We start from the raw sequence: 111411 nt of genomic DNA on the forward strand, positions 1-111411 counted from the left end.
GGACCCGCACCCCGACGCGGCGACGTCCTACGCCGAACGCCGCCGCCTGTTCGACCTGCCGCGCAGCTCCTGGGACGACTACGACCGCTCGCTGATCAGCGAAGGCGGCGGGATCTACTCGCGCTCGGCGAAGTCGATCCCGATCAGCCCGCAGGTCCGCGCCTCGCTCGGCCTCGAGGAGGGCGTCACCGCGCTCGCGCCGATGGACCTCATCCAGGCCATCCTGCTGTCCCCGGTCGAGCTGCTGTGGAACGGCGGAATCGGCACGTACGTCAAGGCGGAGTCCGAAACCCACGCCGCGGCCGGCGACAAGGCCAACGACGCCATCCGCGTCGACGGCAAGCAGCTGCGCGTCAAGGTCTTCGGCGAGGGCGGCAACCTCGGCCTCACCCAGCTGGGCCGGATCGAGTTCGCCCGCAACGGCGGCAAGATCAACACCGACGCGCTGGACAACTCCGCCGGCGTCGACTGCTCCGACCACGAGGTCAACATCAAGATCCTGCTCGACCACCTCGTGCAGACCGGCAAGCTGGAGCGCGAGCAGCGCAACGAGCTGCTGGAGGAGATGACCGACGAAGTCGGCGCGCTGGTGCTCAAGGACAACTACCGGCAGAACGCCGTCCTCGGCGTCAGCCGGGCGCACGCCGCGCCGATGCTGTCGGTGCACGCGCGGCAGGTGCAGGCACTGGTCTCCGCGGGCGCGTTCGACCGCAAGCTCGAGGCGCTGCCGAGCAACTCGGAGTTCCGCGAGCTGGAGAAGGCGGGCAAGGGCCTCACCTCGCCGGAGCTGGCGACGCTGCTCGCGCACGTCAAGCTGGAGCTGAAGGACGAGCTGCTGGCCAGCGACCTGCCCGATTCGAAGGTGTTCGCGGCCCGGCTGCCCGAGTACTTCCCGACGCCGTTGCGCGAGCGGTTCGGCAGCGCGATCGGCGAACACCCGCTGAAGCGCCAGATCATCACCACGATGATCGCCAACGAGGTCGTCGACGGCGGCGGCATCTCCTTCGTCTACCGGCTGATGGAGGAGATGAGCGCGACGGCGACCGACGCGGTGCGCGCGTACGCCGTGGTGACGCAGGTCTTCGAGCTGCCCGCCCTGTGGCAGGAGATCGACGCGCTCGACAACGTCGTGCACACCGACGTCGCCGACGCGATGGTGCTGGAGACACGGCGGCTGCTCGACCGGGCCGCGCGCTGGTTCCTCACCAACCGGCCGCAGCCGCTGGCGCCGCTGTCGGAGATCAAGCGCTTCGGCCGGGTGCTCGGCGAGCTGGTGCCGAAGATCGGCGACCTGCTGCGCGGCCGCGAGGCCGAGTCGGTGGAGAAGCACGTGAGCGAGCTGATCGCCGCGAACGTGCCGGAGGGGCTGGCGCGCCGCGTTTCGCTGCTGCTGCACACGTACGGCCTGCTCGACGTCACCGAGGTGGCCGAGCTCGCCGAGCAGCAGGTCGGCGTGGACGCACCGCACAGCCCGGCGGAGACGGCGGAGCTGTACTACGCGCTGTCGGACCACCTGGACGTCGACAAGATGCTGACCGAGATCAGCGCGCTCGAACGCGGCAACCGCTGGCACGCGCTCGCCCGGCTTTCGCTGCGCGACGACGTCTACGGCTCGCTGCGGGCGATCACGCTGGACGCGTTGCGCCACAGCGATCCCGGCTCGTCCGCGGACGCCAAGATCGCCCAGTGGGAGAAGACGAACGCGTCGCGGCTGCAGCGGGCGCGCGTCGCGCTGGACGAGATCACCAAGTCCGGCCGGCTCGACCTCGCGACGCTTTCGGTGGCGGCCCGCCAGATCCGGAGCACGGTGCGGTGACCTACGTTTCGCACGTCCGCCCGCGCTGGACGGACATGGACGTCTACGGCCACATCAACCACGCGAAGATGGTGACGCTGCTCGAAGAGGCGCGGATCCCGCTGCTGTTCAAGGGCGCCGTCGAGGCCGGGCTCGACCAGCTGCCCAAGGGCATCGTCGTGGTCAAGCTGGAGGTGGCCTACAAGGCGCCGATCGTGGTGTCCGGGCAGCAGCTGCGCGTCGACATCGACCTGACGGAACTGCGGGCGGCCAGCTTCACGCTGGCCTACCGGGTCCACACCGGGCCGGCCGCGGACGATCCGGTGGCGGTGCTGGCGGAGACGGTGCTGGCGCCGTACGACACGGTCGCGTTGCGGCCGCGTAGGCTCAGCCCGCCCGAGTCGGAGTTTCTGAAGCAGGGGTTCGCGGATGCCTGAGTTGTTCGTGCCGGACGCGGCCGACCGGGAGACCCTGGGGGCGTTCGTCGCCCGCGCGGTCCGGCTGGACGGCCAGACGGCCGTCCGGCTGCGGCAGCGCGGCGATGGCGTGGTCGAAGCCTGGACGGCGACGCCGTTCGAGTGCTTCGCGACCCGCGCGGTGGCCGGTGACGTCACCCCCGGCGACGTCACGGTGTCCGGCAACGAGCTGCTGGCGGCGCTGACCGTGGCGGGTGGCCCGCGGATGGACCCGGGCCCGGCCCGCGACCTGCTCTGGCACGGCGAGCTGCCGCCGTCCGGCCGCTGGCCGCTGGTCGACGAGCTGCCCGCGCGGGTCGTCGCGGAACTGGCCGACCGGGGCGTCACCCTGGCCCGGGACAACGCCGGTCCGCACGGCAACCCGCCGGCGTCGCTGATGGACCAGGCGGTGCTGACCGTGTCCGGCGAAGCGGTCGAGGTCAAGGTCCAGATGCGCTGCCTGTTCGCGATGTCCGGGATGGGGTTCGTGGACGCGGACCTGGCCGAGGACGTCGTCCGCGTGTCGGCGACGGATTCGTGGCTGCGGCTGGACGCGCGCTACGGCGCGATCGTCCGGCGCCGCCACGCGCTGCTGCCGTTGCTGTTCTGACGGATTCATTACGACGGCCACCGTTCGCGCCGAACGGTGGCACGCTGGAGGCATGACCCCGGACGACGATCCGACCGCAGACTTCCTCGACGGTGTCCGCGCCGAGGAAACGCCGTGGCGGCGCGACCGTCCGCCGGGGGAGCAGGCGCCGGAGCGCGCCGAGCGTCCTGAGAGGTGGGGCCGCGCGCGAGCGGCGGGCCGGGCGGCCGCCCAAGCCGCGCCCTACCTCCAGGCCGCGGCGCTCGTCGCGTGGCTGGCCAGTGGCGCCTTCGACGACGGTTCGGGCAATCAGAACGGCTGACGTGTTAAAGTCCGCGCCTTCCCGTGGGAAAGGCGAGCGATGAGGTTTCCGGCGTTCACCGTGACCGTGACCCGCGAGGCCGGCCAGTGGATCGCGAAGACGGCCGACGGCGTCGAAGCCGCGGGCGAGTTCAAGCGGTTCCCCGACGTCGATCCGGGCATGCGCAAGGTCATCGCGAACCTGACCGGCCTCCCGCCCGAGCGGTTCTTCCTCCGCTGGCGCTACGAGTTCGAGGACCAGGACGCCACCGATCTCGTCCTGCAGTACCAGGAAGCGCACCGGATCGCCGAGGACGTCGCCGAGTGGCGGGAAGGCGTCCGCGCCCGCCTGGTCGCCACGCTGAACGGCCGGCTCTCGCAACGCGCGATCGCCGACCTGCTCGGCCTGTCGCACCAGCGCGTCAACCAGCTCACGCGCGGCCCCGCACCCGAGGCGGCCGACGTGGTCAAGCCCGGCCGGTGGGTGCCGCTCTAGACCAGCCAGGCGGCCGAATCCGCGGGCAGCTTCCCGTCCACCAGCGGGCTGCTCGACAGCAGCACCTCACCCGGCGGCAGCGCGATCGGCGACGCCGACGTGTTCAGCGCACACACGAGCCCACCGCCCTTGCGCCGGAACGCGAAGCAGCCCGCCGGCGCGCCGTACCACTCCAGCTCCTCGCCGCCGAACGCCGGATGCGTCTTCCGCAGCTCGATCGCTTGCCGGTACAGGGAAAGCGTCGAATCGGCGTCCTCGATCTGCTTCTCGACCGTCAGCCCGGCCCACGCCGGCGGCATCGGCAGCCACGTCCGCGGGTTGCGCGAGAACCCGAACGGCGGCAGGTCGCCTTCCCACGGCAGCGGCACCCGGGAGACGTCGCGGCCGAACTCGGCCCCGCTCGTCTTCGCGCGCGGGTCGGCCATGTCGGCCGGCGCCAGCTCGACGTTCGCCAGCCCCAATTCTTCGCCGTTGTACAGGTACACCGCGCCCGGCAGCGCCAGCTCCACCAGGGCCATCGCCCGCGCGCGCCGCACGCCGGCCGCCCCGCCGCCGTAGCGGCTGACCTGCCGCCAGACGTCGTGGTTGCCGAGCGTCCAGGTCGCGGGGGCGCCCGTGCGGGCCGGCACCGCCAGGGAACGCTCGATGGCCGTGCGCATCGCGTCCGCGTCGAAGTGCGTCAGCACCAGGCGGAAGTTGAACGCCAGGTGCAGCTCGTCGGGCCGCAGGTAGCGGGACAGGCGCTCCTCGTCGGTCACCCAGATCTCGCCGACCGCCATCGCGTCCGGGAACTCGTCGAGCACCTTGCGGATCATCTGGTGGATCTCGTGGACGCCGTCGTGGTCCCAGCGCGGGTCGTAGTAGTGGCTCGGCCCGAGCGCGTCCGCGCGCGGGTCCATGTCCGGCAGGCCGGGCGGCTTGGCCATGCCGTGCGCGACGTCGATGCGGAAGCCGTCGACCCCGCGTTCGAGCCAGAACCGCAGCGTCCGCTCCAGGTCGGCGGCGACCTCGGGGTTGGTCCAGTTGAGGTCCGGCTGCTGCGGCGCGAACAGGTGCAGGTACCACTGCCCGTCCGGCACCCGGGTCCAAGCTGGGCCGCCGAACGCGCTGACCCAGTTGTTCGGCGGGTCCTCGCCCTTCGGGCCGACGCCGTCGCGGAAGATGTACCGGTCGCGTTCCGGGCTGCCCGGCGCGGCCGCCATCGCCGACTTGAACCAGGAGTGCTGGTTGCTGGTGTGGTTGGGCACGACGTCGACGGTGACCTTGATGTTGCGCTTGTGCGCCTCGGTCAGCAGCACGTCGAAGTCGCCGAGGGTGCCGAACATCGGGTCGACGTCGCGCGGGTCGGCGATGTCGTAGCCGTGGTCGGCCATCGGGGAGCGGTAGAACGGCGTCAGCCACAGCGCGTCCACGCCCAGCAGCTCCAAGTAACCGAGCCTGGAGTGGATGCCTTCCAGGTCTCCGACGCCGTCACCGTCCGAATCGGCGAACGAGCGCACGTAGACCTGGTAGAAGACGGCATCTCGCCACCAGGCGCCGGGTCTCATACGAAGCTGTTCATCATGCTGTGCGCCGCCATCTCCAGGTACGCCCAGAGCTGACCGCGGTACGGCTCTTCCAGGTTCTCCTCGTCGACGGCGATCCGGATGCAGCGCAGCCAGGCGTCGCGCTCGATCGGGCCGATCTTGAACGGCGCGTGGCGCATCCGCAGCCGCGGGTGGCCGCGCCGGTCGGAGTAGGTGTGCGGGCCGCCCCAGTACTGCATCAGGAACAGCCGGAAGCGCTCCTCGGCCGGGCCGAGGTCCTCCTCGGGGTAGAGCGGGCGCAGGACCTCGTCACGCGCGACTTCCTCGTAGAACCGCCCGACGATCCGGCGGAACGTGGGTTCGCCGCCCACCGCTTCGTAGAGGTTCGCCGGTTCGCTCACTGCAGACACGCCTTCCATTTTGCCCTTCCGGTACGGGTTCCCGACGCCCGGTCCCGCCCCTCGCCGGAAGGTCGCGAACCCGTTCCCCAGCGTAACCACCGCGGCCGGGTCGTGACGCACTTCACGAGCCGGCCGCGGGGTCCCGCTACTTCTCGATGGCGGGGGCCGCGGCGGGGAACAGGCGGCCGAGCGGGGGCTCGAAACCGGCCTCTTCCAGGGCCGCCAGCAGCTGGGCGCGCAGGGCCCGCTGGACGGCCCACTGCTTGCCCGGCCGGACCTTCACGGTCAGGCGCAGCTGCAGGCCCTCCGGCGTGACGCTTTCCACGCCCAGCATCTCCGGCGGCTCCAGCACGTTGTCCTTGAGCAGGTCGCTCTCGGTCGCCGTCGAGGCGGCTTCGGCGAGCACTGTGGACGCGCGCTCGACGTCGGCCGTGTAGCCGAGGGGGACGTCGACGACCGCGACGGCGAAGCCCTGGCTCGAGTTGCCGACGCGCAGCACCTCGCCGTTGCGGACGTACCAGACCGTGCCCTTGAGGTCGCGCAGCGTGGTGATCCGCAGGCCGACGGCCTCGACGGTGCCGGTCGCCTCGCCGATGTCGACGACGTCGCCGACGCCGTACTGGTCCTCGACCATCATGAAGATGCCGGACAGGAAGTCCTTCACGAGGTTCTGCGCGCCGAACCCGATCGCGACGCCGATGATGCCCGCCGAGGCGATGATCGGGCCGAGGTTGATGCCCAGCTCGCCCAGCACGAGGATGAACGCGAGTCCGTAGATCAGGAACGTGGCCATCGACTTCAGCACCGAGCCGATGGTCTGGGCACGCTGGCGGCGCCGTTCGATCACGGCGGAGCCGAGCACCTCGGGGGCCCGCTCACGCAGGGGACGCAGCAGGGCGGGGAGCTTCCCGCTGCCTCTGGGGAGCGTCGTGACGCGGTTGATCAGCCGTCTGACCATCAACCGCACGACGAACGCGATCACGATGATCATCAGGATCTTCAGCGGCTTGGTCAGCAGCCAGTTCGCCGAGCCCGCCAGCCACTCGTTGTTCGTCGCCAGATACACCTGGTGACAGAAGGTGCTCACGTCATCGACGCACGGCGGCTTGGTGGAGGGGAGCAGGGGAGACACGGGAGTTCGATCATCCTTCCGATCAGGTCGGTGAGCCCAACTGTAAGTGGATGTTGGGTCGCGCGGATGTGACACGTCTTGTAACACACGTGCGCTGGGGGCCTGTTCTGTGGTCGACTATGCCTACGCCCCTGGAGGTGGTCGAGTGCCAGACCGACAACCCAGCCCCCGCGGCGCCTCCGGCCAAGCCATGGCCGATGAGACGCCAGAGGTGGTCCTGCGCGCCTATCCGGGGGGTTCCGCATCCGGCGGAGCCGTCCCGGCCGGGCCGGGGAACCGCCCAGGGGGAGTTACCCGCCCGCCCGGACAGCGTAGTAGAGGCCGGGATCCGGCCGCCCCGGCCTGGGGCCGGCGCCGGGTGCTCCTGCTCAACGCCACTTTCGAGCCGCTGACCGCGCTACCGCTGCGGCGGGCCGTGGTGCTGGTGATGTGCGGCAAGGCCGAAGTGGTGCACGGCGACCCCGGCGGCATCGAGCTGCACTCGGCCAAGGTGTCGCTGCCGGTGCCCTCGGTGATCCGGCTCAGCACGTACGTGCGCGTGCCCTACCGGGCGCAGGTCCCGCTCACCCGCGCCGGGCTGATGCACCGCGACCGGTACCGCTGCGCCTACTGCGGGGGGCGGGCCGAGACGATCGACCACGTCATCCCGCGCAGCCGTGGCGGACCTCACGCCTGGACGAACTGCGTCGCCTGCTGCGCCAAGTGCAACCACCGCAAAGCGGACCGGCTGCTCTCGGAGATCGGCTGGCGGCTGCGCGTCGTCCCGCGGGCGCCCCACGGCCCGCATTGGCGGCTGCTCGCGCACTCCAAGGAGGCCGATCCGCTTTGGCGTCCGTATCTGGGCTCCGCCGCCTGACTCATCCTTCGGGGGCTCCGGGTGGCGGAGCCCCGATGAAGCAGCGGTCGGCCGGCTGACGGAGCCCCGGACATGCCGGCGCCCCGGCTGCCTGTGCGGCGGCCGGGGCGAGCCGGGTGCTGGCGCGTGTTCAGGTAGTGCGTGCGGCCCTGGAGTACGGGTCAGGCAGCGAGCGCGTAGTCGCTCTGGCAGGTGACGCGGGTCCCCATGGTGACGCGCGTGCCGCGGGTCACGCGGGTGCCTCGCGTGACGCGGGTGCCGCAGGTGACGCGCGTGCCCGCCGTGACGCGCGTGCCCATCGTGACCCGGGTGCCCCTGGTGACCCGCGTACCGCGGGTGACGCGCGTCCCGGCCGTCACCCGGGTGCCCGCCGTGACCCGCGTTCCCGCCGTCACCCGTGTACCCCGCGTGACGCGTGTACCCCGGGTAACCCTTGTGCCCGCCGTCACACGCGTTCCGGGCACGAATTCGGTGTCGCTGGGTGACGAGAAGGTCTCGGTGATCGCCTGTGCGGGGGTGTGGGCGCTGTTCATGGCAAGGCCTCCTGGGACCGGTGCGTTACCTGCTGGGGCTGGGGAGCGGGGCGCAAGGCCCGTACAGGTGAAAAAGCTACGAGGATTTCAAGGCTGCGACAAGACGACAGCGGCGGGTGCGGCCGCCTGTACGTTGAGTTGCAACCTTTCGGCCCGACGGTCTTCGCCCCAACGTTCCAGTCGCCGCGAGCCAAGCGGCGGACGGCACTCGGCTTACGACGAACGGTCGAGTGCGGCGCACGCGGTGGCCGCCGAGGTCATCCGATACGCTCAGCGCCGTGAACATCGTCGAGACGATCGTGGTCTTCGCCGTGATCCCGCTGGCCATCTACGGTCTCGCCGGGCTGCTGACGCTCCGGCGCAGGTCCGGTGGGGCCCCGCGGTACCGGTCCGGCCAGGCTTGGGAGTACCCGGCCATGTGGTGGAGCGCCAACCCCGAAGGGGTCGGCGCCGGGCACCGGCACGCCGGTGCCGAGAACAGCGCGCCCGAGGGCGCCCCGACCGCGGCGGGAGGCGCTCGTGGCAACTGGTGAGCTGACGAAGCGCGTCGACGAGTCCGAACTGGGCTACGGCGAGGCTCTGACGTCGAGCGGTCGCGTGTCGGCCGCCAAGATGTACGAGCCCGAGGCGCCGACGAGCCCCTTCAACACCCGCCAGCTGAGCCGCCTGGACGAGGCGCTGACGTTCGCGAGCCGCGAGACCGGCCTCGACTTCAGCCTGTACCTCGGCGAGCTGGGCCCGGACAGCCGGGCGGCGGCGGAGAAGCTGCACGCGACGACGGCGGACCCGGCGAACTCGGTCCTGATCGCGGTCTCGCCGGGCGAGAAGCTGATCGAGATCGTGACGGGCACGACGGCGCACGTCCGCCTCCCCGACCGCGGCTGCAAGCTGGCGGTGGCGAGCATGGTGGCGTCCTTCAAGGAGGGCGACCTGGTTCGCGGGCTGGTCAACGGCCTGGTGAACGCGCTGCGCATGCTGTCCGACCAGGCGGGCCCCGCGCCCCGCTGACGTAGCGACGAAAAGGGCCCCGCACCAGCCGGTGCGGGGCCCTTTTACGTCCGATCAGGCCTGCGCGTCGAAGTCCCGCGCCGCCAAAGCCCGCACGATCCCCGCCCGGCCCTCGGAAACCAACCGCCGCAGAGCCTGCGAGTGCTCGCCCTTCAGCCACTCGTCCGAAGCCGACACCGTCCCCGGGTCCACCGCCCACGACGGGTACAGCCCGATCGCGATCGGCTGCGCGCGCTCACTGGACCGGCGCTGCCACACCTCGTCGATCACCTCGAAGTACTTGGCCACGTACGAGCCCAGCAGCGCCTTCTGGCCCGGGTGCGAGAAGCCCGAGATCAACGAGTCGCTGACCGCGTTCGGCAGCTCGTCGTCGTACACCGCGCGCTGCCACGCGTCCGCCTTGGCCTCCGCCGTCGGACGCAACGCCCGTGCTCGCTCCGCCTGGCGGCGACCGGTCGCCGTGTTGTCGCGGGCCAGCTCGGCGTCGATCTCGGAAGCCGCCGCCTTGCCGTGCGCGACCAGCGCGTGCAGCAGGCGCCAGCGCAGGTCCGTGTCCACCGTCAGCCCGGGGAGCGGCGCCGACCCGTCCAGCCAGCCGGCCACCACGTCCAGCGTCGCCGCGTCCAGCACCGACCCGGAGAGGGAGTTGACGAACGCCAGCTGGTGGTCCGAACCCGGCTCGGCGCCGTGGACCAGCTCCAGCAGCCGCGCCGTGAACGCCGGCCAGCCGGTCGAGGCCGCCCACTCCTGCTCGGCGTAGGAGTTCAGCGCCGTCTGGGCCTGCAGCAGCAGCCGCTGGACCACGCCGACCTCGGTCTCCGTGTGGATGCCGCGCTGCACCAGCGTGACGAAGTCGCGGGCCTTCAGCTCGGCCTCGCGCGTCATCTCCCACGCCGCCGACCAGCACAGCGTCCGCGGCAGCGGCTCGGTGATGTCGGCGACGCGGTCGATCAGCGTCGTCAGCGACGCCGGGTCGAGCCGCATCGTGCAGTACGTCAGGTCGTCGTCGTTGACCAGCACGAGCTTGCCCGCGGGCCGGCCGACCAGGTCGGGCACCCCGGTGCGCTCGCCGTCGACGTCCAGCTCGACGCGCTGGGTGCGGACGATCTTGCCCGCGCCGTCCTCGTCGTAGATCCCGACGGCGACGCGGTGCGTGCGCAGCTCACCGGCACCCGGCTTCGCGCCCGACTGCACGACGGCGAACGAGGTGAACGTCCCGTCCGCGCCGACCTCGTAGCGCGGGCTGAGCGAGTTCAGCCCGGTCGTCTCCAGCCACTGCGCGCTCCACCAGGACAGGTCGCGCCCGGACGCCTCTTCCAGCGCGCCCAGCAGGTCGGCCAGGGTCGCGTTGCCCCAGGCGTGCTTGCCGAAGTACACCTTCAGGCCGTCGAGGAAGTGGTCCAGCCCGACGTAGGCGACGAGCTGCTTGAGCACGCTCGCGCCCTTGGCGTAGGTGATGCCGTCGAAATTCACCTCGACCGCGTGCAGGTCGACGATGTCGGCCGCGATCGGGTGCGTCGAGGGCAGCTGGTCCTGCCGGTAGGCCCACGACTTCTCGATGTTCGCGAAGCTGGTCCACGCGTTCTTGTACTCGGTCGCCTCGGCCTGGGCCAGGACGCTCGCGAACGTCGCGAACGACTCGTTCAGCCACAGGTCGTCCCACCAGCGCATGGTGACCAGGTCGCCGAACCACATGTGCGCCATCTCGTGCAGCAGCGTCTCGGCCCGCCGCTCGTAGGCGTAGCGGGTGACGCGGCTGCGGAAGACGTAGTCCTCCAGGAACGTCACCGCGCCGGCGTTCTCCATCGCGCCCGCGTTGAACTCCGGCACGAACAGCTGGTCGTACTTGGAGAACGGGTAGGGCGTGCCGAACTTCTCGTGGTAGAAGCCGAAGCCCTGCTTGGTCTCGGTGAACAGCTTGTCCGCGTCCATGTGCTCGGCCAGCGACGCGCGGCAGTAGATGCCCAGCGGGATCGTCTTGTGCTCGTCGGCGTACTCGTCGCGCCACTCGGCGTACGGGCCGGCGATCAGCGCGACCAGGTAGGTCGAGAGCTGCTCGGACTCCTTGAACACCGTCCGGACGGCGCCTTCGGGCGTCTCCTCGGTGGACTCGGCGGCGGTGTTCGAGATGACCTTCCAGTCCTTCGGCGCGATCACGGTGAGCCGGTAGACGGACTTGAGGTCGGGCTGGTCGAAGCAGGCGAACATGCGCTTGGCGTCGGCCGTCTCGAACTGCGTGTACAGGTAGACGCCGTCGTCGACCGGGTCGACGAACCGGTGCAGGCCCTCGCCGGTGTTCATGTACCGGCAGTCGGCGGTGACCGTGAGCTCGTTCGCCTCGGCCAGGGCGGCGAGCGCGATGCCCTTGTCTTCGACGTACGCGCTGACGTCGACGTCCGCGCCGTTCAGGGTGGCCGAGTGCACGCGGTCGGCGACGAGGTCGACCCACGTGTCTTCGCCGGCCCGGGCGCTCGAGAACCGGACGGTCGTCGTCGACGCGAAGGTCTTCTCCCCGGGACCGCCGTGGCCGTCGGTGAGGTCCAGCTCGATGTCGTATCCGGTGACTTCGAGCAGGTCCGCGCGCAGCTTGGCTTGGTCGCGGGTCAGGTTGGGGGCGGGCACAGGCACCTCTGGTCGTTGGTATCGGTTTTCAACTCCCCGCATCCAATCATGGGGACGGGGTGACGGGCGATAAGGGAACAAGCCCGCGTCCGCGGGTGTTGGCCCGCTGTGAGGGGGTTGTGCCCACCCCCGGGACCTGACCTGACTTCGCACAGGAGTGCCTGATGACCGCTGCCGAGCAGCCCACGAAGGTCGACTTCTACTTCGACCCGATCTGCCCCTTCGCCTGGATCACCTCGCGCTGGATCCTGGAGGTGGAGAAGCACCGCAACCTGGACCTGCACTTCCGGATCATGAGCCTGTCGGTGCTCAACGAGGGCCGCGACGAGCTGCCGGAGAAGTACAAGGAGTCGCTGGCGCAGGGCTGGGGCCCGGTGCGCGTGGCGGTCGCGCTGTCCCAGCTCAAGGGCGAAGAGGTGCTGCGCGACTACTACACCGAGTTCGGCACCCGCTACCACAACCAGGACAACAAGGACCGCGACGCGGTGATCAAGGAGGCCCTGGCCGCCATCGGCGCGCCGGCCGAGCTGTACGACGCCGCGCACTCCACCGAGTACGACGAGGCCCTGCGCAAGAGCCACCACGAGGGCATGGACCCGGTCGGCATGGACGTCGGCACCCCGACGATCCACATCGACGGCGTGGCGTTCTTCGGCCCGGTGCTCAGCTCGATCCCGCGCGGCGAAGACGCCCTGAAGGTGTTCGACGGCGCCGTCGCGCTGTCCAGCTACCCCGACTTCTTCGAGCTCAAGCGCACCCGCAGCGGCGAGCTCAACTTCGGCTGAGCTGATTCCGGCTAAGGCGTCGCGAGGGCGGCCAAGGTGACGTCGCTGGGGTAGCGGGAGGCTGCCACGGCGGCCACCTCGGTCGTCTCGCCGCGGCCCATCGCCGCCTTCAGCGCGATCAGCTCGTGCAGGCCGTGGCGGTGGTAGCGGACGAAGTCGGCGTCGACCGGGTCGCCGTGGCCGGGCACGATCACCCGCGGCCGCAGCTCGAGGAGCCGGTCGAAGGTGTCCGGCCAGGCGGTCAGGTCCGATTCGGCGCTGAAGGAGAACGCGCTGAAGCCGTGTTCGGCGTTCTCGACGATGTCGCCCGCGAAGAGCACGTCCACGTCCGGCACGTGCACGACGACGTCGTGGTCGGTGTGGGCGCGGCCGGGGTGCAGCAGGACGGCCGTCCGGCCGCCGAGGTCGAGCTCGGTGCGGTCGGTGAACAGGTGGTCGGGCACCACGAACGTGGTGCGCGCGATGGCGTCGGCGGTCTCCGCTTTGCCCTGTTCGCGGTAGTAGGCGATCCACTTGGCCCGGGCGTCTTCCGCGTACTCGGTCAGCTCGGCGCGGCAGCCTTCGTGCGCCCAGACGGCGCAGGGCGTGAACCGCTCGGTGCCCCAGGTGTGGTCGAAGTGCGCGTGGGTGAAGACGACCGACCACGGCAGCGGCGTCAGCTCGCGGACCGCCGCCGCCAGCTCGGCGCCCTGCTCGAGGTCGCCGCGGGTGTCGACGACCAGGCAGCGGTCGGCGCCGACGACCAGCCCGACGGTCAGGTCCAGCTCCTCGTAGCGGCGCGCGTGCACGCCGTCGGCGACCTCGATCCAGCGGCCGGTCATGCCAGTACTCCTTCACCCATCATCGGGGCAGCATCGCTCACGTCGAGCAGGGAAGCCAGTGCGACGTCGCCGCCGTGGCCCGCCTCGGTGAGCTCGCGTCCGGAGACGCACGCCGCCAGGGCGTCGACGTCCACCGACCGGGCGGCGAGCGCGGCTTCCGGGGACAGCGAACGGCCCAGCCCGGCGAGCGCGGCGGCGATCGCGCCCGCGCCCACCTGGTCTTCGACGCAGGGCCGCAGCGGCCCGAACGTGTCGCCGCGGCCGGAGATGTCCACGCCCCAGCGTTCCCCGGCGGCGATGAGCCCGACCGGGCCGCCCAGCTCGTGCGCCTTCGCGGCGACGGCGGAGGCGTTGCGCAGGCAGCCCGCGAGGACGTGCGCGCCGGTCGCCGCGGCGGCGTCGCACAGCGTGGCGCCGTTGGGCGAGGGCAGCGCGAGCAGTGTCCCGGGCGGGATTTCCGTCACAGAAGACGGCCTGAGGGTGAACGCGCCCTCGCCCGCGACCACCGCGCCGGCCGCCCGCGCCCGAGCCACTCCGCGTTCGTCGCGCCACCGGACCGGCAGCACGCGCCCGCCGCGGCCGACCACGAGATCCGTGGTGGTGCCGAAGGAAAGCACGTCGACGACGACCAGCACGGCGCATTCCCGGCCGAGCGCGGCGACGCCTTCGCCGCCCCAGTCGAGCCGGACGTCGTACCCGGTCTGCTCCCAGATCCCCACCCCCCGGAGCATGCCCGAAACCGGACCTGATGGCAGACTCCAGCCGTGCGTGTCTACTTGGGATCCGACCATGCCGGTTTCGAGCTGAAGAACCACCTGGTGGCTCACCTGGAGAAGCAGGGCCACGAGGTCACCGACATCGGCCCGCGGGTCTACGACGCGGCCGACGACTACCCGGCCTACTGCGTCGAGACGGCGCTGCGCGTCGTGGCCGACGAGGGCAGCCGCGGCATCGTGGTCGGCGGTTCGGGCAACGGCGAGCAGATCGCCGCCAACAAGGTGCCCGGCGCGCGGTGCGGCCTCGCGTGGAGCATCGAGACCGCCCAGCTGTGCCGGGAGCACAACCACGCCCAGCTGATCGGCGTCGGCGCCCGGATGCACACCGTCGAGCAGGCCACCGAGATCGTCGAAGCGTTCCTGGCGACCGAGGTCTCGCCGGAGGAGCGGCACGCCCGCCGCGTCCAGCAGCTGCTCGACTACGAGCGCACCGGGAAGCCGCCGGCGCTGCCGGAGGCCTGATGCCCGAGGGGCACACGCTCCACCGGCTCGCGCGGCTGCACAAGCGCCGGTACGCCGGCGCCCCGGTCGCGGTGAGCAGCCCGCAGGGCCGGTTCGCCGCCGAAGCGTCCCGTTTGGACGGCCGGGTGTTCGCCGGCGCCGAGGCGTACGGCAAGCACCTCTTCCACGACTACGGCCCGGCCGGGATCGTGCACATCCACCTGGGCCTCTACGGCACGTTCGGCGAGTCCCCGCTGCCCGCGCCGGAGCCGGTGGGGCAGGTCCGGCTGCGGCTGGCCGGACGGACGCACTGGACGGACCTGCGCGGCCCGACGCGCTGCGAGCTGCTTTCGCCGGACCAGGCCGACGCGATCAAGGCGCGCCTCGGGCCCGACCCGCTGCGCCGCGACGCGAAACCGGAGCAGGCGTGGGCGCGCATCTCGCGCTCGAAGACGTCGATCGCGGCGCTGCTGATGGACCAGGCCGTGCTGGCCGGCGTCGGCAACGTGTACCGCGCCGAGGTGCTGTTCCGCCACGGCGTCGCGCCGCTGACGCCGGGCCGCGCGCTCGACCGCGCGCTGTGGGACGACATGTGGGCCGACCTGGTGGTCCTGATGCGCGACGGCGTCCGCGTCGGCCGCATCGACACGGTCCGGCCCGAGCACCTGCCGGAGGCGATGGGCCGCGCGGCGCGGGTGGACCGCCACGGCGGCGAGGTCTACGTCTACCGGCGCGCGGGCGAACCGTGTCTGGTGTGCGGGACGCCGGTGGCGAACTCGGAGCTGGTGGGCCGCAACCTCTACTGGTGCCCCACCTGCCAGCCGGCCTGAAAACGCTCGTGAGTGGGAAACAGGGCTAGAACCCTGTTTCCCACTCACGAGGGGTCAGAAGTCGAAACCGCCGCCGTCGAAGCCCCCACCATCGAAGCCGCCGCCATCGAAACCGCCGCCGCCCCAGTCTCCGCCGCCCGCGTCTCCGCCGCCGAAGTCGCCTCCGCCGTCACCGCCGCCGAAGTCGTCGCCACCGCCCATGTCGCCGGACTCGAGTGCGTCCTGCTGGCCCGCGTCGTAACCCGACTCCCAGGCCGACGCGCTGGCGATGCCGCTCATGCCGGAGAACATCGCGCTGAACAGGAACATCGACCCGAGGCCCCAGGCGCCGGCGACGAGCGCGGGCTTCCACCACGGCTCGCTGTACCAGCCCTGCGGCACCGGCCGCCCGGCCACGCGGCCGCCCGGGTAGTAGTACGGCGTGTCCTGCCCGGCCTCGGGCGAGGCCGAGTAGTGCTGGCCCTCGACGTCGACGTCCCGCCGTTCGGTGACCTTGCCGGCGCGCTCGCGCTCGGCCTCCTCCGGCAGCTGCGGGCCGGGGTCCATGCCCATCGCGACCCGCGCGGCGCGGACGTAGTAGAGGCCTTCGACGGCGGTGTCCTTGACCAGCCGGGCCTGCTCGATCGTGCGGGCCTGCTCCAGCTGCGAGCCGGCGGCGTTGTAGCGCTCGCTCGCGTCGGCCATCGCCTGCATCGACGCGGTGTCGTTGCCGTTGAGGTTGAGGACCTGGCCGCCGAGCCGCTCGACCAGGCGCCGGGCGTCGGCCTTGGCGTCGTCGAGCTCCCGCTGCCGGGCCGCGGCGCGCTGCCGCGAGAAATAGAGGCCGCCACCGACGATCACGACGACGAGCACGATCAGGAAGATCGCGGTGCCCATGGACCACTCCCAGAAGTTCGGGGCTCGGTGACCGGAAGTCACCTTTGATTCGGACAACGCGGACGTTACGCGGAGGGTTCCCGGCGAGTGATCCGGCACACCGTCAGAGCTGGCCGAGGAAACTAGAACACGTTATAGTTCGACACCATGAAGTTCACCCTGTCGATCGCGATGAACCCCCTCGATCAGCTGGGCGAGCTCGCCCGGGCCGCCGAAGAGGCCGGCTTCGCCTCCATCGCCCTGCCGGACTCGCTCTTCTACGCCGAAACGGTGGACACGGACTACCCGTACACCCCCGACGGCAGCCGGTTCTGGACCGCGGAGACCCCCTGGGTGGACCCGCTCGTCGCGACCGCCGCGATGGGCGCGGTCACCAGCCGGATCCACTTCTACACGTCCGTGCTCAAGCTCGGCTCGCGCAACCCGGTGCTGCTGGCGCGTCAGGTCGGCTCGGCGTCGGTGCTCACCGGCGGCCGGTTCGGCCTCGGGCTCGGCGTCGGCTGGCTGCCGCAGGAGTTCGAGTACTGCGGCGTCCCGTTCGAGCGGCGCGGCAAGCGCGTCGACGAGGCCATCGACGTCCTCCGGCTGATCCTCGACGGCGGGATGGTCGAATACCACGGCGAGTTCTACGACTTCGACAAGATCCAGATGAGCCCGGCGCCGCCTACGCGGGTGCCGTTCTACATCGGCGGCCACACCGAAGTCGCGCTGAAGCGCGCCGCCCGGGTCGCCGACGGCTGGTCCTCGGCGATGATGAAGCTCGAAGAGCTGCGCGACACCATCGCGCGGATCAAGGAACTGCTGGCCGAGCGTGGCCGCGCCGACGATCCGTTCGAGTACCAGGCCGTCTGCATCGACAAGTTCGGCCTCGACGGCTACCGCGAGCAGGCCGAGGTGGGCGTCACCGACATCATCACCATGCCGTGGGTGTTCGACGGCGTCGGGTTCGACGCGCCGATCGAGCCGAAGCTCGAGTCCATCCGCAAGTTCGGCACCGAAATCATCGCGAAGTTCGAGGAGTGACGGGCATGGGCGTGCAGGTCAGCTGGGACACGGCGGCAGAACAGCCGCCGGCGCGGCGCGCGGCGTTCGCGTCGATGACCGCGGTGGCGGCGGGGGACAAGGAGGCCTGGCTGGACCTGTTCGCCCCCGACGGCGTCGTCGAAGACCCGGTCGGGCCGTCGTTCTTCGACGAGGAGGGCAAGGGGCACCACGGCCGCGACGGGATCAGCGCGTTCTGGGACAAGACGATCGGCAACGTCGAGCGCTTCGAGTTCACCATCCGCGACTCCCACGCGGCGGGGGACGAGTGCGCCAACGTCGGCACGATCACGACCTACCTGCCGGGCGGCTACCGCGTCGACACCGACGGGGTGTTCGTCTACCGCGTCGGCGAGGACGGCCTGATCACGTCGATGCGCGCGTTCTGGGAGACCGAACGCGCGATGGCGACGGCCCGGCAGGTGACGGAGTAGCGTCCCGGCCAGCGGAAACCAATTTTCATATCTGATACATGATCTCTTGACCTCCGGTTAGGTAGGACTCTTTACTAACTGGTGTAGACCTCCGATGTCTCCACCAGGGAGCAAGCATGTCCTTCCTTCGGCGCACGGCGGTCGCGGCGGCCGCGTTCGCGCTCGCGGCCAGCGGCACCGTACTGAGTCAAACCCCGGCTTCCGCCTTGGAAAACGGGCTCCTGCGCACCCCGCCGATGGGGTTCAACAACTGGAACTCGACGCAGTGCAAGGCCGACTTCAACGAGGCGATGATCCGGGGTATCGCCGACATCTTCGTGAGCAAGGGGCTCAAGGACGCCGGCTACACCTACGTCAACATCGACGACTGCTGGGCGCTGCCGGACCGCGACGCGAAGGGCGACCTCGTCCCGGACCCGGCGCGCTTCCCGCACGGCATCAAGGCGCTCGCCGACTACGTCCACGGCAAGGGGCTGAAGTTCGGCATCTACACCAGCGCCGGCACGCACACGTGCAACAAGGCGGGCTTCCCCGGCGCGCTCGGCCACGAGCAGCAGGACGCGAACCTCTTCGCTTCCTGGGGCGTCGACTACCTGAAGTACGACAACTGCAACAACCAGGGTGTCGACGCGCAGCAGCGGTACAAGGCGATGCGGGACGCGCTCGCGAAGTCCGGCCGCGCGATCGCGTACTCGATCTGCGAATGGGGCCAGAACAAGCCGTGGACGTGGGCGGCGCCGGTCGGCAACCTCTGGCGCACCACCGGTGACATCTCCGACAAGTGGTCGAGCATGATCGGCAAAGCTCAGACGAATCGCGGGCTCGCGCAGTACGCCGGCCCCGGGCACTGGAACGACCCGGACATGCTGGAGGTCGGCAACGGCGGCATGACCGCGGCCGAGTACCGCACGCACTTCAGCCTCTGGGCGATGATGGCCGCGCCGCTGCTCATCGGCAGCGACCTGCGCAAGGTGTCCGACGACAGCTTCTCGATCCTGAAGAACACCGACGTGATCGCGCTGGACCAGGACCCGCTGGGCAAGCAGGCGACCGTGCTGAGCTCGAACGGCGGCCTGGTCGTCTACAGCAAGGTGCTCGCGAACGGCGACCGCGCGGTGGCGCTGTCCAACGAAACGGCGGCGACGGCGACGATCAGCACCTCCGCGTCGGCGACCGGGATCGGCAGCGCGTCGTCGTACACGCTGAAGGACCTGTGGAGCAAGGCGGTCCGCACGACTTCGGGGTCGATCAGCGCGTCGGTGCCCTCGCACGCGACGGTGCTCTACCGCGTGTCCCGCGCCGGTGGTGCGACGCGCTACGAGGCCGAGTCGGCTTCGCTGTCGGCGGGCGGCACGGTGGACTCGAACCACGCGGGCTTCTCGGGAACGGGCTTCGCGAACGGCGCCAACGCGGCGGGTAGCTACGTCGAGTGGCAGGTGACGGGCCCGGCATCGACGCTGACGTTCGGCTACGCGAACGGCACGACGGCGGCGCGCCCGGTCGACCTCACGATCGACGGAACGGTGGTGGCGACGGGGGTGCAGTTCCCGCCGACCGGCGCGTGGACGACGTGGAGCACGGTTTCGCGGTCGGCGGCTTTGGGCGCGGGCCCGCACACGGTCCGCCTCACGGCGACGACCGCGGACGGCCCGGCGAACCTGGACTACCTGGACGTTTCGCCGTAGCGCGGGGAGTTGCGGAGTTCCGGGCGAAGCGGGCATAGCGCCGGCTTCGCCCGGAACCCGTTCGCCGCCGGGGTGTCCCGCGGCTGGCGCTTACCTGGCCGAGCCGCGGGAGTCGTAGGCCGCGCGGGCCTTCTCTACTTCATCGAGGTTGGGCGACCACTCGGCGAGGCTGGCGAACAGCGGCCCCAGGCTGCGGCCCAGCTCGCTGATCTCGTACTCGACCCGCGGCGGCACCTCCGCGTGGTAGGTGCGCACGACCAGGCCGTCGCGTTCGAGCTGCCGCAGCCGCTGGGTGAGCACCTTCGGCGTGATGGTGGCGATGCGGCGTTCGAGCTCGACGAACCGCTGGCGGCCGTATTCGTTGAGCGTCCACAGGATCGGCGTGGTCCACCGGCTGAAGACGATGTCGACCACGGGGGCGATCGGACAGGCCAGCTCGGGTGTGGTTCCGGTCACTTTCGGGCCTCCAGCCATTACTTTCCTCTAGGTACCTACTATACGTCGGAATGTAGCGTCGTCGGCATGATCGTTGTCACGGGAGCTACAGGCAATGTCGGACGGCCGTTGGTGGAGGCGCTGGCGGCGGCGGGTGAAGAGGTGCGGGCGGTGTCCCGCAGCGGGCCGATCTCGGCCGACTTGACGGACGCGGCGTCGTTGCGTCCGGTGTTCTCCGGTGCGTCGGCGGTGTTCCTGCTGCTGCCACCGGGTTTCCAGGGGCCGTTGGAGCCGGTGCTGGACGAGGCCGCCGGGGCTCGGGTGGTGTTGTTGTCGTCGCAGGGCGTCGGAACGGGCCGCCACCCGGCGTTCTTCGAGGACGCGGTACGGGCGTCGGGTCCGGAGTGGACGATCCTGCGTCCGGGCGGGTTCGCGTCGAATGCGTTCCAGTGGGCGGAAAGCGTGCGTACGTCCCGAGTTTTGGCGGCGCCGTTCGGCGACATCGGGTTGCCGGTGATCGACCCGTCGGACATCGCCGCGGTGGCAGCGGCGGCGCTCTTGGACGCCTCACACGCGGGTCAGACGTACGAACTGACGGGGCCCGCATCGGTGACGCCCCGCGACCAGGCGGCGGCGATCGGCGAGGCGCTGGGGGAGCCGGTGCGGTTCGTCTCGCAGACCCGCGAGGAAGCGTTCGCGGCGATGACGGGGTTCATGCCACCCGAGGTGGCGGAGGCAACGCTGGACATCCTGGGGACGCCGTCGCCGGCGGAGCAGCGGGTGAGTCCGGACGTATCACGGGTACTGGGCCGCCCTCCGCGTCCGTTCGCGGAGTGGGCCGCCCGCAACGCGGTGGCGTTCAAGTGAGCAACTTGTCCTATGTAGACACCGGAACGGGCGCGCCGGTGGTGTTCCTGCACGGCAACCCGACGTCGTCCCATCTGTGGCGCAACGTGATTCCCGGGGTGCCGGGACGCAGATTGGCCCCGGACTTGATCGGCATGGGGTCCTCGCCAAGGCCACCCATCGACTACACGTTCGCCGACCACGCGCACTACTTGGAGGAGTGGTTCGACGCCCTGTCGTTGGACAACGTGGTCTTGGTGGGCCACGACTGGGGCGGAGCGCTGGCGGCGGACTGGGCATCCCGGCACCCTTCGCGGGTCCGCGCCTTGGCGTTCACGGAGGCGGTCTTGAAGCCGATGACGTGGGAGGAGTTCCCACCGGCGGGAGCGGAGGTGTTCCGCGCGCTCAAGACCCCGGGAGCGGGCGAGCCGATGATCGACATGTTCCTGAAGTCGCTCCCACCGGAGTACGAAGGCATGTACCCGACCCCGGAGTCCCGAATCCCGCTGCTGCGCTGGGCCCGTTCGATGCCATTGGACGGCGAGCCGGAGTCGGTGGTGTCCCGCATCGAGGAGTTCGACGGCTGGCTGGCGTCCTCGCCGGATGTGCCAAAGCTCCTGATCACGTTCGACCCGGGCCCGGACACGATGCTGACCCCACCGATGATCGACTGGATGACATCGAACTTCGCGGGGTTGAAGGTGGCCCACCACCCGGTGGAGGCGGGCCACCACACGCCGGAGGACCAACCGAAGCGAATCGCGGAGACGCTGACGAACTGGTTGACGGCCGGCTTGGAGTAGCCGCCGAATCGGCGGTCCTGAAAAACGCGGGTCTCGGCATCCGATCACATCAAAGGCTGCTGGGACGGGGTTCCTGCATCGTGTAAACACGAAGGACCCAGGTCTGCGTAACGGGCACGGGCGGCGAGTACGGCTGCGGCGGTCAGTGGAACGACATCCGCGACTAGCGCCAGCGTCGACGCACCCCCGGGTGGGGTGGTCGAGCGGTCGGCGCACGATTACCGGACCTGGCTGCACAACCTGTTCATCGACCTGGCGATGCGTGCGGGCGCACCGGACCCCAAGCTGCTGGCGCAGCAGTTGGTGGTGTTGTTCGACGGCGCGGGGATCGCTGCGTGGATGGATCGGGATCCCGGAGTCGATGCCGCTACGCGCGCCGTGGCGGCGCTGCTGGTCGAACAGGCCATCCCGCACTAGGGCGTGTGACGGGACGTACGAGCGGATGTTTCAGACGGTGCGCGATTCGCTGCCCTCGGATGATCCTGCGGTGATGGCGTTGTTGTCGGTGGACTCGACCAGCGTGCGGGCACATCAGCATGCGGCGGGAGCACGTTTCAGTGGGCCGGAGGTCCTCACCGAGGGCGGCAGCGAATGGTGCCGCCGCTGGCGCCCGTGTCGCGCCGAACGCGGCCAGTTCCGCCTTCTGGCCGCCGCCGGCCGGGTGGTGTTCCGGCGGTGATCCGCTCGGGGCACGCGAGCGCTGCCGATCACCTTCTCAGTGGCAGAAGCGCGCCTTCCCCGATCATTCCCGAGTGGACAGCTTTCGTGCTTTGCACGGTACAGACGGCCGCCGTCGCTTGGCGAGCGGGCGAGCGGGCAGCCGGCCGGCGCCGGAATCCGAGCTGACCAGGCAGGCGTTCGACCTGCTGTCCACCGGCCTGGACTACCCCGCGGGGCCGGCGGTCACCGATCGCGCGCACCAGCTGTTCCCGGTCCGGCGAACGATGTCCGCACTCGTGGCTCCGGGAGGTGCCGAAGCCGCGGACCGGGGTCAGGTGATCGGGACGTCGGCACGTCCGTGCGGCGAGTGCCCCGCCCGGTGGCGGCCCGCCGCCCGCGGCTGCCTGGCCGGTTGCTCGCCCGGGACGGCGAAAGTCCGGTCGAACTGCCAGAACGCCTGGGTCGGCGGTACCGGGTCCGCCTTCACTCGCCTGGCCTGGCGAAGCGGCTGCGTCGGCGGCTCGGGGTTCGCCCTCGGCGACGGGGCCTTCTGCTCCTTCGTCGGCACCCCCGCGTACCGCAGCCGTGGCAGCAGGTGCTCCTGCTTCATGATCACGCTGTGCGGTGCGACGTACGCGTGTTCGCCGATTTCGGCGCCGTACAACGGGACCGTGCCGTGGGCGAGGGTCGAATGGGCACCCACGTGGACGTGGTCGATCTTCAGGACGCGGTCCTCGAACGTGTGGGCCTGGAACATCGCGCTCACCGTCGCCCCGTCGCCGAAGTGCAGCATGTCGGGGTCGACGACCTGGGCGAAACCCTCGCCGAGCACGACGCGCTTGCCGATGGTCATGCCCATGCGGCGCAGGTACAGCGGCAGCATCAACGTCCCTTCGAAGGCCGACAGCACGCCGGAAGCGATGACACCCCAGGCGACGTAAAGAAAATCCCACCGGCTGCACCAGCAGGACCACAACGGATGCACGCCCGGCTTGACCCGGCCGAGCAGGCCCCACTTCAACGCGAGCACGATCAGGCACGGCAGGATCGCGCTCGCCAGCGTGACGACGGCGGCGCCCGGGAAGAGAACGGCAGGAAGCGGTAGAGTCCTTGCGACGTAAGCGATTCCGGCGAACCACGCCGTCATGACGGCCAGGGGGACGACCGGCAGCGCGAACCGCAGCCACTCCCAGAACACCCGCGTGACGACCCGCGCGAACGACGGGTCGTGGGTGAGGGCGCGGTCGGTTTCCACGATTTCCCGGCGCGGCAGCAACATCGGCGGGTGGCCGAACCACGACGTGCCGGGCTGCATGACGCGGTCGTCGGCGACCGTGCAGACGCCGATCAGGATGTCCGGGGGGAGGCGTTGCCCGGCCGGGATGACGGCGTGGTTGCCGAGGAAGGTGTCGTGGCCGAGACGGACCGGTGCCAGGGCGACCGTGCCCTGCTGGATCCGGGGCCCGCCGAGGTAGATGCCGTCGGCGAAGAACGTGTCCGGGCCGATTTCGACCAGCTCCGGGACGACGTCGATGATCGTGCTGATCTCGCAGCCGCGCCCCACCTTCATCCCCGCCCAGCGCAGCCACACCGGCCAGAACAGCCCACCGGACAGCCAGTTCCCGGCCGTGGTGACCAGATTCGTCTTCAGCCCGATCCGGATGTAGGCGAGGCTCCAGCGGCTGATGACGCCGTCGCCGACACGGCCGAGCAGCCGTGCGCTGAGCGCCTCGCACCACACCGACACCAGCAGCGACAGGCAGGTCGCCACCGCGAGGACGAGCAGGAACTCCAGGTGTGCCCACGGCCGGGTGAGCGCGTCGAGCAGCGACGGGTACGTGACGTCGAAGGTCAGCACGAGCGCGATCATGACCGCCGAGAACGGGAGGGCGAACAGCCAGGCGAAGGCCGCCCGCGCCGCGATGGTCGCGAGCCCGTGCGCGAACGGCGAGAGCATGCTGCCCGAGACGACCGGGACCGGGGCGCGGGGTGCCGGGCCCGCGTCGTGCGCTGGGACGCCGTCCCAGCGGCGCCCGTCGGGCACCGCGGTCCCTGACGGCAGCGAGGACAACGCGGCCAGCCAGGATCCGCGGCCGAGCCGGGTGTTCGGGGACATGCCCGCGCGGACGTCGACGGTGGCCCCGCCCGCGACGGTGACCCGCCCGATCGTCAGGTGCCCCTCGGACAGCTGGACCAGGCCGAGCGAGGCGTCCTGGGCGATGGTGGCGTCGTCGCCGAGGTCGAGCAGGTCCCAGCCGCCCTGCACGACGTCGACGCCGCGGTGGATGTGCACGCGCTTGCCGATCCGGGCGCCGAGCGAACGCAGGGCGATGTTCTGGAACTCGGTGCCGGCGATGGTTCCCCACGGCACGAACCGCAGCAGGTGCCGCACGATCCACAGCCGCAGGTGGAACCCGCTCCACACCGGCACCCGGGTCGGCTCGAACTTGCCGATGAGCACCCGTTTCGCGCGGACGGCGAGGAACACGGCCACCGGCGTCCAGCCGAACCCGGCCACCAGCGCCGCGATCGGGAGCAGGACGATCAGCGGGACCAGCCCGATCCGCTCGGCCAGCCAGGGGAGTGCGACGAACACGGCCAAGTACCCGATCGGCGCGGCGATCGCCAGCTCGGCCAGCAACCAGGCCGCCTGCGCCGCGGTGACGGCGATCGCGCCGTGCGACGGTGCCGCGACCGCGTCCAGCTCGTCGTGGAGCGCAGGGGCCGCGAGCTTCGCGAGCCCGGACACGGTGCGGGCGCTGTAGACGTCCCGGACGGCGATGGCCTCGGTGAGCGGGTTGGCGCGCAGCTTCGAGATGAGCATCGCCGCCTGCAGCGAGCTGCCGCCGAGGTCGTCGAAGAAGTCGTCGTCGGCGCCGATGTCCGCGGTCCCGAACACTTCGCGCAGGGCGTCGGCGATGAACTCCTCGGTCGCGGTGCCGGCGGTCTTGACGGCGTGGCGCCGCCCGGTGGCCAGGACCGGCAGGTCGTCGCGGCGCAGCTTGCCGCCGGCGCTGCGCGGCAGCGTGTCCGCCGCCCCGAAGACCGCCGGGATCATGTAGGCGGGCAGGGCGGCGCGCAGGTGGTCCTTGAGCGCGGCCGGATCCGGCATGGCGCCGTCCGGCACCAGGTGCGCGGCGATGACCTGGCCCGCCCCTTCGCCCTGGACCCGGCATGCCGCCTCCCGCACGCCCGGGAACCGCGCCAGCGACGCCTCGATCGCCTCCAGCTCGATCCGGTAGCCGCGCAGCTTGACCTGGGAGTCGATGCGGCCGTGGTAGAACAGCGTGCCGTCCGGTTCCGCGTGCACGAGGTCGCCGGTGCGGTAGAGCCGCCCGAGCCGCGGGTGCCGGGGGAACTTCTCCGCCGTCAGCTCCGGCTTGCCGTGGTAGCCCAGCGCCAGGCCCGGGCCGCTCATGCACAGCTCGCCCTTCTCCCCGGGCTTGACGGGCTGCAGCCGTTCGTCGAGCACCCAGGCCCGCATGCCGGGCACCGGCTTGCCGATGGCGACGGGCTTTCCGGGCTCGACGTCGGCGCGCAAGCAGGTCACCGTGCACTCGGTCGGCCCGTAGCCGTTGACCATCCGGCGGCCCGGCGCCCAGCGCTCCGCGACGTCGGCGGGCAGCGCCTCCCCGCCGACGTAGAGCAGGCGCAGGTCGGGCAGCTCCCGCCGCGGGTCCTCGCACGCGGTCGCGCGCAGCAGGGTCGGCGGCGGGCACAGCACGGTGACGCGCTCGCGCCGCAGCCAGGGCACCAGGTCGGGACCCAGGCGCGCGGTCTCGTCGTCCATCACCACGACGGTGGCGCCGCACGCCCACGCCATCCACGCTTCCTCGACCGAGGAGTCGTAGGCCGGGGAGGAGCCCTGCGCGACGCGGTCGCCGGGGCCGAGCCGGAACTCCGCGACGTCCGAGCGGATCAGGTTGACCACCCCGCGGTGCCCGACGAGCACACCCTTCGGCTTGCCGGTGGTGCCCGAGGTGTAGATGACGTAGGCCAGCCCCGGCGGCGCCGCAGGTGCGATGACTGCCCGGGCCGGGGGCTCCGCCGGTCCGTCGACGCGCTGCACCGCGCCGGTGTAGCCGGCCCGCGCGGCCCGTTCGTGCCCGGCCCGGTCGGTGACGAGCAACGCCGGCGCGGCGTCGCCGAGGATGTGGGCCAGCTGCTCGTCGGGGAACGAGGGGTCGAGGCAGACGTAGGCCGAACCGGACCGCAGGACGCCGAGTTGCGCCAGGTAGAGGTCCTCGGTCGCGCGGGACAACAGGATCGCGACGATCCCCGGCCGCCGCACGGCCTGGTGCACCGCGCGCGCCACGGCCGAGGACCGCCGGTGCAGGTCGCCGTAGGTGACGGTGCGCCGGGGCCGGCCACCGGACGGCGGGAGGTCGACGGCGACCGCGTCCGGCCACCGCCGGGCCGACTGCTCGAAGAACTGGTGCAGGAGGGCGGGTTCGGCAGCTTCTCGGGGAGTCCGGGCGGCGGAGCCCCCGGCCCGGGGCGGAGCCCCGGGTGTCACGGCCGGCTGGAGCGCCTCGCTCACCGTCACACTCCGACGGGTTCGGCGATCCGGCCGTCGAGCACGGCCAGCAGGTACGGCGAAAGCAGCGAGCGCAGCGCCTCGCGCCGCTCGCGGGCCAGGTACCGGAAGCCCTGGACGGCACCGTCGCAGCGGCCGCTGCCGCACTCGCACGCGAAGGGCTCGGCCATGTCGTACTCGGTGCTGGCGTAGTGGAAGGTGATCTGCGACCACGCGGGGATCGGGCGCAGGCTGAGCACCGACCGGTCGCGGATCACCGCCGTCGGCTCGCAGGCGTGGTTCATGAACCGCCAGTAGTAGCGGTCCAGCACCTCCTCGTGCGGCGACCCCGCGGGCATGTCGATGTGGCGGTCCGCGTCCAGCTGGACGGTGTAGCGGGTCGGCGTCGCCGTCAGCTCCCCCTCCAGGGTGAACAGCAGCGTGCCGGCCGGGACCGCCTGGTTCGTCACGAGCCGGTACTCGCCGTCGCTGCGGACGACGGCCGCGCGCCGGACCTCGATCGTTTCGGTCATGCGTGACCTCCTGGGGTTGATCGTCTACCCGGGGTCACGTGAACCGGCCGCCGAGAGTTCACGCCCCCGGGCCGCCGCACTCTCAGGAAGCTCTCAACGACCTTCTGCTATCGAGCGAACCATCCTTTGTGGACAAAACGTGCACGACCTCGTCGCAGCGCCCGGACAGCCACAGCTGGGTGCCGTCGGCGGTGACGGTGCCCATGTCGGGGCTGCCGCCGCCGGGCAGCATGGTGACAAGCGGGTCAGCCGCAGCGGCTCGACAGTCCGCCGTCGACCGGCAGGCAGACGCCGTTGATGTAGGCGGCGCGGTCGGAGGCGAGGAACACGGCGGCGTTGGCGACGTCTTGGGGGGTTCCCATGCGGCCGGTCGGGCTCAGCTCATGGCGCGCGGCGAGTTCGGCGGGGTCCGAGGTGAGCTGCTGGGAGACCATGGGTGTTTCGATGACGCCGGGCAGGACGGCGTTGGCTCGGATGCCGTTGCGGGCGTAGGTGAGGGCGAGGGACACGGTGAGCTGGTTGAGGCCGGCTTTCGCGGCGTTGTAGACGGGGTAGACGTAGCCGGTGTCGCGGATCGCCGACAGGGAGGACACGTTGACGATCGCTCCTCGGCCGGCCTGCTTCATCAAGGGGATCGTGTGCCGGCACGTCAGGTAGGCGCTGGTGAGGTTGATGGCCACGCCGCGGTTCCAGGCGTCGAGGTCGAGCTCGGTGATTTCTCCGACGATCGAGGCGCCGACGTTGTTGTGCAGCACGTGCGGAACGCCGAGAGCGGCGACTATCCGGGCGATGGCGTTGCGGACGTCGGCCTCGGCCGTGACGTCGGCGGTCACCGGCAGGGCTGTTCCTCCGGCGGTGATGATTTCCTTCGCGACCCGATCGGCTTCGGTCGGGTCGCGGTCGACGGCAGCGACCGTGGCGCCGGCTTCGGCGTAGGCGAGTGCGGCTGCTTCGCCGTTGCTGATGCCGGTTCCGGAGGATCCCGCGCCGAACACGACCACGATCCGCCCGGCCAGCTCTCGTTCGTTCACCAGCTGACCTCCGTGACGAGAAAAGTTCGGCCCTGACCGTCGCGGCGCCGTCCCAGGTGTCTCACCACTTTGTCGCTCCGCGGTGACGGCGCCTACCGTCCGTAGACGAGAGATCCGGAGAGCACATTGCTCCGTTTGTAGAATCCCCGGCATGACCTCCGGTGTGGTGTCCACGGTCATCGACCAGCTGGCGGAAGAGCTCACCCGGTCGGTGGTCATCAACGACCCGGCGATGCAGATGCTGTACGCCAGCGCGCACTACGGCGACGAAGACCCCGTCCGGGTGAAAGCACTGCTCAACCACGGCGCCGAACCCCGAGCCCGCGGGCACGTCCTGGCCCAGGGCGTCTCGACGTGGACCCGCGCCGGGCTCATCCCGCCCAACGACGAGATCGGCATGCACGCGCGGGTCTGCGTCCCGGTGCGGTTCGAGGGCGAGCTGCTCGCGCTGCTGATGGTGATGGACGCCGACGGCAGCATCACGACCGCCGAACTCGGACGGGTCAACGAGGTCGCCACCGAGCTCGCTTTCGCGCTGCACAACGACCTCCGGCGGACCGGCCGCGGCGAGGACGACGACCAGGCCGTTCTCGACCTCGTGAGCGCCGACCCGGCCACGCGGCGCAACGCCGTCGCCGCCTTGCGGGCCGGTGGCCGCGCCGACCGGTTCCCGACCGTCACCGCGGTCGAGATCGCGATCGCCGGTACGGCATCCACCACCCGGCCGCACATCGAGATCGCGCTCCGCAACGCCCTGTCCGGCAGACCCAGAGCCGATGGAACGGACGTGCTTCACGCGGTCACGGGCGAGTCCGCGGTCGTCCTGATCGGCACCCGGCCGGCGAAACCCGATCCGGTCGAGCGTCGCGCCCAGGAGATCCTCGACCGCGCCCACGAGCTGGCATCGGGCCGCTTCCGGTGCGTCGCCGGGATCGGCAGCATCGGTGACGGGCTCGACCACGCCGCAGAGTCGCTCGCCCAGGCCCGGCTCGCCCGGCGCGCGGCCGCACTGGGACTGCGCGGTCCGGTCGCGTCGTGGGAGTCGCTCGGCGTCTACGGGCCGGTACTGTCGATCCCCCCGCGAGAGCTGACCGAAGCAGCCCTGCCGCACGAGCTGCGGCAGCTGCGCGCGGTCGACCCGGAGGGACAGCTCACCGCGACCCTGCGCGCTTACCTCGACGCCGCCGGCAACGGCCCGGCCGCGGCGCAGGAGCTGCACATCCACCGCACGTCGCTCTACTACCGCCTCGGCCGCATCCGTGAACTGACCGGGATCGACATCACGAACGGCCAGGTCCGGCTCGCCGCGCACGTCGGGTTCGCCATGCTCGACGTCATCACGGCGCAATCGGACCAGCCCGGACCACGCTCGTTCGACAATCGGAGCAACGGACGTGGCCAACTTCCGTCACGTGAAGGTAGTGACCTCGGCAACACCCGGCTGAAACTGTTCGGCAACGACGGCGTGTGACGGCTCAGCCGCGACCAACGAGGAGTGCTCTCATGCCCACCTTCACCACCAACGACGGGGTGACCCTCACCTACGAGGACACCGGTGGCCACGGCACGCCACTGGTGCTGGTGCACGGCTGGGGCCAGACGCAGGCGATGTTCCACAACCAGCTCACCGGCCTCGGTGAGCACCGCCGTGTCATCACCTACGACCAGCGCGGGCACGGAGTGTCCGAAAAGCCGCACCACGGCTATCGCATCGCGCGCCTGGCGCAGGACTTCGAGCAGCTGCTCGACCACCTCGGCCTCGACGAAGCCGACGGTCTCGGCTGGTCGATGGGCGCCTCGGTCCTGTGGAGCTACATCGACAACCACGGCACCGGCCGCTTGCGCAAGCTCGTCGTCGTCGACCAGCCCGCCGCGGTCGCCGCCGTGCCGTGGATGTCCGGAGCCGAGCAGACCGACTCCGGCGCCATCTTCGATGTCGCCGGCCTGCTCGACCTCGGTGCCGCGATGAACGGCCCGGACGGGTTCGCCGCCGTGGAAGCATTCGAGAAGTCGATGTTCTCCGGCGACACCGACCCCGCCGTGTGGGACTTCGTCGTCAACGAGATCAAGTCCACCCCGGGCTACGCCGGCGTGCCCCTCCTGTTCGACCACTGCGCTCAAGACTGGCGCGACGTGCTCCCGCGCATCGACATCCCCACCCTCGTGCTCGGCTGCGACGGCAGCCACGTCAGCCCGGCCTCGCAGCGCTACATCGCCGAACGCGTCCCGGACGCGCAACTGCACATCTTCCCGACCACCGAGGCCAGTTCGCACTTCGTGTTCCTCGAGAACCCGGTGGCCTTCGACGCGGTCGTCGACAAGTTCCTGGGCTAGGTGGCCGCGCGATGTTCGAAGCTGTCCAACTGAACCTGTGGTGCGACGACGTGGAGCGCTGCGCCGCGTTCTTCCGGAGGCTCGGAATGCCCGAAAAGTTCCGCTTCCCTTCGCGTGGCGAGCCCCACCAGATCGAAGTGGAGGCTGCAGGAGTCCGGATCGGGTTCAGCTCGGCCCGCGTGGGCAGCGAGTTCTTCGGCATCGCCACGAGCCCCGGGGAGAACATGGAGGTCGTGTTGTGGTGCAACGACGTTGACGAACTGCATCGGAGAGCGCTCGACGCGGGGGGCGCACCCGTGGCGAGTCCGGCCGACTCACCGGACGGACGTCTGCGGTACGCCTGGTTGCGCGACCCCGAGGGGCACCGCGTGAAGCTCGTACAGGAACGCGGGTGAGCTGCACGTCCGCGGGCGCGCCCGCTGGTCAGCGGGGCGGTTCGGTGGCGAGAAACTCGTCGAACGTGCGTGGTCGCCGGCCAGTGAGGCGTTCGACTACGTCTGTCGTTTCTTCGAGCAGGCGGCGGCGGTGTCTCGGGTGTCCACGTAGGACACGCGTCCGGTGCCGTAAGCGCCGATGAGGTTGCCGTCGACGGTGAAGGAACCCGCGCCGGTGCGGAAGTTCTGCATGAATCCGCGGGTTGCAGCGCCGCCCAGTCGAGGCCGGATTCCGCTTCGCCACCGCTCGCACCCCGGCGGCGTCGGTGCTGCGATGGGTCTACTCGGCCGGGCGCGCGATGATCGCGGCAACGCCGTCGAGGATGAGTTCCAGGCCGAAGGCGAATTCGTGGTCTGACGGCTCGGTCCCGTCCTCGCGCTTGTCGAAGGTGGGTGAGGCGAAGAGTTTCGCCGCGTCGGGGAAGCGGGTGGGATCGACGAGGCTCGCCAAGGTCCGGCCGTAGTTCCGTTCGATCTGCGCTTGGTCGATGCCGGCGTCGCGTCGGCCGTCCGTGAGTTGCTGGGTCAGCAAGCCGGCCTGGCGCACGTACCCGCCGAGCAGGTTGAGAAGGCTCACTTTGGTGGCCCAGTCGAGTCCGCTGTCGCGTAGCACGCGCAGTAGCGCGTCCATCCAGGCGATCGCGTTCGGGCCGCCGGGAGGTCCGGACACCGGCAGGTGCACCATCCATGGGCGCCGCAGGAAGATCTCCCGGTGGGCGTAAGCCCACGCTCGCAGGCCGTCGCGCCAGCCGGTGCCGGGCTCGATTCCGGGGGCCGGCCCAATGGCGAGGTCGCCCATCAGCACGAACAGTTCGCTCTTCGAGCCGACGTGGCGGTAGAGCGACATCTTCGTCACGTCGAGTTCTTGCGCGACCTTGGAGAGAGTCACGCCGTCCAGGCCGTCGCGGTCGGCGAGCTGGACCGCGGCGTACACCACCTGGTCGACGTCGAGCCCGGCCGGCCGGCCCAGCCGTGACCCACTCGGCAGCCGCCACAGCCTGGCGAGTTCGGCAGGCACTTTCTCCTCGGTCATGACATGCCAGCACGAGGGCCCGTACGAGCGGGTGAACGAGCGCTCGCACCCGACCTGGCCCGCGGGGCCATGCTGCTGATCATCGCGCTGGCCAACAGCGCGACCGTTTTCTTCGCCACCGCGCCGGGGATCGACAAGACCCCGCACGGGTTCGAACGCGGCTACAACGTGTTCCTGTTCTTGTTCGTCCACGCCCGCGGGATCCCGCTGTTCGCGATCATGTTCGGCTACGGCCTGGTCCAACTCGCCCGGCGGCAGCAGACAGCGGGTGCCGCACCGGCCGCGGTGCGCCGGGTGCTGGTGCGGCGCAACGGATGGCTCTTCGCGTTCGGGTCGGTCCACGGCATCCTGCTGTTCTCGGGAGACATTCTCGGCGCCTACGGCCTGGTCGGGATCGTGTTCACCCTGGTTCTGCTGCAGCGGGGCGAGCGCCTGTACCGGGTTCCGCTCGGATACCTGGGCTTCGCGGCGCTGGCCGTCGTGGCCCTCGCCGTCGTGGTGGTGGCCGGGCTCGTGTCCGGCCCAGCCGGCCCTTCGGTCATCCCGACCGGCGACTCCGCGTCCATGGCGGCAGGCAGTTTCACCGCCGCGGTGGCGGCCAGGCTGACCGAGTGGCCGATGACCGTGCTCACGATGCTGCCGTTCATCCTGTTCGTGTGGGTGGGCGCGTGGGCGGCGCGGCGGCGTGTGCTCGAAGAACCGCGGAACCACCGGCGGCTGCTGCGATGGGGCGCGGCGACAGGTCTCGGCGTCGCCGGTGGCCTGCCGATGGGTCTGCTCGCCGGCGGATTCCTCGAGGTCGACGCCGAGACCGGCCCGGCCGTCAAGCTGCTCTACGAAGCGTCGGGCTTCTTCGGCGGAATCGGCTACCTCTGCCTGTTCGGCCTGCTCGCGCTCGCCCTCACGAGATCCTCCCGCACCAACGCCGTCGTCGGAGCCCTCGCCGCCCTCGGGCAGCGCTCGCTGAGCGGGTACCTGTTCCAGACCCTCGCTTGGACGGTCCTGGCCTCGCCGTTCCTGCTCTCGCTCGGCACAGGAAGCGCAAGCCCCACGTTCACGGCGGCGATCGCCGCGATGGCCGTCTGGCTGATCACGGTCCTCGCGGCGTATGCAATGCAACGGCACGCCTACCGAGGACCGGCCGAGAAACTGCTACGTCGCCTCACCTACGGCCGAGGCGACCGATGACCCCGCCGGCACGAGCGTGGGATGAGACCGAGGAGGCGTGCGTCGGCGGAGCGGTGCATCGAAGTTCGGATGGTCATGCAACGCCAGGGGTGGTGAGACGTCCTGGTGATCGTGAGAGTGATCCGTATCGCCGGGCTCGGCTTGGGTGTCCTGGTCCTGGCTGCGTGCAGCGGGCAGACCATCGGAACTGCGTATCCGGCCGGAGCTGCCGGAGCAACCGCGACCACGACATCGCCCGGAGCACCGGCCGCGACGGTGGCGTTCGCTCCCGCGGATCAGCTGAACCCGAAGGCCCCGATCGTCGTCAAAGCCTCGGGCGGCACACTGCAGGCGGTCACCGTCACCAACCCGCAAACCGGCAACGCCGTCAAGGGCGACCTCTCGCCGGACAAGACCACCTGGACCAGCACGGACCACCTCCGGTACGCGGCCACCTACCAGGTGGTCGCCACCGCGGTGAACCAGGCGGGCGCGGCGACCGAGCAGCGCGGGGAAGTGCACACGCTCAAACCGGCCGGGGTCGCCACGCCGGCACTCTTCCAACCGGCGTCGAACGATGTCGGTGTCGGCCTGATCATCGGCCTGAAGTTCGACCACGACATCACCGACAAGGCTGCAGCCGAGAAGTCGTTCAAGGTGACCTCCTCACCCGCCCAGGAGGGCGGCTGGTACTGGGTGAGCAAGCGCGAGGTGCACTTCCGGCCGGAGAACTACTGGAAAGCCGGCTCGACGGTAAAGCTCGAGACCACGACCTTCGGCACGCCGATCGGCGGCGGGGTGTATGGCGGCCAGGACGTCACGGCCACCTACAAGGTGCACGACTCCTGGGTCGCCAAGGCGGACGGCAATACGCACCAGATCAAGGCATTCCACAACGGGCAGCTGGTGAAGACCGCGCCGATCAGCATGGGCAAGACCGTCGACACCCCGCCGCGCGGCCCGACGCCGACCTTCAACGGCACGCACACGGTGCTGGGGAAGGAGGAACACAAGATCATGGACTCCTGTACCTACGGGGTGTGCGAAGGCGACCCGGGTTATTACAACGCACCGGAGAACTGGAACGTCCGGATCTCCAACGACGGCGAATACCTGCACGAGAACCTGAAGACGGTCGGCGTCCAGGGCAGCGCCAACGTCTCCAACGGCTGCCTCAACATGAACACCGAGAACGCCAAGTGGTTCTTCGACACCTTCAACGTCGGCGACGTCGTCGAGATCACCAATTCGGGCGGTCCGCAGCTGGCGATCAACAACGGTCACGGCGACTGGGCGATCAGCTGGTCCGCATGGCAGGCCGGGAGTGCTTTGCACGGCTGAGTTCGGCCGGTAGCGCGTTTCCCGGTCGGTCGAACGCAGTACTCGGAGCCTGTGCGCGCCGGATCACCCGGCAGCCCCTTGCGTTGCGCCGATCTTGCCCAGCTCGGCCACGTCGTCCTCCGAGAGGCGGACTCGGGCGCCCGCGATGTTCTGGGTCAGGTGCGCCACCGACGAGGTGCCGGGGATGAGCAGGATGTTCGGTGATCGTCGCAGCAGCCAGGCCAGTGCGACCGACATCGGTGTCGTGCCCAGCCGGGTGGCTACGGCCGACAGCGCCGAAGACTGCAGCGGGCTGAACCCGCCGAGGGGGAAGAAGGGTACGTAGGCGATGCCCTGGCCGGCGAGTTCGTCGATCAGCCGGTCGTCGTGCCGGTGGGCGAGGTTGTACATGTTCTGCACGCACACGATCGGCGCGATCGCCTGAGCCTCGGCGACCTGTTCGGTGGTGGCGTTGGAGACGCCGAGGTGCCGGATCAGGCCCTGCTGCTGGAGCTCGACCAGGGTGCCGAACGCCTCGGCGAGGGAGCCGGGCTGCGGTCCCGTAGCGTCGCCGAGGCGGAGGTTGACCAGGTCGAGCCGTTCGAGGCGGAGGGTTTCCAGGTTGTCGTGGACCGCCCGGCGCAGGTCCGCGGGCCGCCGGGCCGGGGGCCAGCCTCCGTGCTCGTCGCGGTGCGCGCCGACTTTGGTCACGATGTGCAGCGATGCGGGGTAGGGGTGCAGTGCCTCGCGGATCAGTTCGTTGGTGACGCGCGGGCCGTAGGCGTCCGCGGTGTCGATGTGGGTGATGCCGAGGTCGACGGCCTTGCGCAGGACGGCGAGCGCGCCGTCGCGGTCGGCGGGCGGCCCCATGACCCCGGGGCCGGCCAGCTGCATGGCGCCGTAGCCGAACCGGGTGACGGTCAGCTCGCCCAGCGACCACGTGCCGCCGGGCAGGAAAACGGTGTTCGTGCTCATGCCGTCGATCTTCGTGCGCAACCGGGCGTGGCGGCCAACACCGATCCGGTGGACTGTGATACCGGAGAGGTATCACAGCAAGGTAGGCTGTGGTGTGGACACCTTGGAGACCCGGGAGCTGCGGTACTTCATCGCCGTCGCCGAAGAACTGCATTTCGGGAGGGCCGCCGAGCGGCTCGGCATGGCCCAGCCGCCGTTGTCCCGGGCCATCCAGCAGCTCGAACGCCGCCTCGGCGTCACCCTGCTGGAGCGCAACCGCCGCGGCGTGTCCCTGACCGGAGCCGGGGAAATCCTGCTGCGGGAAGGCCGCGCGGCTCTCGACGCGACCACCGCCGCCGTCCGCCGCACCCGCCGGGGCGGCGGATCGGGTGGCTCCCACGATCGGCTGGTGCTGGCGGTGAAGGCCGGCGCGTTCCACGAGCTGCTGAACAAGCTGCTCGACGCCTACGCGGCCGAGCCCGGCGCCGCCGCGATCGAGGTCCTGCCGAGCGGTATGTGCGAGCAGGAAGCGATGCTGCGCGACGGCCGCGCCGACGTGGCGCTGATGCACACGCCGTTCAACTCCCTGGCCGGGTTCGACAGCGTCGAACTGATGACGGAGACACAGGTGGCAGTCCTGCCCGCGAGGCACCCCCTGGCCGCGCGCAAGACGTTGTCCCTGGCCGAGATCTCCGACGTTCCCGACCTGCCGCTCGCCCGCTGGCCACGCCACGACACCTACCCGCCCGGCCCGGGGCCCGAGGTCCACGACCAGACGCAGCTGGCCCAGCTGATCGCCCTAGGCCGCACCATGACGGTCTTCCCCGAGTCCGCCCGCACGTGGCTGTGGGAAGAGCATGCCGCCGTTCCTCTCAGCGACGCACCACCGGTCACCACGCATATCGTGTGGCCCGCGCACAGCCGCTCACGCGCCCTGGCCGGGCTGGTCCGGACGGCCTCGCGGCTCTGACCCGCCACGGTGATACCGCCCTGGTATCACGCTGCATCCCGGCGGTCTGGGGCGAGATCGCCTGTTTCGGCGCACCCTCGGCCCTGTTTCTCGTGCCCCGTGAAATGGGTGAGAGTGCTGCGGCGCGCTCGTTTCGAACATCTGGTGCGCGCGACGTCAGGGTCACGCCAGCCCGCATGACCTGTGGTCCTGTGTGAGTTTGTGGAGGGTGCCGGGCGGGCCAGCGTGGTGTTCGGTTGTGACTACAGAAAATGATGCGTTCTTCGAGCGCGCCGGCGGCGCCGGAGTGAACGGCAGAGCTCGCCACTTTCCGCCCGGCGAGGACCTTCTTGATGAAATCGACCGACGTGATGGGCGCCGGTTGTTCGGGGACGTGCGGCGGCTTCATCCTCGCCATCGGATGTAGTTCTATCTCGTCTTCGTCCAGCAGCCAGTTGAAGTAGGTCTGCAATGCCCGGTAGTTGTTGTCGGCATTGCCGGGGCCGGTCGTGGCCAGCCGGCACGCGGGGCGGTCGAGCCACGCGCGAGGATCGTCGGCCTCGGGCGCGCGATGGGCTCGGCCAGCCAGACGTGGAACTTCCGGGCGACGTCGGTGTAGCTGGAGCGGTGGTTGCGGCTGGCAGCGTACTCATGTGCCGACACGAAAAGGGCTGAACCCGCAGGTCCAGCCCCTCGCGTCGGGATGACAGGATTTGAACCTGCGACCCTTCGCTCCCAAAGCGAATGCGCTACCAAGCTGCGCCACATCCCGTGACACCCCCTGGGGGGTGTGTGATCAGCCTAGCGGGTCACGCTATCCTGGCCACGCACCCGGGTACCTCGGGGGCACGCGGGTGTAGCTCAATGGTAGAGCCCTAGTCTTCCAAACTAGCTACGCGGGTTCGATTCCCGTCACCCGCTCCACCGTAGGACGCGGCGTCCGCTTCCAAGGACGCCGCGATCACGTCCAGCAGCTTGTCCGTGTCCACCGGCTTCGTGATGTAGTCGTCCGCGCCGCTGGCCAGGGTCCTGGCTCGGTCCTCCTGGGTGGCCTTGGCTGTGACCGCGATCACCGGCAGGTCCGCGTTGGTCGCTTCCGCCCTGATTGCCGCGATCGTCGCGTTGCCGTCCAGTTCGGGCATCATCACGTCCATCAGGACCAGCGCTGTGTCCTCGTGGCGCTCCAGGGCCCGGATTCCGTCCACGCCCGTCTCCGCGTAGACGACCTCCAGACCCGCCTGCTCCAGGACCGCTGCCAGCGCGAACACGTTGCGCAGGTCGTCGTCGACGATCAGGACCTTCTCGCCGTGGAAGCGCTTCGGTGTGACGTCGGGTGCCGCCACCAGGACCGTGCTCGGCACCGCCGGCAGCCGCGGGGATGACAGGGCCGTCACCGCCGGGTCCACCAGGTTGGCCGCCGCCACCGGGAGGTACAGCGTGAACGTCGAGCCCACGCCCGGTTCGCTGACCACGCGCAGCTCGCCCCCGAGCAGCTCCGTCAGCTGCTGGCTGATGTTGAGCCCCAGGCCCGTGCCGCCGTACTTGCGGCTCGTCGTGCCGTCCGCCTGGCGGAACGCCTCGAAGATGACCGCCAGCTTCTCCTCCGGGATCCCGATCCCGGTGTCCTCGACCGCGAACGCGATGATGCCCGGCGCGTTCTTCAGCGCCTCCTGCTCGACCTCCGCCGGGTCCGCCGCGCGGATGTGGAGGCGGACGCCGCCCTCGTCGGTGAACTTCGCCGCGTTCGACAGCAGGTTGCGCAGGATCTGCTGGAGGCGGTGCTCGTCCGTGTGGACGCTCCCCGGCACCGGCGGGTCGATGTGGACCGCGAACTCGAGGCCCTTGTCCGCGGTCAGCGGCCGGCAGAGGGACTCGACGTAGTCCACCAGCTCCGGCAGCGTGATGTCGGACATCTGCATGTCCAGCCGGCCCGCCTCGACCTTGGCCAGGTCCAGTATGTCGTTGATCAGCTGCTGCAGGTCCGACCCGGCCGCGTAGATCGTCTTCGCGAACTGGATCTGCTTCTCCGTCAGGTTCCCTTCCGGGTTCTCCGACAGCAGCTTCGCCAGGATCAACGCGCTGTTCAACGGCGTCCGCAGCTCGTGCGACATGTTCGCCATGAACTCGGTCTTGTACTGCGACGCCACCGTCAGCTGCCCGGCGCGCTCCTCGAGCTCCTGGCGGGCCTGCTCGATCTCGCTGTTCTTGACCTCGATGTCGCGGTTCTGCTGAGCCAGCAGCGCGGCCTTCTCGGCCAGCTCGGTGTTGGACCGCCGCAGCTCGCCCTGCTGGGCCTGCAGCTGCTCCGACCGCGCCCGCAGCTCCTGCGCCAGCCGCTGCGACTCCGTCAGCAGCGCTTCCGTCCGCGAGTTCGACAGGATCGTGTTCACGTTGACGCCGATGGTGTGCCGCAGCTGCTCCAGCAGGTCCTGGTGGACCGTGCTGAACTCGTTGACCGAGGCCAGCTCCAGCACGCCGAGCACCTCGCCCTGGAACAGCACCGGCAGCACGATCAGGTTCACCGGCGACGCCGAGCCGAGCCCGGACGACACCAGCGCGTACTCCGGCGGCGCGTCCTGGACGAGGATCGTGCGGTGGTCGACGGCGGCCTGCCCGATCAGCGACTCGCCGATCGCGAACCGCAGGCCGGCGCGGGACTGGGCGAGGCCGTACGCGGCGATGCACTCGAGCACCGTGCCGTCGCGGTCGTCGTCGCGGGCCAGGAAGAACGCGCCCTGCTGCGCCCGGACCAGTGGCGCCAGCTCGGACAGGATCAGCGCCGCGACCGACGCCAGGTCGCGGTGGCCCTGCATCCGGCCCGACAGCTGCGCGAGGTTCGTCTTCAGCCAGTCCTGCTCGCGGTTGGTCCTCGTCGTCTCCTTGAGGTTCGCGATCATCTGGTTGATGTTGTCCTTGAGGTCGGCGACCTCGCCGGACGCGTCGACCGTGATGTGCCGGGTCAGGTCGCCCGCCGTCACCGCCGTCGCGACCTGGGCGATCGCGCGGACCTGCGTGGTCAGGTTCCCGGCCAGCTGGTTCACGCTCTCGGTGAGCCGCTGCCAGGTGCCGGACACGCCGTCCACCTCGGCCTGGCCGCCCAGCTTGCCCTCGGTGCCGACCTCGCGCGCGACACGCGTGACTTCGGAGGCGAACGCCGAGAGCTGGTCGACCATCGTGTTCATCGTGGTCTTGAGCTCGAGGATCTCGCCGCGCGCGTCGACGTCGATCTTCTTCGTCAGGTCGCCCTTCGCGACCGCGGTGGTCACCTGCGAGATGTTGCGCACCTGGCTGGTCAGGTTGTGCGCCATGAAGTTGACGTTCTCGGTCAGGTCCTTCCAGGTCCCGGCGACGCCGGGGACGCGGGCCTGGCCGCCGAGGATGCCTTCGGTGCCGACTTCGCGGGCGACGCGGGTGACCTCGTCGGCGAACGCGCGCAGCGTCTCGACCATGCCGTTCAGCGTCTCGGCCAGCGCCGCGACCTCGCCCTGGGCCTCGATGCGGATCTTCTTCGACAGGTCGCCGTTGGCCACCGCGCTCGCCACGGTGGCGATGTTGCGCACCTGGTCGGTCAGGTTGTCGGCCATGACGTTGACGTTGTCGGTGAGGTCCTTCCACGTGCCCGCGACGCCGCGGACGCGGGCCTGGCCGCCGAGGATGCCTTCGGTGCCGACTTCGCGGGCCACTCGGGTGACCTCGTCCGCGAACGCGGACAGCTGGTCGACCATCGTGTTCAGCGTGGTCTTGAGCTCGAGGATCTCGCCGCGCGCGTCGACGGTGATCTTCTGCGTCAGGTCGCCCTGCGCGACCGCCGCCGTCACCTGGGCGATGTTCCGGACCTGGTCGGTCAGGTTGTTCGCCATCGAGTTGACGTTGTCGGTCAGGTCCTTCCAGGTCCCGGCGACGCCGGGCACGGTCGCCTGGCCGCCGAGCTTCCCTTCGGTACCGACTTCGCGGGCCACTCGGGTGACCTCGTCCGCGAACGCGGACAGCTGGTCCACCATCGTGTTGAGGGTGTCCTTCAGCTCCAGGATCTCGCCGCGCGCGTCCACGGCGATCTTCTGCGTCAGGTCGCCGCGCGCGACGGCGGTCGCGACCTGGGCGATGTTGCGGACCTGGGTGGTCAGGTTGTTCGCCATGAAGTTCACGGACCCGGTGAGGTCGCGCCAGGTGCCGGCGACGCCGGGGACCTGCGCCTGACCGCCCAGCTGGCCCTCGGTGCCGACCTCGCGCGCCACTCGGGTGACCTCGTCCGCGAACGCGGACAGCTGGTCCACCATCGTGTTCATCGTCGTCTTGAGCTCGAGGATCTCCCCGCGCGCGTCGACCGTGATCTTCTGCGTCAGGTCGCCCTTCGCCACGGCCGTGGTCACGTGCGAGATGTTGCGGACCTGGTCGGTCAGGTTGTCGGCCATCTGGTTGACCGAGTCGGTGAGGCTGCGCCACGTCCCGGCCGCGCCGGCCACCTCGGCCTGCCCGCCCAGCTTGCCCTCGCTGCCGACCTCGCGCGCCACGCGGGTGACCTCGCCGGCGAACGCCGAGAGCTGGTCGACCATCGTGTTCAGCGTGTTCTTCAGCTGCAGGATCTCGCCGCGGGCATCGACGTCGATCTTCTTCGTCAGGTCGCCGTTGGCCACCGCGGTCGCCACCAGCGAGATGCCGCGGACCTGGTCGGTGAGGTTGTCGGCCATCTGGTTGACCGAGTCGGTGAGGTCGCGCCACGTCCCCGCGACGCCGGCCACCTGCGCCTGGCCGCCGAGCTTGCCGTCCGAGCCGACCTCGCGCGAGACGCGGGTGACCTCGTCGGCGAACGACGACAGCTGGTCCACCATGGTGTTGATGGTGTTCTTGAGCTCGAGGATCTCGCCGCGGGCGTCGACGTTGATCTTCTGGGTCAGGTCGCCGCGGGCGACGGCGGTGGTGACCTGCGCGATGTTGCGGACCTGCTCGGTGAGGTTGTCGGCCATGAAGTTGACCGAGTCGGTGAGGTCGCGCCAGGTGCCGGACACGCCCGGGACGACCGCCTGGCCGCCGAGACGTCCCTCACCCGCGATCTCGCGGGAGAGCCTCGTCACTTCGGCGGCGAAGCGCGACAGCTGCGCGATGAGGCCGTTGACCGTCTTCGCCAGCGTGGCGTACGCGCCCTGCAGCGGACGGCCGTCCAGCGTCATGGTCATCGGCTGGGAGAGGTCGCCGTCGGCCACCGCGCCGAGCACCCGGTCGAGCTCGATCGTGGGCCGCGTGAGGTCCTCGACCAGGCCGTTGACGCTTTCGACCGCCGTGGTCCAGCCGCCGGGGCCGACCTCGGCCTCGAGCCGCTCGCTGAGCCGGCCGTCCTGGCCGACCGCCGCGCGCACCCGCAGCAGCTCGCTGACCAGCCGCTGGTTGCGTTCGGCGATGTCGTTGAACGCGACCGCGAGCTGCGCCGAGATGCCGTCGCCGTGCGGGACGAGCCGCCGGCGGAAGTTGCCGTCCCCGAGATCCCGCACCGCCACGAGCAGCCGCTCCAGCGCCGCCGCCTCGCTCTGGGATTCCGTTGTCATGTGTGCCGACCCTCTCCACCACGCATGCGCCAGCCATGGTCCACGACCCAGCGTGTCATGATTCGCCCTACACTTCGAGCCAGTCCGCCCGCTCACGCGGTAGCCGTGCGATAGCAGTCCGGAGGCAGGAGGTCCGTGCATGGTGTCACGTCCGGCCCCGGCGTCGGCGGCCCTGCCACCGATGACCGGTGAGGACGCGCCGCCGGGCTTCGACGCCTTCGGGCGGGCCGTCCTCGAGGACGTGCGCGACGCGGTGTTCCTCCAGGACGCCGAAGGCGTGCTGCGCTGGGCGAACCCGGCCGCGCGGACGCTGACCGGCGGCGGCGAACCGCGGCTGCACCCCCTCGCGGAGACCTCCGGACACGTCGAAGTCGCCGGTAATCGTCGTCCCGCCCGGATCCGCGCCCTGCCCGGCGGCTGGCACGCCTGGACGGTGCCCGCGGAGGACGTCCCGCAGCGGCACGTCGGGGACTTCCTCGCCGAGACCGGGCCGAGGCTCGCCACCGCGCGCGGGCGCCACGGCACCGCGCGGGTGATCGCCGAGCTGGCCGCGTCCGCGCTGGCCGAAACCGTCTTCGTGCTGCTGCCGACCACCCGCGGCCGGTGGGAGTGGTGGAGCTGCGAGCGCCCGTCGGCGCACGGCCACGGCCGGATCCGCCGGGTCCCGGCGCAGGTCGCCCCGGTGCTGGCGGCGACGTTCGCGGCCACCGGGAAGCCGGAGCCCGCCCCGGTCCCGGCGCCCGAGATGGCGACCCTGCCCCCGGTCGTCGCCGACCGGTTCGCCGGGCACGCCGAGGTCGCGGTGGTGTCGCTGGGCCCGAGCGCCGGCGCCGGCGTCACCGGCGCGCTGCTGCTGGGCCGCCGCGCCGACCCGGAGTTCGGCGCCGAGCAGGCCCGCGCGGTGGTGGAGTTCGCCAAGGCGGCCGGGACGGCGCTGGCCAACGCGCAGCGCTACGCCCGCCAGGAGGAGGCCACGCGCGGCCTGGAGACCACGCTGCGCCCGGTCGACCCGCCCGAGCTGGACGGCGCCCGGTTCGAGACCTGGTACGAGCCGGCCGGCGGGGTGCTCGCGGTCGGCGGCGACTTCTTCGACGTCCTCGCGCACGACGACGGCAGCGCGTTCCTCGTGCTCGGCGACATCTGCGGGAAGGGCGCCGAAGCCGCGGCGCTGACCGGGCGCGTCCGGCACGCGCTGACCGCGCTCGCGATGGTCGAGCGCGACGGCCGGACGCTGCTGCGGCTGCTCAACGAACTGCTCATCGCCGGCGGCAGCAGCCGGTTCGCGACGCTGGTGCTGGGCTCGGCCCGGCCGTCCGACGGCGGCGTCGAGCTGACGCTGGCCTCCGGCGGCCACCCGGCGCCGCTGATCGTCCGCCGGGGCGGCGTCGTCGAAGAGGTCACGGTCCCCGGGACGCTGGTCGGCATTTCGCCGCAGGCCCGGTTCGCCGAGGCGCGGGCGCGGCTCGAGCGCGGCGACGTCTGCCTCCTCTACACCGACGGCATCACCGAGGCCCGCAACCGCCACGACCCGACGGAGCTGTTCGGCGACGACCGGCTGCGCGCGGTGCTGGCGACCGCGGCGGGGCAGCCGGCCCGCGAGGTGGTGCGGCGGCTGCGCCAGGCGGTGCGGGACTGGCTGGGGAGCTCGGCCCACGACGACATCGCCGTCCTGGCCGTGGAGTGCTCCGACTGAGTCCACTGTGGACCGGGTTTGGCCGGTTTTCGAGCGGGTAATTCTTCCGTGCATTGATCCTGACGGAGGAGTCTGATGGCGAACTCACTGCAAGGTCGCCGCGTCGCGATCCTGGCCGCGGACGGCGTCGAACAGGTCGAACTGGAGAAGCCGCGCCAGGCCGTCCTCGACGAAGGCGCGACGGTGGAGCTGGTGTCCCTCGACGCCGGCGAGATCCAGGCGATGAACGGCGACATCGACAAGGGCGACCGGTTCCCGGTCGACCGGAAGGTGGCCGACGTCGAGGTCGGCGACTTCGACGCGCTGCTGCTGCCGGGCGGCACGATGAACCCCGACAACCTGCGCACGGACGGTTCGGCGGTCAAGTTCGTCGGCGACTTCGTCCGCGCGGGCAAGCCGGTCGGGGTGATCTGCCACGGTCCGTGGACGCTCGTCGAAGCGGATGTCGTCCGTGGCCGCACGCTGACGTCGTACCCCAGCATCCGGACCGACCTGCGTAACGCCGGCGCCACCGTCGTCGACGAAGAGGTAGTGGTCGACAACGGCTTGGTCTCGAGCCGGAACCCCGACGACCTGCCGGCGTTCTGCCGGACGGTCGTGCGGGAGTTCGCGGGCTGAAGTCCTTTGTAGACATTCACTCGACCGTGTGTTAAGTCCCGCTTAAATCTGTTGGCTTTCGGAGCCTCGGCGGAGGACGCTGAGGGTGTGACCAGGACCGCCCGTTCCGCCCGTGGAGAGGAGGTGGACGCGATGACAGTGCAGGCCCGCCGCTACGGCCGCTGGTGCCGGGAGCACTTCGACGTGGTCGCCGCCGCCCAGGGCGTTCCCGCACCCCGCGGGGTCGATCCCGTCGAGGTGCAGCCGGAGCCCGAGTCGCAGCCCGAGCAACCGGTCGTGGAACAGCCGCAGGGCTAGTTCCCCGAGCGTGAAGAAGGCCTCCCCGGGAGTTTCCGGGGAGGCCTTCTTCGTGGTCGGTCAGTGGTAGCGGTAGCCGCGGCGGTACCAGACCCGCCTGGGTCCCGGCACGCCGATCCGCGTGATCACGTCCGTCAGGATCGCGCCGATGACCAGCCAGATCACCGCCGCGAGGCCGTCGTTCAAGAACGTCGCCAGCTTCGCCGAATCCGGCGTGAACAGGTTGCGCAAGCCGAGGGAGACGCCCGCGGACCACTCGTTGATCATGTGCGCGAAGCCGTTCGCCATGTTCGCCTCGCCCAGCACCAGCACGATGTGGACGGCGAGCACCAGTGCGAACACCGCGCACACGAGGTGGATCAGGGCGTTGACCGTCCGCACGATCCGGATGCGCGGATGGGTGCGCTCCACGACTTCTTCGGTTTCGGCGGCTTCGTACCGCGGTTCGTACGGCTCCTGGGGCGGGGGATACGGCATCGTCGGCGCCGTCCTTTCGACTGTCCGATGTGGACGTATCTGGGCGAGCGGAAGCAACACTGGTGAATACCCCTCAGCCGCGTGAGCAAACCGTGGGTTCCGTAAACTTCCCTGACAAGCAGCGTGATACGGTAGTTTGCGTGACGCGCTAGGAGGGTCATGGAGGTCTTCTCCGTCGAACAGGTCGCCGCGAAGCTCGGGCTGCACGTCCGGACCGTCCGGAACTACGTGCGCGACGGGCGGCTCAAGGCGGTCCGGATCGGCAAGCAGTACCGCATCGCCGCCGACGACCTCGAGGCCTTCACCGGGCTGCCGGTGGCGGAACCGCGGCCGGACCGGCCGATCGCCGAACTTTCGAGCGTCACCGAGGTCGCCGGCGTCGACCGGGCGACCGCCGACCGGATCGCCACCGTGGTCGTCGCGTCGGTGAACGGCCCGCGGGACGCCGGCGAGCGGGCCCTGCGCGTCGAGACCATCTACGACCAGGAGCGCGCCACGATGAAGATCATCGTGCTCGGCGACCTCGCCGCCGGCGCCGACCTGCTGCGGTTCGTCGCCTCGTTCACCGAAGGCCTGGCCTGAGGGATCGGCCACGCGGCGGAACCTCGCGCGGACGCGCAACCCCGTCCCGCGCGACGCGTCCAGGTGATCATGAGAATCCCGGCGCTGCTGGCGTCCGTCCTCACCCTCCTGGCCGTGTCCGTCTCGCCCGCGACGGCGGAAACCGCCGTCCCGCACGGCTTCCGGCCCGCTTCGACGAGCTGGACCGACCCCTCGACCGGGTACGTCCTGGGCTACTCGCCGTGCGGGAAGACCTGGTGCCCGGCGCTGGTGGGCACGACCGACGGCGGGACGCACTGGCGGCGTCTCGGCGCGCCGCCGATGTCGTTGCCCGACAACCACAACCACGTCGCGTTGACGGTCACGAGCCAGCGCGTCGCCTACGTCAGCGACGGCGTCCACGTCCTCACGACGCGCGACGGCGGGGCGAGCTGGCACCCGGTCGGCCTGATCGGCGCGCGGACGCCGTACTACCTCTCGAAGCTCACCGAAACCGGCGGCCGCGTCTTCGCCGTGCTCACCACCTACGGCGAGGGCCGCGGTTCGACGCGGCTGTACTCCGGCGCCGCCGGTTCGCCGGTGCTGGTTCCGGTGCCCGGGTTCGCGGTCACCGGTGGGCTCACCTACGGCGACCTGGCCGTCGGCGGCGGCTTGCAGGTCGCGCTCGGCGCGGACTACGGCACCGAGCGGTACTGGACCTCGCGCGACGGCGTCCGCTTCACCCCGGCCGCGCCGCCGTGCCCGGCCGGGACGGTCGCCTCGCTCGCCGGCGTGCGCGACCGGCAGGTCGTGGCGTTGTGCAGCGGCAGCCCCGGTTCGCCGCAGCCCGGTTCGACCGAACGGCGGCTGCGGCACGCGCCCCGGCTCGGCGGGCCGTTCGCCGACGAGGACGCGGTGCCGTACGCCGGGATCAACCAGGGGTTCGCCGCGGCGTCGCCGACGTCCGCGACGGTCGCGGCCGAGGGCGGCGGCACCGGGTTCCTGCACAGCACGACCGACGGCGGCCGCACCTGGACCACGACCGAGCTGCCGGACCGCGGGTTCAGCCTGACCGACTTGGACTTCCCGGGCGGGGGCACCGGAGTGGTCGTCGACGGCCAGCCGGACGCCGACGGCGGGTCCGCCCTGTACCGCACCACGGACGGCGGACACCTGTGGCGCGAGCTGCCGATCGGGTAGTTGTGCCTGGCAGTGAAGGCCCTTCGGCCCGGTTCACTTGGTGAACGGCATGTCGTAGTCTGAGCACTGTCCGTTGCCGGACACTGGTGGCCGGGCCCGGGCAGGGGCCGGCGCCACACGACGAGGGAGAGCAGCCGATGACGCCTGGCGACCTGCGGTCCGGAACCGAGGGAGGCTCCGCGTCCCTCGATTTCTCCAAGGCGAGCCTGGCCCGGCTGTCGGACGCGTTGCTCGGCGGCCACGACCACTACGAGGTCGACCGCGAAGCGATGCGTCGTCTGCTGGCGATCGCGCCCGGCGCGCGCACGATGGCGAAGGAACACCGCGACTGGCTGGTGCGCGCGGTCCGGTTCCTGGCCGGGAAACGCGGCATCGACCAGTTCCTCGACCTCGGTTCCGGCATGCCCACCGCCGAAAACACCCACGAGGTGGCGCAGCGGTACAACCCGGACGCGCAGGTGGTGTACGTCGACAACGACCCGGTCGTGCAGGTGCACGGCCGGGCGCTGCTGGAAGAGAACTACCTGACCCACGTCACGGGCGCCGACCTCACGAAGCCGGCCGAGACGCTGAACGACGACGTCGTGAAGGAGTACCTCGACTTCAAGCGGCCGGTGGCGCTGATCCTGACGTCGATCATCCACCACATCGACGACTACGAGCGCGCGAAGTCGATCGTCGCGGAGTACGTGGCGGCGCTCGCGCCGGGCTCGTTCCTGCTGCTCACGCACCACTTCGACCCGGAAGAGGACTCCCCGCGCCAGGAGCTGGCGCGGCTGCTGGAGACGAGCTTCCAGGGCACCGGGCTGGGCAGCGTGCACCGCACGCGCGAGCAGATCACGGCGTTCTTCGACGGCACGGAGCTGCTGCGGCCCGGGCTCGTCTACCTGCACGAGTGGTGGCCGGACGGCCCGCGCCTGCACCCGCTGAGCGAGCTGAACTTCCTGACGCTGGGCGGGGTCGCCCGCAAGCAATGACGTCGTGAGTGGGAAACAGTGTTCTAACACTGTTTCCCACTCACGAGCGGGTCAGCCGGCGTTGAAGGTGTCCGGGTCCGGGCCGGTGCGCTCGCCGCGGTCCAGCGGGGACAGCGACTCGATCTCGTCCTCCGACAGGGTGAATCCGAACACGTCGAAGTTCTCCTCGATCCGCGACGGCGTCACGGACTTCGGGATCACCACGGTGCCCAGCTGCAGGTGCCAGCGCAGCACGATCTGCGCGGGCGTCCGGCCGTGCTTCACCGCGAGGTCCGCGATCACCGGGTCGCCCAGCAGCGAGCCGCCCTTGGCCAGCGGGCTCCACGCCTCCGTCGCGATGCCGTGCTTCGCGTCGAACTCGCGGACCTCCTGCTGCTGCAGGTACGGGTGCAGCTCGATCTGGTTGACCGCCGGGGCGACGTCGGAGGCGTCCATCAGCCGTTCGAGGTGCGCGGGCTGGAAGTTGGACACGCCGATCGCGCGGACGCGGCCGTCGGCGTAGAGCTTCTCGAACGCCTTCCAGGTGTCGAGGTACTTGTCGCGCTTGGGCGTCGGCCAGTGGATCAGGTACAGGTCCAGCTGCTCGAGGCCCAGCTTCCGCATGCTTTCGTCGAACGCCTTGAGCGTCGAGTCGTAGCCCTGGGCCGAGTTCCACAGCTTGGTGGTGATGAACAGCTCGTCGCGGGGGACGCCGGACTCGGCGATCGCCTGGCCGACACCCTTCTCGTTGCCGTAGACGGCGGCGGTGTCGATGCTGCGGTAGCCCGTTTCGAGGGCGGTCTTCACGGCGGCGGTGGTCTCGTCGTCCGGGACCTGGAACACGCCGTAGCCGAGTTGCGGCATCCGCACGCCGTTGTTGAGTTCGATCACGGGCACGCTGGTCACGAGGGGTCCTTTCGGTGGGTGGTTCATCGGGCGGGTACCCGTTCCCCGGCTTCGAAACTAGCCGGGGCCGTGCGGTCGAGCAGGCCGGAGACGAGCGCCACGGCGAGGCCCGCCGCGGCGAGTGCGGCGCCGATCCAGTTGGGGGCGGTGTAGCCGAGGCCGGCCTCGATGGCCTGGCCGCCGAGCCACGCGCCGCCCGCGTTGCCGAGGTTGAACGCGGCGATGTTCGCCGCCGAGGCCAGCGCCGGGGCGCCCTCGGCCTTGGCCAGCACGCGGGCCTGCAGCGGCGGTACGGTCGCGAAGCCCGCCGCGCCGAACAGCGCGATGGTGATCGCGGCCGGGACTTTCGCGTGCGCGGTGAAGACGAACGCGACCAGCACGATCGCCAGCGCGGCGAGGATGACGTAGAGGCTCGGCATGAGCTTGCGGTCCGCGGCCCGCCCGCCGAGCAGGTTGCCGGCGAACAAGCCGGCGCCGAACAGCACGAGCAGCCAGGTGACGGCCCCGCTCGAGAAGCCGGCGACCTCGGTCATCATCGGTGCGATGTAGGTGAAGGACGCGAACACGCCGGCGAAGCCGAGCGCCGTCATGACCAGCGCGAGCCACACCTGCGGGCGGCGGAACACGGCCAGCTCGCCGCGCAGGCCCGCGCCCGGCTCGGGTTCCTGGTGCGGCACGAGCGCGAGGATGCCGATCGCGCCGGCGACGCCGAGCGCGCTGACCACCCAGAACGTCGAGCGCCAGCCGAAGGCCTGCCCGAGCGCGGTGCCGGCCGGCACGCCGAGGACGTTCGCCACGGTCAGCCCGGTGAACATCAGCGCGATGGCGCCGGCCTGCTTGGCCGGGGCGACGAGAGAAGCGGCGACGACCGAGCCGACGCCGAAGAACGCGCCGTGCGACAGCGCCGCGACGACCCGGCCGGTCATCAGCAGGCCGTAGCTGGGGGCCAGCGCCGAGAGCACGTTGCCCGCGATGAACAGGCCCATCAGCGAGACGAGCACGGTCTTGCGCGGTACCCGCGAAGCGAGGGCGGTGAGCAGGGGAGCGCCGACGACGACGCCGAGCGCGTAGCCCGAGATGAGCAGGCCTGCGGACGGGATCGAGACACCGAAGTCGGCCGCGACCTCGGGCAGCAGGCCCATGATCACGAACTCGGTGGTGCCGATCCCGAAAGCGCTGATCGCCAGTGCGAGCAGAGCGGCGGGCATGGGCTTCCTTCTTCCGGAGGTAGACTGAGGGCGTTGGCAACTACGAGCGTCCGAGATAGTTGCAGACGCCGTATATTGCACAGGCTTGATAGTGCAGCGTGCAAGGGAGCACGCGCAAGCCGGGGAGAGGTGAACCGTGTCACTGGACGACGACGCCGTCGAAGCGCGCGCGCAGGGCTGGCGGACGCTGGCCGCGCTGCACGCGCGGATCGAGGACAGGCTGCAACGCGCGCTGGAGCGCGACCACGAGCTTTCGGTGAGCGAGTACAGCGTGCTCGACGCGCTGGCCCGCCAGGACGGCTTCCACCTCCGGATGAACCAGCTGGCCAACGCGGTGGTGCTGAGCCAGTCGGCGACGACGAGGCTGGTCACGAGGTTGGAGGGTCGCGGGCTGCTGGCCCGCTACCTCTGCGCCGACGACCGCCGCGGCATCTACACCGAGGTGACCCCGGCGGGGCAGGCGTTGTTGACGGCGGCGCGTCCGACGCACGACGCGGCGTTGGCGGAGGCTCTTGCGGACGCTGAGGGTTTGCCGGAACTTTCGCCGTTGGTTGCCGCGCTGAGCAAGCTTTCTTTCCCGGCCGTGCCGTCGACCTGACGGAAACTTGCGCAAGTCCGCCGACACTCCCGCTGAGCGGTGCGGGCCCGATCGGAGGTCCCATTAAGGCGCCCGAGCGCCCTAACTCCTGCTCCATCCGTGGGACACTTTCGCTCGCCGCGTGCGATAGTTTCGCTGGTCAGCACCGTTTGTCCGGCTTTCGTCCGCTGTCCGGTCTCGTTGACCCGACCGTTTCGCCCGTCTTAATTTGTTGGTCCACCAGACGAACCGGGCGGTGTCGGCGTGGACTCCTCCTTCTCCCTCAAACCGGTGCGCCCGGCCGACCAGGCCGCCGTCCGCCGGAGCAACCTGGCGCTGGTGCTGCGGCACCTGCGGGACGTGGGCCCGCGGTCGCGTGCGGCGATCGCCGCGGAGACCGGGCTGAACAAGGGGACCGTGTCGAGCCTCGTCTCGGAGCTCGTCGGCCGGGGGCTGGCGCGGGAAGGCGAGCGGGAACGCGCCGGTGCCGTCGGGCGGCCGGGCACGATCGTCGAGCTGGACGGCCGCGGCGTCGGCGGCATCGGCGTCGAGATCAACGTCGACTACCTGACCGCGCTCGCCCTCGACCTCACCGGCACCGTCCTGTTCGAGCAGCGCGTCGCGCTGGACGTCCAAGCGCTCCCCGTGGCGAAGGTGCTCGACGCCGGCGCGGAACTGACCGCGCGGGCGCTGCGGGAGTGCCGCCGCCTGGGTGTCACGCCGGCCGGGGTGACCGTCGGCATCCCGGCGCTGGTCGACGTCGCGGGCGGCACGGTCGCCTTCGCGCCCAACCTGCACTGGACCGACGTCCCGGTGGTCCGCGGCATCACCGACCGGCTGACCCGGCGGCTCGGCCCGCCGTCGTTCCCGATCCGCACGGCCAACGACGCCAACCTCGGCGCGCTCGGCGAGTACGCGATGGGCAGCGTCGCCGGCACCGCCGACCTGGTCTACCTGACCGGCGAGATCGGCGTCGGCGGCGGGGTGATCTCCGGCGGCCGGCTGCTCGGCGGCGCCGAGGGGTTCGCCGGTGAGATCGGGCACATCCAGGTCGACCCGGCCGGCCGCCTGTGCGGCTGCGGGCGCCGGGGGTGCTGGGAGACGCTCGTCGGGCTGGCCGGGATGCTGCGCCTGGCCGCGTCGCCCGCCGACCCGGTGCACGACCCGTCGCTCGACCTCGAACAGCGGCTCGACATCATCCGCCGCCGCGCCGAGCGGAAGGACCGGCGGACGCTCGACGCGCTCGCGCAGGTGGGCACCGGGCTCGGCGTCGGCGCGGCCGTGCTGGTCAACGTCTTCAACCCGCGGGTGGTGCTGCTCGGCGGCTACTTCGCCCAGCTCGGGCCGTACCTGCTCGGCCCGATGCTGGCCGAGCTGGAAGCCCGGGTGATCGCCCCCGGCATCGGGGGCTGCCGCGTCGAGCTGTCGTGGCTCGGGTTCTCCGCGGCTTCGCGCGGTGGGGCGCACGTCGCGCTCCAGGCGGTGTTCGACGACCCGGCGCTGGTGCCGGTGCGAGCGGAAAGGGACAGCGGATGAAGAACCCTCAACCGGTCCGCAAGATGGGACGTGTCAGGGCCGGATCCAGCAGGCAGACTGGGCCGCGTTCACGACTGGGTGGAAACACGTGATCGACTCCGGCGATGTAGCTCTGGCGGGCACCCGCACGCGCGGCGACTCGAGCGCCGCGTGCGGTGCCCCGCCCCGCGGCACCGGAGGAGCTTTCGGCGCGGGCTGAACCGAACAGGTGGAGGAAACATGGGGAAGATCGGTGTCTGGCTGATCGGGGCCCGCGGATCGGTGGCCACGACGGCCATCGCCGGGGCGGCCGCGATGCGCGCGGGACTCGCCGCGCGCACGGGCTGCGTGACCGAGCGGCCGGACTTCGCCGGGGCCGCGCTGCCCGGGCTGGGGGACCTGGTCTTCGGGGGCCACGACGTCGTCGACACGCCGCTGGTCAAGCGGGCCGAGCACCTGGTGGCGGCGGGCGTGCTGCCGGCGACGCTGCCCGGCCCGGTCGCGGCGGACCTGGAGGCCGCCGAGGCGCGGCTGCGGCCCGCGCCCGACGGCGGTGGCCGCGCGGCGATCGACCGGGTCGTCGCCGACCTGACGGCGTTCCGCGAGGGACTCGACCACGTGGTCGTCGTCAACGTCTCCTCCACCGAGCCGCCCTGCGCGCCGCACCCGGCGCACGCGTCGCTCACCGCTCTCGAAGCCGCGCTGGACGCGGGTGAGGACGTACTCCCCGCGAGCGCGCTGTACGCCTACGCCGCCTTCCGAGCCGGGTGTGGGTTTGTCGACTTCACCCCCTCCACGGGTGCGCGGCTGCCCGCGCTCGACGAGCTCGCCCGCGCGACCGGGCAGCCGTACGCGGGCCGGGACGGCAAGACCGGCGAGACGCTGCTGCGGGCGGTGCTCGCGCCGATGTTCGCCCAGCGCGCGCTGAACGTCCTGTCCTGGTCGGGCACCAACCTGCTCGGCGGCGGCGACGGCGCCACGCTCGCCGACCCCGGCGCCGCGTCCAGCAAGAACGCCTCGAAGCAGCAGGTGCTCGAGCAGAACCTCGGCCACCCGGTCGACGGCGAGGTCCACATCGACTACGTCCCGGCCCTCGGCGACTGGAAGACCGCCTGGGACCACGTCCTGTTCGAAGGCTTCCTCGGCACGCGCATGACGCTGCAGCTCACCTGGCAGGGCTGCGACTCGGCGCTCGCCGCGCCGCTGGTGCTCGACCTCGCCCGGCTGACCGGCAAGGCGTGCCGCGACGGCGTCGCCGGGCCGGTGGCGGAGTTCGGGTTCTTCTTCAAGGATCCCGTCGGGGACGGCCCGCACGACCTCGCGTCGCAGTTCGCCGCGCTGCGTGAGTGGGCGAACCGGTGAAGGCCCTCGTCGAACTCGTCCGCGCGCCCGCCGCGCTGACCGTGCCCGGGGACGCCGTCGCCGGAGCCGCCGCTTCGGGCTGGCCGTTCGGCCGCCGCACGCTGGCCCTGACCGGCGCGTCCGTCTGCATCTACTGGGCGGGCATGGCGCTCAACGACTACGCCGACCGCCACCTCGACGCGATGGAACGGCCCGAGCGGCCGATCCCGTCGGGCCGTGTTTCGCCGGGCACCGCGCTCGGCGTCGCGACCGGGCTGACCGCGGGCGGGCTCGGCATCGCCGCGGCCGCCGGCGGGAAGCGGGCCCTGCGCGTCGCGCTGCCGCTGGCCGCGACCGTCTGGGCGTACGACTTCGTGCTCAAGGAGACCGTGTTCGGGCCGGCCGCGATGGCCGCGGCCCGGACGCTCGACGTGCTGCTCGGCGGCGGTGGGGCCCGCGCGGCCGTGCCGGCGGCGCTGACCGTCGGGGCGCACACCTACGCCGTGACCGCGCTGTCCCGGTCCGAAGTGGACGGTGCGAAACCCGCGCTGCCGGCGGCCACCCTCGCCGCCACGGCCGGGGTGCGCGTCGCCGCGGGCCGCGTCGGGCCGCTGGCGTCGGCGCTGCTCGGGACGTACCTGGCGACGACCGGGCGGGCGCAGTTCGACGCCGTCCGCGACCCGGCCGCGCCGAAGATCCGCCGCGCGGTCGGCGCCGGGATCCACGGCATGATCCCGCTGCAGGCCGGGCTGATCGCGCGGACCGGCGCGTGGCGCTCGGCGCTGGCCGTCGCCGCCGCGTTCCCGGTCGCGCGGGCGCTGAGCCGGAAGGTGTCGCCGACATGAGGTTCGGGTACGGCACCAACGGCTTCGCCAACCACCGCCTCGGGGACGCCCTGCGCGTCCTCGCGGACCTGGGCTACGACGGCGTCGCGTTGACGCTCGACCACCAGCACCTCGACCCGTTCGGGCCGGACCTCGCGAGCCGCGTCGCGTCCCTGGCCGCCGAGCTGGACCGGCTCGGGCTGGCCGTGGTGATCGAGACCGGGGCCCGGTTCCTGCTGGACCCGTGGCGCAAGCACTCGCCGACGTTCCTCGACCCCGACCGCGCGCGCCGCGTCGAGTTCCTGACCCGGGCCGTCGAGATCGCCGCCGACCTCGGTGCGGAGGCGGTGTCGTTCTGGAGCGGGAACAAGCCCGCCGACCTGCCCGCCGACGAGGCGTGGGCGCACCTGGTCGACGGGTGCGCCGAGGTGCTCAAGGCGGCCGACGAACACGACGTCAAGCTCGGCTTCGAGCCGGAGCCGGGCATGCTCGTCGAAGACCTGGACGGGTACTTCGAGCTTGCGCGAAGGCTGGGCGATCCGGAGCGGTTCGGGCTGACGCTGGACATCGGGCACTGCCGGTGCAACGAGTCCGCGTCCGTGCCCGACTGCGTCCGGCGCGCCCTGCCGCGGCTGGTGAACGTCCAGATCGACGACATGCGCCGCGGCACCCACGAGCACCTGGAGTTCGGCCGGGGCGAGATCGACTTCCCGCCGGTGCTGGAAGCGCTGTCGCCGTACGCCGGGCTGGTGGCCGTCGAACTGCCGCGGGACAGCCACGCGGCCCCGCGGATCGCCCGCGAGTCCCTGGAGTTCCTGCGGAAGGCGGTGGCCGCGTGAACGCCTGGCTGGACGAAGCTCTGCAGAAGGTCGCGACCGACGCGACGGCGCTGCGCACGGTGTTCCCGGGGGTCGGCCGCCGGGTCGGCCGGGGTCCGTCGGAGACCCCGGGGTGGACGGTCGACGACGTGGCCCGCGTCGAGCTGCTGAAGGCGGCTCCCGGGGCCGTGGCCGAAATGCCGGACCTCTACCGCTACGGCGACGCCGCCGAGAAGCGGGCCGTCCTGCGTGGACTGTCCGTTGTGGACATAGGGGAGGCCGGGCTCGACCTGGTCGCGGACGCCCTCCGCACCAACGACACCCGGCTCGTCACCGCCGCGATGGGGGAGTACGCGGCGACGCACCTCGACGACGCCGCGTACCGCCACGGCGTCCTCAAGTGCGTCTTCATGGGCATCCCCCTCGCCGAGGTCGCCGGCCTGGACCGCCGGACCGACGACGAACTGCTGCGCATGATGCGGTCCTTCGCCGCCGAGCGCACCGCCGCGGGCCGCGACGTCCCCGCCGACCTCCGCCCGCTGCTGAACGAACAGGACGCCTGATGCGCATCTTCGACCCGCACATCCACATGAGCTCCCGGACCACCGACGACTACGCGGCCATGCACGCCGCGGGCGTCCGCGCGCTCGTCGAACCGGCGTTCTGGCTGGGCCAGCCCCGCACGAACGTCGGCAGCTTCACCGACTACTTCGACGCGCTCGTCGGCTGGGAGCCGTTCCGCGCGAGCCAGTACGGCATCGCACACCACTGCACGATCGCCCTTAACCCCAAGGAGGCCAACGACCCGCGGTGCGCGCCGGTGCTCGACCTCCTGCCGCGGTACCTGGAGAAGGACGGCGTCGTCGCAGTCGGCGAGATCGGCTACGACTCGATGACCGCCGAGGAGGACAAGGCGTTCGCGGCGCAGCTCGCGCTGGCGATCGACCACGACCTGCCGGCGATGGTGCACACCCCGCACCGCGACAAGGCCGCCGGCACCGAACGCAGCATCGCCGTCGTCCGCGAGTCCGGCATCGCGCCCGAGCGCGTGGTGCTCGACCACCTCAACGAGATGACCGTGGCGATGGTCAAGGACTCCGGCTGCTGGATGGGCTTTTCGATCTACCCGGACACCAAAATGGACGAAGAGCGGATGGTCGCGATCCTCAAGGAGTACGGCACCGAGCGCGTGCTGGTGAACTCGGCCGCGGACTGGGGCAAGAGCGACCCGCTCAAGACCCGCAAGACCGGGGACGCGATGCTCGCCGCCGGGTTCAGCGAGGACGACGTCGACCGGGTGCTGTGGCGCAACCCGGTCGAGTTCTACGGCCGGAGCGGGCGGCTGTCGCTGGAATCCGACACCGTGGCCGCCGAGTTCGCGGGCAACTCCATCCTGCGGGGTGCGCGCAAGTGAGGTTCCGGCACCGCGACGGCACGCTCGTCCACCTCGCCTACTGCACCAACGTGCACCAGGCCGAGGACCTCGGCGGTGTGCTCGCCCAGCTGGCCCGCTTCGGCGAGCCGGTGCGGGAACGCCTGGGCGTCGACCGGCTCGGGCTCGGTCTGTGGCTGGCCCGGCCGGTGGCGGCCGAGCTGACCGCCGACCCGGGGGCCGTCGGCAAGCTGCGCGCCGAGCTGGCCGCGCGCGGCCTCGAGGTCGTCACGCTCAACGGGTTCCCGTACCAGGGGTTCCACGATCCGGTCGTCAAGCACAAGGTGTACCGGCCGGACTGGTCGACGCCGGAGCGGACCGCCTACACCCTCGACCTGGCCCGGCTGCTCGCCGAGCTGATGCCGGACGACGCCGTGCGCGGCAGCGTCTCGACGTTGCCGCTGGGCTGGCGCACCGAATGGCGGGACGACCGCGGGCAGCTCGGCTTGCTCGCCGAGGGACTGGCGAAGGTCGGCCGTCCCGTGCGAGTCGCGTTCGAACCCGAACCCGGGTGCGTCATCGAGACGACCGCGCAGGCGGCGGCCCTGTTGTCCGATGTGGACAAGGACTGGCTGGGTGTCTGCCTCGACACCTGCCACCTCGCGGTCGGGTTCGAGGACCCGGCGGCCGCGCTGGAGCGGCTCGCCGCGGCCGGGCTCGACGTCGTCAAGCTGCAGGCGTCCGCGGCTCTGGAGGCCGCCGCGCCGAACGACCCGGCGACGCGGAAGGCGCTGAAGTCCTTTGTGGAGCCCCGGTTCCTGCACCAGAGCAACGAAGGCGCTCCGCCGGGCGCCGACGACCTCGACGAAGCGCTGGCCGGTGGGCTCCCGGGCGAGGCGCCGTGGCGCGTGCACTTCCACGTGCCGCTGCACGCCGACCCGGCGCCGCCGCTGACGTCGACCCGGCCGGTGCTGGCCGGGACCCTGGCCGAGCTGTTCGGCGGCGCCACCGCGCGCACCGACCACGTCGAGGTCGAGACCTACACCTGGCAGGTGCTCCCGGACGCACCCGCCGACGACGCCGGGCTGGTCGCGGGCATCGCGGCCGAGCTGGCCTGGACCCGGCGTTCCTTGATCGAACTAGGCTTGGAAGAGGTTTTCGAATGAGTTTGCTCGTCCTCGACGTCGTCGGGCTGACCCCGCGGCTGCTGCCGCACATGCCCAACCTGCGCAAGATGGCCGAGCCCGGCTTCACCGCGCAGCTCGACACCGTGTTCCCCGCGGTCACGTGCTCGGTGCAGTCGACGTTCCTCACCGGCCTGCAGCCGGCCGAGCACGGGATCGTCGGCAACGGCTGGTACTTCCGAGACCTCGGCGAGATCTTCCTGTGGCGCCAGCACAACAAGCTCGTGCAGGGCGACAAGTTCTGGGACGCCGCCCGCCGCGCACAGGCCGGGCACCGCGTCGCGAACGTGTGCTGGTGGTACGCGATGGGCATGGACGTCGACCTGACCGTCACCCCGCGGCCGATCTACCACGCCGACGGCAAGAAGTCCCCGGACGCCTACACCCACCCGCCGCAGCTGCACGACCGCCTGGTGGGCGCCCTGGGCGAGTTCCCGCTCTTCACCTACTGGGGCCCGACGGCGGCGATCACGTCGTCGAAGTGGATCATCGCCGCGGCGCAGAAGATCATGGCGGAGGACAAGCCCGACACCACGCTCGTCTACATCCCCCACCTCGACTACGACCTGCAGCGCTTCGGCCCGGACGCGCCGCAGGCCGCGGCGGCCGCGCGCGAGATCGACACGGCGTTGAAGCCGCTGCTGGACTTCGCGGCCGCGGGCGGGCACACCGTCGTCGCGCTCTCGGAGTACGGCATCACCAACGCGAGCCGGCCGGTCGACATCAACCGGGCGCTGCGCCGCGAGGGCCTGCTCAACGTGTACGTCCAGGCGGGCATGGAGTACCTCGACCCGTGGACGTCCCGGGCGTTCGCGGTGGCCGACCACCAGGTCGCGCACGTCTACGTCGCCGACCCGGCCGATATCCCGCGCGTGCGGGACATCGTCGCCGGACTGTCCGGAGTGGACGTCGTGCTGGATCGCGAAGGCCAGGCGGGCATCGGGATCAACCACGAGCGAGCCGGCGAGCTGGTCGCGATCGCTGAGCCCGACGCCTGGTTCACGTACTACTACTGGCTGAGCGACGACCGCGCGCCGGACTTCGCGAAGACCGTCGAGATCCACCGCAAGCCCGGCTACGACCCGGCCGAGCTGTTCTTCGACCCGAACGACCCGGCGGTGAAGCTGAAGGCGGCGTCGGCGCTGGCGCGCAAGAAGCTCGGCCTGCGGTACTCGATGCAGGTCGTCCCGCTCGACCCGGCGCCGGTCCGCGGAAGCCACGGGCGGCTGCCGGACTCGCCCGAGGACGGGCCCGTGCTGCTGTGCTCGGACCCGTCGCTGGCCCGCGAAAAGATCCACGCGACCGAAGTCAAGGAGCTGCTGCTAGCGGCTGTCCGCACCGAGTAGGACGCACCAGGAGGTCAGACATGGCTCGACCGTTGACGTTGTTCACCGGGCAGTGGGCGGATCTGCCGTTCGAGGAGGTGTGCGAGCTGGCGAGCGGCTGGGGCTACGAAGGCCTCGAGATCGCTTGCTGGGGTGACCACTTCGAAGTGGATCGCGCGCTGGCCGAAGACTCCTACGTCCCGGCGAAACTGGAGACGCTGGCCAAGTACGACCTCAAGGTGTGGGCCATTTCGAACCACCTGGTGGGCCAGGCCGTCTGCGACCACCCGATCGACGAGCGGCACGAGGCCATCCTGCCCGCGCGGATCTGGGGCGACGGCGAACCCGAAGGCGTCCGGCAGCGGGCGGCGGCCGAAATGCAGGCCACCGCCCGCGCCGCGGCGAAGCTCGGGGTGTCCACAGTGGTCGGATTCACCGGCTCGTCGATCTGGCACACGGTCGCGATGTTCCCGCCGGTGCCGCCGTCGATGATCGAGCGCGGGTACGCCGACTTCGCCACGCGGTGGAACCCGATCCTGGACGTGTTCGACGAGGTCGGCGTCCGGTTCGCCCACGAGGTGCACCCGAGCGAGATCGCCTACGACTACTGGAGCACCGTCCGGACGCTGGAGGCGATCGGCCACCGCGAGGCGTTCGGGCTCAACTTCGACCCGTCGCACTTCGTCTGGCAGGACCTCGACCCGGCGGGGTTCCTGTGGGACTTCAAGGACCGCATCTACCACGTCGACTGCAAGGAGGCCCGCAAACAGCTCAACGGTCGCAACGGGCGGATGGGTTCGCACCTGCCGTGGGCGGATCCCCGCCGCGGCTGGGACTTCGTCTCGACCGGCCACGGTGACGTCCCCTGGGAGGACGTCTTCCGCATGCTCAACGCCATCGGCTACGACGGCCCGATCTCCATCGAGTGGGAGGACGCGGGCATGGACCGCCTGATCGGCGCGCCCGAAGCGCTCGAGTTCGTCCGCAAGCTCAACTTCACCCCACCCTCGGCGGCCTTCGACGCCGCTTTCTCCTCGAAGTAACGCTTCTGTTCAACGGGTGACCGCCAGCCCCGTCGGAAGGTGATCGAAACCGGCTTCGCGCCACTCCGGGGCGAAGCACGCTCAAAATCAGGAAGGATCCCGCATGTCTCCGTCCCCACCGAAGTGGGCGAGGCTGTTCGGCACCGCGCTCTTGGGCGCCGGCCTCCTGCTCACCGTCGGCACCCCGGCCCGCGCGGACATCCCGCCCGCGGACTACCAGCAGGTCGCGCTCGCCACCGGCGCGGCCGAGCTCGGCGAGGCGATGTCGCTCGCCGTGCTCCCGGACCGGTCGGTCGTGCACACCTCCCGCGACGGCACGGTCCGCGTAACGACCGCGGCCGGTGCGACATCGGTCGCGGCCAAGCTGAACGTCTACACCCACGACGAGGAAGGCCTCCAGGGCGTCGCCGCCGACCCCGGTTTCGCGACGAACCGGTTCGTCTGGCTGTACTTCTCGCCGCGACTGTCCACTCCGGACGGTGACGCGCCGGCCGACGGCACCGAGGCGGACTTCGCGCCGTTCAAGGGCGAGCTGCACCTGTCGAGGTTCGTCCTGAAGACCGACAACACCCTGGATCTGGCCAGCGAGAAGGTCGTCCTGAAGGTCGCCAACGACCGCGGGCAGTGCTGCCACGTCGGCGGGGACATCGACTTCGACGCCGCCGGCAACCTGTACCTGACCACCGGTGACGACACCAACCCGTTCTCCTCCGACAGCTACTCGCCGATCGACGAGCGGACCACGCGCAACCCGCAGTTCGACGCGCAACGCTCGTCGGGCAACACGAACGACCTGCGCGGCAAGCTGCTGCGCATCCACCCGCAGGCGGACGGGACGTACACGATCCCGTCGGGGAACCTCTTCGCGCCGGGCACCGCGAACACGCGGGCGGAGATCTACGCGATGGGCTTCCGCAACCCGTTCCGGATGAGTGTCGACAAACCGACCGGCGTCGTCTACCTCGGCGACTACGGCCCGGACGCCGGCACGACCGACCCGAACCGCGGGCCGCAGGGCCAGGTCGAGTTCGACCGGATCACCGGGCCGGGCAACTTCGGCTGGCCGTACTGCACCGGCTCGAACACGACCACCGAGACGTACAACCACTACACATTCCCGAGCGGTCCGTCCGGCGCGAAGTACGACTGCGCGGGAGGGCCGACGAACTCCTCGTTCCGCAACACCGGCCTCGCCAAGCTGCCGGTGCCGAAGCCGGCGTGGATCAAGTACGCCGGTGACGAGGGGGCGCCGCCGGAGTTCGGCAGCGGCTCGGAGTCGCCGATGGGCGGGCCGGTGTACCGGTACGACGCCGCTTCGACGTCGACGGTCAAGTTCCCGCAGTCGCTGGACGGCAAGTTCTTCGCGGGGGAGTACGGGCGCAAGTGGATCAAGGCGGTGACCGTCAACGCGGACGGCAGCCGCGGCCCGATCGACAACTTCCCGTGGTCCGGCACGCAGGTGATGGACATGGCGTTCGGCCCGGACGGCGCCCTGTACGTCCTCGACTACGGCACCGGCGACGACAACCAGGCGCTCTACCGGATCGAGTACCTCGCGGGCACGAACCGCAACCCGGTCGCGAAAGCCGCGTCCGACAAGACGTCCGGTCCGAATCCCTTGACCGTCAACTTCTCTTCCGCGGGCAGCGCCGATCCCGAAGGCGGGGCGCTGAGCTACCGCTGGGACTTCGGCGACGGCGCCACCTCGGCCTCGGCGAACCCGGCGCACACCTACACCACCAACGGCACGTACTCGCCGACGCTGACGGTCTCGGATCCGGAGGGACTGACCGGCACGGCGAGCCTGGTCGTCACGGTCGGGAACACGGCGCCGTCCGTCACGCTGGGCTCCCCGATCGACGGGCAGCTGTTCTCCTTCGGTGACACCGTGCCCTTCCAAGTGACGGGCAGCGATCCGGAGGACGGGCCGCTGGACTGCTCGAAGGTCAAGGTCACCTACTTCCTCGGCCACGACAGCCACGAGCACCAGATCACGCAGGCGACCGGGTGTTCCGGCTCGATCGCGGTCCCGGTCGACGGTGAGCACGACGCCGCGGCGAACATCTACGGCGTCTTCGACGCGCAGTACACCGACCAGGGCGGGCTGACCTCGCACAGCGTGCGCAAGCTGCAGCCGCGGCACCGCCAGGGCGAGCACTTCGCGGCGCAGTCCGGGATCCAGCTCGCCGACCACGGCGCGGCCGAGGGCGGCCGGACGGTCGGGTACACCGACGACGGCGACTGGATCTCGTTCACGCCGTACGCGCTGGGCAACGCGACGGCGATCAGCGCGCGGGTGTCGTCCGGCGGCCCGGGCGGGACCCTGGAGGTCCGCGCGGGCTCGCCGACCGGCACGCTGCTCGGCTCGGCGGCGGTGGCCAACACCGGGGACTGGGACACGTTCGTCGACGTGACGGCGAACCTGGCGAACCGGCCGGCCGGCACGACGTCGCTGTACCTGGTGTTCAAGGGCGTCACCGGGCAGGGCAACCTGTTCGACCTGGACGCCTTCACGTTCACGACCGCGTCGCCGGCGGTCGAGGGCGAGTCGTTCACGTCCGGCTCCGGCGTGCAGGTCGCGCCGCACGCCGCGGCGAGCGGCGGCAACACCCTCGGCTACATCGAAAACGGCGACTGGGCCGGGTACGCGTCGGTGAGCACTGCGGGCGCGCGGTCCTTCACGGCGCGGATTTCCTCGGCCGGCGCGGGCGGGACGATCGAGATCCGGTCCGGTTCGGCGACCGGGACGCTGCTGGGGTCGGTGGCCGTGCCGTCGACCGGGGACTGGGAGACCTTCCAGAACGTGACGACGTCGGTGTCGAGTGGCTCGGGTCGGCTGTTCCTGGTGTTCCGCGGGGGTTCCGGTTCCCTGTTCGACGTCGATTCCTTTACGCTGAGCGGTATGCCGACGCAGGTGGACCCGTCGTACGACGTGCTGGTGTTCTCCAAGACGGCGGGCTTCCGCCACGACTCGATCCCGGCGGGCATCCAAGCTCTCCGTGAACTGGGCGCGGCGAACGGCTTCACCGTGACGGCGACCGAGGACGCGTCGGTGTTCACGGCGGCTTCGCTGGCTTCTTATGAGGCGGTGGTGTTCCTCTCGACCACGGGCGACGTCCTGGACGCGACGCAGCAGGCGGCGTTCGAGTCCTATGTGGAGGGAGGCGGCGGCTACCTCGGCATCCACGCGGCGGCCGACACCGAGTACGACTGGCCGTGGTACGGACAGCTCGTCGGGGCGTACTTCAAGAGCCACCCGGCGATCCAGCAGGCGCGGTTCGTGACGGAGGACAACACGCATCCGGCGACGGCGAACCTGCCCGCGGTGTGGACGCGGACCGATGAGCTGTACAACTACCGGACCAACCCGCGCGGCAGCGTCCACGTGCTGCAGACGCTGGACGAGTCCAGCTACACCGGTGGCGAGATGGGCGCCGACCACCCGATCACGTGGTGCCACCCGCAGGGCAGTGGCCGGGCGTTCTACACCGGCCTGGGCCACACGATCGAGTCGTACTCGGACGCGGTGTTCCGCACCTCGCTCCTGGGCGCGGTCCGGTACGCCGCGGGGGTGGCCCCGGCGTCGTGCGGGTCGTCATCGTCCACTGTGGAGGGTGAGTCGTTCACGTCGGGATCGGGCGTGCAGGTCGCGCCGCACGCCCCGGCGAGCGGCGGCAACACCCTGGGCTACATCGAGAACGGCGACTGGGCCGGTTTTTCCCAGGTCAGCACGGCGGGGATTTCGCGGTTCAGCGCGGTGGTGTCGTCGGCGGGCGCGGGCGGCACGATCGAGATCCGCGACGGCTCGGCGACGGGTGCCCTGCTGGGCACGGTGACGGTGCCGGTGACGGGTAGCTGGGAGACGTTCCAGACGGTCTCGACGTCCGTGACGTCGGGTTCGGGCCCGCTCCACCTGGTCTTCCGGGGCGGCGCGGGTTCCTTGTTCGACGTCGACACCCTGACGGTGTCGTAGACCGGGAAGGGCCGCCGTGCGGACACGGCGGCCCTTCTCCGTCAGGGGGTCACTTCGGCGATCCCGAGCATGTTGCCCTCGCTGTCGCGGAACCACGCGGCCCGTTCGCCGCGGCCCTTGCTCGGGTAGTTGCCGCGGATGTCCATGATCCCGTTCACGCAGCCTTCGTACTCCTCGAACACCACACCGCGGGCCCGCAGCTCGGCGACCGCGGCTTCGATGTCGTCGACGTAGAAGCCCAGCTGGGTGAAGGAACCATCGGACGCGCCGGCGGAGGCGAACAGGCAGAAGACGCCCGACGCGCCCTCGTAGCGCAGGCCGCCGTCGCGCTCTTCGGCCGCTTCGAGGCCGAGCTTCTCCGCGTACCACCGGCGCGCTCGGGCCAGGTCCTGCGTCGGGATGCGGGCTTCGAACCGCGCGTTGCTCAGCATCGCCCGAGGGTAACTCGTCAGCGGACGCCGAGGAGGTGCTCCAGGGCCAGCTGGTTCAGCCGGGTGAAGTGGTACCCGCGCTGGGCCGCCGCCTCCACGTCGAAGTCGTCCTTCAGGACGTCGTCGAACGTTTCGCCCGGGGCCAGCGTCGGGGTCGACAGGTCCGGTACCCGGGAGGCCGCCAGCGCCTCCACCACCTCCGGGTCCGCGCGGAACGCCGCCGACTTCTCCTTCAGGATCAGGTAGGTCCGCATGTTCGCCGCCGCCGACACCCACACGTCCGCCGGGTCCTCCGTGCGCAGCGGCTTGTAGTCGAAGTGGCGCGGACCCTCGTAGCCGCCGTTCTCCAGCAGGTCGACCAGGAAGAACGCGCTCTTCGTGTCGCCGTGGCCGAAGATCAGGTCCTGGTCGTACTTCGGGCCGTGCTGGCCGTTGAGGTCGATGTGGAACAGCTTGCCCTGCCACAACGCCTGCGAAATGCCGTGCACGAAGTTCAAGCCGGCCATCTGCTCGTGCCCGACCTCCGGGTTGAGCCCGAACATCTCGGACCGCGCCAGCTGCGAGATGAAGCCCAGCGCGTGCCCGATCGTCGGCAGCAGGATGTCGCCGCGCGGCTCGTTCGGCTTCGGCTCGAGCGCGAACCGCAGCGAGTAGCCCTTCTCGACGACGTAGTCCGCGAGGAGGTCGAGGCCCTCCTTGTAGCGGTCCAGCGCCGCCCGGACGTCCTTCGCCGCGTCGGACTCGGCGCCCTCGCGGCCGCCCCACACGACGTACGTCTCGGCGCCCAGCTCGGCCGCGAGGTCGAGGTTGCGGCGGACCTTCCGCAGCGCGTACCGCCGGACATCGCGGTCGTTGCTGGTGAGGCCGCCGTCCTTGAACACCGGGTGGGTGAACAGGTTGGTCGTCGCCATCGGGACCTTCAGGCCGGTCTCCGCGAGCGCCTTGCGGAACCGCTCGATCGCCTTGTCGCGGTCGGGCTCGGTGGCCAGCAGGTCGTCGTCGTGGAACGTCACGCCGTAGGCGCCCAGCTCCGCGAGCCGGTGCACGCTCTCCACCGGGTCCAGCGGCGGCCGCGTCGCGACCCCGAACGGGTCGTTCGCGGGCCAGCCCACGGTCCAGAGGCCGAAGGTGAACTTGTCGGCCGGCTGGGGAGCGTAGTCGCTCATGACTGTCCCTTCATTTAGTTCACGTTGTAGACTAAATATGCGCCGCGGGGGTCCCGGGCGTCAAGGGGCCGGTTAGAGTGCTTCGCAGGAGGACCCGATGACCCAGGCCGTGCGGCACGATTCGATGCGCGCCCGCAACCTCGAGGTCGTGCTGGGCGCCGTCAGCCGCGGCGGCCCGCTGACCCGCGCCGCGCTGGCCGAGCTGACCGGGCTGACCAAGTCGACGGTCTCCAAGCTCGTCGGCGACCTGGTGGACGCGGGACTGCTGGCCGAAACCGGGCCGGCGCGCGCGGGCGAACGCGGCCGGCCGGGTGTGGAGGTCGTGCTGAGCGGGGCGCGGGTGGCGTCGCTGGGGCTGGAGATCAACGTCGACTACCTCGCGGTGCGCGTGCTCGACCTCACCGGCGGCGTCCGGTTCGCCGCCCGCCGCGAGCGGGACAACCGCGGTTCGCGGCCGAAGAAGGTCCTCTCCGAACTGCACGCGCTGGCGTCGGACGCGCTGGCCGAGGCGCACCGGCTCGGGCTGGAGGTGGCCGGCGCGGTGCTGGCGGTGTCCGGCCCGGTCGGCGACGGCGTCCTGTTCAGCGCGCCGAACCTCGGCTGGCAGGACGTCCGCCCGGCCGACCTGCTGCGCCTGCCGATCCCGGTGGAGCTGGACAACGAGGCGAACCTGGCCGCGCTGGGCGAGCTTTGGTACGGCGACGGCGAGCGCGACTTCCTCTACGTGTCGGGCGAAGTGGGCATCGGTGCGGGGTTGGTCGTGAACGGCACGCTGTTCGCCGGCGCCCGCGGGCTGGCGGGCGAGCTGGGACACGTCGTCGTGGCGCCGCAGGGACCTGCCTGCCGGTGCGGCGGAAGTGGGTGCCTGGAGATGTTCGCGGGCCAGGAGGCGCTGCTGACGGCCGGGGAGGCCTCTTCCGTGCCCGCTTTGCTGACCGCCCTCGAAGACGGCGACCGCGTGGCGTTGGGTGCCTGCGAGTCGGCCGGGCGGGCCCTCGGCGTGGCGCTGACGTCGGCGGTCAACCTGCTGGACCTCGACCGGATCGTGCTGGGCGGGGTGTTCACGCAGCTGTACCCGTGGCTGTCCGGCCCGGTGTCGGAGGTGCTGACGGCCCGGCTCGGCGGCCTCCGCGGCGCACCGCCGGTGCTGTCGGCATCACGCCTGGGCGGCGACGCGGCAACGCTGGGCGCGGCGGGCCGGGTCGTGCACCGGGTGCTCGCGGATCCGGCGCCGTTCGTGAGCCGGGCTCAAGAGGCGTAAGCCTCCGGCAGTGTTGTCTGTGGACCTGAATCCACTGGAAGCGGCGACAGGCCATTCAGCAGGACCAGCAGCGGACTCGCCGGGCCCAGGCGCTGTGGGCCCTCCGCAGGATCACGACCGGCTGCGGTAGCGCACCCAGCCGCCTTCCGCGGGTCTCTCGTCGCTGACAGCTCAGGAGGCGTAAGCCGCCGCCGGGGTGGCGAGCTGGGCGGCCCAATACCGCGTCCGGTCCAGATAAGCCGTCTCCGAAGCCGGGCCCGAAGTCCCATACGCGCCGGCGAACGTGTCGTACGCGGAAGAAGGCGGCGATGACCGTGCCGGTTCGATGATCGACCCCTCGTGCCACTCGTTGAACGACGTCACCGAAACCCAGTCGGCTCCCGCGGAAAGCGCGTTCTGCCACTCCCGGTCGTAGGTCGCGCCGTTTTCGCGGGACAGCGTCGGTGTCGTGTTGCCCGGCACCGCGCGGTCGTCGTTGTAGCCCGGACCCACCGATGGCGCCCACACCAGCCCGTTCGCCTCGCAGTACGCGCCCGCCTCACGCCAGCCCGGCGCCGTCGCCCCGGCGATCGCGTCGTAGGTGTACATCCCGCCGAAGTGGGCGACCTTGCTCGTGTCCGTCGTCTGCGCCAGCACGATCGCCGACGAACGCACCTGGTCCAGGGGAGTCCAGTCCGCGATCCGCAGGCTTTCGAAGACGTAGAACGCTCCTCGCCCGCCTTCGCGGTAGAAGGCGGGACTCGAGCCGTACCGGCCCAGGATGTAGTTGACGTCGGAGACCGTGGACGCCGCCGTCCGCCCGCTGTAGGGCTCCAGGTGCCACGCGACGCGAATCCCGTGCCGCGCCGCGGCTTCCAGCACGCCGGCGGCCAGGCCGTCCTCATAGGACCCCTGGCCCCACCAGCTGTAGACGATGACCCCGGCGCCGGACTGCTCGATCCACCGCATGTGCTGCTCGACGGCGCCGGAGAAGTCGCCGGAGTCGTACGGTCCCAGCACCGGGTACAAGTTCGCCCCGATGTCGTCCGGCGGGGTGTGCCCGCCCTGCACCCAATGCCGGTAGCCGGTGGAACTGCCGCCGTACCACGGGTAGTAGAACAACTGGGTCCGGGAAGAGAGCGCGGCCGCGTGCGCGACTCCCGGCAAAGTGGCCGCCAGCAGGAGAAGCGCGGCGAACAACGTCGAAATCCGTCGCATGCGGGAACCCCTCGGTGGATTCGGAGTGTTCCAGACCATACGGACACGTCCCGAGTGAGGGCAATACTTCACCGGACATGCGCAAACTTGCGTCGGAAACCCACCAGGAACCCCGCCGGGCAAACGAAAACCGCCCCGGGCGCACCCGGGGCGGTTTCCGCTGAGCGGGACTAGCTGACGGAGTTGACCAGCACCAGCGAGGAGCCGACCGTGACCCCCGTGTCGGTCTGCACGGTCAGCTGACCGCGCAGGATCCGGCCGGCCGCGGGGGCGGCCGTGGCGGTCACCGTCGCCGGCACCGTCCACGAGCTGCCCGACGCCCGCGCCGCGTTCGCGTCGGTCACCGCGACCGAACCGAACGCCGGGTTGGTGAACACGTCGAGGTAGTCGTACTCCGTGGTGCCGCTCGGCACCGCGTAGCCGTCGACCAGCGCGACCCAGGTGCCCGCCGCCGGGTTGGCGATGGTCACCGACTCCTCGGAGTCACCGTCCGCGCTCTGGCCGGCCACCACGCACGACCCGGTCGTGCAGTTGTACAGCACCAGGTCCAGGTCGGCGCCGACGTCGGACGTCCGGCCGATCGTGGCGGTCAGCGACGTCGAACCCGGCGTCACCGCGATCTGGTACTGCTGCTGCGCGCCCTCGGTGATCGACGGCCGCGAGACCTTCGCGCTGCCCAGCGTGGCGCCGTTCAGCTTGCCGGTGAACGCGCCGAGCGTGTTCTGCACGGTGTAGGACCGCGCGACCGGCTGGCCCAGCGTGGCCGAGGCGATCGTGTCCGGGTTCGGCGTGATCGCCGTGCCCAGCACGGACGCGCTCAGCTTGTACGCCGCATTGTCCACATCGGACGTCCGGCGCGCTTCGACGACGATCTCCCAGACACCCGGCAGCGGGTTCGCGAACGTCCGGCTGGTCGGCGTGCCACCCGGGCAGCCGGCCCCCGCGTCGGGGAGGTAGCAGTACGTCGTCGACGTGCTCGCCTCGGCCGGCACGCCGGTCGGGTCGTAGCGCAGGAACCGCACCTGGCCCTTGCCCGGCGCGCCGGCGCCGGCGTCCAGGTCCACCTTCAGCGCGCTGGCGCCCGGCGGCACCCGCACGAAGTAGCTGGTCGCCTGGTTGCGGGCGATCTTGCCGGCCACGTCGACCTGGAAGCCCTTGTCGGCGGTGAACTCCTGCGGCGCGAAGACCGTGTTGAGGGTCTGCACGTCGATGCCGATCGTCATCGGGTTGTCCAGGTACAGCAACGCCGAGTGGACGCCCGCGTTCTTCGGGTTCACCTTGACGTCGAACTTCACCGGCGTGTTCAGCGGCAGCACCACCGTCGGCGCCGAGGAGAACGTCCCGTCGTTCCCGGTCCACCGCGCGAAGTACGGCACCGGCTGGGCCGAGCCCGTCGTGCGGGTGATCGTGTACGTGCGGGTGTAGGCCTTGCCCGTGGTCACGCCCTCGCGGTCGTGGATGCCCACGCCGGTGTTCGGCTTGGCCAGCAGGCCCGACAGCGCGGTGTGCACCTCGACCGACGTCGTGACGGCGTCCGGCTTCGGGTTGAGCGACAGCGCGACGAACGCGGCGGGGACGTTGAACAGGCCCGCGCCCTGGGCGTACGCGCCGATGCCCGGCACGAACCGCGCGGTCGACTTGATCGCCGAACGCAGCTGCGCCACCGGCGGCCGCTGCCCGTTGTGCGTCGCCTTGTACGCGCTCACCAGCAGCGCCGCCGCGCCGGTCGCCTGCGGCGCCGCCATCGACGTGCCCTGCAGCATCGAGTAACCGGCCGGCAGGGTGTACGTGCCGGGCACCGGGCTCGGCTGCTCCCACCGCGGCACTGTCGAGATCGCCGCGCCGGGCGCGATGATGTCCGGCTTGAAGCCGCCGTCCTCACGCGGGCCGCGCGAGGAGAACGGGTGCATCGACTCGGGCGACGCGGTCTTCGAGCCGTAGTTCGAGAGCCAGGTCTCCTTGGTGATGTACGAGCCGACCGAGATCGCGTCCGTGGCCACCGACGGGTCGCCGACGGTGTTCGCCCCGGCGCCGCTGTTGCCCGCCGAGATGAAGATCTGGACGTTGTACTCGGCGATCGTGCGGTTGTAGAGCTCCGCGCGGGCGTTGTTGCCGTCGTTGAGGGCCGGCAGGCCGCCGATCGAGATGTTGATGACGTCCGCGCCGTGGCTGGCGGCGTAGACGACGCCGTCGATCAGGCCGGACGAGGTGCACGCGCTGCCGGTGAGGCAGACCTTGACCGCCAGGACCTTCGCGCCCGGGGCCGCGCCGTCCATCTTGCCGCCGAACAGGTCGTTGCCGGTGGCGATGCCCGCGACGTGCGAGCCGTGCTCGGCGCCGGCGATGCCGATGCCGACGTAGCCCGGCTTGTCGGTCTGGACGACGAAGGCCATCCGCTCGGCGATGTCGGTCGCCGGGTTGTCGGTGCCGAAGTAGCCGACGTCGTACTTCTTGGCGTAGTCGGTCATCGGCTTCTCGTCGGTGAAGTCGCCGTTGCCGTTGAGGTCGACGCGGACCTCCTTGGTCACGCTGTCGAGCAGCACGCCCCAGGAGTCGGCGCGGTCGCCGTCGCGGTTGACGTCACCGCCGGTTTCGCTGTCGGCGCCACCCAGGTCGCCCGCGGTTTCGCTGAACACGCCGAAGGTGTACGGGCCGCCGGTCGCCGGAGCCGTCCAGCTCTTGCCGTTCGCGGTGAAGGTGCCGGTGTAGGTCTGGGTGGACTGCTTGACCCAGGTGCCGTCGCCGGAGTTGGTGGCGTTGGCGTTGTACCAGTCGACGATCTTGCGCTCGCCGTGGCTGGTGGTCGCCAGCGCGGGCGAGTCGAGGTCGACGCCGGAGTCGAGCACCGCGACCGTGGTGTCCTTGCCGTCCCAGTTGGGCAGGACCTGGCCGAACTGCGCCGCGTAGGTGTCCCCGGTCGGCAGGTACGGGTTGACGCGCGGGGTGTTCTTGCCCGGGGCCGGCTGCGGCAGCGGGGTGGTCGCGCCGTCGGGCTTCGGGTCGTCCCGGTAGACGAGGCCGTCGACGTCGACGGCGTTGACGGCCGTGAGCTTCGCGGCCTTCTCCGCCTTCTCGGGCGGGATGGTGACCTTGACGTAGTCGAGCTTGGTGTCGGTGGACTGGACGACGCCACCGAGCGCCTTGAGCTGGTCGACGGCCGCGCCGGTCTGGCCCTTCTCGGCCGCGATCAGCAGCGTGACCTCGGACTTGCCGGCCTTCTCGGCTTCGGCGACGAGCTCGCGGTCGTGCTCGTCGAGGGTCTTGCCGTCGGCCGCGCCCGAGGTCGGCGGGGCGGTCTGGGCGGCGGCCACCGGAACGGCGACGCCGAGGACGGAGGCGCCGAGGGCGGTGGCGAGGACGGTGATCCCGGCCCGCCGTCTCCAGCGCGATCTGAGCTGTGTCACTGAGAACGACCCTTCGTGAAGAGATGCGTCCGTGAAGTAGACATCGTGAGATCTTCGTCAGCAATCAGACAGTTAGCCCATCGACCGCAATTGGTTGTGGGCCGAACGGCCTAGTGTGATCACCGGTTGGGCGGCCACCGGAAGCGTCGATTTCCGGTGAAAGGGACACCTTGCTATACGCGCGTGCAGCGGGCTATATTCTCGTGTAGTCGACTACACGCACGTATAGGACGCTCATGAGCACCGAAGACCTCACCGCCCGGGCCCGCATCCGCGACGCCGCCATCAAGCTCTTCACCGAGCGCGGCATGGAGAAGACGTCGATCCTCGACATCGCCGAAGAAGCCGGGGTGTCGGGCGGGCTCATCCGCCACCACTTCGGGTCCAAGGACGGCCTGCGTGAGGCCTGCGACACCTACGTCTTCGACGAGCTGGTGAAGTTCAAGGAGGACGTGCTGGCGAAGGGGGCCGCGAACCCGGGGTTCGTCCCGACGTTCGACACCCGTCAGCTGCTCTACCGCCGGTACCTGGGCCGCGCGATGATCGACGGCTCCGAAGCCGCGGCCGCCCAGTTCGTGGAGATCGTCGACGAGACCGAACGCTACTTCCGCGAGCAGGGCATGGACCTGCCGGACCCGCGGGGTGTCGCCGCCGCGCTCGCCGCGATGACCGGCGGGCTGATGATCCTGCAGGACCACGTCGCCCGCGCGCTCGGCGAGGAGCCGGGCACGAACGAGGCGATGCTGCGGATGTCGGCGGCCGCCGGGCACCTGTTCATGAACCCGCTCGCCACCACCGAAGTCCTCGAAAAGGCCCGCGAAGCGCTGGCCGCCTACCAACGGAAGGAATGACGATGGCCGAAGCGATCACCGCGGACGGCCTCACCAAGGCGTTCGGTCCCGCGAAAGCCCTCGACGGGCTCGACCTGACCGTCCACACCGGCGAGGTGCACGGCTTCCTCGGGCCGAACGGCGCCGGCAAGACCACCACGATCCGCGTCCTGCTGGGGCTGATGCGGGCCGACGGCGGCCGCGCCACCCTGCTCGGCGGCGACCCCTGGACCGACGCCACCGAGCTGCACCGCCGGCTCGCGTACGTCCCGGGCGACGTCACGCTCTGGCCCAACCTCACCGGCGGCGAGGTCATCGACCTGCTCGGGCGCCTGCGCGGCGGCCTCGACGTCAAGCGGCGCGCGGAGCTCATCGAGCGCTTCGACCTCGACCCGCGCAAGAAGGGCCGGACGTACTCGAAGGGCAACCGGCAGAAGGTCGCGCTGGTCGCGGCGCTCGCGTCCGATGTGGAACTACTGGTGTTCGACGAGCCGACGTCCGGGCTCGACCCGCTGATGGAAGAGGTGTTCCGGCAGGTCGTCGAGGAGGAGCGCGAACGCGGCGACCGGACCGTGCTGCTCTCCTCGCACATCCTGTCCGAGGTCGAGGCGCTCTGCGACCGCGTCACGATCATCCGGGCGGGGAAGACCGTCGAGTCCGGGACCCTGGACGAACTGCGGCACCTGGGCCGGATCACGATCGACGCGTCGCTCGCGCACGTCCCCGCGGACCTGGCTTCGCTGCCGGGGGTGCACGACCTGAGCTCGTACGGTTCGCACGTCCACCTGTCCGTCGACCAGTCTTCGCTGGACGACGTCATGCGGCACCTGGCCGAGGCGGGCCTGCGGAACCTGGTGAGCCGGCCGCCGACGCTCGAGGAGCTGTTCCTGCGCCACTACCAGCACGACGAGCCGGTCGGAGCGGCGCGATGACCGGGACGTGGTCGCTGCTGCGGCTGGTGCTGCGCCGCGACCGGCTGCTGATGCCGCTGTGGGTCGTCTGCTTGGCAATCGCGCCGCTGGGGTACCTGTCGTCGATCAAGGCGGCCTACCCGGACGCGGCGGCGCGGCAGCACTTCTACGACCTCAACGCGTCCAGCGCGACGTTCGTGGTCCGCAACGGCCCGCTGTACGGCTCGTCGGTCGGGAACCTCCTGGCGTGGCAGTGCGGGTTCGTCCCGGTGGTCGTTGGGCTGGTCGCGCTGCTCACGGTGGTCCGGCACACCCGGACCGAGGAGGAGGCCGGACGCCGGGAGCTGACCGGCGCGACGGTCGTCGGGCGGCACGCGGGCCTGGCGGCCGCGGTCGTTTTCTCCTGTGGCGCCTGCCTGGTGTTCGGGATCGTGGTCGGGCTCGGCGTCGCCGCGCAGGGCGAGCCGGTCGCCGGGGCTTTCGCGCTGGGGCTGGCGTTTTCGTTGGCGGGCTGGGTGTTCGCCGGGGTCGGGGCGGTCGCGGCGCAGCTGACGTGGGGCGCGAGCGGGGCCCGGGGGATCGGGATCGGCGTGCTGGTGCTGGCGTTCCTGCTGCGGGCCGCGGGGGACAGCGGCTCGGCGGGGTGGCCGGCGTGGCTGTCGCCGATCGGCTGGGCGCACCGGATGCGGCCGTTCGCGGGGGAGCAGTGGTGGGTCTTGCTCCTGGCGCTCTTCGCGACGGGTTCGCTGGTGGTCTTGGCGGTCGCGTTGTCGGCGCGTCGCGACCTCGGCGCGGCACTGCTCCCGGCCCGGCTGGGGCGTTCCGGCGCGCGAGCGTCGCTGCGGTCGCCGCTGGCGCTGGCGTGGCGGCTGCAGCGGGGGACGCTGCTGGTCTGGACCGTCTGCCTGGCGCTGGTCGGGCTGCTGATGGGCGGGGTCGCGCGGAACGTCGCGGAGATGATGCGGGACAACAAGGCCGTCGCGGACGTGTTTTCGCGCGTCGGCGGTGGCGGCGCGGTGACGGACGCGTACCTCGCCGGGACGATGACGTTGTTCGGCTTGGCGGCGGCGGGGTACGCGATCCAGGCGACGCTGAAGCTGCGTGCGGAGGAGACGGCCGGCCGGGCGGAACCGGTGCTGGCGACGGCGGTCGGCCGCATCGGCTGGGCGCTCGCGCATCTGGCGTTCGCGTTGCTGGGCTCGGCGTTCCTGCTGGCTGTAACGGGCTTGGCGATGGGGTCGGCGTCCGGCACGTCGCTGGTCCCGGCGGCGCTGGCCCAGTTGCCGGCGGTGTGGGTACTGGCCGGGTTGTCGGCGCTGCTGATCGGTTTCGTCCCGCGTTTCGCGGCGGCGGCGTGGGGGCTGCTGGGTGCGTTCCTGCTGTTGTCGCTGGTGGGCACGGCTTTGCGGTGGAACGGCGTGGTACTGGGGATCTCGCCGTTCCAGCACCTGGCGAGGCTGCCGGGCGGGACGTTCTCGATCGCGCCGGTGCTGTGGCTGGTGGCGATCGCGCTGGTGGCCGGGATCGGGGGCCTGGCAGCGTTGCGACGGCGTGACATCCCGGTGGGCTGAACGCGGTGAAGGCCACCTCTGTTTGGAGGTGGCCTTCGCCTGCATCGAGCGGCAACCGAGGGAGTCGAACCCTGCGCGGCTTGTGAAGGCGGCGCCCATGGACCGGCCCTGACCCTTCGGCGGGCGACGGCTGCCATCTCTTACAACGGTAGCTAATACCCATCTCATTCCCATCTCACTCTGTGCTTCACCCGGATGAGTCCGCCTGGCAGGGTGGTCCGCATGGATGATCTACTGCTGCGCCGGGTGCGGCCGGGGCTCGGCGGGGAGCTCGCGGACGTCCGGGTGAACGACGGCCGCGTCACGGCGATCACCGAGCCGGGGTCGGCCGGGTTCGCCGCGCGGGTCGTCGACGGGCACGGGGGCACGCTGCTGCCCGGTCTCGTCGACGCGCACGTCCACCTGGTGCAGTGGGCGACCTTCCGCCGCCGCATCCCGCTCGAAGCGGCGCGGTCGGCGGGTGAGGCGATCGAGCTGCTGCTGGCGCACCTGCTGGCGACGCCGGCGCGGCAGTCGGAACTGGTCGTGGGCGCCGGGTTCCGCGACGCGCTCTGGCCGGACCGGCCGCACAAGGACCTGCTGCAGCGGGCGCTGCCCGGCCGGGCGGTGGCGTTGTTCAGCGCGGATCTGCACACGCTGTGGCTGAGCCCGGCGGCGCTGAAGCTGATCGGCCGTGACCACCCGACGGGTGTGCTGCTGGAGAACGACTGCATGAGCGCGACGGCCCAGCTCCCGACGGCCGCGATCGACGTCCAGGACGAGTGGGTGGCCGAAGCGGTGTCCGCGGCGGCCGCGCGCGGGGTGACGCAGATCGTCGACTACGAGTACGCGGACACGGTCTCGGACTGGACACGCCGAGGTGCCCCGGCGGCCCGGATCTCGTGCGTGATCGCGAGGTACCTGCTGGACCAGACGATCGAACGCGGTCACCGCACGGGTGACGTCCTCCCGGATTCGGACGGGCTGCTGACGGTGGGCCCGTTCAAGCTCTTCGTGGACGGGTCCCTCAACACGCGCACGGCTTACTGCCACGACCCCTATCCCGGTGCGGAGTCCCCGGGGCTGCTGGAGCTTCCGCCGGCCGAGCTGGTTCCGTTGCTGGAACGGGCTTTCACGCACGGGCTGATCCCCGCGGTGCACGCGATCGGCGACCAGGCGAACACCATCGCCCTCGACGCGTTCGAGGAGGTCGGCTGCCCCGGGCGGATCGAGCACGCGCAGCTGCTGTCCCCGGCCGACGTCCCGCGGTTCGCCGAGCTGGGCGTGATCGCGGCCGTCCAGCCGGCGCACCAGCCGGACGACCGCGACGTCGCCGACCGCCATTGGCACGGAAGGACTTCCCGGGCGTTCCCCTACCGCTCCCTGCTGGAGTCGGGTGCCCGCCTGGAGTTCGGGTCGGACGCCCCGGTGGCCCCGCTGGACCCGTGGGACGGAATCGCCTCGGCGGTGTTCCGGACGGACGACGACCGCCCGGCCTGGCACCCGGAGCAGTCCATCCCCTTCCCCGACGCGCTGGCGGCGTCTTCGGGCGGCCGCCGCGGGGTGTCAGTCGGCGACGTGGCGGATCTGATGGTGACGGCGGCGGACCCGTCGGCGCTGTCGGCCGCGGACCTCCGGGCCCTCCCGGTGACGGCGACAATTCTGGCCGGGCGCGTGACCCACCTGAGCTGACCGTTCCAGGCCGATCCGCGCGGGGCTTGATTTGTCCACCGGACAACGGAAAAGATCCCACCGTGCATGTGACAACGTTGTCAGGAGGACACGGACAATGAGAACGCGGACGCGCGTCCTGGCCACCCTGCTCGCCGGGGCCACCACGATGGCCCTCGCGACCCCCGCCCGAGCCGCCGGGCCGAGGTTCGCCGACGACCCCACCACCCTCGTCGACACCTCGATCGGCAACAACGGGGACGGCACCACCTTCCCGGGCGCCACCACTCCCTTCGGGATGGTGCAGCTCAGCCCGGACACCCAGCTCAAGAAGTACGCGTCCTACGACTACGCGCAGGACACCACCCTCGGCTTCAGCCACACCCACCTCTCCGGCGTCGGCTGCCAGACCATGGGCAACTTCCGGTTCATGCCGACCACCGGCGCCGTCACCAGCAGCGATCCCGCGCAGTACGGCGCCAAGTTCAGCCACGCCGACGAAACCCGCCAGCCCGGGTACTACGGCGTGAAGCTCGCCAACGGCATCGACGCCGAGCTGACCGCCACCCAGCGCACCGGCCAGCACCGCTACACGTTCCCCGCCGGCGCCACCAGCGAAAACGTCCTCATCGAGGTCGGCGAGAGCAACGGCTACACCTACGCCGGCGACGTCCACGTCGTCGGCGACGACACCGTCGAAGGCTGGCTGCAGGGCGGGAACTTCTGCTGGGAGACGCAGAAGGAGCGCTACAAGGTCTTCTTCTCGGCCAAGTTCGACCGCAAGTTCACCAGTTTCGGCACCTGGACCGACAACAAGCTGACGCCGAACCAGCGTGACGCCAAGCTCGGCACGCAGCGCACCGGCGCCTGGCTCACCTTCGGCAGCGACAAGAGCCAGGTGGGCGCCTCCGTCGGCCTCTCGTACACCTCGATCGACGGCGCTCGCCTCAACCGCGGCGCCGAGCAGCCCAAGTCGTTCGACAAGGCGCGTGTCACCGCTCACGACACTTGGCGCGACGAGCTGAACCGCATGCGCGTCGCCGGCGGGACGACCGCCGACCAGCGGACGTACTACAGCGCGCTGTACCGGTCGCTGCTGCACCCGTCCGTCGGGTCCGATGTGGACGGTTCCTACCGCGGCTTCGACGACGCCGTCCACCGCAGCCGTGACACGTACTACCAGATGTTCTCGCTGTGGGACACCTACCGCTCGCAGAACCAGCTGGTCGCGCTCCTGCACCCGGACAAGGCCGCGGACATGACCAAGTCGATCCTGAAGATCTACCAGGACGGCGGCTGGGTCCCGCGCTGGGCGCTGGCCGGCGGTGAGACGAACGTGATGAGCGGCGACCCCGTCACGCCGTGGGTCGTCGACAACTACCGTCGCGGCCTGCTCGACGACAAGACCGCGCGTCAGCTCTTCGACGCGTTGTGGCGCAACGCGAACGAAGTCCCGAAGGACCAGTCGATCTTCCGCGGCCGCGACGGCAACCCGACGTACGTGAAGAACGGCTGGATCGGCTACCAGGACCTGTCGGGCTACACCTACGGCGACACCCGCCAGGCCGGCTCGGCGACGCTCGAGTACGCCCTCGCCGACTGCGCGCTGTCCACCATGGCTTCCGGGCTGGGCTACCGCGACAAGGCGGCGACGCTGTCAGCTCGCTGCGGCAACTTCGCGAAACTGTGGGACACCAGCGTCGATTCCCACGGGTTCACCGGGTTCCCGCGCACCCGCGCGGCGGACGGCACGGGCGTGGGCGACCCGGATCCCGCCCAGTCGACCGGCTTCCACGAGGGCACGCCGTGGCAGTACCAGTGGCTCGCCCAGCAGGACACGGCGAAGCTGTTCGGCCTGATGGGCGGCCCGGCGCAGGCCGAAAAGCGGCTCGACACGTTCTTCGACATGCCGCTGCTGCTCACGGACCCGGCGAAGGCCGCCAAGGACTCGTGGGTCCACGGCGCGTACGACTACCACAACAACTTCGCCTTCAACCCGAACAACGAGCCCGACCTGCACGCGCCCTGGATGTACAGCTGGACGGGCGCGCCGTGGAAGACGTCGGCCGTGCTGCGCGCGGCGCGGACGCTCTTCACCGACACGCCCTATGGAATGCCCGGCAACGACGACCTCGGCACCATTTCGTCGTGGCTCGTCTTCGGCATGACGGGGGTGTTCGAAGCCCAGCCCGGCTCCGGGACGTACCTGCTCAGCACGCCGATGTTCGAGAAGGTCGAGATCCACCCGGCCGGCGGCCGCGAGATCGAGATCGAGGCCCCGGGCGCGAGCGCGGCGAAGCTGCAGTACACCAAGGACGTCCAGGTCGGGCACCGGCCGTACGACCGCGGCTGGATCTCGCACGCGGACCTGCTCCGCGCGGGCAAGATCCGGTTTTCGTTGAGTGACACCCCGACGGCGTGGGGCACCAAGTCCGCCCCGCCCGCCATGTGAGTCGGTCCGTGAATGCCACATCGAGGACTCGATGTGGCATTCACGGCTTTCCGGGTTCGGACGTCAGCGAAGCCGGCGAAGAGCCGCTGACCAGGCCCGACGGGAGAGGGTGAGCTGACCGGCGGCGGGAGCTTTGCTGTCCCGCACGCCGACGGTGCGCGCGATCGCCACCTCGACACACTCGGAGTTACCGCCGCTGTAGCTCGACTTGCGCCAGGTGGCTTGCATTCGGCTCCTCGGGCTATTTGGCCGCCTCCGCGATCACCGTGCGCGAGGCTGCTTCGCTCAAAGCTCTCTCGGCCAACACTTTAGCAAGCCGCAGGTACGAGCGAATGTGATCGTCCGCGTGGAGGAAGGCGCTCGAGTAGGCGTGCTCGAGCAGTGCGATCGGCGGGGTGTCCTCGTATTCGTAGAGGAAGAAGGACCCGAGCAGGCCGGGGTGGTAGCCGGTCTCGGTGGGAAGTACCCGCAGCGAGACGTGGGGTCGTTCGGCGACCGCGAGCAGGTGGTCCATCTGGTCGGACATGATGTCCTCGCCCGCCACCGGCGCGCGCAGAGCGCGCTCGCCGATGATCGCGCGGTACTGCACCGGCTCCGGGCGGGTGAGCATCTTCTGTCGGTCGAGCCGCATGACCAGGTGGGCATCGGCCTGGCTCTGGGTGAGGCCGGAGTTGTCGAGAACGGCTCGAGCGTAATCGGGAGTCTGCAGGATCCCGGGAATGATCGAGCTGGCCCACGCGGTGATTTTGGTGGCGGACCGCTCGCATTCCAGCAAACCGGAAAGCTCGGGGCTGATTTCGGGAGATCCCGGCGTGACCCAATCCCGTTCTCGCGCCGTCCTGGCCAATTCCAGCAGATATTGCTGCTTTTCGCCGCGAATCTTGAAGAAGCCGAGGATGAGGGCCACGTCCGTCACCGAAGGCAGCCTCAACCCCTTCTCCCACAGTGACAACACCTGCGGCGCGAAGCCGAGTATGCGCGCCAGCTGGCGCAACCCCACTCCGTGCGCTTCGCGTACTTCGCGCAACCCGGCGGCCAACGCGCGAGCGCGCGGCGTGGAAGAAGTCGCTTTCATGGGCCCGATGGTACGAACGCCCGTCCGTCACCCCATCAGCGTGTTGGTGTCTACCGGATCGGACAGATTGAATGGTCCTATGTTGAGGTGGCAGCAAGCGGAGGGAAAGCGCCACGCGCTCGACGTCGCCTTCCCGCCGCGTCCCGAAGAACAGTTCACGACCCTGTGCGGGGAGGAGATGACCGTCGCGGTGTGCGATGTGCCGCAGCTCGGCGGGAACTGGTTCGACCCGACCTGCGCCGAGTGCCGGGCCGCGTGGCTGGCGCGGTGCTGACCGACGCCGACCGGGACGTACGGCTGCTCGACCGCGTCCGGGACCTGCACACGTCGCTCGCCCTCGACGTCGCGTGGCTGGCGCGCACCCTCGACGAGGAGGCGCCGCGGCCCGACATCCTCCGCGACCTCGGCGAACGGCTCGCCGACCTGGGCGCGGACCTGGTCGCCCGCGCCGACGAGCTGGACGCCCGGGTCCGCGCCACCCTCCCGGACCACGGCTGGCTCCCCGAAGCGGGCGCACGGCGGCGCGCACTGGCCGTCGCCCACCAGGTCGGCCCGCACCCCCTCCGGTGCGGGCCGATCTTCCTGGCCGTCTGCGGCGCGGCGTGCTACCCGTTCTACGGCACCGACCCGACAGGCCGGACAGCGCGGCACGAACGGTGCGAAAGGTGCCTCCACGTGCGCTGACCTGTCGTTCGTGCTGAGCTGGGGGCATGTCCGAGACGAAGACGACCGCGACCGAGAAGTTCTTCCGCGTCGCGATCGCGATCAAGGGCCTCGACGGCGCGCTGCAGGTCGTCGGGGCACTGATCCTCGCGTTCATCCCCGCCTCGACCGTCAGCGGGTTCACCCACGCGGTCATCACGCGCGACCTGCTGGGCGACCCGTCCGGCACCCTCGCCCGCCACCTCCAGTCGGCGACCGAGAACTTCCTGCACGGCGACACGAAGACGTTCGCCGTCGCGTACCTGCTCGCGCACGGCCTGATCAAGCTCGGCCTGGTCTGGGCGCTGGCGCGCAAGGTCGTACGCGCGTACCCGATCGCCGCGCTGGTCCTCGCGGCGTTCGTCGTCTACGAGATCTTCCGGGCGATCCACACCCACTCGATCGCGCTGCCGTTCTTCGCCGCGCTCGACGTCGTGATCATCGTCCTGATCCTGCGCGAGTACCGGCAGCTCAAGCGGGACCGCTAAGCGGCGACGGGAAATCGCACCGTCGTGACGTCGGCCTCCCAGGGTTCGACGTAGATGGCGGTCGCGTTGTCCGAGCCGCCGCGGTCCAGTGCCGCGGCGACCAGCTCGGCCGCTCCGGTGCCCGGCTGGGCCAGCACCGCGCGGATGCCGGTGCCGGCCAGGGGCTTGTGGACGCCGTCGCTGGTCAGCAGCAGGCCCGCGCTCGTCGTCTCCGCCGTGCCGATCTCCTCCGCCTTCGCCGTGCGGACGCTCGTGGTGACCACGTGCTCCATCCGCGGGGTCACCGGCTGGTGGCGGGCGCGGAAGTACTCGGCGAGGGTGTGGTCGGTGGTCAGGCGGTCGAGGGTGCTGCCGTCCCAGGCGTACGCGCGGGCGTCGCCGACCCAGGCGATGCGGTACCCGCCGTGCCCGGTCGGCATGGCGACGACGAGCACGGCGTCCCCGAGCGTCTGTTCGCGCACTGCCTGCTGCGCCGCGAGGATCGCTTCGACGGGTCCTTTGTGGACCGGCGTGCGTGCGGCGGCCGCGGCGGCGATCCGGGCGGCCCGCGCGGCGGCGGGATCGTCCCCGACCCCGTCGGCGAGGGCGAACACGACGCCGGGCCCCCCGGCGGCGGCGTAGGCGCCGACGGCATCGGCGTTGAGCGAGCGCGGCCCCTGCGCGCTCGCGGTGTGCCAGCGCGGGTAACCCGGACGTGTCGTGATCATCGCGGCCTCCTCATCCCCTCTGAAACCCATGATCCGCGCCGAAGCTGTGGGCCGTCTGAGACTTTCCTGTGCCGGTGGTGTCGATCCGCGTACCGTGGGAACGGGGTGGGGGACATGGAGTTCCGGATTCTCGGGCCGCTGTCGGTGAGCCGCGCGGACGGCCGCCCCGCGGTGCTCGGCGGCCGCAAGCCGCGGACGCTGCTGGCCGCGCTGCTGCTGGCGCGCGGGCGGGTCGTGCCCGACGAGCGGCTGATTTCGCTGCTGTGGGAGGACAACCGGCCGTCGACGGTCGACGCGCAGCTGTGCACGTACGTCTCCCGTCTGCGCAAGGGCCTCGGCCGGCCGGCGGGGCTCGTCCGCACCGGTGGCGGCTACCTGCTGGCTCCCGGCGGGATGATCGACGCCGAGGAGTTCGAGCGGCTCGCCGCCGTGGGGCACGACGAACTGCGCGCGGGCCGCGCCACCCGGGCGGCGCGGTTGTTCGGCGTCGCGCTGGACCTGTGGCGCGGCCCGGTGCTCGCCGACGTCGCCGAACCGCTCCGCGCCGGGGAGTCGGCGCGGTTCGAGGAGCTGCGCCTGGCCGTGCTGGAGGGCCGGATCGAGGCGGAAGTGGCGGCGGGCGACCACGTGCGCGCGGTGCCGGACGCCACCGGCCTGGTGCTGGAACACCCGCTGCGGGAACGCGCGCGGGCGCTGCTGATGGCGGCGCTCTGCGCGAGCGGACGGCAGGCGGACGCGGTGGCGGAGTACCACCGGGGCCGGCGGATCCTTGCCGAGCGGCTGGGGATCGCGCCGGGCCCGGTGCTGCGGGCGGCGTATCAGCGGGTGCTGTCCGGGTAGGGCGTCGCGCGGAAGTCCCGGTCGAGCTCGGCGGGCGACCGCGGCAGCCAGTACCGCGCGAGCGCGCGCACCTGTTCGCGCGGCAGGCCCGGGTTGACGTGCCGGTGATCCGGCCGCGCGATCGACTGCAGCGCCCACGCGAACCCGAGCACCGGGTCGATCCGCGCCCAGCGGTGGCGGTCGATGCCCAGCAGCATCTGCGCGCGCTGGATGCAGTGCCAGAAGTGGTAGCCCGACGGCGGATCCCCGTCCATGGTGTGCACTTCGGACTCGACGTCGGCCCGCCGCGGGTCGAACAGGATCCCTTGCCCGAAAGCGCTGAAGGCTCTGATGAGACCCTCTTCGTCGCCGCGGTAGAAGCGGTCGAAGTTGCCGAGCTGCAGGGCCGAGAGCGTTCTCAGCTGCGACTCGAGGGGCTTGACGAACTCGGCGTAGTTCGTCGGGTAGCCCGGTTCCAGGCTGAGGGCCCGCCACTTCGCGGGCAGGCCGCCCGGGGCGTTCTGCTGGATGAAGGGGAAGAGGACGGCGTAGGCGTCCCGGACCTCCTGGGCCGGGTGGTACAGCGCGATTTCGTCGAGCTGGTACCAGAGTTCGTTGGCCTTCCGGTCGCCGAGCATGCCCGGCACCGGCGGCAACGTCGAAGCCTCGGCGGTCCCGCTGAGCAGGCCGGTACCCGCGACCGCGACGGCCGCCCCCGCACCGAGTTTGAGCAGGCCGCGTCGATCGAGCGTCATGGATTCACCCCCGTCGGCGGCCCCCTGCCGCCGTCGCCGCCACGGTACGCAAGATTTCTATACTTTCTCTGTACGCTCGTCCCGTGGACGATCACCGCGCGGTGATGTGTTCGTTCGCTGCGGCGGAGACTTCCGAGGCGCCGAGGTCGTTCCCGCGTCGCCACCCACGCATGCGGACCGCTTCACACGCACCGCCGATGGGTGGCGATTCACCGAGCGCCGGGCCGCGGTCGACCTCGTCGGCACCGTCGGCCACCACCTGCGGCCCCGGCCGTAACGTGCCGCTGACCTGCGACGATTTCGGTTAAACGACCGAAGGAGCCGACCATGGTCGCAGCGTCGCACGACTCCCGTCCGCTGATGGTGTTCGGCCTGCGCTTCCCCGCCGGCATGGTGGACGAAGGCGACCTGCTCGCCGCCGTCGAACTGCAAGCTCAGCTCGGGGCCGCCGTGCGGCTCGTCGAAGCCGGCGCGGTCACCGACAACCAGCTCTGCGACGACCTCATCCTCATCGGCGGCAATTCCCTCACCGGAAAGGTTCTCGAGCGCCTGGACGGCGTGCTCTCGCTCGGGTTCGCCGAGGACGGCTCCGCCGTCTACGACCGCAAGTCCGGCTTCGCGGCCTCGCCCCGCTTCGACGACGCCGGAGAGCCGCGCGTCGACTACGGTCTGGTCATCCGCGCCGCGAACCCCTTCGCGCCGGAAACCTCGGAGGTCGTGGTCGTCGCGGGGTGCGGCGGCTACGGCACCGCCGCCGCGGCCGAGGCGTTCGACGAGGCCGAAGCCCTCGGCGGGTACCGGCACTTCGAGGCCCTCGTCGAGACGACCGTCTTCCGCGGCTCCCACCGCGACACGTTCGTCCGCGAAGCCCGCGGGATCGCGTGAAACGCCCGGGCTCCCGCTGGGAAGCCCGGGCGTTCGTCACTTCTGCAGGTCGTAGACCGTCTGGCCGTCGACCGTGGTGGCGGTGAAGTTCGCCGTCACCCACGCGGTGATCTCCGAAGAGCCACCGCCCGGGCCGCCGCCGCGGCCGCCGTCGATGTAGTACTTGATCTCGCCGGCCGCGACGTACGCCTTGAACTCGTCCAGCGTCGGGGCCGGGTCGGACCCGCTCCAGCCGCCGATGCCGATCACCGCCTTGCCGCTGGCCAGTTCCAGCGACGCCGCGTTCTGCGAACCGGTCGTCGCCGCGGCCCACTTCGTCGTCGTCTTGGCCAGCAGCTCGCCGACCGCGCTCGAGGACGATTCGTCGCCGAAGCCGCCGCCCATCGCGCTCGACGTCGGACCGGACGTCGGGATCGAGCCGCTGTGCGCGATCGACGCCGTCTCGACGCCGTAGGCCGCCGTCGACACGCCCAGGGTCAGGACCACCGCCGTCGCCACGACCGCGGCCGCCTTCCGGACGGTCGGCACGCCCATCACCAGCACCGTCCCGACGAGGACGCCGAGCACCGCGACGATCCAGCGCAGCGCCGGGAACCAGTCCGGCGTCCGGTCGAGCAGGATGAACGACCACACCGCCGTCGCGACGACCATCCCGGCCAGCGTCGCCCGCGGGCCCGGGTTCGCCCGGCCCTGCCACAGCGCGCGGCCCGAAATCGCGACCAGCGCGGCGATCGCCGGGGCCAGCGCGACCGAGTAGTACGGGTGCACGATGCCGCTCATGTAGCTGAACACCAGTGCCGTGACGACCAGCCAGCCGCCCCACAGCACCAGCCCCAGGCGCGTCCGGTCGGTGCGCGGCGCGCGGCGGGTGAACCACAACCCGGCGACCAGCCCGATCAGCGCGGCCGGCAGCAGCCACGAGATCTCCGTGCCGAAGCTCGACCCGAACATCCGGAACAGCCCGGATGCGCCACCGAAGCCGGTGTTCCCGCCCATGCCGCCGCCACCGCCCGGGCCACCGCCGTCGCCGCCGCCGAAGATGCGCGACAACCCGTTGTAGCCCAACGCGAGTTCGAGCAGACTGTCCCCTTCGGACCCGCCGATGTACGGCCGTGACGCCGTCGGCCAGAGATCGACCAGCGCGATGTACCAGCCGGCGGAGACGACCAGGGCGACGACCGCGCCGCCGAGGTGCAGCAGCCGCTTGGGCAGCGACGTCGGCGCCGCGATCAGGTACGCCAGCCCGAACGCCGGCAGCACCAGGAACGCCTGCATCATCTTCGTCAGGAAGCCGAACCCGATCGCGACACCGGCCAGCGCGAGCCACCTGGGACTGGCCTTTTCCGTTGCGCGCACGACGAAGTAGGCGCCGGCGACCATCAGCAGCACGAGCAGCGCGTCCGGGTTGTTGAACCGGAACATCAGCGCCGCGACCGGCGTCAAGGCGAGCATCGCACCGGCCATGAGCCCCGCGATCGGGCCGGAAGTCCGTTTCACCGTCAGGTAAAGGATCCCGACGGACGCGACGCCCATCAAAGCCTGCGGGGCGAGCACGGTGAAGCTGGAGAAGCCGAAGATCCGCGCGAAGGCCGTCGCGACCCACAGCGCCGCGGGCGGCTTGTCGACGGTCAGGACGTTGCCCGAGTCGAGCGACCCGAACAGCCACGCCTTCCAGTCCTGCGTCCCGGACTGCACGGCGGCGGCGTAGAAGCTGTTGCCGTAGCCGGAGGCGGTGAGGTTCCAGAAGTAGAGCACGGCGGTCGCGGCCAGCAGCCCGAACACCGCCGGGCGGACCCATTGCGGCGGCGCGTGCGCCCCGGATTCCTTGCGGTGACGCGGTTCCTGCGTCACGGTGCCGGACAGGACGGCGGTCATCAGAACTCCTTCTGGGTAGCGGCCTGGCGGCGCGGGTTGAAGACCCAGCCGCGCAGGAGCAGGAACCGGAGCACCGTCGCGGCGAGGTTCGCCAGCACGAGCACGGTGATCTCCAGGACCAGGCCGGGGGTGGTGGATCCGTTGAGCAGGGCCAGCGACCCGCTCGTCAGGGCGAGGCCGAGACCGAAGACGATCAGCCCTTCGAACTGGTGGCGCCCGGCGCCGGAGCGTCCGCGGATGCCGAACGTGAGCCGCCGGTTCAGCGCGGTGTTCCCGATCGCCGTCACCAGCAGTGAGGTGAAGTTCGCCGCCTGCGCGCCGACCGCCGTCCGCAGCAGCAGGAACAGGACGAGGTAGGCGAGCGTGCTGCTGACGCCGATGGCGGCGAACCGCACGAGCTGCGTCACCAGCCGCGGCGGCACGCCCGGCGCCTCGACGCCGATGGGCTGCCGGCCGAGCTGCTCGCGCAGCCGGCTGATCGGGATCTCGCCGGTGAAGGTGGCCTTCGTGACGCGGGCGATGCCCTTGAGGTCGGCGGCGGCGGTCTTCACGATGTTGACCGAGGAGTTCGGGTCGTCGACCCAGTCGACGGGCACCTCGTGGATCCGCAGCCCGGCGCGTTGCGCGAGGACGAGCAGCTCGGTGTCGAAGAACCAGCCGGTGTCCTCGACGTGGGGGAGCAGCTCGCGCGCGACGTCGGCGCGGATGGCCTTGAAGCCGCACTGGGCGTCGCTGAACTTCGCGGCGAGTGTCGACTTGAGGATGAGGTTGTAGGCGCGGGAGATGAACTCGCGCTTCGGCCCCCGCACGACTCGCGCCCCCCGGGCGAGCCTGCTGCCGATGGCGAGATCGGAGTGCCCGGAAAGAAGCGGAGCGACGAGCGGCCCGAGCGCGGCGAGATCGGTGGAGAGGTCGACGTCCATGTAGGCGAGAACGGCGGCGTCGGAGGCGCGCCAGACGGCGTTGAGCGCGCGGCCGCGGCCCTTTTCCTCGAGGTGGTGGACGGCGACCTCGGGGAACTCCCGGGACAGTCTTTCCGCCACCCGCAGCGTGGAGTCGGTGCTCGCGTTGTCGGCGATGGTGATCCGGTAGGGGTAGGAGACGTGGTCGGCCAGGTGCGCGTGCAGCCGGCGGATGCACGGTTCGAGGTCGGTCTCTTCGTTGTAGACCGGGATGACGACGTCGAGGACGGGCTGTGGACCGGCCAGATCGACCGGGACGGTCCCGGGCCTTGCTGCGGAGGCGGTGGCTGTCATGGGTACTACGGTCGCGGGCCCCGCTTTGGTGATCGTGTGATCGCCCTGTGCGGTTCCTGTGGGCCGCGCCCGGTGCCGGATAAACTACAGCCGTGCCTCACCGTTCCGCTGGTCTTCATCGCGTACTCGGCTCGGTTGGCTGATGTCGAGGGCTTACCTGCATTCCACGGCCGCGCGGCGGCCGTTAGGTAGTGATGATGTGGTAACAACCGAGCACGTCGGCGCCGAGCTGCGCCGGCTGCGCAAGGCGGCGCAGCAGACCCAGGCGGACGTGGCCCGGATCGTGGGCGTGGCCCGCGCGAACCTGACCCAATGGGAGGCGGGGCGGTACCTGCCGTCGGCGGAGAACGCCAGGCTGCTCGACGATCACTTCCGGGCGGGAAACTCCCTGGTGGACCTGGTCGAAGCAGCCCGCTCACCGGCCCCAGCGGCCGCCGGAGCGCTGACCACGGCCGGCTCCCTGCTCGAGGTCTTCCGCCGCGCCGGCACCAGCCTCGCCGACGAGCTGATCCGCGACGCGAACGGCCGCCCGGTCGGCTGGCGGCACAACCTCCAGAAGCGGGGCGCGCACACGGCGCTCGCCACCGCCTACGGGATCTCGGCGATGGTCGTGGTAGGCGAGCCCTACATCGACCTACATGCGGTCGTCGAGGACCTCTACGCTAAACGTTCCGACTTCGGCTGGCAGGGCCGGTCGGAAGGCCGCCGGCCCGAGGTCGCGGCCGCGGTCGTGGGCGCCCTGTTCCAGGCCAGCACCATCCTCACCGCCGAGGACGGGCTGACCTACCTCGAACGCTCACTCGACGACCGCACCCGGACGCGGCCGTTCCTGCTCTCTTCCGCATTGCGCGCTTCGGTCCGGCTCGGGCCGGACGCCCCGCTCACCCGCCGCCTGACCGACGACCTCGTCGCGGCTCGCCTCGACTTCGACGGCGTCCCGCTGTGGGGCGAGAAGAAGGAGGAGGGGCTGGTCGCGCCGGAACCGTCCACCGCGCACACGGCACGGGCGGTGGTGGCGCTGCGCGAACTGCTGCGCTCCGGGCGCGGCAGCGACGAAGTCTCCGACGCCGTCGAAATCGGCACCCGCTGGCTCGTCGAGCGGGTCCACCCCGACGACGGCGTCTCCGAAGACCTCGCATTGCCGCAGCCGCAGGGCCGGCCGGACGTGCGGGTCACGATCAAGCACTTCACCTCCGCCTGGGTCCTCCAGGCTCTGGCCGAGGCGCCACAAGTGCCGGTGGCCAGGCTGAGCCGCGCGTTGAACTCGTTGTGGGAACGCTACGAACCGTCGCGCGGTCTGTGGGCTTGGGGCAGTGGCGATCTCCCGATCTGGATGACGCTCGACGCCGTGACGGCTCTGCGCGCCGTCGCACTGGCGTTCCCGACTCCGCAGTTGCTACCTCCGCCAGCCGCAGAATAGACAGTCATACGAGCACTCAGTGGTATGAGCTCTTCGTGCTGAACGCGAGTTTGCGAATCGCGTTCAGCGGAAGACCTTCCAGGGTCTGCTCGGCGATCCCGACATCCCGGAGCACGCGGAAGACATCGTCTTCGGTGACGTCGTCTTTGTCGGCGGGAACACGTACGTCGGTCTTTGGCTTCAGTGTGGGATCGATGGACTCGAAGCGAAGGTCGAAGTCTGCGCGATACGCGTAGTAGAACGTCAGTTTGTTCTCCCGCCTGGGAAAGCCTGCGGCGGGAAATTGAACGTCTTCGTTGGTCTGAATGACCCAGTCGGACGAGATGTCGTACCGAAACATCCTGAAATCCGGCTTCAGTCTTATTTCTACGACCAAGAACTCGTGCTGTTGATGCCAGTGGGCGGCGAAGATCGTTGCAAGGCAGCTGATCTGTACGTACTCTGTCGTCCAGACTGTGTCGGCCGGGCTGCCGTGACGACGCGAGAGTTTAGCTCGGTACTCGGCGTACCTCTGGCAGCAGGTGGTGTTTCGCGGATCCAATATCTGCAGTTGTACCCGCCAGTGAGCCCCCGTGCTGGTCTCGCGTGCACGCGCGGCCAAGGTAGGCAGCGTCCAAGATCGGGTGAATGATCCAGTGCCACCTTCGAACTGCCACATGTTCGTACTGGCCATTGCTTTGTCGAAAGTCTTCTGTTTGTCCGCAGGTGTAGCCAGTAGTAGCACTGACGAGTCTCGCGTGAGATTGGTTTCGATTCCATCGACTACGTTTTTCGCCGCTACCGTCAACTGGGCGAGTTCGATGATGTTCTGGTCGCTGCCCTCTTGGCGCATGGCCTGTTTGAAAATTGAAAAACCCAGAACGGCCAAGGTTGCCAGAGTCGCGGCGAGAAGTGTCTTTGTGTCGTTTACCGTGTCGGTCGCGCCGAGTACGGCCACTGTCGCGGCTGCGAGGAGAACAATGAGCTGTTCGGGATCTCGGCGCACTCCGTGTATCAGGCGAGCCGCTCGGCCGGGCCGAGCTGACGCGGAGCGTGGGTTTTCGCGGCTTGTCGGCATGGTGACCTTTCGTTGTTGGTGATGACAGTCTGTTTCCGGTGTCCCGATGTTCATGCTGATGGTCGCTTGACGAAATGAGGGCCGCTGTGATCTGTGTCGGAAACGTCGGATCTGGCCGAGGTCGGGGCAGCTATAATGGCCGTGCAGCCGGAACGAGTCACGCTGAGAGAGTGATCATGGCGACGAGGTATGACGCTTGCTGTGACAGATGGTTCGGGTGATGGTGTCCAGGCTGCGACCGCACACCGTGTCCACGCAGGGAGCCGCCCGTCCGGTTGCCGCCGCGGAGGAGCGAGTCTTCCATGCGGCCGAGGCGTGGTTTTCGTCCGGCCTTGCCTCGGTCCTGACTGAAGCCGCGCCCGGCGCGCCGCAACTTGTCGCGGCTGCCGAATTGGTGCGCGACGACCCGCACGCTTTCGGCTGCTGGCTGAAGGGAGCAACCAGGGACGAGCAGAAGTTGAAGGCAATGGTCGAGCGTTCTTACTGGCATTCCAATGGATTCGCGAAACTCGTGCTGCACACTTCGGCTGAACCCGAGTTCAAGATTCGCATGCACGTCTGGCCCAGGTCGGAGGCGTCGAGACGGGGAGAGCCGAACCCGCACAGCCACCGTTGGGAGTTCGCGTCGACCGTGCTGACCGGCCGAGGCGTCGTCGTACCGGAGTACCGCGAGGCGTCCGAAGGAGGAGATCCGTTCGGCCGTTATCGCTATGGCACCGATCCTGATGCTCCGGAGGCACTCGTCGCTGACGGGGCAGTCCGGCTGGTCAAGACGAGATCACCACGTGTATCCCGGGGTGATGTCTACTCGTGCGGTACTGAGGTGATCCACACCCTCGAGCCGTTGGGAACGGATTTGACGGCCACGATCGTCGTCCAGGGTCCGCGTCGTGAATCAACGACAGTCGTGTTCCGTGCGCGGGGCCGGAGTGAGGAAGAGCCCAGTCGTCGGATATCGGAAGTGGAGTTCCGGCAGATCGTGGCCGCGGTCGTGACTGAGATCTGCGGAGGGTCTTCTCCTCGATGACCCGGTTCTCGCGTTCCAGGCGGCGCGGCGTCCTGACCGATCGCGCCATCCGGCGCGCTCGTGCCGAGGGTGAACTCTTCGTTGACCCGTTCGAGCCGGGCCTCGTCCGCCCGGCCGCGATCAGCCTCCGCCTCGGACTCTCGGCCTTCAGCCTGCGCACCGCCGGGCCGGTCGATGTCGCCGACCGCGCTACATACCCGCGGATGGTCGCCAAAGAACTCGATGCCGGGGGGAGGTTCACGATCGAGCCGGGAGAGGTGGTTCTCGCTCCGACGTTGGAGCGGATCGGGTTGTCCAGGAACCTTGTGGGTCTCGTCGACGGGATCAGTGATTACGCTCGGCTCGGTATCGGCGTCGTGCTCTGCGGGCAGGTCAGTCCCGGTTTCGGCCGCGAGGCCGGCGCCGTGCTGACTCTCGAAATAGTCAATCACCTTCGGCATCCGGTCTTGTTGTACCCCGGTGCCCGGATCTGCAATCTGATGCTGTTCGCCACCGCCGGAAGCAGGCGCTCCTACGGCGAGATGCCGCACAACTACTCGACCGACCACGTGGTGACCGCGTCCCGGCTGGCGGATCATGTCGGACGCGACTGAACACCTGCTCGGCGACTTGGGCGAGCGGGGCATCCAGGAGCGCGTGCTTCGCCCGCGGTACCGCGACACGGAGAGTTACGGTGACGATAGCGCACTGCTCGGTACCGTCGACGGCCCGAGCGAGCTGGTCGCCACGACCGACAGTTGCCCGACTCCTGTCGTCGACCAGCTCCGTGAGCGGGACCTCTACCACTCGGGATGGCTGCTGATCACGATCAACCTCTCCGACCTGGCTGCTGCCGGGGCCGAGCCATTGGGACTCGTGGTGAACTACACGCTGCCCAAGGCGACCACTGTGCGAGAGTTCGAGCGGCTGCTCGACGGGGTCGACGACTGCTGCGCTGCTCACAGCACGAAGGTCGTCGGTGGCGACATCAGTGACGGCGAAGTTCCCCATCTGACGGCGACAGCCATCGGGCGGTGTGCTCCCGGCCGCAGGCTCCGGCGAACCGGAGTCCGCGTCGGAGACAGCCTTCTGCTGGTAGGCTCGCCCGGCTTTCTCTGGGCCGCCGCGCTCGCAAAGGCTCGGAAGATGACGTTGTCGGCGGTCGCTGAGCAAAAGATCTGGCAACGTGCCTCTCGTCCGATGGCGCAGCTGGCGGGCAGCCGGCTGCTCGCCCGGTCGGGGCTTGCGCGGGCGGCGATGGATATTTCCGACGGCTTGTTCGCCACCGTTCGGGCCCTTTGCGAGGCCAATGGGCTCGGTGCTGCGATCACTGACGAGTTCGAGCTGGAAGATCCGCTGAGCCAGGTGGTCGAGCAGAGTGGTTTGCGGTCTTTCGACCTCGCACAAACCTGGGGGGACTGGGGTCTCGTCGTCGTGACGCGCGCCGGAGACGCCGAGGCTGCGATGAACGTGCTACGAAACAACGGCGTTTCGGTTCAGGAGATCGGTGTCTTCACCGCGGACCGGCGCATCACCGTCGGCGCCGATGCGCGACTTTGGCAGGGGAAAGCGCAAGAGCGCTTCTCGGACAGGTCGTGGCACGGCGGTGACCTGGAAGACCAGATCAGCGCCGTGCTCGGAACACCGCCGTCCTGAGCTCGATCAAGTGTGCGCCCGCAAGGGAACGACGTTGCTCGGCAGGACCGTCCGCTCGCGCGGGGCCTCGGTCGGGCTGATCGTCAGCGTCACCAGGCTCGCGTACTTCGGGTGGCGGTCGACGTACACCTGCGGGACCGCGCACGCCGCCGCGAGGACCGTGCGGTGGCGGTGCAGGTGCTCGAACGCTTCGCGGCCGTACAACGACACCACGATGTCGCCACCGCGGGGCCGGGACCACAGGATCGCCGGACGGCGGCCGCCGGGCAGGCGCAGCAGCGGGAACGCCGCCCGCAGGCGGTGCTGCACGCGGATCGCGCTGATCCGGGCCAGCACCCGGCGGCGGCGCAGCAGGGCCAGGCCGGACGCGCCGGCGACGACCGCCGACGTCCACAGCGCGCCGGCCCACAGCGCGAACGTCACCAGGGCGTAGGGCAGCAGCGTCACCGCCAGGACCTCCCACCGCCAGTGGTAGAGCCGGGCGGGGAACGACGCTCGCCTGCTGGTCATTTCCGTGCTCCTTCCGGTGAACCGGCGGCGCAGGAGGCCGCCGAGGTGGCGCGAGAGGCGTCCGGCGGCGATGCCGAGCACGAGGGCCGCGACGATCACCGTCCCGGACGTCATGTCGGGATCCGGGTCTTCGGGGTGGGCTCGGGCCGGCGGTCCCGGCCGAGCTGCCAGGTCCAGCGCCACGCCACCCAGATCGCGACGACGGAACCCAGCAGGATCAGCACGAACGCCTGGCCGACGAGCCCGTCGAGCGGCGCGAGCCGCAGCAGCACCAGCAGTGCCCAAAGCTGGGACGCGGTGAACGGGATGACGAGCCCGGCCGCGTAGACGCCCCGGCGCCAGCGGCTGCGGCCCGGTGCGGTGGTGTAGGGGTCCATGGAAGTGCCCTCCTCTGCCCGTGGATCCAGGAAACCTCCGGCTCGCCGCGTCCTGTGTGTCAGCTGACACAGAAGGCGGGATTCAGCTCGCCAGACGTCGAAGTTCGCCCAGGCGGTGGATCGTCACCTGTCTTCTGCCGGTGCTGATGACGCCTTGGCGGCGCAGGTCGCGCGTCGCCCGCGCCCAGGACTCGCGGGAGATCGCCGCGGTCATCGCCAGTTCCGCCTGCGTGGCCGGGACGGCGATCTCGATGTCGGTGCCGCGCGGCACCCCGTGCTGGACGGCCAGCTGCATCAGCTGCGCGGCCACCCGCCGCGCCGCGGCGCCGCCCCCGAGTTCCAGCCACTGCCGGCCGACCGACCGCAGCCGCGTCGACAGCACCTGCAGCAGCGCCCACGAGATCCGCGACCGCGTCCGGCACAGTGCAGCGAACCGGTCGCCGGGAACCTCCAGGACGTCCACGTCGTCGAGCGCCTCGACGGTCGCCGACCGCGGCTGCGCGTCGATCGCGGCCAGTTCGCCGATGACGTCCCCGGTGCCGCGCACCCCGACGACGACCTCCCGCCCGTCCGGCGTCCCGTGCACGATCCGCACGTGCCCGGCCAGCAGCACCAGCACGACGCTGGACCGGTCGCCTTCCCGGCAGAGCGTTCCGCCGCGCGGGTAGGAGCGCCGCGTGGCGGACGCCGTCAGCGCCCGGCGATCGGCCGGGGCCAGGCCGGCCCAGAATCCCGTCGGTTCCACGTCCCCACCTCGTTTCCCGTCTTAAGCGGTCAGCCCCTCCTCGCCGGCTTCGGGCGTGTAGAGCCAGCCCCGAAGCCGTTCTGCGCCGAGCTTGATGTGGATGCCCTGGGTGAACGCGGTGTGGTCGATGCCGGGGTAGCCGTGCCGCACGACCGCGCGGTGGATCTCCTGCGAGATGGCGAGCGCGAGCGGCGCGGTCGTTTCGCGCAACCGCCGCTTCAGCTCGGGAGCGTCGACCAGCCGGCAGGTGATGTCGACGTCTTCGCCGTACAGCCCCCGCCGGTCCCGGTGCACTTCGCCGGCGTGGATGGCGACGCGGAGCCGGAAGGCGAGGTCCGGGAGGTCGCGGGCGTGCTTGTCCAGCAGATCGGCGAGCACCGGGACGAAGGTGGCCAGCAGCAGCGTCTTGGGCACCTGGTCGAAGGGCCGCACGAGGCACAGCGCGCCGTCCCCGCGGTCGACGAAGGGTTCCCGGTGCTTGCGTTCGATCCCGGCGATCGTGAAGGCCTCTTCGAGCAGCTGGTAGAGGACATTCCGGAGCAGGGCTCGCACCGAGTTCGTGTGTTTGGTCGATCCCTCGATGTCGACCGCCACGATGGCCCGGTGCCGGGGTATGTCAGCTGGAGTACTCATTGGCCCGCTCCTGCCTTCAGGTGTGAAGCTGAAGTTCAGTCAAGTTCACTGTAGGGGGTGAAGTACCCTGGAACAACCGGGTTGAATCGGTGTTACCCGTTTGCTGCGAGGAAGTTTGCCCGGTAGCCATGTTTCAGCCCCTGCTTCCGCGGGTCGCCGACCTTGACTTTAGCTACGCGGAGTACTATCACAACACTCTCGGCACTACTGAAATTTACTGAAGGGTGGCGGAGACTGTGTCGCCAGTCGCGCCGCGGGCGCTCGCCCGCCGCCTCAGAGGGCTGCGCGAGGAGCGGTGGCCGGATGCCGGGCTCACCCAGGCTCAGCTCGCGCAGGCATTCGGCGGGGTCAGCATCTCCCTCATCTCCTCGTGGGAGAACACGGAGAAGCCGGTCCGCCTGCCGGTCAGGCGGCTCGAGGCCTACGCGACGTTGTTCGCCACCCGGCGATCGCTGGACGGCGAACTGCACCTGGTCCCCCTCAAGGAACTGACGGACGAAGAGCAGGAGGAGCGCAAGGTTCTGCTCGACGAGCTGCTGTTGCTGCGTGACGGCAAGGAGGCGACCGGGGCGACCGACCTGTGGACCTTCGACGACCCGCTGCAGCGGATCACGATCGTCTGCGCCCAGCTCCCGGAGAAGTACCGCCAGCACCTCAGCTACGCGGATCCCGAGAGCCCCGACTTCGTGTCGCTGTACACCTACGCGGATCCCGATGCGCTGATCGAGCTGTACGGCCACATCCGGGCGCGCAACCCCGAGAACCCGGTCACCTTCCGCACCAGCGACGCGCTCGAGCCGGACGACTACACGAGCCACCTGGTCCTGCTCGGCGGAGTCGACTTCAACAGCGTCACGCGCGACGTGATCGAACGGGTGGACCTCCCGGTGGAGCAGGTCGCCCGCGAGGCGGACGCCGAGCACGGCGGGTTCCGGGTTCAGGAGCGCGGCGGGTCGAAGCTGATCGAGCCGCTCCTCGACGCCGACGAGCACCTGCTGGAAGACGTCGCGCACTTCTACCGGGGCGTATCTCCGTTCAACCGGAAGCGCACTGTGACCGTATGCAATGGTATGTACGGTCGAGGAACGCTGGGCGCGGTGCGGGCGCTGACGGACGCCCGGTTCCTGGACCGGAACACCGCCTACCTCCGCGAGCGGTTCGGCGACGCGAAGTCCTTCAGCATCATCAGCCGGGTCCTGGTGGTCGACGGCAACGGCCTGACGCCCGACTGGACGCTCGAAGAGAACCGGCTCCACGAGTGGCCCGAGGCGGCCAAGTGAACGCGCGGCACCACCAGTCACACCAGCATCTGCTGGCCCACGTCGACTCGGCCAAGGCCCCGTCCGCGACCCTGGACGCGATCATCGTGCCCAACGGCCGTCCGGCGGCCTACCTCAAAGAGGCCATCAGCGCGGCCAAGCTGCTCGACGCCCACCTCGTCCTCCTGTGCAGCATGCGGGCGAACGCCGGGAGCGCGGCGCTGGCCGCGAAGCGCGCGGGTGTCCGGGTGACCGCGATCGACATCGACCTGCTGCCCGACGGGGTCGTGCCGGACTTCGCCACCGACGACATCCTCCGGCGCAGCCGGTTCCACCGGCCCGTCGACACCAGTCTCAAGCGGAACCTCGGCCTGCTCATGGCGAGTCTCGCCGGGTGGAAGCGGATCCTGTTCCTCGACGACGACATCATCCTGCCCGACCCCGGCGACCTCCGGGCCGCCGCCGGGCTGCTCGACGCCCACTCGGTCGTCGGGCTGGCGAACTCCGGGATGCCGGACAACTCGGTCGTCTGCCACGCGTTGCGGGACGTCGGCGTCCGCCAAGACGTGTTCATCGGCGGGGGCGCGCTCGTGGTCGGCGAAGCGGCGTTCTCGTCGTTCTTCCCCAACATCTACAACGAGGACTGGTTCTTCCTCCTGGACGGGCTGCGGCTGCGGCCGTCGGCCGTGACGGGGACCGCGTGGCAGTACGACTACGACCCCTACAACGACCCGCGGCGGGCTCGCGGCGAAGAGCTGGGGGACACCCTCGCCGAAGGCGTGTTCGGCCTGCTGGACAACGGCTTGGGGCTGGCGCACGCCGACGAGCGGTACTGGACCGAGTTCCTGCCCGAGCGGCGCCGGATCATCAGCACGACGATCGAGCGCGTGCTGGCCTCGGACATCGAACCGGCGCAGCGGGCCCGGATGGTCGCCGCCCTCAAAGCGTCGATCGGGCGCAGCCACCTGATCACGCCGGACTTGTGCGTCCGCTACCTGCGCGCGTGGCAGGACGACTGCGTGCGCTGGCGCAAGCACCTGCGCGACCTGCGGCGCGACCACCGCGGCAGGCTGGGGATCGACGGCGCGCTGACCACTCTGGAATCGGTCGCCGGCTCGCGCCGGTCAGTACCGGCTTGACGCGCCGATCCTGGGTTCCCCGCGCGGTTCCGGCGTGACCACGGTGAGGTCCTTCACCAGCACGTAGCAGCGTTCCGGCACCTGGAGGACGTTGCCGTTCGGCAGGGTCAGCTGCGCGTAGCACGTGACCGTGCCGTGGCCCCAGTCCCGGTAGCCGAGACGGTCGTACAGCCGGGCCGCCGCCGGGTTGTCCGTGCGGACCGCCAGCGCGACCCGCTCGTGGCCGTGGCCGATGAGGTGTTCCTCCACCGCGCCGACCATGGCCGCGCCGACGCCTCGGTTGCGCAGCTCGGGGTGGACCTGCAGGTGGGTCAGCAGCGCGACGCCCGGCAGGTGCCGGCGGATCGGTGGCTCTTCGGCCTCTTCCAGCCACAGGTACACCGCTCCGGCCGGGCGGGAGCCCAGCCACGCGAAGAACAGCACGCCCTGGTCGTTCCGCTGGCGGATCCAGCGATCGATGAGGAATCCGCCGTCGCCGAGGGCCGCGGCGAACGGAAACAGGTCTGCGGAGCGGGCCCGCCCTACGTTGGGCTCGGTCATCTGCAGAAGCCTCCGTCCTCCCGGTACTCCCATAGTGCAGGAGGCGGCACGGAGTTGACCAGGTCGTGCGGTACTGACCCTGCTTTCGTCGGTTCTTGTTCAGCCGGCGGCCGTGAGGTCGTACACCGTCACGCCGTCCACCGTGGACGACTGGTACGTCGAAGCCACCCACTCGGCGATCTGCTGGGCCGCGTCCGAACCGGTGGAGCCCCGCATCGTCATGCCGTCGCCGAGGAAGTAGTGGATCTGTCCGCTCGCGACGTACTGCCGGAACTGGTCCAGCGTCGGGTACGGGTCCGTGCCGTTGAAACCGCCGACCGCCATGACCGGGGCGCCGGCGGCCAGCTGGTAGCCGGCCGCCGCGTTCGAGAGGACCGTGGCCGCCGTCCACGTGTACTTCGACGCGTCCCGCTGGAGCAACGCCGTCAGCTGTGCGCCCGGGAGCGTCGTCGAGAGCAGGGACCCCGGTCCGCCGCCGCGACCGCCGCCGAAGCCGCCGCCGGGACCACCCCGGAAGCCGCCGCCGAAGCCCGAGGAGGGACCGGCCGAGGGGATCGCCCCGTCGTGCGTCGTCGCCGCGGTCGCCAGCGTGTACGCGCCGGTGCCGGACAGCACCACGACCAGGGCGAGCACGGCCACGAGCGAGGCCGCCCAGCGGGTCAGGTGGGCCGCGAAGAACAGCGCCACCGCCGCCAGCAGCCCGCCGACCAGCACCGCCGGGGCCAGCCACGGCTGCCACGACGACCCCGACAGCAGCAGGTACGTCGTCACGGCGGTCAGCGCCACCCCGCCGCTGAGCAGGCCGGACGCCGCCGGACTGGCGCGCAGCAGCCACAGCTGGACGGCCGCCGTGCCGACCAGCGCCGCGATCGCCGGGGCCAGCGCGACCGTGTAGTACGGGTGGATGATCCCGCCCATGTAGCTGAACACCAGCGCCGTCACCAGCAGCCAGCCGCCCCAGAGCAGCAGGGCCGCCCGCGAACGGTCGGTGCGCGGGGCGCGGCGCGTGAACCACAGCCCGGCGCCCAGGGCCAGCAGGGCCGCGGGGATCAGCCACGCGATGCCGCCCGCCATCTCGCTGCCGAAGAGCCGCGTCAGGCCGGTCGAGCCCCAGCCGCGGCCGGCACCACCGCCGACGCTGCCGACCTCGTCGCCGGTGATGCGGCCGAAGCCGTTGTAGCCGAAGGCCAGTTCCCACAAGGAGTTCGTCTGCGAACCGCCGATGTACGGCCGGTCGGCCGCCGGCCACAACGCGACGACCACGAGGTACCAGCCGGCCGCGACCACGGTCGCCGCGAAGGCGCCGAGCAGGTGCAGCAGCCGCTTGCCGAGCGACACCGGCGCCGCGACGAGGTACGCCACTGCGAACGCGGGCAGCACGAGGAACGCCTGGAGCATCTTGGCCAGGAAGCCGAACCCGACCGCGACCCCGGCCAGCGCGAGCCACTTCGGGCTCGCCTTCTCGAGCGCGCGGACCACGCAGTACGCGCCGGCGACCAGCAGCAGTACGAGCAGCGCGTCCGGGTTGTTGAACCGGAACATCAGCGCCGCCGCGGGGGTCAGCGCGAGCACGAGGCCCGCGACGAGCCCGGCGGCCGGGCCGGAGGTGCGCTTGACCGTCGCGTGCAGCAGCCAGACCGAGCCGACGCCCATCAGCGCCTGCGGCACGAGGATGCTCCACGCGTTGACGCCGAACAGCCGCGCCGACAAGCCCATCACCCACAGCGCCGCCGGGGTCTTGTCCACGGTGATCGCGTTCGCCGCGTCGCTCGACCCGAAGAACAGCGCCTTCCAGCTCTGCGAACCGGCTTGCGCGGCGGCGGAGTAGAAGGCGTTGGCCCAGCCGGAGGCGCCGAGGCCCCACAGGTAGAGCACGGCGGTGCCGAGCAGCAGCGCGGCGAGCGCCGGCCGGTGCCAGGTCCGGCGGATGGGCGCTGAGCGAGTCATAACGGTTTCGCGTGACGCGAGAGCGGTCATGTGATCAGCTTCCGGTCTCCAGCTGGGGCCTCGTTGTGCCGATGCTGTGCACCCGCTGTGCGGGCACGGCCACAGGCAGGCGTACCGCGAACTCCGTCCGGCCCGGGCGGCTGTGCACCTCGATCGTGCCGTGGTGGGCGACCACGACGGCGCACGCGATCGCCAGCCCGAGCCCGGTGCTGCCCGCCGTGCGCGACCGCGACGAGTCGCCGCGGGCGAACCGTTCGAAGACGTCCGGCAGCAGGTCCGGCGCGATGCCGGGACCGTTGTCGGTCACGGTGATCACCGCGCTGCCGTCGGCCGAGCGGGCGAGCGACGTCGCGACCGTGGTGCCGGGCGGGGTGTGCGTGCGCGCGTTGGCCAGCAGGTTCGCCAGGACCTGGTGCAGCCGCTGGACGTCGCCGAGCGCGAGCACCGGGTCCGGCGGCAGGTCCAGCAGCCACCGGTGGTCGCGCCCGGCGACCTGGGCGTCGCCGACGGCGTCGGCGACCAGCCGGGTGAGGTCGACGTCGCGCACGTCGAGCGGGCGGCCCGCGTCGAGCCGGGCGAGCAGCAGGAGGTCTTCGACGAGCGCGCTCATCCGGACGGCCTCGCTCTGGATCCGGCCCATCGAGTGCGCGACGTCCGGGGGTACGAGCGCGCTGCCGCGGGCGGCCAGCTCGGCGTACCCCCGGATCGCGGCCAGCGGCGTCCGCAGCTCGTGGCTGGCGTCCGCGACGAACTGGCGGACGCGCAGCTCGCTGTCGTGCCGCGCTTCGAGCGCCTGGGCGACGTGGCCGAGCATCAGGTTCAGCGCCGAGCCGACCTGGCCGACCTCGGTGCGCGGGTCGGTGTCGGCCTCCGGCACGCGGATCGACAGCGCCACCTGGCCGCGGTCGAGCGGCAGCTCGGTGACGCGCCCGGCGGTGGCCGCGACGCGGTCGAGCGGCCGCAGCGTCCGGCGGACCGCGAACGCGCCGAGGAAGGCGGCGCCGAGCACGCCGGCGGCCGCGACGCCGAAGAGGATGAGCCCGACGGTGAGCAACGTGTCGGTGACCGGTTTCATCGGCAGGCCGGTGACCACGACCTCGGACGTCCCGGGCACGGGCAGGGCCATCAGCCGGTACTCGCCGAGGTCGCTGAAGGACACCGCGTGCGGCTTGCCGTCGGCGGGCACCGAGAGCATGACGGCCTGCTGCGCCGCGGTGAGGCTCATGACCGCGCCGTGCTCGGAGATGCTGTCGTCGTGGACTTTCACCTGCCCGTCGAAGGTCGCGCTCACCGTGCCGACGTTCTGCCCGAGAGGGTGCTCGCCCCGCTGGTCGTCCGGCGGCGCGCCGCCTTGGCGCCCGGGGTTGCTCGCGAAGACCAGTGAGCGCGTCGCCGCGGCGGCGAGCTGCTGGTCGATCTGGCGGGTGAGGAACACGTCGAGCGCGAGCTCGCTGACCACGCCGACGATCAGGCACACCACGGTGAGCAGCACGACCATCGAGCCGGTCAGCTTCGCGCGCAGCGAAAGGCGCCCCCGGCGGGGGTGCGGTGCAACGGTTCGCGCGGCCATGGGTAGAGCGTCCGTCCGCGCCGTGTGTGCGGGTTGTGTGCTGCCTGTGAGGCGGCTGTGCGGTGACCGGCCTGTCGCGGAGTCCGGTTCCTCCGGTCACAGGAACGGCTGACGGCAGGCACAGTCCGCACACAGCCGGTGGCCCCACCGTGGATCGCACACCTCGTTAAGGAGCACCGCATGACGACACCGCAGGCACCGTCCACTCCGGACCGGACGTGGGGCGCGGCCCCCGCTCCGGGCACCCCGCCGCGGCCGGCTTGGTCGCCGGGCAAGAAGATCGCGGCGGGCGCCGTCGCGGTGGCGATCGTGGCCGGCGGGGGAGCGGCGATCTGGGCCGCTTCGTCGTCGTCCGCGTCGACGGACTCCGCCACCGGCCCGGGCGGGATGACCGGCGGCCCCGGCGGGGCGGGCGGCTTGGCTTCGGCCCTGCACGGCGAATACGTGTCATCGGACGGAAACGGCGGCTACGTCACGAAGATCACCCAGACCGGCGAGGTGACGGCGCTGAGCGCGACGTCGCTGACGGCGAAGAGCGAGGACGGGTTCTCGAAGACGTACACGATCACGTCGGACCAGGCGACGGGCTTGGCGACAGGCGACACGGTGACGGTGGTGGCCACGGAATCGGGCGACACGGCGACGGCGACCTCGGTGACGGACGGCGCTTCCGGCCCCGGCCGGCTGCCGGGTGGCGGCCAGGGAACCCCGCCCACGCAGACCGGCTGACCGCGCGGTGGCCCCGGGGGTCAGCGGCGGTCGTAGTCGACCGCGACCTCCGGGGTCGTCGCCCGCGCGCGGCACGTCAGGATCCGGTTCGCCGCCACGTCGTCCTCCGTCAGCGCGTACCGGACGTCCATGTCGACCTGCCCGTGCCGCAGCGTCGCCAGGCACGTCCCGCACGCGCCGCCCGTGCACGAGTACGGCACCTCGAACCCGGCGCGCATCGCCGCGTCCAGCACCGTTTCGCCGGCTTCCGTGGGCACGGACGTCGTCGTCCCGCCCAGCGTCACCGCCACCGTCGCCGGCGTGCCCGCCGGGTCGCGCAGGGGCGCCGCGCCGCGGAACAGTTCGAAGTGGACGTTCTCCTCCGGGACGTCCGCGTCGGCCAGCGTGCGGCGGACCAGGTCCATCAGACCCCGCGGGCCGCACAGGAACCACTCGTCGACCTTCGCCGGGTGCAGGCGGTTCTGCAGCAGCGCGCGCAGGCGCGTCCCGTCGAGGCGGCCGCGCTGGTAGCGCTCGTGGGAGATCGCCAGCGCCTCGCCGAGCGTGTCGAACTGGCGGGGCCGGTGCGCGTGCAGGTCCGGGTCGCGCTCGTCGGTCCGGTAGTGGACGACGTGCAGGCGCCCGCCGAACCCCGCCGCGAGCGAGCTCAGCTCCTTCGCGAACATCGTCGTCGCGCCCGAAGTGTTCACGTACAACAACGTCGCGCGGCTGTGCGGCTCCGCGGACAGCGCGCTGACCACGATGGACAGCACCGGCGTGATGCCGCTGCCGGCGGCCAGCGCGACGTAGTGCGCGGTCCGGGACGGGTCCGGTGTGAGCGTGAACCCGCCGGACGGCGGCAGGACGTCCAGGAAGTCGCCCACGGCCAGCGTCGTGCTCGCGAAGCCGGAGAACGCGCCGCCCGGCCGCCGCTTCACCGCGATCCGCAGCTCGCCCGCGCCCGCCGGCGCGCAGATCGAGTACGTCCGGCGCACCGGCTGCCCGTCGAGCACCGTGCGGACCGCGACGTGCTGCCCCGGCGTGAACCGGAACTCCTCGGCCAGCTGCGGCGGGACGTAGAAGGTGATCGCGACGGCGTCCGCGGTCAGCTGCCGGATCTCGCGCACCCGCAGCCGGTGGAACCGGCTCGGCCCGAGCGGCGGCGCGGCGGGCGCGGGCACGGACACCTCGGGGGAGCAGTCGAGGCCGGCCGTCACCCGGTACTCCTCCGCGGTCAGGTCCCGGCCCCCGGCGGTGCGGATCGGGACGTCGCGGGCCAGGTACGCCTCGCGGTTCTCCAGCCAGACCCGGCGGTACCGGTGGAACGGGACGGCGGGGTGCAGGTGGTGCACCAGGTGCAGGTTCTGGGCCAGCAGCACCGGGGTGAGCAGCCAGTCGAGGCCGACGCGCACGCGGGTCGTGCCGAACCGGCCCGCCTGCCCCGCGGCGGGCAGGCCGTGGTGCGGCAGCCAGGCGAACGACCACGCGAGCAGGGCCATGCCGAGCCGCTGCGGCAGCAGGTAGACGAGCAGCAGCTCGACGCCGTGGCCGGCCGCGACCAGCGCCACCACCGCCGACAGGGCCGCGGTCAGCACCACCAGCGTCTCGGTCAGCTCGTGGGTCGGGCGGGACCGCAGCCGGGAGAAGTAGCAGCGCGCGTACGCGAAGTCGAGGGTCAGCCAGCGCAGCGGCAGCTGCCAGCGCGGGCCCCGCGAGGTCCAGGCGTCCGGGTCGGCGGGCACCGACGCGTTCGTGTGGCGGTGGTGCTCGCCGTGGGCGAACCGCAGCGAGGGGAACGACGCGTACGCGGCGACGAAGGGGACGGCCAGCCGCCCGAGGAGCTCGTTGACCCAGGTCAGCTTCCCGGCCGAGTGGTGGGCGGACTCGTGCACCACCGTGTACATGGCGAAGGTGACGAGGGTGTTCAGCACCACCGTGACCACCGGCGAGACGAGGTCCGCGAGCAGCAGCCAGGTCGAGACGATCCCCAGCGCCAGGCCCCCGGCGAAGAGCAGGAGCGTCGGCACCGAGACGGCGGGCAGGCTGATCCGCGGCGCGGGCACGCCCCGGGCGGTCGTCTCACCGGTCGCCACGACGGCAGGGCCGTGCTGCTGGGTGAGGGCGACGGGCATCGAGCGGTCTCCTCGGTCGAGAAGCTCCTGGCCAGGCGGGAGTCACCGTAGACAACTCATCGGGGTTTGTAAACGCCGCGGCAGGACTCGAAAAAAGGTGTCGGCCAGCGGGACGCAACCGGCGGGTAAGCTCGCCGTGTGAAGGCGGTCACCCACCCGGCGCCGGCGCGGACCCGGGAGAAGCTGCTGGCCGCGGCGGCCGACGTCATCGAGGCCGACGGCTGGGCCGCCGTCACCATGGGCAAACTGGCCGCGCGGGTCGGCGTGAGCAGGCAGACCGTCTACAACGAACTGGGCTCCAAGGCCGAGCTCGCCAAGGCGCTGATGCTGAGCGAGACCGACCGCTTCGTGGCCCGCGTGACCGACGACGTCGCCGCGCACCCGGACGACCCGGTGGCCGGCGTGACGGCCGCGTTCCGCCACACGCTCGAGGCCGCCCGCGCCAACCCGCTCCTGGAGATCGCCCTCGGCGGCCAGCAGGGCGGCCGCGACGACTTCCTCCCGCTGCTCACGTCCCAGCCCGAAGCCGTCATCGACCGGGCCGTCGACGCGGTAGCGGCGGTCTTCGCCCGCAGCTACCCGGGCGTCCGGCTGACGGCGTCGGAGTGGGCCGTGGCGGTCGAGGCGTGGATGCGCCTGCTGCTGTCCCACCTGGTGCAGCCCAGCGGTTCGGCCGAGCACGCGGTGGGTCAGATGCGCTGGGTGATCGGCCGGATGCTCGCGCCCTGACCCCGGCGACGCGCGATCCGCGGCGGCTCGCCCGGCGCGCCGCGGCGGTTCCGAGCGGCGGGCCACCGCTCGTGGCGCACCTTCCGGGGCCACGCCGCCGCGGGGCTCGCGCCGCGCCCGGTTCGCGGGTGATCACGGCCTCGCGCGCCTCCGTGACGGCGGTCCGTGCATCGGGCGTGACGCCGCAGGTGGCCCCCGGCCCGGCGGCGATGGCCACTGGCCTAGACTCGGACGTCCCGGTCTGCAGGTGACCTGGGGCCATTTCCGCAGGATTGTCCTACACAATCGTTACCGCTCGAGGAGAAGACCTTGAAGAGCACCGTCGAGCAGCTGAGCCCGACGCGAGTCAAGATCAATGTCGAGGTGCCGTTCGACGAGTTGAAGCCGAACTTCGACCGCGCCTACCGCAAGATCGCCCAGCAGGTGCGCATCCCGGGCTTCCGGCCCGGCAAGGCGCCCGCTCGCGTCCTGGAAAGCCGGATCGGGCGCGGCCCGGTGCTCGACGAGGTCGTCAACGAGGCCATCCCGGCCAAGTACATCGAGGCCGTTCGCGAGAACGAGGTCCGCACGCTCGGCAACCCCGAGTTCGACGTGACCAAGCTCGAGGACCGCGACGTCCTGGAGTTCACCGCCGAGGTCGACGTGCGCCCGGAGATCGAGCTGCCCGACCTGGACGGCTTCGCGGTCACCGTCGACGACGTCGAGCTGACCGACGCCGAGGTCGACGAGCAGCTCGACGAGCTGCGCGCCCGCTTCGGCACGCTGACCGGCGTCGAGCGCCCGGCCGAGACCGGCGACTTCGTCTCGATCGACCTGGCCGCGACCGTCGACGGCGAGGCCGTCGAGGAGGCGAGCACCACCGGGCTGTCCTACGAGATCGGCTCCGGCCAGCTCGTCGACGGCATCGACGAGGCGATCGTCGGCGCGACCGCCGGCGAGACGAAGACGTTCACCACCCAGCTCGTCGCCGGTGAGCACGCCGGCAAGGACGCCGAGGTGACCGTGACCGTCCAGTCGGTCAAGCAGCGCGAGCTGCCCGAGGCCGACGACGAGTTCGCCCAGATGGCCAGCGAGTTCGACACGATCGACGAGCTCAAGGGCGACCTGCGCGAGCGCCTCGGCCGCGTCAAGAAGATGCAGCAGGGCGTCCAGGCCCGCGACAAGGTGCTCGACGAGCTCCTGGAGCGCACCGAGGTCCCGATCCCGGAGAAGGTCCTCGACGCCGAGATCGAGAACCGCAAGCACGACGCGATCCACCCGTTCGACCACGACGAGGCCCAGTTCGCGCAGGCCCTCGAGGCCGAAGGCCGCACGCTCGAGGAGTTCGACGCCGAGACCCGCACCGAGTCGGAGAAGGCCGTCCGCACGCAGCTGCTGCTGGACACCATCGCCGACAAGGAAGAGGTGTCGGTCAACGACGGCGAGCTGACCGAGCGGATCATCTACCAGGCCCAGCGCTTCGGGATCAGCCCGGACGAGTACGTCCAGCGCGCCCAGCAGTCCGGCCAGCTGACCGCGATCTACGCCGACGTCCGCCGCGGCAAGGCCCTGGCCTCCGTGGTCCGGAAGGCGACCGTCACCGACGGCTCCGGCGCCGAGGTCGACCTCACGGAGCTGTTCGGCTCCGACGAGCCGGCCACCGACGAGGCAACCCAGGAGACGCAGGTCACCGACGAGGCGGCGAAGACTCCGGCGGAGTGAAGCTGTGAGCGAACTTGGGCGGTGTCAGGCATTCTGCACCGCCCGAGTTCGTTAGGGTCGGATACAAGATCTCAAGCATCTGAAACGACAGCGGCGGCCGTCAGCACCGGGCCGCCGCCGGCGAAAAGGCAGGCAGACGTGACGCAGCACACGCCCGAGGCGCGGACCGGCACCGCAGGGCTCAACCTCACCGACTCGGTGTTCGAGCGGTTGCTCCAGGAGCGCATCGTCGTCCTCGGTTCCGAGGTCAACGACGAGGTCGCCAACCGGATCACCGCGCAGCTGTTGCTGCTCGACGCCGACGACGCCGAGTCCGACATCCGCTTCTACATCAACTCGCCGGGCGGTTCGGTCACCGCCGGGTTCGCCATCTACGACACCATGCAGCTCATCCGCCCGGACGTCGCGACCTACGCGATGGGCATGGCGGCCTCGATGGGGCAGTTCCTGCTCTCCTCGGGCAAGCCGGGCAAGCGCTACGCGCTGCCGCACGCGCGCATCCTGATGCACCAGCCGTCGGCGGGTGTCGGCGGCACGGCGTCGGACATCGCGATCCAGGCCGACCTGTTCAACAAGTGGAAGCAGGAGCTGGCCCGGATCACCGCGGACCAGACCGGCCAGACGGTCGAGCAGATCATCAAGGACGGGGACCGCGACCGCTGGTTCACCGCGCAGGAGGCGAAGGAGTACGGGTTCGTCGACCACGTCCTCACCGCCGACATCGCCCGTCCGGGCTCGAACTGAGCGCGAAGCACACAGGAGACTCGATCATGAGCAACTTCCGGCTCCCGGGTGACTTCCAGGCCCCGAGCACGCCCCAGTCGCGGTACATCCTGCCGTCGTACGTGGAGCGGACCAGCTACGGCGTCAAGGAGTCGAACCCGTACAACAAGCTCTACGAAGAGCGGGTCATCTTCCTCGGCGTGCAGGTGGACGACGCGTCGGCCAACGACGTGATGGCCCAGCTGCTGCACCTCGAGCACGAGGACCCGGACCGCGACATCCTGGTCTACATCAACTCGCCGGGTGGCTCCTTCACCTCGCTGATGGCGATCTACGACACCATGCAGTTCGTCCGCCCGGACATCCAGACGTACTGCCTCGGCCAGGCCGCCTCGGCCGCCGCGGTGCTGCTGGCGGCCGGCACGCCGGGCAAGCGCTACGCGCTGCCGAACTCGCGCGTGCTGATCCACCAGCCCGCCACCGAGGGCACGTACGGCCAGGTCTCCGACCTGGAGATCCAGGCGAACGAGATCCAGCGGGTGCGGCGCCAGATGGAGGTCATCCTGGCCAAGCACACGAACAAGGACCCGGACCAGATCCGGACCGACATCGAGCGCGACAAGATCCTGACGGCCGAGGAGGCCAAGGCGTACGGCATCATCGACGAGGTGCTGCCGTACCGGAAGGCGTCGGCTCTGTAGATCCGCCAGGCCGGTGTGTGTCGAGGAGACGACATACACCGGCACTCTGGTTTAGGGTCGTCCTCTGACGTGCTCCCGGCGCCTGTGGGTGTTCCCGCCCACGGCATCGGACGGGTACCGTCAGTGGCAATGCGTGAGGCTCCGCTCGGTCGTCCGTGACCGGGGGTCGCACCGTCGCAACACACGTCAGGCGCGCCACCGCGCGCCGGAGGGGACGAGGTCAACGGCCATGGCACGGATCGGTGACGGCGGAGACCTGCTGAAGTGTTCTTTCTGCGGGAAGAGCCAGAAGCAGGTGAAGAAGCTCATTGCCGGCCCCGGGGTCTACATCTGCGATGAGTGCATCGACCTCTGCAATGAGATCATCGAGGAGGAGCTGGCCGAGGCCGGCGACGTCAAGCTCGACGAGCTGCCCAAGCCCGCCGACATCCACGAGTTCCTCGAGCAGTACATCATCGGCCAGGACGACGCCAAGCGGACCCTCGCGGTAGCGGTCTACAACCACTACAAGCGGATCCAGGCGGACGACAAGGCCGGGCCGAAGGACTCCAAGGAGGAGTCGGTCGAGCTCGCCAAGTCGAACATCCTGATGCTCGGCCCCACCGGGTGCGGCAAGACCTACCTCGCGCAGACGCTGGCGAAGCTGCTCAACGTGCCGTTCGCGATCGCGGACGCCACGGCGCTCACCGAGGCCGGGTACGTCGGCGAGGACGTCGAGAACATCCTGCTCAAGCTCATCCAGGCGGCGGACTACGACGTCAAGCGGGCCGAGACCGGGATCATCTACATCGACGAGGTCGACAAGATCGCCCGGAAGAGCGAAAACCCGTCGATCACGCGGGACGTCTCCGGCGAGGGTGTGCAGCAGGCGCTGCTGAAGATCCTCGAGGGCACCACCGCTTCGGTGCCGCCGCAGGGCGGCCGCAAGCACCCGCACCAGGAGTTCATCCAGATCGACACGACGAACGTGCTGTTCATCGTGGCCGGCGCGTTCGCCGGGCTGGAGAAGATCATCAACGAGCGGGTCGGCAAGCGTGGCCTCGGCTTCGGCGCGGAGATCCGCACCAAGTCCGAGATCGAGGAGAGCGACGTCTTCTCCGACACCATGCCCGAGGACCTGATCAAGTTCGGGCTGATCCCGGAGTTCATCGGCCGGCTCCCGGTCGTGGCGACGGTCAACCACCTGGACAAGGACTCGCTGGTCAACATCCTGACCCAGCCGCGCAACGCCCTGGTGAAGCAGTACAAGAAGCTCTTCGAGATGGACAACGTCGAGCTCGAGTTCACCAAGACCGCGCTCGAGGCCATCGCCGACCAGGCGGTCCTGCGCGGGACCGGTGCCCGCGGGCTGCGCGCCATCATGGAAGAAGTTCTCCAGCCGGTGATGTACGACATCCCGAGCCGCGACGACGTGGCGAAGGTCGTCATCACCGAGCAGACCGTCCGGGAGAACGTGAACCCGACGATCGTCGCCCGGCAGCCGACGCGGCGCGCGCGCAGCGAGCGCGGCGAGAAGTCGGCCTGAGGCCGGGCGTCTCCGGGCCACCCGGCCCGGAGACCCGACAGGAAAGCTGAATGACTGCAGACTCTGTGCCGGTCACCGGTGGGGGCGCCGCCCCCGCCGGTGGCGTGCAGGCACCGCCGCCCCCGGAACCGGCGACGGTCGCCGCCGGGCCGGTTCTCGGGTTCCGTGAGCTGAGCGAGCGCGTCATCGCGTCCGTGGCCGAGCGGTACCCGTGGCTGAACCGGGTGCTGATGGGCGTGCTGGCCGTGTGCACGGGCACGTGCGTCGTGGCCGTGGTGTCCCGGCTGTCGCCGTTGCCGCTGATCCCGGTGCCGCTCTTCCTCTTGGCCGGCTACGGCCTCTGGCGGGCCCGTGGCGTCACCGACCGGCGGGCGCTGGGCAACTGGGTGCTGCTGTTCGCCGTCGCGGCCGTGGTCGGCTTCTGGCTGATCTCCGTCGTCGGCCGCTGGGTCGAGTGAAAGCCGCCGTCCGGCTCGTTTGAACCTGCGATGCCCTGGGTAAGTCAATCCCGTGGTGGATGCCCTCGGACCGTTCCGGCATCCCGCACTCTTCTACCGCGGTGACTCAGCGTACCTCGATGGCGTCGTTCCGTTCGTGCTCGACGGCCTCGACCGGGGTGAACCCGTGGCCGTCGCGGTGCCCGGCCGGAACCTCCTGCTGCTCGAGAAAGCCCTGGAAGACCGCGTTCACGAGGTCCGGCTGACCGACATGTGCCGCGTGGGCCGCAACCCCGGGGCGATCTTGCCGTCCGTGCTGCTCGCGTTCGCCGGCGAGCACGCGGGCCCGGTGCGGGTCGTGGCGGAGCCGATGTGGGGCGACCGGACCGGCGCCGAGTACCCGGCGTGCGTGCTGCACGAGGCGCTCATCAACAACGCGCTGGTCGGGCGCGACCTGGCGGTTCTCTGCCCGTACGACATCGCGGCGCTGCCGCCGCCGGTGCTGGCCGACGCCGAGCGCACCCACCCCGAGGTGTGGGGGCCGGCGGGGCCGTTCACCAGCTCGCGGTTCGACCCCGAAGGCGTGCGCGCGGAGTTCATGCGGCCGCTGGTACCGCCGCCGGCCGCCGTCGAGCGGAGGTTCGACATCGCGCAGCTGGCGTCGCTGCGCGGGTTCGCCGAGATCTGGGCCGCCCGCCACGGCCTGCGCCGCCCCCGCCGCGACGACTTCACGCTGGCGATCGCGGAGCTGACGACGAACAGCGTCCTGTACGGCGGCGGCGCGGGCGTGCTCCGGCTGTGGGCGGAGGAGCACCAGGTGGTCGGCGAGGTGACGGACGCGGGCACGATCACCGAGCCGCTGGCCGGCCGCATCCCGCCGACGGCGACGACGCTGGGCGGCCGCGGGCTGCTGCTGGTGAACCGGCTGGCGGACCTGGTCCGCACGTACTGGGTCCCGGGCCGCACGACGACCCGGGTCCACTTCAGCTGCTGAGGCCGGTCAGTCCTTGCGGGGCACGTGCTTGCCCAGGAAGCTGATCAAGCTGGGCACCACCGTCCGGTTGAACGAGTCGCCGTGCTTGCCGTGGGCCGTGTGGGCCACCGCCGGGTGAGCGGCGTCGATGTAGCGGCGGACGCCCGTGATGAACGGGTCCTCCGTGCCGCACCAGATGCCGTTGGCCACGCTCTTCGTCTCGTCGACGTGGCGCAGCGGGTCCAGCGCCGTCCAGTCGTTCAGGCCGGTGAAGATGTGCCGCTTGGCCATCTCCTGCCAGGACAGGATCAGCGCCGGGGCCAGCGTCGCGACCGCCGCCGGCGGCTGGCGCCGCTCCACGCGGCGGCGGGTGTACACCAGCGCGCCGAACCCGCCCATCGAGACGCCCGTGCAGGCGAACGGCTGCCCGGTGTCCCCGCCGAAACCGCGGGCCTTCAGCCACTGCGGGACCTCTTCGAGGAGCATCGCCATCGGGTCGTCGCCCGGGTGCACCTCGTGCCAGTAGTTGTCGCCGCCGTCGACGGCCACCAAGCCGAACGCCGGGACCGCCTTGCGGGCGACGTCGCTGGCCAGCTGCTTGAGCGTGCCGGTCGGGGCCGCGCTGCGGGCGTTGCCGTGCAGGCCGTGCAGCATCAGCGACATC

The 111411-nt window shown here is 70.8% G+C and carries 105 protein-coding genes and 2 tRNA genes (2 of these 107 only partly in view); 67 read left to right on the plus strand and 40 right to left on the minus strand.

Annotated elements, in window-relative coordinates; all coding sequences use genetic code 11:
* The 5 genes in view from ACIRSS_RS39020 to ACIRSS_RS39040 are tightly spaced (at most 52 nt apart) and all read left to right on the plus strand, a layout consistent with a single transcriptional unit that may run on beyond the window.
* Positions 1–1816, plus strand: the 3' portion of a protein-coding gene (locus ACIRSS_RS39020; RefSeq protein WP_400904224.1) for an NAD-glutamate dehydrogenase. It extends 3170 nt beyond the left edge of the window; the window shows 1816 of its 4986 coding nt (coding positions 3171–4986); its start codon lies beyond the left edge, outside the window; the stop codon is at positions 1814–1816.
* Positions 1813–2232, plus strand: a complete 420-nt coding sequence (locus ACIRSS_RS39025; RefSeq protein ID WP_400904226.1) for an acyl-CoA thioesterase — start codon at positions 1813–1815, stop codon at positions 2230–2232. The genes ACIRSS_RS39020 and ACIRSS_RS39025 overlap by 4 nt, the downstream gene beginning before the upstream one ends.
* On the plus strand, positions 2225–2860 hold the full coding sequence (locus tag ACIRSS_RS39030; RefSeq protein ID WP_400904227.1) for a hypothetical protein: 636 nt from the start codon (positions 2225–2227) through the stop codon (positions 2858–2860). The genes ACIRSS_RS39025 and ACIRSS_RS39030 overlap by 8 nt, the downstream gene beginning before the upstream one ends.
* A 52-nt stretch (positions 2861–2912) precedes the next feature.
* The gene (locus ACIRSS_RS39035; protein WP_400904229.1) at positions 2913–3161 is read left to right on the plus strand and encodes a hypothetical protein; all 249 of its coding nucleotides are present in this window, start codon (positions 2913–2915) and stop codon (positions 3159–3161) included.
* Positions 3162–3200: 39 nt separating this feature from the next.
* Positions 3201–3635: a hypothetical protein gene (locus tag ACIRSS_RS39040; protein ID WP_400904230.1), complete on the plus strand. Its 435-nt coding sequence runs from the start codon at positions 3201–3203 to the stop codon at positions 3633–3635.
* On the opposite strand, the gene ACIRSS_RS39045 is transcribed toward ACIRSS_RS39040, so the two are convergent.
* From ACIRSS_RS39045 to ACIRSS_RS39055, 3 genes are all read right to left on the minus strand, one after another.
* Positions 3632–5182: a glycoside hydrolase family 13 protein gene (locus tag ACIRSS_RS39045; RefSeq protein ID WP_400904232.1), complete on the minus strand. Its 1551-nt coding sequence runs from the start codon at positions 5180–5182 to the stop codon at positions 3632–3634. The genes ACIRSS_RS39040 and ACIRSS_RS39045 overlap by 4 nt on opposite strands.
* Entirely contained in the window at positions 5179–5562 is a 384-nt protein-coding gene (locus ACIRSS_RS39050; RefSeq protein ID WP_400905856.1) for a globin, read from the minus strand. The genes ACIRSS_RS39045 and ACIRSS_RS39050 overlap by 4 nt, the downstream gene beginning before the upstream one ends.
* A 145-nt stretch (positions 5563–5707) precedes the next feature.
* A complete protein-coding gene (locus ACIRSS_RS39055) occupies positions 5708–6694 on the minus strand; it encodes a mechanosensitive ion channel family protein (RefSeq protein WP_400904233.1) in 987 nt (328 codons plus the stop codon).
* 358 nt (positions 6695–7052) lie between these two features.
* Between ACIRSS_RS39055 and ACIRSS_RS39060 the strand changes: the two genes are divergently transcribed.
* On the plus strand, positions 7053–7550 hold the full coding sequence (locus ACIRSS_RS39060) for an HNH endonuclease (protein WP_329044121.1): 498 nt from the start codon (positions 7053–7055) through the stop codon (positions 7548–7550).
* Between the two features lie 161 nt (positions 7551–7711).
* Here the strand turns inward: ACIRSS_RS39060 and ACIRSS_RS39065 are convergent, their stop codons facing one another.
* Positions 7712–8083, minus strand: a complete 372-nt coding sequence (locus ACIRSS_RS39065) for a hypothetical protein (RefSeq protein WP_364455740.1) — start codon at positions 8081–8083, stop codon at positions 7712–7714.
* Positions 8084–8361: 278 nt separating this feature from the next.
* Between ACIRSS_RS39065 and ACIRSS_RS39070 the strand changes: the two genes are divergently transcribed.
* Together ACIRSS_RS39070 and ACIRSS_RS39075 are read left to right on the plus strand one after the other, a co-directional pair.
* Complete coding sequence (locus ACIRSS_RS39070; protein ID WP_400904235.1) at positions 8362–8616, plus strand: hypothetical protein; 255 nt, start codon at positions 8362–8364, stop codon at positions 8614–8616.
* Positions 8603–9091, plus strand: coding sequence for a DUF5130 family protein (locus ACIRSS_RS39075; protein ID WP_400904237.1), 489 nt, complete (start codon positions 8603–8605; stop codon positions 9089–9091). The genes ACIRSS_RS39070 and ACIRSS_RS39075 overlap by 14 nt, the downstream gene beginning before the upstream one ends.
* Positions 9092–9145: 54 nt before the next feature.
* On the opposite strand, the gene pepN is transcribed toward ACIRSS_RS39075, so the two are convergent.
* A complete protein-coding gene (gene pepN, locus ACIRSS_RS39080) occupies positions 9146–11713 on the minus strand; it encodes an aminopeptidase N (protein WP_400905859.1) in 2568 nt (855 codons plus the stop codon).
* 164 nt (positions 11714–11877) lie between these two features.
* Here pepN and ACIRSS_RS39085 point away from each other — a divergent pair, with 164 nt between their 5' ends.
* Positions 11878–12498 carry a DsbA family protein gene (locus ACIRSS_RS39085; protein WP_400904239.1) on the plus strand — a complete coding sequence of 207 codons (621 nt, stop codon included), beginning with the start codon at positions 11878–11880 and terminating at the stop codon, positions 12496–12498.
* Positions 12499–12509: 11 nt separating this feature from the next.
* Here ACIRSS_RS39085 and ACIRSS_RS39090 read toward each other — a convergent pair whose 3' ends face one another.
* Positions 12510–13319 (minus strand): MBL fold metallo-hydrolase, encoded by an 810-nt coding sequence (locus ACIRSS_RS39090; RefSeq protein WP_400904241.1) that lies wholly within the window; start codon positions 13317–13319, stop codon positions 12510–12512.
* A complete protein-coding gene (locus tag ACIRSS_RS39095; RefSeq protein ID WP_400904243.1) occupies positions 13316–14038 on the minus strand; it encodes a 2-phosphosulfolactate phosphatase in 723 nt (240 codons plus the stop codon). The genes ACIRSS_RS39090 and ACIRSS_RS39095 overlap by 4 nt, the downstream gene beginning before the upstream one ends.
* A gap of 45 nt (positions 14039–14083) precedes the next feature.
* Between ACIRSS_RS39095 and ACIRSS_RS39100 the strand changes: the two genes are divergently transcribed.
* Both ACIRSS_RS39100 and ACIRSS_RS39105 read left to right on the plus strand, forming a co-directional pair.
* Positions 14084–14557 carry a ribose-5-phosphate isomerase gene (locus ACIRSS_RS39100; RefSeq protein ID WP_400904245.1) on the plus strand — a complete coding sequence of 158 codons (474 nt, stop codon included), beginning with the start codon at positions 14084–14086 and terminating at the stop codon, positions 14555–14557.
* Positions 14557–15366 (plus strand): Fpg/Nei family DNA glycosylase, encoded by an 810-nt coding sequence (locus tag ACIRSS_RS39105; protein ID WP_400904246.1) that lies wholly within the window; start codon positions 14557–14559, stop codon positions 15364–15366. Before ACIRSS_RS39100 ends, ACIRSS_RS39105 begins: the two co-directional genes overlap by 1 nt.
* Positions 15367–15420: 54 nt before the next feature.
* Here ACIRSS_RS39105 and ACIRSS_RS39110 read toward each other — a convergent pair whose 3' ends face one another.
* Positions 15421–16242, minus strand: a complete 822-nt coding sequence (locus tag ACIRSS_RS39110; RefSeq protein WP_400904247.1) for a hypothetical protein — start codon at positions 16240–16242, stop codon at positions 15421–15423.
* A 147-nt stretch (positions 16243–16389) separates the two neighbouring features.
* Here ACIRSS_RS39110 and ACIRSS_RS39115 point away from each other — a divergent pair, with 147 nt between their 5' ends.
* The 3 genes from ACIRSS_RS39115 (at position 16390) to ACIRSS_RS39125 (ending at position 19402) form a co-directional block, all read left to right on the plus strand.
* Positions 16390–17265 carry an LLM class F420-dependent oxidoreductase gene (locus ACIRSS_RS39115; RefSeq protein ID WP_400904249.1) on the plus strand — a complete coding sequence of 292 codons (876 nt, stop codon included), beginning with the start codon at positions 16390–16392 and terminating at the stop codon, positions 17263–17265.
* Between the two features lie 5 nt (positions 17266–17270).
* Positions 17271–17717, plus strand: a complete 447-nt coding sequence (locus ACIRSS_RS39120) for a nuclear transport factor 2 family protein (RefSeq protein WP_400904250.1) — start codon at positions 17271–17273, stop codon at positions 17715–17717.
* Between the two features lie 116 nt (positions 17718–17833).
* Positions 17834–19402 carry a carbohydrate-binding protein gene (locus ACIRSS_RS39125; RefSeq protein ID WP_400904252.1) on the plus strand — a complete coding sequence of 523 codons (1569 nt, stop codon included), beginning with the start codon at positions 17834–17836 and terminating at the stop codon, positions 19400–19402.
* Between the two features lie 90 nt (positions 19403–19492).
* Here the strand turns inward: ACIRSS_RS39125 and ACIRSS_RS39130 are convergent, their stop codons facing one another.
* Complete coding sequence (locus ACIRSS_RS39130; RefSeq protein WP_400904254.1) at positions 19493–19876, minus strand: winged helix-turn-helix transcriptional regulator; 384 nt, start codon at positions 19874–19876, stop codon at positions 19493–19495.
* A gap of 48 nt (positions 19877–19924) precedes the next feature.
* Here ACIRSS_RS39130 and ACIRSS_RS39135 point away from each other — a divergent pair, with 48 nt between their 5' ends.
* From ACIRSS_RS39135 to ACIRSS_RS39150, 4 genes are all read left to right on the plus strand, one after another.
* Complete coding sequence (locus ACIRSS_RS39135) at positions 19925–20704, plus strand: NAD(P)H-binding protein (RefSeq protein WP_400904256.1); 780 nt, start codon at positions 19925–19927, stop codon at positions 20702–20704.
* Positions 20701–21486: a haloalkane dehalogenase gene (locus ACIRSS_RS39140; protein WP_400904258.1), complete on the plus strand. Its 786-nt coding sequence runs from the start codon at positions 20701–20703 to the stop codon at positions 21484–21486. Before ACIRSS_RS39135 ends, ACIRSS_RS39140 begins: the two co-directional genes overlap by 4 nt.
* Before the next feature lie 195 nt (positions 21487–21681).
* Positions 21682–21903 carry a hypothetical protein gene (locus ACIRSS_RS39145; protein WP_400904259.1) on the plus strand — a complete coding sequence of 74 codons (222 nt, stop codon included), beginning with the start codon at positions 21682–21684 and terminating at the stop codon, positions 21901–21903.
* A gap of 37 nt (positions 21904–21940) precedes the next feature.
* Complete coding sequence (locus ACIRSS_RS39150; protein ID WP_400904261.1) at positions 21941–22165, plus strand: hypothetical protein; 225 nt, start codon at positions 21941–21943, stop codon at positions 22163–22165.
* Positions 22166–22477: 312 nt separating this feature from the next.
* Here the strand turns inward: ACIRSS_RS39150 and ACIRSS_RS39155 are convergent, their stop codons facing one another.
* The 3 genes from ACIRSS_RS39155 to ACIRSS_RS39165 all read right to left on the minus strand — a co-directional run bounded on the left by ACIRSS_RS39155 (position 22478) and on the right by ACIRSS_RS39165 (position 28226).
* A complete protein-coding gene (locus ACIRSS_RS39155; protein ID WP_400904263.1) occupies positions 22478–26686 on the minus strand; it encodes an amino acid adenylation domain-containing protein in 4209 nt (1402 codons plus the stop codon).
* A gap of 2 nt (positions 26687–26688) precedes the next feature.
* Entirely contained in the window at positions 26689–27195 is a 507-nt protein-coding gene (locus tag ACIRSS_RS39160; protein WP_400904265.1) for an SET domain-containing protein-lysine N-methyltransferase, read from the minus strand.
* A gap of 245 nt (positions 27196–27440) precedes the next feature.
* Positions 27441–28226, minus strand: a complete 786-nt coding sequence (locus tag ACIRSS_RS39165; RefSeq protein ID WP_400904267.1) for an SDR family NAD(P)-dependent oxidoreductase — start codon at positions 28224–28226, stop codon at positions 27441–27443.
* Positions 28227–28377: 151 nt separating this feature from the next.
* On the opposite strand from ACIRSS_RS39165, the gene ACIRSS_RS39170 reads away from it, so the two are divergent.
* From ACIRSS_RS39170 to ACIRSS_RS39180, 3 genes are read left to right on the plus strand one after another with little or no spacing between them, the layout of a single operon-like run.
* On the plus strand, positions 28378–29697 hold the full coding sequence (locus tag ACIRSS_RS39170; protein WP_400904268.1) for a PucR family transcriptional regulator: 1320 nt from the start codon (positions 28378–28380) through the stop codon (positions 29695–29697).
* A gap of 32 nt (positions 29698–29729) precedes the next feature.
* Positions 29730–30560 (plus strand): alpha/beta fold hydrolase, encoded by an 831-nt coding sequence (locus ACIRSS_RS39175; RefSeq protein WP_400904270.1) that lies wholly within the window; start codon positions 29730–29732, stop codon positions 30558–30560.
* An 11-nt stretch (positions 30561–30571) separates the two neighbouring features.
* Positions 30572–30955 carry a VOC family protein gene (locus ACIRSS_RS39180; protein ID WP_400904272.1) on the plus strand — a complete coding sequence of 128 codons (384 nt, stop codon included), beginning with the start codon at positions 30572–30574 and terminating at the stop codon, positions 30953–30955.
* A gap of 96 nt (positions 30956–31051) precedes the next feature.
* Here the strand turns inward: ACIRSS_RS39180 and ACIRSS_RS39185 are convergent, their stop codons facing one another.
* Together ACIRSS_RS39185 and ACIRSS_RS39190 are read right to left on the minus strand one after the other, a co-directional pair.
* Positions 31052–31186, minus strand: a complete 135-nt coding sequence (locus ACIRSS_RS39185) for a hypothetical protein (protein ID WP_400904273.1) — start codon at positions 31184–31186, stop codon at positions 31052–31054.
* Between the two features lie 88 nt (positions 31187–31274).
* Entirely contained in the window at positions 31275–32027 is a 753-nt protein-coding gene (locus tag ACIRSS_RS39190; protein WP_400904275.1) for a TetR/AcrR family transcriptional regulator, read from the minus strand.
* A 3-nt stretch (positions 32028–32030) separates the two neighbouring features.
* Between ACIRSS_RS39190 and ACIRSS_RS39195 the strand changes: the two genes are divergently transcribed.
* Together ACIRSS_RS39195 and ACIRSS_RS39200 are read left to right on the plus strand one after the other, a co-directional pair.
* A complete protein-coding gene (locus ACIRSS_RS39195) occupies positions 32031–33215 on the plus strand; it encodes a DUF418 domain-containing protein (RefSeq protein WP_400904277.1) in 1185 nt (394 codons plus the stop codon).
* A gap of 117 nt (positions 33216–33332) precedes the next feature.
* Entirely contained in the window at positions 33333–34535 is a 1203-nt protein-coding gene (locus ACIRSS_RS39200) for an Ig-like domain-containing protein (protein ID WP_400905862.1), read from the plus strand.
* Positions 34536–34598: 63 nt separating this feature from the next.
* On the opposite strand, the gene ACIRSS_RS39205 is transcribed toward ACIRSS_RS39200, so the two are convergent.
* A complete protein-coding gene (locus ACIRSS_RS39205; RefSeq protein WP_400904279.1) occupies positions 34599–35489 on the minus strand; it encodes an aldo/keto reductase family oxidoreductase in 891 nt (296 codons plus the stop codon).
* 94 nt (positions 35490–35583) lie between these two features.
* Between ACIRSS_RS39205 and ACIRSS_RS39210 the strand changes: the two genes are divergently transcribed.
* Positions 35584–36438 (plus strand): LysR family transcriptional regulator, encoded by an 855-nt coding sequence (locus ACIRSS_RS39210; RefSeq protein ID WP_400904281.1) that lies wholly within the window; start codon positions 35584–35586, stop codon positions 36436–36438.
* A 677-nt stretch (positions 36439–37115) separates the two neighbouring features.
* Here the strand turns inward: ACIRSS_RS39210 and ACIRSS_RS39215 are convergent.
* Positions 37116–37189: transfer RNA gene (locus tag ACIRSS_RS39215), tRNA-Pro, on the minus strand.
* Between the two features lie 78 nt (positions 37190–37267).
* On the opposite strand from ACIRSS_RS39215, the gene ACIRSS_RS39220 reads away from it, so the two are divergent.
* Positions 37268–37341: transfer RNA gene (locus ACIRSS_RS39220), tRNA-Gly, on the plus strand.
* Here the strand turns inward: ACIRSS_RS39220 and ACIRSS_RS39225 are convergent.
* A complete protein-coding gene (locus ACIRSS_RS39225; protein WP_400905865.1) occupies positions 37293–41957 on the minus strand; it encodes a HAMP domain-containing protein in 4665 nt (1554 codons plus the stop codon). The genes ACIRSS_RS39220 and ACIRSS_RS39225 overlap by 49 nt on opposite strands.
* Before the next feature lie 139 nt (positions 41958–42096).
* Between ACIRSS_RS39225 and ACIRSS_RS39230 the strand changes: the two genes are divergently transcribed.
* The 3 genes from ACIRSS_RS39230 to ACIRSS_RS39240 all read left to right on the plus strand — a co-directional run bounded on the left by ACIRSS_RS39230 (position 42097) and on the right by ACIRSS_RS39240 (position 44565).
* Entirely contained in the window at positions 42097–43650 is a 1554-nt protein-coding gene (locus ACIRSS_RS39230; RefSeq protein ID WP_400904282.1) for a SpoIIE family protein phosphatase, read from the plus strand.
* Between the two features lie 75 nt (positions 43651–43725).
* Positions 43726–44268 (plus strand): type 1 glutamine amidotransferase domain-containing protein, encoded by a 543-nt coding sequence (locus tag ACIRSS_RS39235; RefSeq protein ID WP_400904288.1) that lies wholly within the window; start codon positions 43726–43728, stop codon positions 44266–44268.
* Positions 44269–44400: 132 nt separating this feature from the next.
* Complete coding sequence (locus tag ACIRSS_RS39240) at positions 44401–44565, plus strand: hypothetical protein (RefSeq protein ID WP_400904291.1); 165 nt, start codon at positions 44401–44403, stop codon at positions 44563–44565.
* Between the two features lie 60 nt (positions 44566–44625).
* On the opposite strand, the gene ACIRSS_RS39245 is transcribed toward ACIRSS_RS39240, so the two are convergent.
* Positions 44626–45042, minus strand: coding sequence for a hypothetical protein (locus ACIRSS_RS39245; RefSeq protein WP_400904293.1), 417 nt, complete (start codon positions 45040–45042; stop codon positions 44626–44628).
* 159 nt (positions 45043–45201) lie between these two features.
* Between ACIRSS_RS39245 and ACIRSS_RS39250 the strand changes: the two genes are divergently transcribed.
* The 3 genes from ACIRSS_RS39250 (at position 45202) to ACIRSS_RS39260 (ending at position 47759) form a co-directional block, all read left to right on the plus strand.
* Complete coding sequence (locus ACIRSS_RS39250; RefSeq protein ID WP_400904295.1) at positions 45202–45624, plus strand: helix-turn-helix domain-containing protein; 423 nt, start codon at positions 45202–45204, stop codon at positions 45622–45624.
* A gap of 63 nt (positions 45625–45687) precedes the next feature.
* Positions 45688–46782 (plus strand): hypothetical protein, encoded by a 1095-nt coding sequence (locus ACIRSS_RS39255; protein WP_400904297.1) that lies wholly within the window; start codon positions 45688–45690, stop codon positions 46780–46782.
* A 137-nt stretch (positions 46783–46919) separates the two neighbouring features.
* Positions 46920–47759, plus strand: coding sequence for an SAM-dependent methyltransferase (locus tag ACIRSS_RS39260; protein ID WP_400904299.1), 840 nt, complete (start codon positions 46920–46922; stop codon positions 47757–47759).
* A 51-nt stretch (positions 47760–47810) separates the two neighbouring features.
* Here the strand turns inward: ACIRSS_RS39260 and ACIRSS_RS39265 are convergent, their stop codons facing one another.
* Positions 47811–48644, minus strand: a complete 834-nt coding sequence (locus ACIRSS_RS39265) for an aldo/keto reductase (protein WP_400904301.1) — start codon at positions 48642–48644, stop codon at positions 47811–47813.
* A gap of 23 nt (positions 48645–48667) precedes the next feature.
* Positions 48668–49852: an MFS transporter gene (locus ACIRSS_RS39270; protein WP_400904303.1), complete on the minus strand. Its 1185-nt coding sequence runs from the start codon at positions 49850–49852 to the stop codon at positions 48668–48670.
* Between the two features lie 136 nt (positions 49853–49988).
* On the opposite strand from ACIRSS_RS39270, the gene ACIRSS_RS39275 reads away from it, so the two are divergent.
* From ACIRSS_RS39275 to ACIRSS_RS39325, 11 genes are all read left to right on the plus strand, one after another.
* Positions 49989–50450 (plus strand): MarR family winged helix-turn-helix transcriptional regulator, encoded by a 462-nt coding sequence (locus ACIRSS_RS39275; RefSeq protein WP_400904305.1) that lies wholly within the window; start codon positions 49989–49991, stop codon positions 50448–50450.
* A 243-nt stretch (positions 50451–50693) separates the two neighbouring features.
* Positions 50694–51965 (plus strand): ROK family protein, encoded by a 1272-nt coding sequence (locus ACIRSS_RS39280; RefSeq protein ID WP_400904306.1) that lies wholly within the window; start codon positions 50694–50696, stop codon positions 51963–51965.
* A 219-nt stretch (positions 51966–52184) separates the two neighbouring features.
* Positions 52185–53306, plus strand: coding sequence for an inositol-3-phosphate synthase (locus tag ACIRSS_RS39285; RefSeq protein ID WP_400904308.1), 1122 nt, complete (start codon positions 52185–52187; stop codon positions 53304–53306).
* Complete coding sequence (locus tag ACIRSS_RS39290) at positions 53291–54130, plus strand: SCO3242 family prenyltransferase (protein WP_400904310.1); 840 nt, start codon at positions 53291–53293, stop codon at positions 54128–54130. Before ACIRSS_RS39285 ends, ACIRSS_RS39290 begins: the two co-directional genes overlap by 16 nt.
* Positions 54127–54948 carry a sugar phosphate isomerase/epimerase family protein gene (locus ACIRSS_RS39295; RefSeq protein ID WP_400904311.1) on the plus strand — a complete coding sequence of 274 codons (822 nt, stop codon included), beginning with the start codon at positions 54127–54129 and terminating at the stop codon, positions 54946–54948. The genes ACIRSS_RS39290 and ACIRSS_RS39295 overlap by 4 nt, the downstream gene beginning before the upstream one ends.
* Positions 54945–55490 carry an EboA domain-containing protein gene (locus ACIRSS_RS39300; protein WP_400904313.1) on the plus strand — a complete coding sequence of 182 codons (546 nt, stop codon included), beginning with the start codon at positions 54945–54947 and terminating at the stop codon, positions 55488–55490. Before ACIRSS_RS39295 ends, ACIRSS_RS39300 begins: the two co-directional genes overlap by 4 nt.
* A complete protein-coding gene (locus ACIRSS_RS39305) occupies positions 55490–56341 on the plus strand; it encodes a TatD family hydrolase (RefSeq protein WP_400904315.1) in 852 nt (283 codons plus the stop codon). Before ACIRSS_RS39300 ends, ACIRSS_RS39305 begins: the two co-directional genes overlap by 1 nt.
* On the plus strand, positions 56338–57465 hold the full coding sequence (gene eboE / locus ACIRSS_RS39310; RefSeq protein ID WP_400904317.1) for a metabolite traffic protein EboE: 1128 nt from the start codon (positions 56338–56340) through the stop codon (positions 57463–57465). The genes ACIRSS_RS39305 and eboE overlap by 4 nt, the downstream gene beginning before the upstream one ends.
* Positions 57462–58829 carry a nucleotide pyrophosphatase/phosphodiesterase family protein gene (locus ACIRSS_RS39315; RefSeq protein WP_400904319.1) on the plus strand — a complete coding sequence of 456 codons (1368 nt, stop codon included), beginning with the start codon at positions 57462–57464 and terminating at the stop codon, positions 58827–58829. The genes eboE and ACIRSS_RS39315 overlap by 4 nt, the downstream gene beginning before the upstream one ends.
* A gap of 20 nt (positions 58830–58849) precedes the next feature.
* Positions 58850–59851 (plus strand): sugar phosphate isomerase/epimerase family protein, encoded by a 1002-nt coding sequence (locus tag ACIRSS_RS39320; protein WP_400904322.1) that lies wholly within the window; start codon positions 58850–58852, stop codon positions 59849–59851.
* Between the two features lie 103 nt (positions 59852–59954).
* Positions 59955–63824, plus strand: a complete 3870-nt coding sequence (locus ACIRSS_RS39325) for a carbohydrate-binding protein (protein WP_400904323.1) — start codon at positions 59955–59957, stop codon at positions 63822–63824.
* A gap of 41 nt (positions 63825–63865) precedes the next feature.
* On the opposite strand, the gene ACIRSS_RS39330 is transcribed toward ACIRSS_RS39325, so the two are convergent.
* Both ACIRSS_RS39330 and xylA read right to left on the minus strand, forming a co-directional pair.
* Positions 63866–64255, minus strand: a complete 390-nt coding sequence (locus ACIRSS_RS39330; RefSeq protein ID WP_400904324.1) for a VOC family protein — start codon at positions 64253–64255, stop codon at positions 63866–63868.
* A gap of 17 nt (positions 64256–64272) precedes the next feature.
* Positions 64273–65421, minus strand: a complete 1149-nt coding sequence (gene xylA / locus ACIRSS_RS39335; RefSeq protein WP_400904326.1) for a xylose isomerase — start codon at positions 65419–65421, stop codon at positions 64273–64275.
* A 97-nt stretch (positions 65422–65518) separates the two neighbouring features.
* Here xylA and ACIRSS_RS39340 point away from each other — a divergent pair, with 97 nt between their 5' ends.
* Positions 65519–66682, plus strand: a complete 1164-nt coding sequence (locus ACIRSS_RS39340; protein WP_400904328.1) for an ROK family protein — start codon at positions 65519–65521, stop codon at positions 66680–66682.
* Between the two features lie 171 nt (positions 66683–66853).
* On the opposite strand, the gene ACIRSS_RS39345 is transcribed toward ACIRSS_RS39340, so the two are convergent.
* A complete protein-coding gene (locus ACIRSS_RS39345; RefSeq protein ID WP_400904330.1) occupies positions 66854–67879 on the minus strand; it encodes a glycoside hydrolase family 99 protein in 1026 nt (341 codons plus the stop codon).
* Positions 67880–68049: 170 nt separating this feature from the next.
* Positions 68050–71283, minus strand: coding sequence for a S8 family serine peptidase (locus tag ACIRSS_RS39350; RefSeq protein WP_400904332.1), 3234 nt, complete (start codon positions 71281–71283; stop codon positions 68050–68052).
* Positions 71284–71519: 236 nt separating this feature from the next.
* Here ACIRSS_RS39350 and ACIRSS_RS39355 point away from each other — a divergent pair, with 236 nt between their 5' ends.
* The 5 genes from ACIRSS_RS39355 to ACIRSS_RS39375 all read left to right on the plus strand — a co-directional run bounded on the left by ACIRSS_RS39355 (position 71520) and on the right by ACIRSS_RS39375 (position 78697).
* Positions 71520–72134 carry a TetR/AcrR family transcriptional regulator gene (locus ACIRSS_RS39355; RefSeq protein WP_400904334.1) on the plus strand — a complete coding sequence of 205 codons (615 nt, stop codon included), beginning with the start codon at positions 71520–71522 and terminating at the stop codon, positions 72132–72134.
* Positions 72135–72136: 2 nt separating this feature from the next.
* Positions 72137–73045, plus strand: a complete 909-nt coding sequence (locus tag ACIRSS_RS39360) for an ATP-binding cassette domain-containing protein (RefSeq protein WP_400904336.1) — start codon at positions 72137–72139, stop codon at positions 73043–73045.
* A complete protein-coding gene (locus tag ACIRSS_RS39365) occupies positions 73042–74595 on the plus strand; it encodes an ABC transporter permease (RefSeq protein ID WP_400904338.1) in 1554 nt (517 codons plus the stop codon). Before ACIRSS_RS39360 ends, ACIRSS_RS39365 begins: the two co-directional genes overlap by 4 nt.
* 222 nt (positions 74596–74817) lie before the next feature.
* Positions 74818–76266: an amidohydrolase gene (locus tag ACIRSS_RS39370; protein WP_400904340.1), complete on the plus strand. Its 1449-nt coding sequence runs from the start codon at positions 74818–74820 to the stop codon at positions 76264–76266.
* 97 nt (positions 76267–76363) lie between these two features.
* Positions 76364–78697: a GH92 family glycosyl hydrolase gene (locus ACIRSS_RS39375; protein ID WP_400904342.1), complete on the plus strand. Its 2334-nt coding sequence runs from the start codon at positions 76364–76366 to the stop codon at positions 78695–78697.
* Between the two features lie 63 nt (positions 78698–78760).
* On the opposite strand, the gene ACIRSS_RS39380 is transcribed toward ACIRSS_RS39375, so the two are convergent.
* Together ACIRSS_RS39380 and ACIRSS_RS39385 are read right to left on the minus strand one after the other, a co-directional pair.
* Complete coding sequence (locus ACIRSS_RS39380) at positions 78761–78925, minus strand: DUF397 domain-containing protein (RefSeq protein ID WP_400904344.1); 165 nt, start codon at positions 78923–78925, stop codon at positions 78761–78763.
* Between the two features lie 13 nt (positions 78926–78938).
* Positions 78939–79772 carry a helix-turn-helix domain-containing protein gene (locus ACIRSS_RS39385; protein WP_400904346.1) on the minus strand — a complete coding sequence of 278 codons (834 nt, stop codon included), beginning with the start codon at positions 79770–79772 and terminating at the stop codon, positions 78939–78941.
* Positions 79773–79851: 79 nt separating this feature from the next.
* On the opposite strand from ACIRSS_RS39385, the gene ACIRSS_RS39390 reads away from it, so the two are divergent.
* From ACIRSS_RS39390 to ACIRSS_RS39400, 3 genes are read left to right on the plus strand one after another with little or no spacing between them, the layout of a single operon-like run.
* On the plus strand, positions 79852–80046 hold the full coding sequence (locus ACIRSS_RS39390; RefSeq protein ID WP_400904348.1) for a zinc finger protein: 195 nt from the start codon (positions 79852–79854) through the stop codon (positions 80044–80046).
* Complete coding sequence (locus tag ACIRSS_RS39395) at positions 80040–80456, plus strand: hypothetical protein (protein ID WP_400904350.1); 417 nt, start codon at positions 80040–80042, stop codon at positions 80454–80456. The genes ACIRSS_RS39390 and ACIRSS_RS39395 overlap by 7 nt, the downstream gene beginning before the upstream one ends.
* Positions 80457–80482: 26 nt before the next feature.
* Positions 80483–80962 (plus strand): DUF2127 domain-containing protein, encoded by a 480-nt coding sequence (locus ACIRSS_RS39400; protein WP_400904352.1) that lies wholly within the window; start codon positions 80483–80485, stop codon positions 80960–80962.
* Here the strand turns inward: ACIRSS_RS39400 and ACIRSS_RS39405 are convergent.
* Positions 80959–81669: a PP2C family protein-serine/threonine phosphatase gene (locus ACIRSS_RS39405; RefSeq protein ID WP_400904354.1), complete on the minus strand. Its 711-nt coding sequence runs from the start codon at positions 81667–81669 to the stop codon at positions 80959–80961. The genes ACIRSS_RS39400 and ACIRSS_RS39405 overlap by 4 nt on opposite strands.
* A 114-nt stretch (positions 81670–81783) precedes the next feature.
* Between ACIRSS_RS39405 and ACIRSS_RS39410 the strand changes: the two genes are divergently transcribed.
* A complete protein-coding gene (locus tag ACIRSS_RS39410) occupies positions 81784–82509 on the plus strand; it encodes a BTAD domain-containing putative transcriptional regulator (RefSeq protein WP_400904356.1) in 726 nt (241 codons plus the stop codon).
* On the opposite strand, the gene ACIRSS_RS39415 is transcribed toward ACIRSS_RS39410, so the two are convergent.
* A complete protein-coding gene (locus ACIRSS_RS39415; RefSeq protein ID WP_400904358.1) occupies positions 82488–83243 on the minus strand; it encodes a hypothetical protein in 756 nt (251 codons plus the stop codon). The two genes, ACIRSS_RS39410 and ACIRSS_RS39415, sit on opposite strands and share 22 nt — an antisense overlap.
* A gap of 327 nt (positions 83244–83570) precedes the next feature.
* Between ACIRSS_RS39415 and ACIRSS_RS39420 the strand changes: the two genes are divergently transcribed.
* Positions 83571–84128, plus strand: a complete 558-nt coding sequence (locus ACIRSS_RS39420) for a hypothetical protein (RefSeq protein WP_400904360.1) — start codon at positions 83571–83573, stop codon at positions 84126–84128.
* A 36-nt stretch (positions 84129–84164) separates the two neighbouring features.
* Here ACIRSS_RS39420 and ACIRSS_RS39425 read toward each other — a convergent pair whose 3' ends face one another.
* Together ACIRSS_RS39425 and ACIRSS_RS39430 are read right to left on the minus strand one after the other, a co-directional pair.
* Complete coding sequence (locus tag ACIRSS_RS39425; RefSeq protein WP_400904362.1) at positions 84165–86003, minus strand: ArnT family glycosyltransferase; 1839 nt, start codon at positions 86001–86003, stop codon at positions 84165–84167.
* A complete protein-coding gene (locus tag ACIRSS_RS39430; RefSeq protein WP_400904364.1) occupies positions 86003–87259 on the minus strand; it encodes a glycosyltransferase in 1257 nt (418 codons plus the stop codon). The genes ACIRSS_RS39425 and ACIRSS_RS39430 overlap by 1 nt, the downstream gene beginning before the upstream one ends.
* 142 nt (positions 87260–87401) lie before the next feature.
* Between ACIRSS_RS39430 and ACIRSS_RS39435 the strand changes: the two genes are divergently transcribed.
* On the plus strand, positions 87402–88679 hold the full coding sequence (locus tag ACIRSS_RS39435) for a helix-turn-helix transcriptional regulator (protein ID WP_400904366.1): 1278 nt from the start codon (positions 87402–87404) through the stop codon (positions 88677–88679).
* Positions 88680–88695: 16 nt separating this feature from the next.
* On the opposite strand, the gene ACIRSS_RS39440 is transcribed toward ACIRSS_RS39435, so the two are convergent.
* Positions 88696–89664: a hypothetical protein gene (locus ACIRSS_RS39440; protein WP_400904367.1), complete on the minus strand. Its 969-nt coding sequence runs from the start codon at positions 89662–89664 to the stop codon at positions 88696–88698.
* A gap of 292 nt (positions 89665–89956) precedes the next feature.
* Between ACIRSS_RS39440 and ACIRSS_RS39445 the strand changes: the two genes are divergently transcribed.
* The 3 genes from ACIRSS_RS39445 to ACIRSS_RS39455 are packed head-to-tail and all read left to right on the plus strand — an operon-like array spanning position 89957 to position 92398.
* Entirely contained in the window at positions 89957–90763 is an 807-nt protein-coding gene (locus ACIRSS_RS39445) for a hypothetical protein (protein ID WP_400904369.1), read from the plus strand.
* Entirely contained in the window at positions 90760–91356 is a 597-nt protein-coding gene (gene dcd / locus ACIRSS_RS39450; protein ID WP_400904371.1) for a dCTP deaminase, read from the plus strand. The genes ACIRSS_RS39445 and dcd overlap by 4 nt, the downstream gene beginning before the upstream one ends.
* Entirely contained in the window at positions 91340–92398 is a 1059-nt protein-coding gene (locus ACIRSS_RS39455) for a thiamine-monophosphate kinase (protein ID WP_400904373.1), read from the plus strand. The genes dcd and ACIRSS_RS39455 overlap by 17 nt, the downstream gene beginning before the upstream one ends.
* Before the next feature lie 6 nt (positions 92399–92404).
* Here the strand turns inward: ACIRSS_RS39455 and ACIRSS_RS39460 are convergent, their stop codons facing one another.
* The 4 genes from ACIRSS_RS39460 to ACIRSS_RS39475 all read right to left on the minus strand — a co-directional run bounded on the left by ACIRSS_RS39460 (position 92405) and on the right by ACIRSS_RS39475 (position 94663).
* Positions 92405–93022: a hypothetical protein gene (locus ACIRSS_RS39460; protein ID WP_400904375.1), complete on the minus strand. Its 618-nt coding sequence runs from the start codon at positions 93020–93022 to the stop codon at positions 92405–92407.
* Positions 93019–93285 carry a hypothetical protein gene (locus tag ACIRSS_RS39465; RefSeq protein WP_400904376.1) on the minus strand — a complete coding sequence of 89 codons (267 nt, stop codon included), beginning with the start codon at positions 93283–93285 and terminating at the stop codon, positions 93019–93021. Before ACIRSS_RS39465 ends, ACIRSS_RS39460 begins: the two co-directional genes overlap by 4 nt.
* Positions 93286–93367: 82 nt before the next feature.
* On the minus strand, positions 93368–94030 hold the full coding sequence (locus ACIRSS_RS39470; RefSeq protein ID WP_400904378.1) for a Crp/Fnr family transcriptional regulator: 663 nt from the start codon (positions 94028–94030) through the stop codon (positions 93368–93370).
* A 21-nt stretch (positions 94031–94051) separates the two neighbouring features.
* Positions 94052–94663 (minus strand): hypothetical protein, encoded by a 612-nt coding sequence (locus ACIRSS_RS39475; protein ID WP_400904380.1) that lies wholly within the window; start codon positions 94661–94663, stop codon positions 94052–94054.
* 236 nt (positions 94664–94899) lie between these two features.
* On the opposite strand from ACIRSS_RS39475, the gene ACIRSS_RS39480 reads away from it, so the two are divergent.
* Both ACIRSS_RS39480 and ACIRSS_RS39485 read left to right on the plus strand, forming a co-directional pair.
* On the plus strand, positions 94900–95943 hold the full coding sequence (locus ACIRSS_RS39480; protein WP_400904382.1) for a helix-turn-helix domain-containing protein: 1044 nt from the start codon (positions 94900–94902) through the stop codon (positions 95941–95943).
* Entirely contained in the window at positions 95940–97061 is a 1122-nt protein-coding gene (locus ACIRSS_RS39485) for a hypothetical protein (protein ID WP_400904387.1), read from the plus strand. The genes ACIRSS_RS39480 and ACIRSS_RS39485 overlap by 4 nt, the downstream gene beginning before the upstream one ends.
* On the opposite strand, the gene ACIRSS_RS39490 is transcribed toward ACIRSS_RS39485, so the two are convergent.
* The 3 genes from ACIRSS_RS39490 to ACIRSS_RS39500 all read right to left on the minus strand — a co-directional run bounded on the left by ACIRSS_RS39490 (position 97047) and on the right by ACIRSS_RS39500 (position 101118).
* The gene (locus tag ACIRSS_RS39490) at positions 97047–97601 is read right to left on the minus strand and encodes a GNAT family N-acetyltransferase (protein ID WP_400904388.1); all 555 of its coding nucleotides are present in this window, start codon (positions 97599–97601) and stop codon (positions 97047–97049) included. The two genes, ACIRSS_RS39485 and ACIRSS_RS39490, sit on opposite strands and share 15 nt — an antisense overlap.
* 99 nt (positions 97602–97700) lie before the next feature.
* On the minus strand, positions 97701–99578 hold the full coding sequence (locus ACIRSS_RS39495; protein ID WP_400904390.1) for a glycosyltransferase family 39 protein: 1878 nt from the start codon (positions 99576–99578) through the stop codon (positions 97701–97703).
* 4 nt (positions 99579–99582) lie between these two features.
* Positions 99583–101118, minus strand: coding sequence for a sensor histidine kinase (locus ACIRSS_RS39500; protein WP_400904391.1), 1536 nt, complete (start codon positions 101116–101118; stop codon positions 99583–99585).
* Positions 101119–101298: 180 nt separating this feature from the next.
* Between ACIRSS_RS39500 and ACIRSS_RS39505 the strand changes: the two genes are divergently transcribed.
* Positions 101299–101847 (plus strand): hypothetical protein, encoded by a 549-nt coding sequence (locus ACIRSS_RS39505; protein WP_400904393.1) that lies wholly within the window; start codon positions 101299–101301, stop codon positions 101845–101847.
* Positions 101848–101867: 20 nt separating this feature from the next.
* On the opposite strand, the gene ACIRSS_RS39510 is transcribed toward ACIRSS_RS39505, so the two are convergent.
* A complete protein-coding gene (locus tag ACIRSS_RS39510; RefSeq protein ID WP_400904395.1) occupies positions 101868–103958 on the minus strand; it encodes a fatty acid desaturase in 2091 nt (696 codons plus the stop codon).
* Positions 103959–104096: 138 nt separating this feature from the next.
* On the opposite strand from ACIRSS_RS39510, the gene ACIRSS_RS39515 reads away from it, so the two are divergent.
* The 7 genes from ACIRSS_RS39515 (at position 104097) to ACIRSS_RS39545 (ending at position 110768) form a co-directional block, all read left to right on the plus strand.
* A complete protein-coding gene (locus ACIRSS_RS39515; RefSeq protein ID WP_400904397.1) occupies positions 104097–104687 on the plus strand; it encodes a TetR/AcrR family transcriptional regulator in 591 nt (196 codons plus the stop codon).
* A 309-nt stretch (positions 104688–104996) separates the two neighbouring features.
* Entirely contained in the window at positions 104997–106388 is a 1392-nt protein-coding gene (gene tig / locus ACIRSS_RS39520) for a trigger factor (protein WP_400904398.1), read from the plus strand.
* A 138-nt stretch (positions 106389–106526) separates the two neighbouring features.
* Positions 106527–107132 carry a ClpP family protease gene (locus ACIRSS_RS39525; protein ID WP_400904400.1) on the plus strand — a complete coding sequence of 202 codons (606 nt, stop codon included), beginning with the start codon at positions 106527–106529 and terminating at the stop codon, positions 107130–107132.
* A 26-nt stretch (positions 107133–107158) separates the two neighbouring features.
* The gene (locus tag ACIRSS_RS39530; RefSeq protein WP_400904401.1) at positions 107159–107812 is read left to right on the plus strand and encodes an ATP-dependent Clp protease proteolytic subunit; all 654 of its coding nucleotides are present in this window, start codon (positions 107159–107161) and stop codon (positions 107810–107812) included.
* Between the two features lie 229 nt (positions 107813–108041).
* Positions 108042–109337: an ATP-dependent Clp protease ATP-binding subunit ClpX gene (gene clpX, locus ACIRSS_RS39535; RefSeq protein WP_125314793.1), complete on the plus strand. Its 1296-nt coding sequence runs from the start codon at positions 108042–108044 to the stop codon at positions 109335–109337.
* 50 nt (positions 109338–109387) lie between these two features.
* The gene (locus ACIRSS_RS39540) at positions 109388–109795 is read left to right on the plus strand and encodes a hypothetical protein (RefSeq protein ID WP_400904403.1); all 408 of its coding nucleotides are present in this window, start codon (positions 109388–109390) and stop codon (positions 109793–109795) included.
* Between the two features lie 52 nt (positions 109796–109847).
* Complete coding sequence (locus tag ACIRSS_RS39545) at positions 109848–110768, plus strand: anti-sigma factor RsbA family regulatory protein (RefSeq protein ID WP_400904405.1); 921 nt, start codon at positions 109848–109850, stop codon at positions 110766–110768.
* Positions 110769–110774: 6 nt separating this feature from the next.
* Here ACIRSS_RS39545 and ACIRSS_RS39550 read toward each other — a convergent pair whose 3' ends face one another.
* Positions 110775–111411: the 3' portion of an alpha/beta hydrolase gene (locus tag ACIRSS_RS39550; RefSeq protein WP_400904407.1), read on the minus strand. It continues 353 nt past the right edge of the window; the window shows 637 of its 990 coding nt (coding positions 354–990); the start codon falls outside the window, past its right edge; its stop codon occupies positions 110775–110777.

The organism is Amycolatopsis sp. NPDC101161, from assembly GCF_044768185.1.
Lineage (GTDB): Bacteria > Actinomycetota > Actinomycetes > Mycobacteriales > Pseudonocardiaceae > Amycolatopsis.

What these genes read in the sequence shown, in the direction of transcription:
- ACIRSS_RS39030 (WP_400904227.1), top strand. Translation starts at nt 2,225, where the DNA reads ATGCCTGAGTTGTTCGTGCCGGACGCGGCCGACCGGGAGACCCTGGGG.
- ACIRSS_RS39035 (WP_400904229.1), top strand. Translation starts at nt 2,913, where the DNA reads ATGACCCCGGACGACGATCCGACCGCAGACTTCCTCGACGGTGTCCGC.
- ACIRSS_RS39040 (WP_400904230.1), top strand. Translation starts at nt 3,201, where the DNA reads ATGAGGTTTCCGGCGTTCACCGTGACCGTGACCCGCGAGGCCGGCCAG.
- ACIRSS_RS39045 (WP_400904232.1), bottom strand. Translation starts at nt 5,182, where the DNA reads ATGAGACCCGGCGCCTGGTGGCGAGATGCCGTCTTCTACCAGGTCTAC.
- ACIRSS_RS39065 (WP_364455740.1), bottom strand. Translation starts at nt 8,083, where the DNA reads ATGAACAGCGCCCACACCCCCGCACAGGCGATCACCGAGACCTTCTCG.
- ACIRSS_RS39085 (WP_400904239.1), top strand. Translation starts at nt 11,878, where the DNA reads ATGACCGCTGCCGAGCAGCCCACGAAGGTCGACTTCTACTTCGACCCG.
- ACIRSS_RS39090 (WP_400904241.1), bottom strand. Translation starts at nt 13,319, where the DNA reads ATGACCGGCCGCTGGATCGAGGTCGCCGACGGCGTGCACGCGCGCCGC.
- ACIRSS_RS39105 (WP_400904246.1), top strand. Translation starts at nt 14,557, where the DNA reads ATGCCCGAGGGGCACACGCTCCACCGGCTCGCGCGGCTGCACAAGCGC.
- ACIRSS_RS39110 (WP_400904247.1), bottom strand. Translation starts at nt 16,242, where the DNA reads ATGGGCACCGCGATCTTCCTGATCGTGCTCGTCGTCGTGATCGTCGGT.
- ACIRSS_RS39115 (WP_400904249.1), top strand. Translation starts at nt 16,390, where the DNA reads ATGAAGTTCACCCTGTCGATCGCGATGAACCCCCTCGATCAGCTGGGC.
- ACIRSS_RS39120 (WP_400904250.1), top strand. Translation starts at nt 17,271, where the DNA reads ATGGGCGTGCAGGTCAGCTGGGACACGGCGGCAGAACAGCCGCCGGCG.
- ACIRSS_RS39125 (WP_400904252.1), top strand. Translation starts at nt 17,834, where the DNA reads ATGTCCTTCCTTCGGCGCACGGCGGTCGCGGCGGCCGCGTTCGCGCTC.
- ACIRSS_RS39130 (WP_400904254.1), bottom strand. Translation starts at nt 19,876, where the DNA reads ATGGCTGGAGGCCCGAAAGTGACCGGAACCACACCCGAGCTGGCCTGT.
- ACIRSS_RS39135 (WP_400904256.1), top strand. Translation starts at nt 19,925, where the DNA reads ATGATCGTTGTCACGGGAGCTACAGGCAATGTCGGACGGCCGTTGGTG.
- ACIRSS_RS39160 (WP_400904265.1), bottom strand. Translation starts at nt 27,195, where the DNA reads ATGACCGAAACGATCGAGGTCCGGCGCGCGGCCGTCGTCCGCAGCGAC.
- ACIRSS_RS39170 (WP_400904268.1), top strand. Translation starts at nt 28,378, where the DNA reads ATGACCTCCGGTGTGGTGTCCACGGTCATCGACCAGCTGGCGGAAGAG.
- ACIRSS_RS39175 (WP_400904270.1), top strand. Translation starts at nt 29,730, where the DNA reads ATGCCCACCTTCACCACCAACGACGGGGTGACCCTCACCTACGAGGAC.
- ACIRSS_RS39180 (WP_400904272.1), top strand. Translation starts at nt 30,572, where the DNA reads ATGTTCGAAGCTGTCCAACTGAACCTGTGGTGCGACGACGTGGAGCGC.
- ACIRSS_RS39185 (WP_400904273.1), bottom strand. Translation starts at nt 31,186, where the DNA reads ATGCAGAACTTCCGCACCGGCGCGGGTTCCTTCACCGTCGACGGCAAC.
- ACIRSS_RS39190 (WP_400904275.1), bottom strand. Translation starts at nt 32,027, where the DNA reads ATGACCGAGGAGAAAGTGCCTGCCGAACTCGCCAGGCTGTGGCGGCTG.
- ACIRSS_RS39195 (WP_400904277.1), top strand. Translation starts at nt 32,031, where the DNA reads ATGCCAGCACGAGGGCCCGTACGAGCGGGTGAACGAGCGCTCGCACCC.
- ACIRSS_RS39205 (WP_400904279.1), bottom strand. Translation starts at nt 35,489, where the DNA reads ATGAGCACGAACACCGTTTTCCTGCCCGGCGGCACGTGGTCGCTGGGC.
- ACIRSS_RS39225 (WP_400905865.1), bottom strand. Translation starts at nt 41,957, where the DNA reads ATGACAACGGAATCCCAGAGCGAGGCGGCGGCGCTGGAGCGGCTGCTC.
- ACIRSS_RS39230 (WP_400904282.1), top strand. Translation starts at nt 42,097, where the DNA reads ATGGTGTCACGTCCGGCCCCGGCGTCGGCGGCCCTGCCACCGATGACC.
- ACIRSS_RS39235 (WP_400904288.1), top strand. Translation starts at nt 43,726, where the DNA reads ATGGCGAACTCACTGCAAGGTCGCCGCGTCGCGATCCTGGCCGCGGAC.
- ACIRSS_RS39240 (WP_400904291.1), top strand. Translation starts at nt 44,401, where the DNA reads ATGACAGTGCAGGCCCGCCGCTACGGCCGCTGGTGCCGGGAGCACTTC.
- ACIRSS_RS39245 (WP_400904293.1), bottom strand. Translation starts at nt 45,042, where the DNA reads ATGCCGTATCCCCCGCCCCAGGAGCCGTACGAACCGCGGTACGAAGCC.
- ACIRSS_RS39250 (WP_400904295.1), top strand. Translation starts at nt 45,202, where the DNA reads ATGGAGGTCTTCTCCGTCGAACAGGTCGCCGCGAAGCTCGGGCTGCAC.
- ACIRSS_RS39260 (WP_400904299.1), top strand. Translation starts at nt 46,920, where the DNA reads ATGACGCCTGGCGACCTGCGGTCCGGAACCGAGGGAGGCTCCGCGTCC.
- ACIRSS_RS39270 (WP_400904303.1), bottom strand. Translation starts at nt 49,852, where the DNA reads ATGCCCGCCGCTCTGCTCGCACTGGCGATCAGCGCTTTCGGGATCGGC.
- ACIRSS_RS39285 (WP_400904308.1), top strand. Translation starts at nt 52,185, where the DNA reads ATGGGGAAGATCGGTGTCTGGCTGATCGGGGCCCGCGGATCGGTGGCC.
- ACIRSS_RS39295 (WP_400904311.1), top strand. Translation starts at nt 54,127, where the DNA reads ATGAGGTTCGGGTACGGCACCAACGGCTTCGCCAACCACCGCCTCGGG.
- ACIRSS_RS39305 (WP_400904315.1), top strand. Translation starts at nt 55,490, where the DNA reads ATGCGCATCTTCGACCCGCACATCCACATGAGCTCCCGGACCACCGAC.
- ACIRSS_RS39315 (WP_400904319.1), top strand. Translation starts at nt 57,462, where the DNA reads ATGAGTTTGCTCGTCCTCGACGTCGTCGGGCTGACCCCGCGGCTGCTG.
- ACIRSS_RS39320 (WP_400904322.1), top strand. Translation starts at nt 58,850, where the DNA reads ATGGCTCGACCGTTGACGTTGTTCACCGGGCAGTGGGCGGATCTGCCG.
- ACIRSS_RS39325 (WP_400904323.1), top strand. Translation starts at nt 59,955, where the DNA reads ATGTCTCCGTCCCCACCGAAGTGGGCGAGGCTGTTCGGCACCGCGCTC.
- ACIRSS_RS39330 (WP_400904324.1), bottom strand. Translation starts at nt 64,255, where the DNA reads ATGCTGAGCAACGCGCGGTTCGAAGCCCGCATCCCGACGCAGGACCTG.
- xylA (WP_400904326.1), bottom strand. Translation starts at nt 65,421, where the DNA reads ATGAGCGACTACGCTCCCCAGCCGGCCGACAAGTTCACCTTCGGCCTC.
- ACIRSS_RS39340 (WP_400904328.1), top strand. Translation starts at nt 65,519, where the DNA reads ATGACCCAGGCCGTGCGGCACGATTCGATGCGCGCCCGCAACCTCGAG.
- ACIRSS_RS39345 (WP_400904330.1), bottom strand. Translation starts at nt 67,879, where the DNA reads ATGCGACGGATTTCGACGTTGTTCGCCGCGCTTCTCCTGCTGGCGGCC.
- ACIRSS_RS39355 (WP_400904334.1), top strand. Translation starts at nt 71,520, where the DNA reads ATGAGCACCGAAGACCTCACCGCCCGGGCCCGCATCCGCGACGCCGCC.
- ACIRSS_RS39360 (WP_400904336.1), top strand. Translation starts at nt 72,137, where the DNA reads ATGGCCGAAGCGATCACCGCGGACGGCCTCACCAAGGCGTTCGGTCCC.
- ACIRSS_RS39365 (WP_400904338.1), top strand. Translation starts at nt 73,042, where the DNA reads ATGACCGGGACGTGGTCGCTGCTGCGGCTGGTGCTGCGCCGCGACCGG.
- ACIRSS_RS39370 (WP_400904340.1), top strand. Translation starts at nt 74,818, where the DNA reads ATGGATGATCTACTGCTGCGCCGGGTGCGGCCGGGGCTCGGCGGGGAG.
- ACIRSS_RS39375 (WP_400904342.1), top strand. Translation starts at nt 76,364, where the DNA reads ATGAGAACGCGGACGCGCGTCCTGGCCACCCTGCTCGCCGGGGCCACC.
- ACIRSS_RS39380 (WP_400904344.1), bottom strand. Translation starts at nt 78,925, where the DNA reads ATGCAAGCCACCTGGCGCAAGTCGAGCTACAGCGGCGGTAACTCCGAG.
- ACIRSS_RS39385 (WP_400904346.1), bottom strand. Translation starts at nt 79,772, where the DNA reads ATGAAAGCGACTTCTTCCACGCCGCGCGCTCGCGCGTTGGCCGCCGGG.
- ACIRSS_RS39390 (WP_400904348.1), top strand. Translation starts at nt 79,852, where the DNA reads ATGTTGAGGTGGCAGCAAGCGGAGGGAAAGCGCCACGCGCTCGACGTC.
- ACIRSS_RS39400 (WP_400904352.1), top strand. Translation starts at nt 80,483, where the DNA reads ATGTCCGAGACGAAGACGACCGCGACCGAGAAGTTCTTCCGCGTCGCG.
- ACIRSS_RS39405 (WP_400904354.1), bottom strand. Translation starts at nt 81,669, where the DNA reads ATGATCACGACACGTCCGGGTTACCCGCGCTGGCACACCGCGAGCGCG.
- ACIRSS_RS39410 (WP_400904356.1), top strand. Translation starts at nt 81,784, where the DNA reads ATGGAGTTCCGGATTCTCGGGCCGCTGTCGGTGAGCCGCGCGGACGGC.
- ACIRSS_RS39415 (WP_400904358.1), bottom strand. Translation starts at nt 83,243, where the DNA reads ATGACGCTCGATCGACGCGGCCTGCTCAAACTCGGTGCGGGGGCGGCC.
- ACIRSS_RS39420 (WP_400904360.1), top strand. Translation starts at nt 83,571, where the DNA reads ATGGTCGCAGCGTCGCACGACTCCCGTCCGCTGATGGTGTTCGGCCTG.
- ACIRSS_RS39425 (WP_400904362.1), bottom strand. Translation starts at nt 86,003, where the DNA reads ATGACCGCCGTCCTGTCCGGCACCGTGACGCAGGAACCGCGTCACCGC.
- ACIRSS_RS39430 (WP_400904364.1), bottom strand. Translation starts at nt 87,259, where the DNA reads ATGACAGCCACCGCCTCCGCAGCAAGGCCCGGGACCGTCCCGGTCGAT.
- ACIRSS_RS39435 (WP_400904366.1), top strand. Translation starts at nt 87,402, where the DNA reads ATGTCGAGGGCTTACCTGCATTCCACGGCCGCGCGGCGGCCGTTAGGT.
- ACIRSS_RS39445 (WP_400904369.1), top strand. Translation starts at nt 89,957, where the DNA reads ATGGTGTCCAGGCTGCGACCGCACACCGTGTCCACGCAGGGAGCCGCC.
- dcd (WP_400904371.1), top strand. Translation starts at nt 90,760, where the DNA reads ATGACCCGGTTCTCGCGTTCCAGGCGGCGCGGCGTCCTGACCGATCGC.
- ACIRSS_RS39455 (WP_400904373.1), top strand. Translation starts at nt 91,340, where the DNA reads ATGTCGGACGCGACTGAACACCTGCTCGGCGACTTGGGCGAGCGGGGC.
- ACIRSS_RS39460 (WP_400904375.1), bottom strand. Translation starts at nt 93,022, where the DNA reads ATGACGTCCGGGACGGTGATCGTCGCGGCCCTCGTGCTCGGCATCGCC.
- ACIRSS_RS39465 (WP_400904376.1), bottom strand. Translation starts at nt 93,285, where the DNA reads ATGGACCCCTACACCACCGCACCGGGCCGCAGCCGCTGGCGCCGGGGC.
- ACIRSS_RS39475 (WP_400904380.1), bottom strand. Translation starts at nt 94,663, where the DNA reads ATGAGTACTCCAGCTGACATACCCCGGCACCGGGCCATCGTGGCGGTC.
- ACIRSS_RS39490 (WP_400904388.1), bottom strand. Translation starts at nt 97,601, where the DNA reads ATGACCGAGCCCAACGTAGGGCGGGCCCGCTCCGCAGACCTGTTTCCG.
- ACIRSS_RS39495 (WP_400904390.1), bottom strand. Translation starts at nt 99,578, where the DNA reads ATGACCGCTCTCGCGTCACGCGAAACCGTTATGACTCGCTCAGCGCCC.
- ACIRSS_RS39500 (WP_400904391.1), bottom strand. Translation starts at nt 101,118, where the DNA reads ATGGCCGCGCGAACCGTTGCACCGCACCCCCGCCGGGGGCGCCTTTCG.
- ACIRSS_RS39505 (WP_400904393.1), top strand. Translation starts at nt 101,299, where the DNA reads ATGACGACACCGCAGGCACCGTCCACTCCGGACCGGACGTGGGGCGCG.
- ACIRSS_RS39510 (WP_400904395.1), bottom strand. Translation starts at nt 103,958, where the DNA reads ATGCCCGTCGCCCTCACCCAGCAGCACGGCCCTGCCGTCGTGGCGACC.
- ACIRSS_RS39530 (WP_400904401.1), top strand. Translation starts at nt 107,159, where the DNA reads ATGAGCAACTTCCGGCTCCCGGGTGACTTCCAGGCCCCGAGCACGCCC.
- clpX (WP_125314793.1), top strand. Translation starts at nt 108,042, where the DNA reads ATGGCACGGATCGGTGACGGCGGAGACCTGCTGAAGTGTTCTTTCTGC.
- ACIRSS_RS39540 (WP_400904403.1), top strand. Translation starts at nt 109,388, where the DNA reads ATGACTGCAGACTCTGTGCCGGTCACCGGTGGGGGCGCCGCCCCCGCC.